The sequence below is a fragment of the Mesorhizobium sp. M0621 genome, from assembly GCF_040320745.1.
Taxonomy (GTDB): Bacteria; Pseudomonadota; Alphaproteobacteria; order Rhizobiales; family Rhizobiaceae; genus Mesorhizobium.
Window position 1 is genome coordinate 1 of the sequence record NZ_JAMYQF010000001.1, and the last position, 111214, is coordinate 111214.

117 protein-coding genes, 1 tRNA gene, 1 other RNA gene and 2 pseudogenes (1 of these 121 cut by a window edge) are annotated in these 111214 nt (G+C 62.8%); 82 read left to right on the plus strand and 39 right to left on the minus strand.

All coding sequences use genetic code 11. From position 1 onward, the window contains the following. Positions 1–116: 116 nt before the first annotated feature. Complete coding sequence (locus NKI38_RS00005; RefSeq protein ID WP_352654204.1) at positions 117–1661, minus strand: mannitol dehydrogenase family protein; 1545 nt, start codon at positions 1659–1661, stop codon at positions 117–119. Positions 1662–1805: 144 nt separating this feature from the next. Here NKI38_RS00005 and uxaC point away from each other — a divergent pair, with 144 nt between their 5' ends. Genes uxaC through NKI38_RS00045 form a run of 8 tightly spaced genes read left to right on the plus strand, consistent with a single transcriptional unit; the run spans position 1806 to position 8884 of the window. After that, complete coding sequence (gene uxaC / locus NKI38_RS00010) at positions 1806–3218, plus strand: glucuronate isomerase (RefSeq protein WP_502899220.1); 1413 nt, start codon at positions 1806–1808, stop codon at positions 3216–3218. A 33-nt stretch (positions 3219–3251) separates the two neighbouring features. Then, positions 3252–4229 (plus strand): TRAP transporter substrate-binding protein, encoded by a 978-nt coding sequence (locus NKI38_RS00015; protein ID WP_352653777.1) that lies wholly within the window; start codon positions 3252–3254, stop codon positions 4227–4229. 59 nt (positions 4230–4288) lie between these two features. Continuing rightward, positions 4289–4816, plus strand: a complete 528-nt coding sequence (locus NKI38_RS00020; RefSeq protein ID WP_127261423.1) for a TRAP transporter small permease — start codon at positions 4289–4291, stop codon at positions 4814–4816. Next, complete coding sequence (locus NKI38_RS00025) at positions 4816–6096, plus strand: TRAP transporter large permease (protein ID WP_352653779.1); 1281 nt, start codon at positions 4816–4818, stop codon at positions 6094–6096. Before NKI38_RS00020 ends, NKI38_RS00025 begins: the two co-directional genes overlap by 1 nt. Positions 6097–6107: 11 nt before the next feature. Next, a complete protein-coding gene (locus tag NKI38_RS00030; protein WP_352653780.1) occupies positions 6108–6881 on the plus strand; it encodes a FadR/GntR family transcriptional regulator in 774 nt (257 codons plus the stop codon). A gap of 42 nt (positions 6882–6923) precedes the next feature. Further along, positions 6924–7775, plus strand: coding sequence for a 5-dehydro-4-deoxy-D-glucuronate isomerase (gene kduI / locus NKI38_RS00035; RefSeq protein WP_352653782.1), 852 nt, complete (start codon positions 6924–6926; stop codon positions 7773–7775). Continuing rightward, the gene (kduD, locus tag NKI38_RS00040) at positions 7772–8536 is read left to right on the plus strand and encodes a 2-dehydro-3-deoxy-D-gluconate 5-dehydrogenase KduD (RefSeq protein ID WP_352653784.1); all 765 of its coding nucleotides are present in this window, start codon (positions 7772–7774) and stop codon (positions 8534–8536) included. The genes kduI and kduD overlap by 4 nt, the downstream gene beginning before the upstream one ends. A 12-nt stretch (positions 8537–8548) precedes the next feature. Then, positions 8549–8884, plus strand: a complete 336-nt coding sequence (locus NKI38_RS00045) for a cupin domain-containing protein (RefSeq protein WP_352653785.1) — start codon at positions 8549–8551, stop codon at positions 8882–8884. A gap of 132 nt (positions 8885–9016) precedes the next feature. Here the strand turns inward: NKI38_RS00045 and NKI38_RS00050 are convergent, their stop codons facing one another. Further along, entirely contained in the window at positions 9017–9265 is a 249-nt protein-coding gene (locus tag NKI38_RS00050) for a hypothetical protein (protein WP_352653787.1), read from the minus strand. 260 nt (positions 9266–9525) lie between these two features. On the opposite strand from NKI38_RS00050, the gene recQ reads away from it, so the two are divergent. Further along, positions 9526–11361: a DNA helicase RecQ gene (gene recQ / locus NKI38_RS00055; protein WP_352653789.1), complete on the plus strand. Its 1836-nt coding sequence runs from the start codon at positions 9526–9528 to the stop codon at positions 11359–11361. Positions 11362–11391: 30 nt separating this feature from the next. On the opposite strand, the gene NKI38_RS00060 is transcribed toward recQ, so the two are convergent. The 3 genes from NKI38_RS00060 to NKI38_RS00070 form a co-directional block, all read right to left on the minus strand. Further along, the gene (locus NKI38_RS00060) at positions 11392–12369 is read right to left on the minus strand and encodes a DUF1186 domain-containing protein (RefSeq protein ID WP_352653791.1); all 978 of its coding nucleotides are present in this window, start codon (positions 12367–12369) and stop codon (positions 11392–11394) included. 94 nt (positions 12370–12463) lie between these two features. Then, positions 12464–12730 (minus strand): SDR family oxidoreductase, encoded by a 267-nt coding sequence (locus NKI38_RS00065; RefSeq protein ID WP_352653793.1) that lies wholly within the window; start codon positions 12728–12730, stop codon positions 12464–12466. A gap of 132 nt (positions 12731–12862) precedes the next feature. Beyond that, positions 12863–12952: transfer RNA gene (locus NKI38_RS00070), tRNA-Ser, on the minus strand. Positions 12953–13352: 400 nt separating this feature from the next. On the opposite strand from NKI38_RS00070, the gene NKI38_RS00075 reads away from it, so the two are divergent. The 4 genes from NKI38_RS00075 (at position 13353) to NKI38_RS00090 (ending at position 15662) form a co-directional block, all read left to right on the plus strand. Beyond that, the gene (locus NKI38_RS00075) at positions 13353–14036 is read left to right on the plus strand and encodes a 50S ribosomal protein L21 (protein WP_056586210.1); all 684 of its coding nucleotides are present in this window, start codon (positions 13353–13355) and stop codon (positions 14034–14036) included. 98 nt (positions 14037–14134) lie between these two features. Beyond that, entirely contained in the window at positions 14135–14404 is a 270-nt protein-coding gene (gene rpmA, locus NKI38_RS00080; protein ID WP_015315190.1) for a 50S ribosomal protein L27, read from the plus strand. A 118-nt stretch (positions 14405–14522) separates the two neighbouring features. Next, positions 14523–15110, plus strand: coding sequence for a GNAT family N-acetyltransferase (locus NKI38_RS00085; RefSeq protein ID WP_352653795.1), 588 nt, complete (start codon positions 14523–14525; stop codon positions 15108–15110). A 3-nt stretch (positions 15111–15113) separates the two neighbouring features. Beyond that, on the plus strand, positions 15114–15662 hold the full coding sequence (locus NKI38_RS00090; RefSeq protein WP_502899221.1) for a GNAT family N-acetyltransferase: 549 nt from the start codon (positions 15114–15116) through the stop codon (positions 15660–15662). A gap of 7 nt (positions 15663–15669) precedes the next feature. Here the strand turns inward: NKI38_RS00090 and NKI38_RS00095 are convergent, their stop codons facing one another. Next, positions 15670–16539 (minus strand): endonuclease/exonuclease/phosphatase family protein, encoded by an 870-nt coding sequence (locus NKI38_RS00095; RefSeq protein WP_352653798.1) that lies wholly within the window; start codon positions 16537–16539, stop codon positions 15670–15672. A gap of 133 nt (positions 16540–16672) precedes the next feature. Between NKI38_RS00095 and obgE the strand changes: the two genes are divergently transcribed. The 5 genes from obgE to NKI38_RS00120 all read left to right on the plus strand — a co-directional run bounded on the left by obgE (position 16673) and on the right by NKI38_RS00120 (position 22365). After that, positions 16673–17704, plus strand: a complete 1032-nt coding sequence (gene obgE / locus NKI38_RS00100; RefSeq protein ID WP_352653800.1) for a GTPase ObgE — start codon at positions 16673–16675, stop codon at positions 17702–17704. A 4-nt stretch (positions 17705–17708) separates the two neighbouring features. Beyond that, positions 17709–18881: a glutamate 5-kinase gene (gene proB / locus NKI38_RS00105; protein ID WP_352653802.1), complete on the plus strand. Its 1173-nt coding sequence runs from the start codon at positions 17709–17711 to the stop codon at positions 18879–18881. Positions 18882–18884: 3 nt separating this feature from the next. Further along, on the plus strand, positions 18885–20171 hold the full coding sequence (locus tag NKI38_RS00110) for a glutamate-5-semialdehyde dehydrogenase (RefSeq protein WP_352653804.1): 1287 nt from the start codon (positions 18885–18887) through the stop codon (positions 20169–20171). A gap of 248 nt (positions 20172–20419) precedes the next feature. Beyond that, positions 20420–21007 (plus strand): nicotinate-nucleotide adenylyltransferase, encoded by a 588-nt coding sequence (locus NKI38_RS00115; RefSeq protein WP_352654210.1) that lies wholly within the window; start codon positions 20420–20422, stop codon positions 21005–21007. A 68-nt stretch (positions 21008–21075) separates the two neighbouring features. Then, positions 21076–22365, plus strand: a complete 1290-nt coding sequence (locus NKI38_RS00120) for an MFS transporter (RefSeq protein ID WP_352653806.1) — start codon at positions 21076–21078, stop codon at positions 22363–22365. 4 nt (positions 22366–22369) lie between these two features. On the opposite strand, the gene NKI38_RS00125 is transcribed toward NKI38_RS00120, so the two are convergent. Next, on the minus strand, positions 22370–23221 hold the full coding sequence (locus tag NKI38_RS00125) for a mechanosensitive ion channel family protein (protein WP_352653807.1): 852 nt from the start codon (positions 23219–23221) through the stop codon (positions 22370–22372). A 241-nt stretch (positions 23222–23462) separates the two neighbouring features. On the opposite strand from NKI38_RS00125, the gene rsfS reads away from it, so the two are divergent. The 8 genes from rsfS to NKI38_RS00165 all read left to right on the plus strand — a co-directional run bounded on the left by rsfS (position 23463) and on the right by NKI38_RS00165 (position 31731). Beyond that, positions 23463–23840 (plus strand): ribosome silencing factor, encoded by a 378-nt coding sequence (gene rsfS, locus NKI38_RS00130; RefSeq protein ID WP_352631923.1) that lies wholly within the window; start codon positions 23463–23465, stop codon positions 23838–23840. Between the two features lie 56 nt (positions 23841–23896). Continuing rightward, entirely contained in the window at positions 23897–24379 is a 483-nt protein-coding gene (gene rlmH, locus NKI38_RS00135; protein WP_352653809.1) for a 23S rRNA (pseudouridine(1915)-N(3))-methyltransferase RlmH, read from the plus strand. 179 nt (positions 24380–24558) lie between these two features. Further along, complete coding sequence (locus NKI38_RS00140; RefSeq protein ID WP_352653812.1) at positions 24559–25896, plus strand: murein hydrolase activator EnvC family protein; 1338 nt, start codon at positions 24559–24561, stop codon at positions 25894–25896. After that, complete coding sequence (locus NKI38_RS00145) at positions 25897–27228, plus strand: S41 family peptidase (RefSeq protein WP_056586250.1); 1332 nt, start codon at positions 25897–25899, stop codon at positions 27226–27228. It begins immediately after the preceding gene. 198 nt (positions 27229–27426) lie between these two features. Beyond that, the gene (locus NKI38_RS00150) at positions 27427–28608 is read left to right on the plus strand and encodes a divergent polysaccharide deacetylase family protein (RefSeq protein ID WP_352653813.1); all 1182 of its coding nucleotides are present in this window, start codon (positions 27427–27429) and stop codon (positions 28606–28608) included. Between the two features lie 38 nt (positions 28609–28646). Next, positions 28647–29168, plus strand: coding sequence for an RNA pyrophosphohydrolase (locus NKI38_RS00155; protein WP_352653815.1), 522 nt, complete (start codon positions 28647–28649; stop codon positions 29166–29168). A 77-nt stretch (positions 29169–29245) separates the two neighbouring features. After that, positions 29246–30385: an alanine racemase gene (gene alr / locus NKI38_RS00160; RefSeq protein WP_352653817.1), complete on the plus strand. Its 1140-nt coding sequence runs from the start codon at positions 29246–29248 to the stop codon at positions 30383–30385. A gap of 89 nt (positions 30386–30474) precedes the next feature. Continuing rightward, on the plus strand, positions 30475–31731 hold the full coding sequence (locus NKI38_RS00165; RefSeq protein ID WP_352653820.1) for a D-amino acid dehydrogenase: 1257 nt from the start codon (positions 30475–30477) through the stop codon (positions 31729–31731). 12 nt (positions 31732–31743) lie between these two features. Here NKI38_RS00165 and NKI38_RS00170 read toward each other — a convergent pair whose 3' ends face one another. Continuing rightward, positions 31744–31902, minus strand: coding sequence for a hypothetical protein (locus tag NKI38_RS00170; RefSeq protein ID WP_352653822.1), 159 nt, complete (start codon positions 31900–31902; stop codon positions 31744–31746). Between the two features lie 3 nt (positions 31903–31905). Continuing rightward, the gene (locus NKI38_RS00175) at positions 31906–32787 is read right to left on the minus strand and encodes a LysR family transcriptional regulator (RefSeq protein ID WP_352653824.1); all 882 of its coding nucleotides are present in this window, start codon (positions 32785–32787) and stop codon (positions 31906–31908) included. Positions 32788–33165: 378 nt separating this feature from the next. On the opposite strand from NKI38_RS00175, the gene NKI38_RS00180 reads away from it, so the two are divergent. Continuing rightward, on the plus strand, positions 33166–34662 hold the full coding sequence (locus tag NKI38_RS00180) for a CoA-acylating methylmalonate-semialdehyde dehydrogenase (RefSeq protein WP_023811796.1): 1497 nt from the start codon (positions 33166–33168) through the stop codon (positions 34660–34662). A 363-nt stretch (positions 34663–35025) separates the two neighbouring features. Continuing rightward, positions 35026–35229, plus strand: a complete 204-nt coding sequence (locus tag NKI38_RS00185; protein WP_352653826.1) for a hypothetical protein — start codon at positions 35026–35028, stop codon at positions 35227–35229. A gap of 52 nt (positions 35230–35281) precedes the next feature. Here the strand turns inward: NKI38_RS00185 and NKI38_RS00190 are convergent, their stop codons facing one another. Beyond that, on the minus strand, positions 35282–35974 hold the full coding sequence (locus tag NKI38_RS00190; protein ID WP_352653828.1) for a GntR family transcriptional regulator: 693 nt from the start codon (positions 35972–35974) through the stop codon (positions 35282–35284). Between the two features lie 69 nt (positions 35975–36043). Here NKI38_RS00190 and NKI38_RS00195 point away from each other — a divergent pair, with 69 nt between their 5' ends. The 14 genes and pseudogenes from NKI38_RS00195 to NKI38_RS00260 all read left to right on the plus strand — a co-directional run bounded on the left by NKI38_RS00195 (position 36044) and on the right by NKI38_RS00260 (position 51648). Further along, complete coding sequence (locus NKI38_RS00195; protein WP_352654213.1) at positions 36044–36937, plus strand: dihydrodipicolinate synthase family protein; 894 nt, start codon at positions 36044–36046, stop codon at positions 36935–36937. A 10-nt stretch (positions 36938–36947) separates the two neighbouring features. Continuing rightward, complete coding sequence (locus NKI38_RS00200; RefSeq protein ID WP_352653829.1) at positions 36948–37397, plus strand: GNAT family N-acetyltransferase; 450 nt, start codon at positions 36948–36950, stop codon at positions 37395–37397. Next, positions 37394–38647 (plus strand): NAD(P)/FAD-dependent oxidoreductase, encoded by a 1254-nt coding sequence (locus NKI38_RS00205; RefSeq protein ID WP_352653831.1) that lies wholly within the window; start codon positions 37394–37396, stop codon positions 38645–38647. Before NKI38_RS00200 ends, NKI38_RS00205 begins: the two co-directional genes overlap by 4 nt. Positions 38648–38679: 32 nt before the next feature. Continuing rightward, a complete protein-coding gene (locus NKI38_RS00210) occupies positions 38680–39681 on the plus strand; it encodes a 4-hydroxyproline epimerase (protein WP_352653833.1) in 1002 nt (333 codons plus the stop codon). A 334-nt stretch (positions 39682–40015) separates the two neighbouring features. Beyond that, a complete protein-coding gene (locus tag NKI38_RS00215) occupies positions 40016–40918 on the plus strand; it encodes a branched-chain amino acid ABC transporter permease (protein WP_352631950.1) in 903 nt (300 codons plus the stop codon). 97 nt (positions 40919–41015) lie between these two features. Beyond that, a pseudogene (livM, locus tag NKI38_RS00220) lies at positions 41016–42518 on the plus strand (high-affinity branched-chain amino acid ABC transporter permease LivM); the annotation flags it as partial. Further along, entirely contained in the window at positions 42518–44080 is a 1563-nt protein-coding gene (locus tag NKI38_RS00225) for an ATP-binding cassette domain-containing protein (RefSeq protein ID WP_352653837.1), read from the plus strand. The pseudogene livM and the gene NKI38_RS00225, both read left to right, overlap by 1 nt. Further along, entirely contained in the window at positions 44080–44808 is a 729-nt protein-coding gene (locus NKI38_RS00230; protein ID WP_352653839.1) for an ABC transporter ATP-binding protein, read from the plus strand. Before NKI38_RS00225 ends, NKI38_RS00230 begins: the two co-directional genes overlap by 1 nt. Before the next feature lie 112 nt (positions 44809–44920). Then, complete coding sequence (locus NKI38_RS00235) at positions 44921–45268, plus strand: DUF6867 family protein (RefSeq protein ID WP_352631958.1); 348 nt, start codon at positions 44921–44923, stop codon at positions 45266–45268. A 137-nt stretch (positions 45269–45405) separates the two neighbouring features. Next, positions 45406–46524: a branched-chain amino acid ABC transporter substrate-binding protein gene (locus NKI38_RS00240; RefSeq protein ID WP_352653841.1), complete on the plus strand. Its 1119-nt coding sequence runs from the start codon at positions 45406–45408 to the stop codon at positions 46522–46524. 300 nt (positions 46525–46824) lie between these two features. Beyond that, entirely contained in the window at positions 46825–50283 is a 3459-nt protein-coding gene (gene pyc, locus NKI38_RS00245; protein ID WP_352653843.1) for a pyruvate carboxylase, read from the plus strand. Between the two features lie 294 nt (positions 50284–50577). Beyond that, on the plus strand, positions 50578–50838 hold the full coding sequence (locus tag NKI38_RS00250; RefSeq protein ID WP_013529099.1) for a DUF2312 domain-containing protein: 261 nt from the start codon (positions 50578–50580) through the stop codon (positions 50836–50838). A gap of 50 nt (positions 50839–50888) precedes the next feature. Next, positions 50889–51329 carry a hypothetical protein gene (locus tag NKI38_RS00255; RefSeq protein ID WP_352631964.1) on the plus strand — a complete coding sequence of 147 codons (441 nt, stop codon included), beginning with the start codon at positions 50889–50891 and terminating at the stop codon, positions 51327–51329. A 7-nt stretch (positions 51330–51336) separates the two neighbouring features. Further along, positions 51337–51648 (plus strand): hypothetical protein, encoded by a 312-nt coding sequence (locus tag NKI38_RS00260; RefSeq protein WP_352653845.1) that lies wholly within the window; start codon positions 51337–51339, stop codon positions 51646–51648. 165 nt (positions 51649–51813) lie between these two features. On the opposite strand, the gene msrB is transcribed toward NKI38_RS00260, so the two are convergent. From msrB to NKI38_RS00285, 5 genes are all read right to left on the minus strand, one after another. Further along, a complete protein-coding gene (gene msrB, locus NKI38_RS00265; RefSeq protein ID WP_013529102.1) occupies positions 51814–52218 on the minus strand; it encodes a peptide-methionine (R)-S-oxide reductase MsrB in 405 nt (134 codons plus the stop codon). Between the two features lie 105 nt (positions 52219–52323). Further along, complete coding sequence (locus tag NKI38_RS00270; protein WP_352653846.1) at positions 52324–53514, minus strand: vWA domain-containing protein; 1191 nt, start codon at positions 53512–53514, stop codon at positions 52324–52326. Between the two features lie 10 nt (positions 53515–53524). Then, positions 53525–54316 carry a hypothetical protein gene (locus tag NKI38_RS00275; RefSeq protein WP_352653848.1) on the minus strand — a complete coding sequence of 264 codons (792 nt, stop codon included), beginning with the start codon at positions 54314–54316 and terminating at the stop codon, positions 53525–53527. Then, positions 54316–54762, minus strand: coding sequence for a GNAT family N-acetyltransferase (locus NKI38_RS00280; RefSeq protein WP_352653850.1), 447 nt, complete (start codon positions 54760–54762; stop codon positions 54316–54318). The genes NKI38_RS00275 and NKI38_RS00280 overlap by 1 nt, the downstream gene beginning before the upstream one ends. A gap of 90 nt (positions 54763–54852) precedes the next feature. Next, positions 54853–55692 carry an AAA family ATPase gene (locus tag NKI38_RS00285; RefSeq protein ID WP_352653852.1) on the minus strand — a complete coding sequence of 280 codons (840 nt, stop codon included), beginning with the start codon at positions 55690–55692 and terminating at the stop codon, positions 54853–54855. 163 nt (positions 55693–55855) lie between these two features. On the opposite strand from NKI38_RS00285, the gene ssrS reads away from it, so the two are divergent. The 6 genes from ssrS (at position 55856) to NKI38_RS00315 (ending at position 59114) form a co-directional block, all read left to right on the plus strand. Further along, positions 55856–56011, plus strand: a non-coding RNA gene (gene ssrS, locus NKI38_RS00290) — 6S RNA. A 139-nt stretch (positions 56012–56150) separates the two neighbouring features. Beyond that, entirely contained in the window at positions 56151–56738 is a 588-nt protein-coding gene (locus tag NKI38_RS00295; RefSeq protein ID WP_352653853.1) for a 5-formyltetrahydrofolate cyclo-ligase, read from the plus strand. A 70-nt stretch (positions 56739–56808) separates the two neighbouring features. After that, positions 56809–57633, plus strand: a complete 825-nt coding sequence (locus NKI38_RS00300; protein ID WP_352653855.1) for a TIGR00282 family metallophosphoesterase — start codon at positions 56809–56811, stop codon at positions 57631–57633. Positions 57634–57707: 74 nt separating this feature from the next. Beyond that, the gene (locus NKI38_RS00305; RefSeq protein WP_352653857.1) at positions 57708–58472 is read left to right on the plus strand and encodes a TerC family protein; all 765 of its coding nucleotides are present in this window, start codon (positions 57708–57710) and stop codon (positions 58470–58472) included. 86 nt (positions 58473–58558) lie between these two features. Continuing rightward, positions 58559–58846 (plus strand): BrnT family toxin, encoded by a 288-nt coding sequence (locus NKI38_RS00310; protein ID WP_352653858.1) that lies wholly within the window; start codon positions 58559–58561, stop codon positions 58844–58846. Continuing rightward, positions 58827–59114, plus strand: a complete 288-nt coding sequence (locus tag NKI38_RS00315) for a BrnA antitoxin family protein (protein ID WP_352653860.1) — start codon at positions 58827–58829, stop codon at positions 59112–59114. Before NKI38_RS00310 ends, NKI38_RS00315 begins: the two co-directional genes overlap by 20 nt. A 6-nt stretch (positions 59115–59120) precedes the next feature. Here NKI38_RS00315 and NKI38_RS00320 read toward each other — a convergent pair whose 3' ends face one another. Genes NKI38_RS00320 through NKI38_RS00335 form a run of 4 tightly spaced genes read right to left on the minus strand, consistent with a single transcriptional unit; the run spans position 59121 to position 60948 of the window. Beyond that, positions 59121–59588 (minus strand): SRPBCC family protein, encoded by a 468-nt coding sequence (locus NKI38_RS00320; RefSeq protein WP_352653862.1) that lies wholly within the window; start codon positions 59586–59588, stop codon positions 59121–59123. Positions 59589–59614: 26 nt separating this feature from the next. Next, the gene (locus NKI38_RS00325; protein ID WP_352653864.1) at positions 59615–59977 is read right to left on the minus strand and encodes a VOC family protein; all 363 of its coding nucleotides are present in this window, start codon (positions 59975–59977) and stop codon (positions 59615–59617) included. Positions 59978–60029: 52 nt separating this feature from the next. After that, on the minus strand, positions 60030–60422 hold the full coding sequence (locus tag NKI38_RS00330) for a VOC family protein (protein WP_352653865.1): 393 nt from the start codon (positions 60420–60422) through the stop codon (positions 60030–60032). A 43-nt stretch (positions 60423–60465) separates the two neighbouring features. Then, the gene (locus NKI38_RS00335) at positions 60466–60948 is read right to left on the minus strand and encodes an SRPBCC domain-containing protein (RefSeq protein WP_352653867.1); all 483 of its coding nucleotides are present in this window, start codon (positions 60946–60948) and stop codon (positions 60466–60468) included. Positions 60949–61000: 52 nt separating this feature from the next. On the opposite strand from NKI38_RS00335, the gene NKI38_RS00340 reads away from it, so the two are divergent. The 3 genes from NKI38_RS00340 (at position 61001) to NKI38_RS00350 (ending at position 62621) form a co-directional block, all read left to right on the plus strand. Then, positions 61001–61324, plus strand: coding sequence for an ArsR/SmtB family transcription factor (locus tag NKI38_RS00340; protein WP_352631989.1), 324 nt, complete (start codon positions 61001–61003; stop codon positions 61322–61324). Positions 61325–61535: 211 nt separating this feature from the next. Further along, complete coding sequence (locus tag NKI38_RS00345; protein ID WP_352631991.1) at positions 61536–62285, plus strand: YebC/PmpR family DNA-binding transcriptional regulator; 750 nt, start codon at positions 61536–61538, stop codon at positions 62283–62285. Between the two features lie 39 nt (positions 62286–62324). Continuing rightward, positions 62325–62621 (plus strand): Rdx family protein, encoded by a 297-nt coding sequence (locus tag NKI38_RS00350; protein WP_352653869.1) that lies wholly within the window; start codon positions 62325–62327, stop codon positions 62619–62621. Positions 62622–62639: 18 nt separating this feature from the next. On the opposite strand, the gene NKI38_RS00355 is transcribed toward NKI38_RS00350, so the two are convergent. Both NKI38_RS00355 and NKI38_RS00360 read right to left on the minus strand, forming a co-directional pair. Then, the gene (locus tag NKI38_RS00355) at positions 62640–62789 is read right to left on the minus strand and encodes a glycine zipper domain-containing protein (RefSeq protein ID WP_352654227.1); all 150 of its coding nucleotides are present in this window, start codon (positions 62787–62789) and stop codon (positions 62640–62642) included. An 80-nt stretch (positions 62790–62869) separates the two neighbouring features. Continuing rightward, complete coding sequence (locus NKI38_RS00360; RefSeq protein ID WP_352653871.1) at positions 62870–63349, minus strand: anthrone oxygenase family protein; 480 nt, start codon at positions 63347–63349, stop codon at positions 62870–62872. A 115-nt stretch (positions 63350–63464) separates the two neighbouring features. On the opposite strand from NKI38_RS00360, the gene NKI38_RS00365 reads away from it, so the two are divergent. After that, a complete protein-coding gene (locus tag NKI38_RS00365) occupies positions 63465–64106 on the plus strand; it encodes a TetR/AcrR family transcriptional regulator (RefSeq protein WP_352653873.1) in 642 nt (213 codons plus the stop codon). Positions 64107–64115: 9 nt separating this feature from the next. On the opposite strand, the gene NKI38_RS00370 is transcribed toward NKI38_RS00365, so the two are convergent. Further along, positions 64116–64631, minus strand: a complete 516-nt coding sequence (locus NKI38_RS00370; RefSeq protein WP_352653875.1) for a hypothetical protein — start codon at positions 64629–64631, stop codon at positions 64116–64118. Positions 64632–64715: 84 nt separating this feature from the next. Then, on the minus strand, positions 64716–64937 hold the full coding sequence (rpmE, locus tag NKI38_RS00375; RefSeq protein WP_352632001.1) for a 50S ribosomal protein L31: 222 nt from the start codon (positions 64935–64937) through the stop codon (positions 64716–64718). 206 nt (positions 64938–65143) lie between these two features. Between rpmE and NKI38_RS00380 the strand changes: the two genes are divergently transcribed. Beyond that, complete coding sequence (locus NKI38_RS00380; RefSeq protein ID WP_352653877.1) at positions 65144–66943, plus strand: ABC transporter transmembrane domain-containing protein; 1800 nt, start codon at positions 65144–65146, stop codon at positions 66941–66943. A 35-nt stretch (positions 66944–66978) separates the two neighbouring features. Here NKI38_RS00380 and NKI38_RS00385 read toward each other — a convergent pair whose 3' ends face one another. Further along, positions 66979–68466 carry a carboxypeptidase M32 gene (locus NKI38_RS00385; RefSeq protein WP_352653879.1) on the minus strand — a complete coding sequence of 496 codons (1488 nt, stop codon included), beginning with the start codon at positions 68464–68466 and terminating at the stop codon, positions 66979–66981. 141 nt (positions 68467–68607) lie between these two features. Between NKI38_RS00385 and NKI38_RS00390 the strand changes: the two genes are divergently transcribed. Next, positions 68608–68961, plus strand: a complete 354-nt coding sequence (locus tag NKI38_RS00390) for a DUF1304 domain-containing protein (protein WP_352653881.1) — start codon at positions 68608–68610, stop codon at positions 68959–68961. 93 nt (positions 68962–69054) lie between these two features. Here NKI38_RS00390 and NKI38_RS00395 read toward each other — a convergent pair whose 3' ends face one another. The 9 genes from NKI38_RS00395 to NKI38_RS00435 all read right to left on the minus strand — a co-directional run bounded on the left by NKI38_RS00395 (position 69055) and on the right by NKI38_RS00435 (position 77019). Further along, a complete protein-coding gene (locus tag NKI38_RS00395) occupies positions 69055–69489 on the minus strand; it encodes a hypothetical protein (protein ID WP_352653883.1) in 435 nt (144 codons plus the stop codon). Positions 69490–69739: 250 nt separating this feature from the next. Then, positions 69740–70771: a peptidoglycan -binding protein gene (locus NKI38_RS00400; protein ID WP_352653885.1), complete on the minus strand. Its 1032-nt coding sequence runs from the start codon at positions 70769–70771 to the stop codon at positions 69740–69742. 1 nt (position 70772) lies between these two features. Then, complete coding sequence (locus NKI38_RS00405) at positions 70773–71798, minus strand: MotA/TolQ/ExbB proton channel family protein (RefSeq protein WP_352653887.1); 1026 nt, start codon at positions 71796–71798, stop codon at positions 70773–70775. Between the two features lie 109 nt (positions 71799–71907). Beyond that, positions 71908–72594 (minus strand): PAQR family membrane homeostasis protein TrhA, encoded by a 687-nt coding sequence (gene trhA, locus NKI38_RS00410; protein ID WP_352653889.1) that lies wholly within the window; start codon positions 72592–72594, stop codon positions 71908–71910. Between the two features lie 106 nt (positions 72595–72700). Continuing rightward, a complete protein-coding gene (locus NKI38_RS00415; RefSeq protein WP_352632013.1) occupies positions 72701–73501 on the minus strand; it encodes an inositol monophosphatase family protein in 801 nt (266 codons plus the stop codon). A gap of 83 nt (positions 73502–73584) precedes the next feature. After that, complete coding sequence (efp, locus tag NKI38_RS00420; protein ID WP_013529127.1) at positions 73585–74151, minus strand: elongation factor P; 567 nt, start codon at positions 74149–74151, stop codon at positions 73585–73587. Positions 74152–74291: 140 nt separating this feature from the next. Continuing rightward, on the minus strand, positions 74292–75287 hold the full coding sequence (locus tag NKI38_RS00425) for a tetratricopeptide repeat protein (RefSeq protein ID WP_502899232.1): 996 nt from the start codon (positions 75285–75287) through the stop codon (positions 74292–74294). Positions 75288–75333: 46 nt separating this feature from the next. Further along, positions 75334–75981, minus strand: a complete 648-nt coding sequence (locus tag NKI38_RS00430; protein WP_352653893.1) for a thiamine phosphate synthase — start codon at positions 75979–75981, stop codon at positions 75334–75336. A 132-nt stretch (positions 75982–76113) separates the two neighbouring features. Continuing rightward, positions 76114–77019 carry a DMT family transporter gene (locus NKI38_RS00435; protein ID WP_352653895.1) on the minus strand — a complete coding sequence of 302 codons (906 nt, stop codon included), beginning with the start codon at positions 77017–77019 and terminating at the stop codon, positions 76114–76116. 132 nt (positions 77020–77151) lie between these two features. Here NKI38_RS00435 and NKI38_RS00440 point away from each other — a divergent pair, with 132 nt between their 5' ends. The 3 genes from NKI38_RS00440 to NKI38_RS00450 all read left to right on the plus strand — a co-directional run bounded on the left by NKI38_RS00440 (position 77152) and on the right by NKI38_RS00450 (position 79349). Continuing rightward, the gene (locus NKI38_RS00440) at positions 77152–77631 is read left to right on the plus strand and encodes an Lrp/AsnC family transcriptional regulator (protein ID WP_127268483.1); all 480 of its coding nucleotides are present in this window, start codon (positions 77152–77154) and stop codon (positions 77629–77631) included. A 101-nt stretch (positions 77632–77732) separates the two neighbouring features. Further along, on the plus strand, positions 77733–78461 hold the full coding sequence (locus tag NKI38_RS00445; RefSeq protein WP_352653898.1) for a class I SAM-dependent methyltransferase: 729 nt from the start codon (positions 77733–77735) through the stop codon (positions 78459–78461). 117 nt (positions 78462–78578) lie between these two features. After that, on the plus strand, positions 78579–79349 hold the full coding sequence (locus NKI38_RS00450) for a sulfite exporter TauE/SafE family protein (RefSeq protein ID WP_352653900.1): 771 nt from the start codon (positions 78579–78581) through the stop codon (positions 79347–79349). A 37-nt stretch (positions 79350–79386) separates the two neighbouring features. On the opposite strand, the gene NKI38_RS00455 is transcribed toward NKI38_RS00450, so the two are convergent. Then, positions 79387–79938: a DUF2269 family protein gene (locus NKI38_RS00455; protein WP_352653902.1), complete on the minus strand. Its 552-nt coding sequence runs from the start codon at positions 79936–79938 to the stop codon at positions 79387–79389. Between the two features lie 324 nt (positions 79939–80262). Between NKI38_RS00455 and NKI38_RS00460 the strand changes: the two genes are divergently transcribed. The 6 genes and pseudogenes from NKI38_RS00460 to NKI38_RS00485 all read left to right on the plus strand — a co-directional run bounded on the left by NKI38_RS00460 (position 80263) and on the right by NKI38_RS00485 (position 85022). Further along, entirely contained in the window at positions 80263–80643 is a 381-nt protein-coding gene (locus NKI38_RS00460; RefSeq protein ID WP_352653904.1) for a hypothetical protein, read from the plus strand. Between the two features lie 438 nt (positions 80644–81081). Then, the gene (rcdA, locus tag NKI38_RS00465) at positions 81082–81615 is read left to right on the plus strand and encodes a protease adaptor protein RcdA (RefSeq protein ID WP_352653906.1); all 534 of its coding nucleotides are present in this window, start codon (positions 81082–81084) and stop codon (positions 81613–81615) included. A gap of 74 nt (positions 81616–81689) precedes the next feature. Further along, entirely contained in the window at positions 81690–82199 is a 510-nt protein-coding gene (gene ruvC / locus NKI38_RS00470) for a crossover junction endodeoxyribonuclease RuvC (RefSeq protein WP_352632033.1), read from the plus strand. A 62-nt stretch (positions 82200–82261) separates the two neighbouring features. Beyond that, a complete protein-coding gene (ruvA, locus tag NKI38_RS00475) occupies positions 82262–82882 on the plus strand; it encodes a Holliday junction branch migration protein RuvA (protein WP_352653908.1) in 621 nt (206 codons plus the stop codon). A gap of 43 nt (positions 82883–82925) precedes the next feature. Continuing rightward, entirely contained in the window at positions 82926–83963 is a 1038-nt protein-coding gene (gene ruvB / locus NKI38_RS00480; protein WP_352653910.1) for a Holliday junction branch migration DNA helicase RuvB, read from the plus strand. Between the two features lie 162 nt (positions 83964–84125). After that, positions 84126–85022: pseudogene (locus tag NKI38_RS00485) on the plus strand (metallophosphoesterase). Between the two features lie 4 nt (positions 85023–85026). On the opposite strand, the gene NKI38_RS00490 reads toward NKI38_RS00485, so the two are convergent. Next, positions 85027–86277, minus strand: a complete 1251-nt coding sequence (locus tag NKI38_RS00490) for a glycoside hydrolase family 5 protein (protein WP_352653912.1) — start codon at positions 86275–86277, stop codon at positions 85027–85029. A gap of 57 nt (positions 86278–86334) precedes the next feature. Here NKI38_RS00490 and ybgC point away from each other — a divergent pair, with 57 nt between their 5' ends. The 10 genes from ybgC (at position 86335) to ftsH (ending at position 96769) form a co-directional block, all read left to right on the plus strand. Continuing rightward, positions 86335–86817, plus strand: coding sequence for a tol-pal system-associated acyl-CoA thioesterase (gene ybgC / locus NKI38_RS00495; protein WP_352653914.1), 483 nt, complete (start codon positions 86335–86337; stop codon positions 86815–86817). 271 nt (positions 86818–87088) lie between these two features. After that, positions 87089–87799, plus strand: coding sequence for a protein TolQ (gene tolQ, locus NKI38_RS00500; protein WP_352632048.1), 711 nt, complete (start codon positions 87089–87091; stop codon positions 87797–87799). A 10-nt stretch (positions 87800–87809) separates the two neighbouring features. Then, positions 87810–88262 (plus strand): protein TolR, encoded by a 453-nt coding sequence (tolR, locus tag NKI38_RS00505; protein ID WP_352632050.1) that lies wholly within the window; start codon positions 87810–87812, stop codon positions 88260–88262. An 8-nt stretch (positions 88263–88270) separates the two neighbouring features. Next, positions 88271–89428 carry a cell envelope integrity protein TolA gene (tolA, locus tag NKI38_RS00510; RefSeq protein WP_352632052.1) on the plus strand — a complete coding sequence of 386 codons (1158 nt, stop codon included), beginning with the start codon at positions 88271–88273 and terminating at the stop codon, positions 89426–89428. A 67-nt stretch (positions 89429–89495) separates the two neighbouring features. After that, positions 89496–90779 (plus strand): Tol-Pal system beta propeller repeat protein TolB, encoded by a 1284-nt coding sequence (gene tolB, locus NKI38_RS00515; protein ID WP_502898032.1) that lies wholly within the window; start codon positions 89496–89498, stop codon positions 90777–90779. 48 nt (positions 90780–90827) lie between these two features. Further along, complete coding sequence (locus tag NKI38_RS00520) at positions 90828–91091, plus strand: four helix bundle protein (RefSeq protein WP_352653915.1); 264 nt, start codon at positions 90828–90830, stop codon at positions 91089–91091. A 369-nt stretch (positions 91092–91460) separates the two neighbouring features. Then, positions 91461–91967: a peptidoglycan-associated lipoprotein Pal gene (gene pal / locus NKI38_RS00525; protein ID WP_109664780.1), complete on the plus strand. Its 507-nt coding sequence runs from the start codon at positions 91461–91463 to the stop codon at positions 91965–91967. Positions 91968–92188: 221 nt separating this feature from the next. Then, positions 92189–93298 carry a tol-pal system protein YbgF gene (gene ybgF / locus NKI38_RS00530; RefSeq protein WP_352653917.1) on the plus strand — a complete coding sequence of 370 codons (1110 nt, stop codon included), beginning with the start codon at positions 92189–92191 and terminating at the stop codon, positions 93296–93298. Between the two features lie 52 nt (positions 93299–93350). Beyond that, on the plus strand, positions 93351–94718 hold the full coding sequence (tilS, locus tag NKI38_RS00535) for a tRNA lysidine(34) synthetase TilS (protein WP_352654215.1): 1368 nt from the start codon (positions 93351–93353) through the stop codon (positions 94716–94718). Between the two features lie 125 nt (positions 94719–94843). Then, positions 94844–96769 (plus strand): ATP-dependent zinc metalloprotease FtsH, encoded by a 1926-nt coding sequence (gene ftsH, locus NKI38_RS00540; protein WP_352632061.1) that lies wholly within the window; start codon positions 94844–94846, stop codon positions 96767–96769. Between the two features lie 269 nt (positions 96770–97038). Here ftsH and NKI38_RS00545 read toward each other — a convergent pair whose 3' ends face one another. Continuing rightward, entirely contained in the window at positions 97039–97890 is an 852-nt protein-coding gene (locus NKI38_RS00545) for a hypothetical protein (RefSeq protein WP_352653918.1), read from the minus strand. Between the two features lie 368 nt (positions 97891–98258). On the opposite strand from NKI38_RS00545, the gene glmM reads away from it, so the two are divergent. The 7 genes from glmM (at position 98259) to NKI38_RS00580 (ending at position 105450) form a co-directional block, all read left to right on the plus strand. Beyond that, positions 98259–99611 (plus strand): phosphoglucosamine mutase, encoded by a 1353-nt coding sequence (glmM, locus tag NKI38_RS00550; protein WP_352636223.1) that lies wholly within the window; start codon positions 98259–98261, stop codon positions 99609–99611. A 278-nt stretch (positions 99612–99889) separates the two neighbouring features. Further along, positions 99890–100726 (plus strand): outer membrane protein, encoded by an 837-nt coding sequence (locus tag NKI38_RS00555; protein WP_352636224.1) that lies wholly within the window; start codon positions 99890–99892, stop codon positions 100724–100726. Between the two features lie 208 nt (positions 100727–100934). Continuing rightward, positions 100935–101708 (plus strand): outer membrane protein, encoded by a 774-nt coding sequence (locus NKI38_RS00560; RefSeq protein ID WP_352653920.1) that lies wholly within the window; start codon positions 100935–100937, stop codon positions 101706–101708. Positions 101709–101908: 200 nt separating this feature from the next. Continuing rightward, positions 101909–103084: a phosphoserine transaminase gene (locus NKI38_RS00565; protein ID WP_352653922.1), complete on the plus strand. Its 1176-nt coding sequence runs from the start codon at positions 101909–101911 to the stop codon at positions 103082–103084. Between the two features lie 176 nt (positions 103085–103260). Next, the gene (gene serA, locus NKI38_RS00570) at positions 103261–104859 is read left to right on the plus strand and encodes a phosphoglycerate dehydrogenase (RefSeq protein ID WP_352653925.1); all 1599 of its coding nucleotides are present in this window, start codon (positions 103261–103263) and stop codon (positions 104857–104859) included. A gap of 95 nt (positions 104860–104954) precedes the next feature. Beyond that, positions 104955–105182: a DUF1902 domain-containing protein gene (locus tag NKI38_RS00575; protein WP_352653927.1), complete on the plus strand. Its 228-nt coding sequence runs from the start codon at positions 104955–104957 to the stop codon at positions 105180–105182. 73 nt (positions 105183–105255) lie between these two features. Beyond that, on the plus strand, positions 105256–105450 hold the full coding sequence (locus NKI38_RS00580) for a type II toxin-antitoxin system HicA family toxin (RefSeq protein WP_224700558.1): 195 nt from the start codon (positions 105256–105258) through the stop codon (positions 105448–105450). Here NKI38_RS00580 and NKI38_RS00585 read toward each other — a convergent pair whose 3' ends face one another. Further along, a complete protein-coding gene (locus tag NKI38_RS00585) occupies positions 105451–106341 on the minus strand; it encodes a DMT family transporter (RefSeq protein WP_352653929.1) in 891 nt (296 codons plus the stop codon). 207 nt (positions 106342–106548) lie between these two features. Between NKI38_RS00585 and NKI38_RS00590 the strand changes: the two genes are divergently transcribed. Both NKI38_RS00590 and NKI38_RS00595 read left to right on the plus strand, forming a co-directional pair. Then, positions 106549–107847, plus strand: a complete 1299-nt coding sequence (locus NKI38_RS00590) for an adenylosuccinate synthase (protein WP_352632854.1) — start codon at positions 106549–106551, stop codon at positions 107845–107847. A gap of 74 nt (positions 107848–107921) precedes the next feature. Next, complete coding sequence (locus NKI38_RS00595; RefSeq protein ID WP_352653931.1) at positions 107922–109574, plus strand: hypothetical protein; 1653 nt, start codon at positions 107922–107924, stop codon at positions 109572–109574. A 66-nt stretch (positions 109575–109640) separates the two neighbouring features. On the opposite strand, the gene NKI38_RS00600 is transcribed toward NKI38_RS00595, so the two are convergent. Further along, positions 109641–109883 (minus strand): type II toxin-antitoxin system CcdA family antitoxin, encoded by a 243-nt coding sequence (locus NKI38_RS00600; protein WP_352653933.1) that lies wholly within the window; start codon positions 109881–109883, stop codon positions 109641–109643. Positions 109884–109938: 55 nt separating this feature from the next. Beyond that, positions 109939–111214, minus strand: partial view of an ABC-F family ATP-binding cassette domain-containing protein gene (locus tag NKI38_RS00605; protein WP_352653935.1) — the 3' portion only. It continues 545 nt past the right edge of the window; the window shows 1276 of its 1821 coding nt (coding positions 546–1821); the start codon falls outside the window, past its right edge; it ends in the stop codon at positions 109939–109941.

The window sequence follows — 111214 nt, forward strand, 5'->3', positions numbered from 1 at the left end:
CAAAAACACGGGGGCGATCATGCCCCCGTGTCGTCAAAAGGCTACCAGCCAAATATCCTGTCAGAACACTGAAGGTGCCTAAGTGAACTGCATTACGCTCGAAGCGGGCTTTTTTGTTAGAGGCCCAATGCAGCGAAGGCTGCTGCCGGTCCGCCACGGCGCAGCTGTTCGAGATGGGCGATCGTGAGATCCACCAGGTTTTTGCGCCCGGACTCTCCCTTGGCAAAGCCAGTCAGATCGAACACCGACGCGACGCTTTCGGCGGATGACAGGCGCCTGTCACCGATTGCCGCCAACGCTGCATCGAGCGGATCGGTGAAATGGCTCTCCGGCAATGTCTTGCCGCGCGCCTCGCAGGCCGCGATCCAGGTGGCGATTACCAGCGTCAGATGTTCGGGCACAGCCCCGGCTTCGATGCACTCCAAGGTGGAGGCGACGATGCGTTGCGGCAGTTTCTGGCTGCCGTCATTGGCGATCTGCGCCGTGCGGTGGGCGAGAGCGGTGTTCGAAAAACGCTCGGCCAGTTCAGCCGTATAGCTTGCCGTATCCAGCCCGGCATTCCTTGGTAGCGTCGGAATGGCCTCGGCCCAGAGTGCATCGACAAAGGCCCGTATCGCCGGATCGGCGAAGGCACGGTCGACGGTGGCGTGACCGCTGAGCAGGCCGAGATAGGCGATGGCCGAATGCGAGCCGTTGAGCAGGCGTAGCTTCATGTCCTCGAAGGGCCTGACGTCGTCGACCATGGTGACGCCGAACTGTTCCCAGGCCGGCCGGCCCCCCGGGAAATTGTCTTCGATCACCCATTGGCAGAACGGCTCGGTCATGACAGGCCAGGCGTCCTCGACGCCGAGTTCTTCTGCGATCCGTGCCCGGTCGGTATCTGTGGTCGCCGGCACGATGCGGTCGACCATGCTGGATGGGAACGCTACCGCGTCGGCAATGTGCTTGGCGAGCACGGCAGCGCCCGACTGGGTAAGCTTGGCATCACCCGACTGGGCGGGCCTGGTATCACGAAACATGGCGAATTCGACCAGCAGCCGGTGCAGCGTGGCGCCGTTGGCCGGCAGGTTGTCGCAGCACAGCACGGTGAAGGGCGGTGCGCCGTCGGCGCGTCGCCGGGCAAGCGCCTCAGTCAGAAAACCATGCGCTGTCTTCGGGATTTTCGGATTTGCCAGGTCGTGGGCGATATCAGGATGAGCGGTATCCAGTCCACCGCCCGCCGCCCTCAGGTAGGCCTTTTCGGTGATCGTCAGCGTGACGATCAGGGTACGCGGATCGGTCAGCGCGGCCAGCACCGCGCCCGGATCCTCCGGCGCCACCAGCATCGCGCCGATCGAGCCGATGACCCGAAGCTTCTCCTCGCCGCTGCTTCTGATCGCCAGCGTGTAGAGCCCATCCTGCGGCGTGAGCGCGTCGCGTGTGTCGGTACTGCGCAGCGACACGCCTGTTATGCCCCAGCCTGTCTCGCCTGCCGCCAGGCAGTCGTCGACATAGGCTGCCTGATGGGCGCGATGGAAGGCGCCGACACCGAGATGCACGATGCCCGGGACGACACGGCTGCGATCATACGAAGGCGTCGCGATCGAAGCCGGCAGCGACGGCACTGTGTTGCCGGAAAGGCGTTTGATCGTCGTGATGCGGCTGGTCTGGTCGGATGGCATGAAATGGCCTCGGGGAATGGTCGGCAAGCGGCGTAACATTCGATTTCCTGCCACACAATGGGTCGAAAAGTCATCATACAACAATCTAATTTTTGTATGTTGACATTATTTCTTGTCGACCTTACCGATAGCCACTCTGGGAGGATGATCGTGGCACTGACCGATGCGGATTTGCTGTTTCCCGCCGAGGCGCATTCGCGCTCGATCGCACGCGATCTCTATGCCGGGATCAAGGATCTGCCCCTGGTCAGCCCGCATGGTCACACCGATCCGCGCTGGTATGCGCAGAACGAGCCGTTTCCGGATCCGGCGCAACTGCTCATCGTGCCGGACCACTACATCTTCCGCATGCTGTTCAGCCAGGGCGTTCGTCTTGAGGATCTCGGCGTGGCGACGCTCGACGGCGGGCCGGTGGAGACCGACGGCCGGACGATCTGGCGGCGTTTTGCCGAGCACTATTATCTGTTTCGCGGCACGCCGACCCGGCTGTGGTTCGACCATGTGCTCGCCGATCTGTTCGGCATCGGCGAACCGCTGACCGCAGCGACCGCCGACGGCCATTACGACACCATCGCGACGCTGCTGCAGTGGGAGAATTTCCGCCCGCGCGCGCTGTTCGAGCGCTTCAACATCGAGGTCATCGCGACGACTGAGGGCGCGCTCGACGATCTCAAATGGCACCAGATGATCCGCGACAGCGGCTGGCAGGGCCGCGTCGTGACGGCTTACCGGCCTGACGCCGTCGTCGATCCCGATTTCGAGGGGTTTTCAACCAATCTCGACCGGCTCGGCGAAATCACCGGCTGCGACACCGGAAACTGGACCGGCTATCTCGATGCGCACCGCCAGCGACGCGCCTTCTTCAAGAGCTTTGGCGCGACCTCGTCCGACCACGGCCATCCGACGGCGGAGACCGCCAATCTTTCCGATGCGGCGGCCGAGGAACTGTTCAATCGGATTCGCCGTGGTTCCGACGACGAGCGCGAGCGAAAACTGTTCCGCGCCCAGATGCTGACCGAGATGGCCAAGATGAGCCTCGACGACGGGCTGGTGCTGCAGATCCATCCCGGCTCATGGCGCAACCATTCGCCCGCGATCTTCCAGAAGTTCGGCCGCGACAAGGGTTTCGATATCCCGACCCGGACCGACTATGTGACGGCGCTGAAGCCGCTGCTCGACTGCGTCGGGCTGGAGCGCGACCTCACAATCATCCTCTTCACGCTCGACGAGACCAGCTATGCGCGCGAGCTGGCGCCGCTTGCCGGCGTCTATCCGGCGCTGAAACTCGGGCCGGCCTGGTGGTTCCACGACAGCCCGGAAGGCATGCGGCGCTTCCGCGAGATGACCACCGAGACGGCCGGCTTCTACAACACCGTCGGCTTTAACGACGACACCCGCGCCTTTCCATCCATTCCGGCGCGTCACGATGTGGCGCGCCGGGTCGACTGCGCGTTCCTCGCACGTCTCGTCGCCGAACACAGGCTGCGCGAAGACGAGGCGCATGAGCTGGCGCGGGAGCTTGCCTACACGCTTGCGAAGAAGGCGTACCGGCTCTGAGCCGGGCGCTACGATTTTAAAAGGGAGGAAGTCATGTTGCATTTTTCGAAATTGACGGCAGCCACGTTCGCCTTCGGCTCGCTGCTGATCGGCGTTGCCAACGCCGAGTCCGTGCTACGCTCGGCAGACACGCATCCGGATAGCTACCCGACCGTCGACGCGGTCAAGTACATGGGTGAGCTGATCAAGGAGCGCACCAAGGGTGCCTATTCGGTCGAGGTTTATCACTCGGCACAGCTCGGCGAGGAAAAGGACACGATCGAACAAACCCAGGCTGGCGTGCTCGACCTCAACCGCGTCTCGATGGGCCCTTTCAACGGCATCGTGCCGGAGACGGCGGTGCCGTCGCTGCCCTACATCTTCCGCTCGGTCGAGCATATGCGCCATGTCATGGACGGGCCGATCGGCGAGCAGATCCTCAAAGCATTCGAGGCGCATAATCTGGTTGGCCTTGCCTTCTACGATTCCGGCGCCCGCTCCTTTTACAACACCAAGAAAGACATCACCTCGATCGCCGACCTGAAGGGCATGAAGTTCCGGGTCATCCAGTCCGACGTGTTTGTCGACATGGTCAATGCGCTGGGCGCCAACGCCACGCCGATGGCCTATGGCGAGGTCTACTCGGCTCTGCAGACCGGTGTTATCGACGGCGCCGAGAACAACTGGCCGAGCTTCGAATCCGCCAAGCACTATGAGGTAGCCAAGCACTACACCATGGATCAGCACCAGATCGTTCCGGAAGTGCTGGTGATGTCGAAGGTGAGCTGGGACAAGCTCACGCCGGAAGACCAGGCGATCGTCCGGCAAGCGGCAAAAGACAGCGTCGTCAAGATGCGCGAATTGTGGGACGCGCAGGAGAAGAAGTCGCGCGACATCGTCGAGAAGGCCAGCGTCAAGGTCAGCGAGATCGACAAACAGCCGCTGATCGATGCGATGAAGCCGGTCTACGACAAGTATCTGTCGACGCCCGAGTTGAAAGATCTCGCATCGCGTATCCAGGCAACCAAGTAGTCCGGTCGTGGCAAATGATGGCGCGATTGTCCGCGCCATCATTCGGGGGAGGCGTGCATATGAAACCATTTTGGCTCGCAATAGAGCGGCTGCTGTCACGGTTGGCGAGGCTTGCGCTGTGGGTCAGCGGCATCGGGCTGACCCTGATGACGGTGATCATCTTCTGGCAGGTATTTTCGCGCTATGTGCTCAACAGTTCGCCAAGCTGGACGGAACCCTTCTCGGTGCTTTTGATGGGTTGGTTCATCTTCCTGGGGGCCGCGGTCGGTGTTCGCGAGCGCACCCATCTGGGTTTCGATGTGTTGCTCTATTTCCTGCCGCCCGCCGCCAAGGCGGTGCTGCGCAGCGTTTCGGATATCGTCGTGCTCGCCTTCGGCGCCGGCATGATCGTCTACGGCGTCCAGCTTGCCAGGCTGACCTGGAATACGGTGATGCCGTCTCTCGCTTTTCCGGGCGGCGTCGGTTTCCTGCCGGTCATCCTGGGCGGCGCGCTTGTCTGTCTGTTTTCGCTTGAGCGGCTGGCCGGGCGGTTTGCCGGACTGCCGGTCGATGCCGATCAGTACGCCACGGGCGAGGAGGGTCTGTGATGGCACTGATGGTTCTGTTCGGCACCTTCGTCTTCTTGCTGATCATCGGCACACCGATCGCGTTCTGCCTCGGCGTCGCCAGCTTCGCGACGGTTCTGGTGCTGGACCTGCCGCCGCTCGTGGTGTTCCAGCGTCTCAACTCCGGCGTCAGCGTGTTTTCGCTGATGGCCATCCCGTTCTTCATCTTCGCCGGCGACCTGATGGTGCGTGGCGGTATCGCCGCCAGGCTGGTGGCGCTTGCCGGTTCCCTGGTCGGTCACCTGCGCGGCGGGCTGGGGCAGGTCAACATCGCTGCCTCGACCATGTTCGGCGGCATTTCCGGCTCGGCCGTGGCCGATGCTTCGGCGGTCGGCGGGCTGATGATCCCGCAGATGAAGGCGCGCGGCTACGGCATCGACTATGCCGTCAACATCACCTCGGTCGGCGCCATCATCGCGCTGCTGATCCCGCCCTCGCACAACATGATCATCTATTCGATATCGGCCGGCGGCCGCATCTCGATCGCCGACCTGTTCACTGCGGGCGTCATACCCGGCCTGCTGTTGGCGCTGTCTCTCATGATCACGGCCTATTGGGTTGCCAGCCGTCGCGGCTACCCGACTGAGCCGTTCGCGGGCTTCGGCCGTGCGTTGCAACTGCTTGTCGCCGCCATTCCGGGCCTGGTCCTTATCGGCATTATCTTCGGCGGCGTCCGCTCCGGCGTCTTCACGGCCACTGAAAGCTCGTGCATCGCCATCGTCTACGCCTTCCTGGTGACGCTTGTCATCTATCGCTCGATGAGCTGGAACGACTTCGTCGCCGCTACAACGGCGGCCGTGCGCACGACGGCAATGGTGCTGATGATCATCGGCTGTGCTGCTGCCTTTGGCTGGCTGCTGGCCTATCTCAGGGTCCCCGCCGCGCTCGTCGCCTTCCTGCAGTCGGTGTCAGACAACAAGCTGGTCATCCTGCTGATGATCAATGTGGTGCTGCTTATCCTCGGCACGTTCATGGATATGTCGCCGCTGATCATCATCACCACGCCGATCTTCCTGCCGGTGGTGATGGCCTATGGCGTAGACCCCGTGCATTTCGGCGTCATCCTGATCCTCAATCTCGGCATCGGCCTGTGCACGCCGCCAGTTGGGGCGGTGCTGTTTGTCAGCTGCGCCATCGGGCGGATCCCGATCTGGACGGCGATGCGCTCGATCTGGCCATTCTACGGCGCGGCTTTCGTCGTGTTGATGCTTGTCACCTACATACCGGAAATCTCATTGTGGCTGCCGAGCCTGTTCCACTAGGAGACCATCAAGTGCCCGCTGCATCCGCCGACCTCAAGGTCGAGAGAAAACCCAAGCTGTCGGAAACCGTCGTCGCGGCGATCCGCAGGCAGCTGCAGGCAGGCGAGATTCAGCCTGGCCACAAATTGCCGACCGAGGGCCAGCTGACCGAGACCTTCGGCGTCAGCCGCACCGTCATCCGCGAGGCGCTGGCCAAGCTTGCCGCCGACGGGCTGGTCGAGCCGCGCCAGGGCGCCGGTGTCTTCGTCACCGAGCACATCTCGACGATGTTCGGCGCGCTGGCCGCCGACATGGGCAGCAAGGATTCGATTGCGCTCAACGTGCTCGAAGTGCGTCTTGCGATCGAGATCGAATCGGCCGGGATCGCCGCCATCCGCCGCAACGCCGCGCAGGAGGCGGCAATCCAGGAAGCGTTCTTCGAGTTCGAGCGGCTGCTGCTTGCCAGCGAGCCGACCGGCCCGGCCGACCTCGCCTTCCACCGCGCGATCGCCAGCGCCACCAACAATCCGTTCTATGTCGAGATGCTCGATGTGCTCGGCCGGCGCGCCATTCCGTGCGACGTGACCTCGCCCTGGTCGACCGAGCTGGTGCAATCCGACAGCTATCAGCGCGGTCTGCAGCGCGAGCATCTGGTGATCCTCAACGCCATTACCTCAGGCGATGCCGAGGCCGCGCGTGAGGCGATGCGGACGCATCTCACCGCCAGCCAGCAACGCTACCGCGAGCGCCTGCATGCAAGGCAGGCTTTTTATGCCAGTTCGGTCAAGGCCGCTGCCGGCGAATAAATCAATCAAGTCAGGACAGCCCCATCTCAAGTCAGGATTGAAATGAGCCAGAGCCATACCGATTATACCTCGCGCTTCGCCATCGATCCGATCGCCGCGGCGGCCATGGGAACCGATGAGCTGCGCCACAATTTCCACATCGAAGACCTGTTCCAGCCGGGCCGCATCAGCCTGACCTACACCCATTACGACCGCATGATCGTCGGCGGCGCCGTGCCGACCGGCTTGCCGCTTCAACTGGAAGCGATCAAGCCGACCGGCACCAGGAACTTCCTCGACCGCCGCGAGCTGATCGCCGTCAACATCGGCGGGGCAGGCAGCGTAACGGCAAGTGGCCAGTCCTTTGAATTGCAGGCGCGCGACATGCTCTATCTCGGCATGGGTGCCAGCGACGTGTCGTTTGCCTCGACGGACAAGGCCACGCCGCCGAAATTCTACCTGCTCAGCGCGCCGGCGCATCAGGCTTATCCGAACCGGCTGATCCGCATCGGCGATGCCAAACGCCTCGACCTCGGCAGCAAGGATGCCTGCAACGAACGCTCGATCTTCCAATTCATCCATGCCGAGGGCGTAAAAACCTGCCAGCTGGTGGTCGGCATGACGCAACTGGCGCCGGGCTCGGTGTGGAACACCATGCCGTGCCATGTGCATGACCGGCGCATGGAGGCCTATCTCTATTTCGACCTGGCCGAGAGGGCGCGCGTCTTCCATTTCATGGGCGAGCCGGGCGAGACGCGCCATCTGGTGATGCGCAACGAGGAAGCGGTGCTGTCGCCGGGCTGGTCGATCCATTCGGGCGCCGGCACCTCCAACTACGCTTTCATCTGGGCGATGGCCGGGGACAATGTCGACTATGCCGATGTCGATCCGGTAAGCTTGGACGATCTGCGGTGAGCGAACTCTCCGCCTTCAGCCTTGCCGGAAAGCGCATCCTGGTGACCGGCGCCAACACCGGCATCGGCCAGGGCATCGCGGTGTCGATCGCACGCGCCGGCGGCGTGGTGATCGGCGTCGGCCGCTCGTCGATGGACGATACGGCAAGCAGGGTTGCCGCGATGGGCGGGCAATTCGCGGCGGTGAGTGCCGACCTTGCCGACACGTCGGCCGCCGGCACGATGCTCGATCGTATCTGGGACAAAAGCGGTCCGCTCGACGGGCTGGTCAACAATGCCGGCATCATCCGCCGCGCCGATGCCGTCGATCTCAGCGAGACCGATTGGGATGACGTCATGGACGTCAATCTGAAGACGGCTTTTTTGCTCTGCCAGTCCTTTGCCAGGCGTGTCCTGGCCGGCGAGCGTCAGGGCAAGATCGTCAACATCGCCTCGGTGCTGAGTTTCCAGGGCGGCATCCGGGTCGCGTCCTATACCGCCTCGAAGCATGGCGTGCTCGGTGTTACCCGGCTGCTCGCCTGCGAATGGGCGCAAAAAGGCATCAACGTCAACGCCATCGCGCCGGGCTATATCGAGACCAACAACACGCAGGCACTGCGCGCCGATCCTGATCGCAGCGCCGCCATCCTGGCGCGGATCCCGGCCGGCCGCTGGGGCGAAGCGGGCGATATTGGCGACGCCGCCGTCTTCCTGCTGGCGCCGGCGTCGAACTACATGCATGGCGCGGTGGTGCCGGTGGATGGCGGCTGGCTGGCGCGATGAGGAGAGATGACGATGACCGCAAAGATTTTCGCGCATGCGGGCGAGGGCACCTGGACGGCGACGCCGGACGGTAACAGGCGGCGCGTTCTCCTGCACACCGATGAATTGATGATGGTCGAATTCGGCTTCGACAAGGGTGGCGTCGGTGCCCTGCATTCGCACCCGCATGTGCAGGCAAGCTACGTCGCCGAGGGTCGCTTCGAGGTGACCATCGACGGCCGGACCGAAACCATTGCGGCCGGCGGCAGTTTCATCGTGCCCTCCGGTCTGGTGCACGGCGTCAAGGCGCTCGAAGCGGGGCGGCTGGTCGACAGCTTTACGCCGCATCGGGCCGATTTCCTCGCTTAACGGTGGGAGATCGAGCAGGGAAGACCCGCGCCCCAAAAGAGGCGCGGGTTGTTGCCTGGGCGCTTGTGGCGCCGCGGTACTCAAGACATGACCGCAGGATGCGGAAGCTGCCGCATGATGGTGAAGATAGTCTTAATGCGCCGGAGGTGGCGATGGCTGGTGGCTGCGTTCGGTCAGGTCATGTGCCGGAGCAGGCTGAAAAGCCGCTCGAACGTCTTGCCGTAGGGCGGGCGCAGCAAGGTCCCGGCGCTCAGTCGCGACTGCCAGCAGGCGCTTCAGGCGGTCCTTGCGGACGCCAAAGTCCGGGAAAGGCTGCGCCTCGAAGGCGGTGCGCTGCAATTGGAACCGCTCGCCGAGAGAATCATGTCTGGTCTGCAGCATCGCGCCCTCCCTGGCTTGTCGGGCCGAGCTTACATCGCAAGGCGTGAGGGAATCCAGCGGGGCGCAGGTGTCGCAGGGTGCCCTTACTGGGTGCTGCCGATCGGTCGGCCTGCTTCGGCGCTCCTCAATCCCTCATACCGGCTTGTTCCTGTTGTGGTGCGATAACAGCTGCGCTAAGCCAAAGCGCCCATGCAGAGAGTCGTTTTGATCGGTTTCCACATCCTCTTCGGTTCACGAGATTCCAGCCCGGTGTCTGCCTGATGCAGGCATCGGCGACGAGCACCTTGGCCGAGGATCCCAAGCGGCGCGTGCTGAAGGACGTGTTCGGCTTCGATGATTTTCGCCCCGGCCAGGCCGATGTCATGGACGCGCTGCTGGCCGGGCGTCATGTGCTGGCCGTCATGCCGACGGGTGCCGGCAAATCGCTTTGCTACCAGGTTCCGGCGCTGGTCCTGGGCGGGCTCACCATTGTCGTTTCGCCGCTGGTGGCGCTGATGCAGGATCAGGTCGCCGCCTTGCGCCTTGCCGGCGTGGCAGCCGATACGATCAATTCCTCGATCGACCGCGAGGCCAACATCGCCGCATGGCGGCGCGTCGCCTCGGGCCAGACGCGCCTGCTTTATCTCGCGCCGGAGCGGCTGATGACCGAGCGGATGCTCGAGGCGCTGGCCAGGCTCGATATCAGTCTGATTGCCGTCGATGAGGCGCATTGCATCTCGCAATGGGGTCCGGCGTTCCGACGCGAGTATGAGGACCTGTCGCGGCTGCGTAACATCTTCCCCGGTGTGCCGATCATCGCGCTGACGGCGACGGCGGACGAGAGCACGCGCACCGACATCGAAGCCCGGCTGTTCGCCGAGCGCGTCGAGACCTTGGTGCTTGGCTTCGACCGGCCGAACATCAAGCTTGCCATCGAGGCCAAGCAGGACAGCAAGCGCCAGTTGCTGCGCTTCGTCGAGCGTCATCCAGGCCGCAGCGGCATTGTCTACTGCCTGTCGCGCAAGAAGACGGAGGAGATGGCGGCCTTCCTCGAGAAGAACGGCGTCACCGCGCTCGCCTATCATGCCGGCATGAGCAAGGACGCGCGTGATGCGAATCAAAACGCTTTCATGACCTTGTCCGGCGTCGTCATGGTGGCGACCATCGCCTTCGGTATGGGCATCGACAAGCCTGATGTCGCCTATGTCTTCCACACCGACATGCCGGGCAGCCTCGAGGCCTATTACCAGGAGATCGGCCGCGCCGGCCGCGACGGGCGGGATGCGGAAGCGCATATGCTGTTCGGCCTTGGCGATATCCGCATGCGCAGGCTTTTCATCGACGATGAGGACGCTGCGGTGGAGCACAAAAGGCGTTCGCATCGCCGGCTCGATACGCTGATCGGTTATTGCGAGACGGCGCAGTGCCGCCGCCAGGTGCTGCTTGGTTATTTCGGCGAGGAAGCGCAGCCCTGCGGCAATTGCGACACCTGTCTCGACCAGGCGCCGCGCGCCGATGGCGGAGCGGAAGCACGGACCATCCTGGCGGCTATCGCACAGAGTGGCGAACGCTTCGGTGCCGGCCATGTCATCGATATCCTGCTTGGCCATGAGACGGAGAAGATCCTGGCCAGGAATCACCAGAGGCTCGCCAGCTTCGGCAGCGGACTGGCGCACAAGAAGGACTTCTGGCAGTCGCTGATCCGGCAGCTCGCCGCGGGCGGGTTCCTGGAACCCGATCCGAGCGGCCATGGTGGCCTCGCCATCACCGAAAAAGGCCATGCGCTCGGCCGTGGCGAGATGCCGTTCCACTACCGCGTCGAGGTGCGCGGCCGCGCCTTGCGCAAGATGCGAGCGGCCGAGGGTATGAATGCGGAAGGCGTGGATGCATCTCTGCTGGCCACGCTCAAATCCTTGCGCCTGCGTCTCGCCAAGGAGCGCCAGATGCCGGCCTATGTGGTGTTCTCCGATCGCACGCTGATCGACATGGCCGAACGCTGTCCCCGCGATCTCGACGCCTTCGCCGAAGTGAATGGCGTGGGGGCGGCGAAGCTGAAGGAGTTTGGTCAGGTTTTTCTGAGCGCGATTGCGGCGCATCAAGCGGGTGGTTCGATCTGAACGCTCTTGCCAGCGCCCCTCTGGCGACTGTCAGTTTGTGAGACAGCATTTCTTGAATTTCTTGCCACTTCCACAGGGGCATGGATCGTTTCGCCCGATATCGCGCAAAGGGTTCGTGGCCGGCGTCGGATTGGACCAATCCCAGTCTGGCCACGGCGATTGCCAATCGTCCTCGTCAAGACCAAGGCCCTCGTCAAGATCAAGGCCCTCGTCAAGATCAAGGCCGCGGGTCCAGTCTAGCGCCACGAGCACATCGTCGATATAGCCGAGATTGGCACGGTTGAACCGGCGGACGTCGTCCGGTCGCTGCTCGGCGTCCAGCAGGTCGCGTTCGAAGTGGTGGTATTCAAGCACCCCTTCTGGCACGCGGCCTTCGTCCCAGGCGCTGTCGACAAGCGGAACAAGATCGCGCAATCCAAGTAGGGCGATTGCCTCAAGCCAGCCGATCCAGGCATGATCGTCGTCGACCGCCAGCTTTTCCTCGTGGAAGCGTTCGAGAAAACGCCGCATTCGGTCGCGCTCGATGCGGCCATCCCAGGTCAGGAAGGTGGCGGCGCCGAAGAGCGCATCACGGGCAAATTCGTCGACGGAGCGTTCGGCGACGGTGCCGAACAGGGCGTCGGCGTCACCGTCGAACACGCCGGCGATCATGCGCGCCAAGGTTTCGGTAATGGCATCGCCAAGCAGGCGATCGACTTCGTTCGCGGGTCGACGCAGCAGGCGCAGCAAGGGTTGGCATGCCTGGCTGTCACGGGCGCCGCCCAGAATATACAGGCCTCTGAAGAGCAGCATCCTGTCATCGTCCGACAGAGCAACTCCGTCGGCCGCTCTTGCGAGGACCGCACGCAATGCGGGAGCGGATTCTTCGATCCTGATGGTGCAGAGCCCGATGGCGACATCCGGCACTTGCCGCTCGGTTGCCACGGCATGCAGGTAGCCTTCTATAGGACCGAGATCGAAGTCGGGCGGGCCATCGCCCAGGAGTTGTTCCGCTTCTTCCTTCTTCATGGGTACCTCGACTCTTTCCTGCCAATTCTACGTCGGACGCTCTGCCTTTCAATGGGTCATCCGATGCCTCAACGGCAAAATCTGCCCTGCGGTCTCACATCCGTACCGACATCCCGCCGTCGACAGTCAAGACATGTCCGTTGACGAAAGAGGCCGCATCGCCGGCAAGGAACAGTGCCGCACCGGCGATTTCCCGCGGCTGCCCCCAGCGCTGTAGCGGAACCCGCTGGCGGGCGAAGGCAACCATATCGGGATTCTCCGCCATCGCGGCGTTGGTCTCGGTAGCGAACATTCCTGGCGCGATGGCGTTGCTAGTCACCCCGTGTGCGCCGAGTCTCCTCGGTCCGGTCCGAATGGACAACCTCCTGAAAGCTCACAACTAGCGCGGATGCGCCTATGTGTGGCCCTTGGATCAATGCTGACACATCTGCTGAAGCAGCTCTCGCTGAGGGGAGCAATCGTGGCATAGAACCGTTGCCATTAGGGCCATCGATGGCGGAGAGGGAGGGATTCGAACCCCCGATGGGCTTGCACCCATGCCGCATTTCGAGTGCGGTGCATTCGACCACTCTGCCACCTCTCCGCGGTCATGGTCGGCCGTTGCCGGCGGCGCACTAGATAACGGCTGAACGGGCAGGTTACAAGGCCAATCCGTCAGTTATTTGGCTTGCGGGACAAGCGGCGGATTCACGGTGGGTCAGGTGCAGGGAGACGCAGGCAGATTGTCGACCTGCCGTGCATCCTTGCCTTCACGACGGCAGCGCGGTGCGGTGCTGCCGACATGGCCAGTGGTTGCCCGCCAATAACAGTCCCGACGCGCCTGTCTGCCTTGACTCGCACCCAGCCTTCGGTTAGGGACACCGCGCAATCGGCGTGGAGGGTTCTTCCGCGCCGCTTGTTTTTTGAACCCGCAGACTGACAAAAAGACGGCCGAACCGCCAGAGGCGGTTCATCAAGGCCGACCGAACAGCGAAAGGCAAAAAATGTTCGCAGTCATTAAAACGGGTGGCAAGCAGTATCGCGTTGCCGCCAACGATCTCCTGAAGATCGAAAAAGTCGAAGCCAATGTCGGCGATATGGTCGAGATCGGCCACGTGCTCGCGCATGGCGAGGGCGAAAATGTCACGTTCGGCGCGCCGTTCGTCGATGGCGCGGTGGTCACCGCCGAAGTCGTCGAGCAGGGCAAGAACCGTACCGTCATCGCTTTCAAGAAGCGCCGCCGGCAGAACTCGCGCCGCAAGATCGGCCATCGCCAGCTTTTGACCACCGTGCGGATCTCCGAGATTCTGCTGGGTGGCGCCAAGCCGACGAAGACGGCAGCGGTCAAGGCACCGAAGAAGGAAGCCAAGGCAGAGGCCGCCACCGAAGCGAAGGCGGAAGCCGCGCCGAAGAAGGAGCCCAAGGCCAAGGCAGCCGAGACAAAGGCAGCCGAGACCGCGGCGGCACCGCTGTTCAAGGCGCCGAAGGGCGAGCCGGACGACCTGACTGTGATCAAGGGCATCGGCCCGGTCGCAGCCAAGGATCTCAACGAGCAGGGCATCATCACCTTCGCCCAGCTCGCCAAGCTGACCGACAAGGATGTCGCCAAGATCGACGAGCACATGCCCTTCAGCGCCGACCAGATCAAGGACTGGCGCGAGCAGGCCAAGGAATTGGCGGCGAAGTAATTTTTCTGGCGATTAGCTCGCCGGATCGGACTTGAAACGGAACGCGAACGCGTTCATAAGGCCTTTTAGGCGCCTTGCGGCGCAACGGAGTTAGTTAGATGGCACACAAGAAAGCTGGCGGCTCGTCGCGCAACGGTCGCGACTCGCATTCCAAGCGTCTGGGCGTGAAGAAGTTCGGCGGCGAAGCCGTCATCCCGGGCAACATCATCATTCGTCAACGCGGCACCACGTGGCATCCCGGCGTCAATGTCGGCATGGGTACGGACCACACCCTTTTTGCGCTCGAGACCGGCGCCGTGACGTTCAACAAAAAAGCCAACGGCCGAACCTACGTATCGGTCAACCCGATTACCAAAGCCGCGGAGTAGCCGGTTCCGCACTAGAACACCGGCGCCCATCTCGGGACCGGTGTCTGGCAAAGCCAGGAAAAGGATCAGGGGAGATGGGTTTCCATCTCCCCTTTTTCTTGTGCCTGGAGGACTTCAAATGGTTGCCGAAGCGGAAGACTCAGAAGACGAAAGTTACGCGATAGACTGCCCGGTGCTGGTCACCGAACGACTGGTGATGCGGGCGCCGCACGAAGGCGATATCGCGCAACTGGTCGAGCTTGCCGACAACCGCCATGTCGCCGAAATGCTGGCCCGCATGCCGCACCCCTATGGCGAGGCCGAGGCCCGCTCTTTCCTCGCCATGACCAAGTCGCGCCGGGCCGGCATCGCCTTTGCCCTGACGCTGGCCGGCACCGAGACGTTCGTGGGCTGTGCCGGCCTCAACACCACCGATCGCGGCCTGGAACTCGGCTACTGGATCGGCGAGCCTTACTGGAAGAAGGGCTATGCGACCGAAGCAGCGCATGCGCTGGTCGATCTCGCCTTCCAGAGGACGTCGATCCAGGTGCTGCATGCCTCGACGCGGGTCATCAATCCGGCCTCGCGCCGGGTGATCCACAAGTGTGGGTTCCAGTATGCCGGCCAGGGCATGCTGAATTCGATCGTCGCCGGCCAGGTGCCGGTCGAGCGCTACCGACTCGACAGGAAGACCTGGACCAGCCTCAGAAACTGGGTGCATTTTTGATGGATGAAGCCGGTCAAGCCAATGGTCGACAGCAGCGATATTGAAACGGCCGCGATCGCGCCGATGATGCCCGGGGATGCTGAAAGCTTTCACCGGGCGCTCGATGTCGTAGCGCGTGAGCGAAAGTACCTGTCCTTCCTCGAGGCACCACCGCTGGATCAAACCCGAAGTTTCGCGATGGATCGTATCGGCAGAGGCGATCCAGGGTTCGTGGCCGTTGTCCGTGGCGAGGTTGTCGGCTGGTGTGACATCTCACGCCATGACCGGCTTATCCATGCTCATCGCGGCACCCTCGGAATGGGGATTATTCCCTCTTATCGGGGGCATGGCGTGGGACTGCGGCTGATCAATGCGACCTTGGCGCAGGCGCGCAAGGTCGGCTTTGTCCGCATCGAGCTTTCCGTACATTCCGACAATGCGCGCGCCATCTCTCTTTACGACAAGGTCGGGTTTGTCAGGGAGGGCGTACAGCGCGACGCCATCCATATCGACGGGAAATACCGCGATACGATCATGATGGCGATCGTCGAACGCGAAAACGCTGCCAGATGAATGGCCATCAGCCCAGTTCGACCCAGACCGGCAGGTGGTCCGAACCGACGGCCTTTCGGTCGACCCACAGGCGCTTCAGGGATTTGGCGAGCGAAGCGCTGGTGAAGATGTAGTCGATGCGCTTGTCGCGGTTGGGATTGGTGGGTTGCTTGGGATCGACCCAGCTGACGAGATCGTCGCCGGCGGCGTTCAGGCGCAAGGCCGCATCGACGGCAAAGTCGGCGGTCAGCGGCATGCCGAATTCGTGGTCCGGCCGGCCGGCGAGTTCGACATATTCGGGCGATCCGACCAGCATGTTGAAATCGCCCATGCCGACAAAGGCTTCGGGATGCGGCAATTCCGGCAGGCCGATCTCGGCGACGCCGGACAATGCGCCGCCTTCGAGCGCGTAGTTCAACAGGCGCCGGCGCAGGAACTGGATCTGCCTGGCGCGTTCGACCGGGCTGCGGTGATCGAGATGGATGGAATAGAAGCGGATGAAACCAAGCGGCGTCTCGATCAGTGCTTCCAGCGCGCCACGCTGGAAGTTCATCATCTCGAAGCTGCGGCTGCGCGGCAAAAGCAGGTTGCGCGACAGATGAATAGGCGTCTTCGACAGCACCATATTGCCAAGCTGGAAGGTCGTGGTGATGGCGCGGCCGTTCTCGAGGCGCGAGCCGATATTGGCCTCGAAATTGCTGCCATAGACGGCGAAATAGTCAGGCAGCGCCTCGCCGATCTCGGCGACCATGTCGCGGCCGCCGTTCCTGGGATTGTTGCGGGTCACCTCCTGCAACGCGATCACATCGGCGCCGCGCACGGCGTCAGTGATGCGCCCCACATTGTACTGCCCGTCGAGGCCGATGCCGTACTGGATGTTATAGGTTACAAGCTTCATTCCGACATCTCTCCGCCCAATCCCGCGCGGCCATTGTCATAAAACGTCCTCGCCCTTCGCCGCGCCTTGGTTTAGAGCAAGGCCGAAGGTTTAGAGCAATGCCGCAAAGCCACTAGTAGAAACTGCGAATCCCATGAAATTTCTCGATCAAGCCAAAGTCTACATACGCTCCGGTGACGGCGGCGCCGGTTCGGTGTCGTTCCGGCGCGAAAAATTCATCGAGTTCGGCGGGCCGGATGGCGGCGATGGCGGCCGTGGCGGCGATGTCTGGCTGGAAGCGGTCAACGGGCTGAACACGCTGATCGACTACCGCTACCAGCAGCATTTCAAGGCCAAGACCGGCGTCCATGGCATGGGCCGCAACATGACCGGCGCCAAGGGTGCCGACGTCACGCTGAAAGTGCCGGCGGGAACGCAGGTGTTCGAAGAAGACAACGAGACGCTGATCTGCGACCTGACCGTGGTCGGCCAGCGCTTTCTGCTGGCCAAGGGCGGCAATGGCGGCTTCGGCAACCAGCATTTCAAGACCTCGACCAACCAGGCGCCGCGCCGCGCCAATCCCGGCCTGCCGGGCGAAGAGCTCAACATCTGGCTGCGGCTGAAGCTGATTGCCGATGCCGGGCTGGTCGGGCTGCCGAATGCCGGCAAGTCGACATTCCTCGCCGCCGTCACCGCGGCCAAGCCGAAGATCGCCGACTATCCGTTCACCACGCTGCATCCCGGTCTCGGCGTTGCCCGCATCGACGCGCGCGAGTTCGTCATCGCCGACATTCCGGGTCTCATCGAAGGCGCGCATGAGGGCGTCGGCATCGGCGACCGCTTCCTCGGCCATGTCGAGCGCACGCGCGTGCTGCTGCATCTGGTCTCGGCGCAGGAGGAAAATCCGGGCAAGGCCTACAAGACCGTGCGCGCCGAACTCGAGGCCTATGGCAACGGCCTGACCGACAAGGTCGAGATCGTAGCGCTTTCCCAGGTCGACACGCTCGACGCCGAGGCGCGCAAGAAGAAGGTCGCCTCGCTGAAGCGCGCCGCCGGGCGTGCGCCGATGCTGTTGTCGGCGGTCACCGGCGAGGGTGTCGAGGCGGTGCTGCGGGCGCTGATGGCGGTGGTGGGCGAGGCGCGTGCGGGGATCGCGGCTCCGGTCGAGACGCGCTGGGACAAGTGAGACGATGCAGTCGCTGAAAAAATATCGGCGCATCACCATCAAGATCGGCTCGGCGCTGCTCGTCGACCGCACGACGGGCCTGAAGCGCGACTGGCTGGCCTCGCTCGCCGACGATATTGCCGTGCTTGCCCAGGGTGGCGCTGAAATCCTCGTCGTCTCCTCTGGCGCCATCGCGCTTGGCCGCACCATCCTTGGCCTCGGCAAGCGGGCCTTGAAGCTGGAGGAAAGCCAGGCCGCGGCAGCCGTGGGGCAGATCGCGCTGGCCGGCGCCTGGTCGGATGCGCTTGGCAAGGGCAGCCTGAAATCGGGCCAGATCCTGCTGACGCTCGGCGACACCGAGGAGCGCCGCCGTTATCTCAACGCGCGGGCGACGATCTCGACGCTTTTGAAGATGAAGGCGGTGCCGGTCATCAACGAGAACGACACGGTCGCGACTTCCGAAATCCGCTACGGCGACAATGACCGGCTGGCGGCTCGCGTTGCCACGATGATGGGCGCCGACCTTTTGGTGCTGCTTTCCGACATTGACGGGCTCTACACGGCGCCGCCGGTGCGTGACCCCAAAGCAAAGTTCATTCCGGTGGTCGACCGGATCACGCCTGATATCGAGGCGATGGCGGGAGCCGCTGCTTCCGAATTGTCGCGCGGCGGCATGCGGACGAAGCTCGATGCCGGCAAGATCGCGACCGCCGCCGGCACCGCGATGATCATCACGTCGGGCACGCGGCTGTCGCCGCTGATGGCGATCGAACGCGGCGAGCGCGCCACCTTCTTCCGACCGAGTTCCAATCCGGTCAAGGGCTACAAGACCTGGATCGCCGGCCAGCTTGAACCGGCCGGCCGGCTGACGGTGGATGCCGGCGCCATTGGCGCGCTGTTGTCGGGCAAGTCGTTGCTGCCGGCCGGCGTCAAGCTGGTCAGCGGCAATTTCTCGCGCGGCGACACGGTGGCGATCCTGTCGCCCGAAGGCCGCGAGATCGCGCGCGGACTGGTTGCCTATGATGCCGCCGATGCCGTAAGGATCGCTGGCCTGAAGACGATCGAGATCGAAACCGTGCTCGGCTACGAGGCGCGTTCGGCGATGATCCACCGCGACGACCTTGTGGTGAGTCATTCTGGTGCCCAAGTAGGGGCTAGCGACCAAGTGCTGGCCGGTGGCGATGTAAGCGGAGGATAAGCCATGCTGAAACTGCATGAAAAATCCGGGGACGACACCATCGCGCTGATGGCCGATATCGGCCGCCGCGCCCGGGCTGCCGCCCGACCGCTGGCCATTGCCACGACCGCCGCCAAGAATGCCGCACTCCTCGCCATGGCCGAGGCGATCGTCGCCCGGGAGCAAGACATCCTCGACGCCAACACTATCGATGTCTCGAATGGCGAGGAATCAGGGCTTTCCGCCTCCTTCATGGACCGGTTGAAGCTCAATCCGGCGCGCATCCGCGCTATCGCCGAAGGCATCAGGGAAATCGCCGCGCTGCGCGATCCGGTCGGCGACGTGATCGCGCAATGGGACCGGCCGAACGGCTTGCATATCGAGCGCGTGCGCACGCCGCTCGGCGTCATCGGCGTCATCTATGAGAGCCGCCCGAACGTCACGGCGGATGCCGGCGCGCTCTGTCTCAAGGCCGGCAATCCGGTGATCCTGCGCGGTGGTTCGGATTCGCTCAATTCTTCGGCCGCCATCCATGCCTGCCTGGTCGAAGGGCTGAAGGAAGCCGGCCTGCCGGAAGACGCTATCCAGCTGGTGCCGACCACCGATCGCGCCGCCGTAGGCGAGATGCTGAAGGGCCTCGGCGGCACACTCGACGTCATCATCCCGCGCGGTGGCAAAAGCCTCGTCGGGCGGGTGCAGAACGAGGCGCGGGTGCCGGTTTTCGCCCATCTCGAAGGCATCTGCCATCTCTACATCGACCGCTCCGCCAAGCTCGACATGGCGGTACAGATCGCCGTCAACGCCAAGATGCGGCGTACCGGCGTTTGCGGCGCCGCCGAGACGCTGCTGATCGACCGTGCGGTTGCCTCCACGCATCTGGTGCCGATCCTCGACGCACTTCGCGCCGCCGGCTGCGAAATCCATGCCGATGCCGAAGTGCTGAAAGTGTTTTCCGACGCGAAGCCGGCCACTGATCTCGACTGGGTGACCGAATATCTCGACGCCATCATCGCGGTGAAGCTGGTCGACGGCATCGGTGGTGCGATCGAACACATCGAAACGTTCTCCTCGCATCACACGGAGGCGATCGTCGCCGAGGATGCGCAGGTCGTCGAAAAATTCTTCAACGAGATCGATTCGGCGATCCTGCTGCACAACGCCTCGACGCAGTTCGCCGACGGCGGCGAGTTCGGCATGGGCGCCGAGATCGGCATCGCCACCGGCAAGATGCATGCGCGCGGACCAGTTGGCGTCGAGCAGCTGACCTCGTTCAAATACCGCGTGCGCGGGTCTGGACAGGTGAGGCCTTGACGTCTTTCATCGATAGAGCTTGAGGCGGTTGCGCGCGTCTACCCCCCTCTGTCCTGCCGGACATCTCCCCCGCAAGGGGGGAGATTGGCCGACATTTCTGATTTCGCCAATCTTCAACGATGCGAGGTTTACACCTTCGCCGAAACTGCTCTCCCCCCTTGCGGGGGAGATGTCCGTCAGGACAGAGGGGGGTGCCTAGCACCATGCTGTGGTCCCTTCAGCCCGCAATCCCCTCCCACTATCTCAAAATGCCGCATGCCGAGAAAGGGCTGGCCGTCGGCCTGTTCGGCGGTTCGTTCAATCCGCCGCATGCAGGCCATGCGCTGGTCGCCGAAATCGCGCTGCGACGCCTGGCACTTGACCAGTTGTGGTGGATGGTGACGCCGGGCAACCCGCTGAAGAACACAGGCGAACTGGCGCCGTTGAGCGAGCGATTGCAACTCTCAGAGCAGATCGCCAAGAACCCGAAGATCAAGGTCACCGCTTTCGAGGCCGCCCATCACGTCCGCTACACCGCCGACACGCTGGCGCTGGTCAAGGCGCGCAACCCTGGTGTCGACTTCGTCTGGATCATGGGTGCGGATAGTTTGCGCGATTTCCATCGCTGGCAACGCTGGCGCGAAATCGTCATGACCTTCCCGATCGCCGTCATCGACCGGCCGGGAGCGACGCTGTCGTTCCTGTCCTCGGTCGTTGCCAAGACGTTCGACTATGCGCGCGTCGACGAAGGCGATGCGCCGAGGCTTGCCCGCATGAAGGCGCCGGCCTGGACCTTCATCCACGGCCCACGCTCGTCGCTGTCATCGAGCGCGATCCGCAAGCTGGCGAAGGGGTAAGACCGCTCGCCCGGTCATGTCGCTTTTATCGCTCCCTTTGCCTGTTTCGTGGGCGATCCTGAGCAGGCATGTCGATTCCCAGGAAAAACCGCGGCGAAGTCGAGCAGGGCACCGAGCCCACGCCGTTGATCGCGATTGCCAGCGTCATCGTGTCGATGGCACTGATCGCCGTCGGCAACGGGCTGATGTTCGCCTATATTCCGGTCCGGCTTGGCGCCGAGGGCTTCGATCCGACCTGGGCCGGGCTGATCATCACCGGGCTTTCGGCCGGCGGCCTCGCCGGCTGTATCCTGACCGGACCGCTGGTGCGAAGGGTTGGCCATGCCCGCGCCTTCATGGTGCTGTCGGCGCTGATCGCGCTGGCCAATGCCGCTGTCGGCGCCGGCCCGCATCCGCTGTTGTGGATCGCCGCCCGCGCGCTCTACGGCTTTGCCATATGCGGCCTGTTCATCGTCGCGCAGAGCTGGCTCAACGATGCCATTGCCAATGCCATCCGCGGCCGGGTGATGGCTTTCTTCTACGTTGCCTATGTCGCTGGGCTCGGCGTCGGCTACGCGACGCTGGCGCTGGTCGATATCAGGACGGCGGATGCACCGTTGATCGGTATCGTCTTCACCGCTTTGTCGATCCTTCCCGTCGGGATGACCCGGCTGGCCCAACCGCCCGCACCGCAGGCGGCCTCAGTGGCGCTCGGACGGGCCTGGCGGATTTCGCCCGTCGGCGTTGCCGGCATGCTGGCAGTCGGCGGCCTGTCGATGTCGATCGCGGGCTTCGCGCCGATCCATGCCACGGCCAAGGGCTACAGCCAGGCCGATGTGGCGTTGCTGCTTTCGGCGATGCCCGTCGGCACGCTGATCCTGCAGATCCCGCTTGGCTGGATTTCCGACCGCACCGACCGCCGCTATGTGCTGATCGCCGCATCCGCGCTCGCCATGGTCGCCGGCCTGTTCGCGCTTGGGCTCGATGGCGGCGCGCTGGCGGCGCTGGTGGTGATTTACATTATCTGGGATGGCGCCTCGGAATCGATCTATTCGCTTTCCAGCGCGCATGCCTCCGACCGTGCCGGCAAAGAGGACATGGTGGCGCTGTCCAGTTCGCTGCTGTTTGCCTGGTCGCTTTCGGGCTTCATCGTGCCCGGCATCGTGACGGCGCTCTCGGCCGCCTTCGGGACGCAGACCTTCATTTATGTGGCGATCCTCATTGCCGCTGCCTTCTGCCTGTTCGTGCTCTTGCGCGTGTTCACGACGCGTCCGGTTCCCGCCGGTGAAACCGGCAGTTTCGCGCCGATGACGGCGCAGGCGCCACTGCCGGTCGAACTGGCCTTCGCGCCGGACGAGCAGGATCGGCGCAACGGCTAGCCGATCATTGCCGGCGAGCTTCCGGCGTCGGTGCTTCCGGCGGCGGCAGCGGGATCGATATGCCTTCCGAGTCGAATTGCTGCTTGGCACGCTTGGTGAGGTCGGTCTGGGCGGCGAAGAAATCCGCCGAGGATGTCCAGTAGCGCAAGGCAATCGACACGGTGCTGTCGCCCAACGTCGCGACGAAAGCGATCGGCGCCGGCTCACGTTTCACCCGCCGGTCGGCGGTGGCAATGGCGAGCAAAGTCTTCTGGGCGCGGTCGATGTCGTTCCAGGAGCCGATGGAGAGCGTAATGTCGGCGCGGCGCACACCGTTGCGGGTGAAGTTTCGCACCGGCTGATTCCACAGCGTCGAATTGGGCGCCAGGATATAGACGCCTTCGGCGGTCCTGAGCTTGGTCGCGAACAGGCCGATCTCCTCGATCGTGCCGGCAATCGAACCGACCTCGACGGATTCGCCGATGCGGAACGGCCGCAGCGCCAGAAGCATGATGCCGGCGGCAATGTTCTGCAGCGTGCCTTGCAAAGCCAGGCCGATGGCAAGGCCGATGGCGCCGATGGCAGCAATGATCGACGCCGTCTGCACGCCGAATTGGCCAAGCACCATGATGGTGACGAGGATCAGGATGGCGTAGCGGACGATCTTGGAAAAGAAATGCCGCAACGTTGCGTCGAAACCGTGGATATGGCCGAGACCGACGAAGATCGAACGTTCGGCAAGCCCGGCGATGATGTAGCCGACAACCAAAAGGATGACGGCGCCGATGGCCGAGAAAGAGTATGAAACGATCAGCGTGCTCAGTTGCGCGAGGCCAGCCTGAACGGTGGCAAGGGTGTTTTGCGGGTCGATCGGCATGGTGAAAATCCGGTTGGTCGGTGAGCCGATAACCCGTACGGGGAGCGAGGGTTCCGATCTTTTCCGACGTGCGGCGGAACCACAGGATCGAGAATACGTTCGTGCCAGGCAGGTGCCGTCTTGAAACTGTAAGGGAACTCTGCCTATCTAAGTGGCGTCACCTGCTTTTAAGGGTGATTTGGTTGTTCTTGCTGCGAAAGGAAATACACTGAGAACAGCACTGCGGAAGAAGGCCGATATCATGCCTTCGCCGGCCAGGATCAGCGTAGACGACGCCGTGTCCCGCGCCATCAAGACAGTCCTTGCCAGTCTGGAAGACTCCAAGGCCGAAAACATTGTCTCCATCGACATCCAGGGAAAATCGAGCCTCGGCGACTACATGGTCGTCGCTTCGGGTCGATCGCACCGTCATGTTGCGGCTGTCGCCGATCATCTTCTCAAAGCGCTCAAGGATGCCGGGCTCGGCACGGCGCGCGTTGAGGGGTTGGCAGGCGCCGACTGGGTCCTGATCGATTCGGGCGATATTATCGTCCATGTCTTCCGCCCCGAAGTCCGCGAATTCTACAATCTTGAAAAGATGTGGCAGGCGCCGGATCTCGAGGAAGAAACCCTCCACTAAGCCGCCTTTGTTTTGATGCATGTCATCGCATGCATTAGCGGCTTATAGGGGCGAGGATGAAGATATCAGTTCATGCCGTGGGCCGGATGAAAGCCGGCCCCGAGAAGTTGCTCGCCGACCGCTATTTCGAGCGTTTCGCCAAGAGCGGCCCTGCGGTGGGACTCGAATTCGCCGGCATTGCCGAGATCGCCGAAGGTCGCGGCCAGACCGCCAACGAGCGGCGGCGTGAGGAAGGCCAGAAGCTGCAGATGCAATTGCAGCCCGGCACCGCGCTGATCCTGCTCGACGAACGCGGCAAAAGCTTTTCCTCGGAAGATTTCGCCGGGCGCCTCGGCGTCTTGCGTGACGGTGGCCGCAAGGCGCTGATCATCGCCATCGGCGGCGCCGACGGCCACGACCAGTCGCTGCGCGATCAGGCCGAATTGGTGATGTCGTTCGGATTGCTGACCTGGCCGCATCAATTGGTGCGGGTGATGCTGGGAGAGCAGCTCTATCGGGCGGCAACCATCCTTTCGGGACATCCCTATCATCGCTCGTAAACCGGTGAATTGGCGCGACTCACGCGGATTTCCGCCCCAATGCCGTGCAAGACTGGCTTTTGGTATTATGCATGTCGCATTCCGGGACCTGACCACTTCGGGCGGCATGCATTCGGAAACGGGCCTTTCAAACATGGTTGATGGTTCGTTAACGAAGCCGCAGATAGAGTCGACACCGAATGTCTGAAGGCTGGAAATCGAGAACGGGCTCATGGCGCGCGCGCTGCGGCATCGCGGCGGCGGTGCTTGTCCTGTCGCTGCATGCGGGGCAGGCCGAAAATACGCTCGACATGGCTCCTGATCCGGACCAGAGCCGGGCGGAATACGAGCAGGTCTCGAAGGAGATCACGCTGTCGTCGGAACGGTTGGCGAAGCTTTCCGCCGACATCGCGACCATCAAGAAGGATCACGCCTCGATCACCGCCGCCCTGATCCAGTCGGCGATGACCGAGCAGAAGCTTGGCCAGGACATCGAGGACATCGGCGCCAGGCTGGAAGGGCTGAAGGGTCAGGAACAGAAGATACGCGCCTCGCTCGCGGCGCGACGCGACGTGCTGGCCGAAGTGCTGGGCGCGCTGCAGCGCATGGGGCTGAACCCGCCGCCGGCGATCCTGGTCAAGCCCGAGGACGCGTTGTCGTCGGTGCGCAGTGCCATCCTGCTCGGCGCGGTGGTGCCGGAATTGCGTCAGCAGACCGATATCCTGCTCGCCGATCTCAAGGAGCAGACCAAGGTCACGGCCTCGATCGAGGCCGAGCGAGCACGGCTGACGGCGGTGGTCGGCGACCAGGCGGCGGAAAAAAAACGACTCGGCATGCTGCTGGAAGCCAAGCAGAAGCTCGAAGCCGACACGCAAACGCAAATGGCCGCTGAAAAGCAGCGATCCGAGGCGCTGGCGGCCAAGGCCGGCAGCCTGAAGGAATTGATCGCGTCCCTCGAAGCACAAGCCGACAAGACCCGCAAGGCTGCCGATGCGGCCAAGGCCGCCGAGCAGAAGACGGCGGACAGCGACAAGACGTCAACGCCGACGGAACTGGCGTCGCTGCCGGTGCCGGAAGGCAACCAGCTTGCGGCCGCAGCGCCTTTTTCAGCGCTGCAGGGACAGATCGCGCTACCGGTGACCGGCCGCATCAAACGGCGATTCGGCGCCGATGACGGTAACGGCGCGGTGATGCTTGGCGACATGGTTGCGACACAATCGGGAGCCATCGTTACCGCGCCGGCGGATGGGAATGTGCTTTATGCGGGGCCGTTTCGCTCTTATGGTCAACTCTTGATCCTGAACGCAGGCGACGGCTATCATGTCGTTTTGGCGGGGATGAGCAGAATCAGCGTCGCAACCGGTCAATCAGTGCTCGCAGGAGAGCCGGTCGGCGCGATGGGAGAGGCCAGGGTGGCGAGCACCTCGGTTTCGAAGAATGGAAATGCCACGTCGGAACTCTATGTGGAGTTTCGCAAGGATGGAAAACCCGTCGATCCGACCCCATGGTGGGCGGACCGTTTTTCTGGAAGGACGTGAATAATGCGGAAACTGTCGCTTCTGTTTGCCGGTGCGCTGATGGGCGCCTCCGCCATGAGCCTTGTTTATGGCACGCCCGGCTCGGCGGCGAACGCTGCAGGGTCGGAGACCTACAAGCAATTGGCGATCTTCGGCGATATCTTCGAGCGGGTGCGGGCACAGTATGTCACACCGCCCGACGACAAGTCGCTGGTCGAGAACGCCATCAACGGCATGCTTGCCTCGCTTGACCCGCACTCCTCCTACATGAACGCCGAGCAGGCGCAGGATATGCGCGTCCAGACCAAGGGCGAGTTCGGCGGCCTCGGCATCGAGGTCACCATGGAGAACGATTTGGTCAAGGTCATCACGCCGATCGACGATACGCCGGCCGCCAAGGCAGGCGTGCTGGCCGGCGACTATATCGCCAAGATCGACGGTGAAGAGGTTCGCGGCCTGACCCTCAATGACGCGGTCGACAAGATGCGCGGCCTGGTCAACACGCCGATCAAGCTGACCATCCTGCGCCAGGGCGCCGACAAGCCGATCGAACTGACGGTCGTGCGCGACATCATCAAGGTCAAGGCGGTCAAGTTCCGGGTCGAAAACGACATCGGCTACATGAAGATCACCTCCTTCACCGAAAAGACCTATGACGACCTCGAGAACGCTATCGACACCATCAAGAAGCAGGTGCCGGACGACAAGCTCAAGGGCTACGTTCTGGATCTGCGCCTCAATCCGGGTGGTCTGCTCGACCAGGCGGTGAGCGTGTCCGATGCCTTCCTCAACCGCGGCGAGATCGTCTCGACGCGCGGCCGCGATCCCAAGGACGTCACTCGCTTCGACGCCAAGCCAAAGCAGGTCGACGACATCAACGGCAAGCCGATGATCGTTCTGGTCAATGGCGGTTCGGCCAGCGCGTCGGAGATCGTCGCCGGCGCGCTGCAGGATCTGCGCCGCGTCACGGTGGTCGGCACGCAGTCCTTCGGCAAAGGTTCGGTGCAGACCATCATTCCGCTCGGCGAGAATGGCGCGCTCAGGCTGACGACGGCGCTCTATTACACGCCGTCCGGCAAGTCGATCCAGGGCAAGGGCATCACGCCCGACATCAAGGTCGACCAGCCATTGCCGCCGGAACTGCAGGGCAGGGACCTGACGCGCGGCGAATCCGATCTCAAGGGCCATATCAAGGGCGCCGACGAGAGCACGACCGGTTCGGGCTCGGCGGCCTATGTACCGCCGGATCCGAAGGACGATCTGCAGCTCATCTATGCCGAGCAGCTGCTGCGCGGCCAGAAGACCGATCCGTCCTTCCCGCCCAATCCGCAGAAGGCCGTTCTCAACCAGTAGCGGTGGGCCGGACAAGTAGGTCTGGCCGCCCGATGGAAGCAATGCGAAGCTGCCGGGACCGAAAGGTTCCGGCAGTTTGATTCGGGGGCAAGGCAAAACCCCAAACACGGCGCCACGGGTGCGCCAGGATTGATGAATTCGCGCATGTCTTTTCGAAGCGGTTTCGTCTTCGAAGCTGATGCGCCCGGGGATTAGGGCTTGGCTGATATGGGCAAGGACATCGAACGCCCGCTCGGACAGGCTGTCCGGTCGCCGCGCGCCGCCGGCAAGATCAGCGGCGGCACGGTCTTGGCGGCCTTGGCCGCGCTGGCTGTGGTCGGCGTCTCCGGCGCGATCGCGCTCAGGGAAAAGCCGTTTCGAAAGCCGCAAGAAGTTGCCGTTTCGACACCGAAAGTAGCTGCGGCGGCCGAACCCGCTGCCATGCCGGCCGCACTAGCCCCGGTGGCGACGCCAAAGCCGGAGACGCCGGCAGAGACAGGCGGGCCGCAGATCATCCACGTACAGACGGAAGCGGGCGATGGCCCGCCCAAGGCGGCGATCGTCATTCGCGACCCATCGACCATCGGCCAGAACCTGAAGATCGCGCATATTCCCGACAAGGCGCTGATCGAAGCCAGCGAAACCGGGCCTTTGCCTGTGCGCGGGGCTGACGGTCTGCGGCCGTTCGACGTCTATGCGCGGCCCTGGTCCGGCGGGCGTGGGGCGCGGGTGGCGATCGTCATTGGCGGGCTTTCGGTTTCGCAGACAGGCACCCAGGCGGCCATCGCCAAGCTGCCGGCGGAAGTGACACTGGCTTTCGCGCCGCAAGGCAACAGCATCGGCCGCTGGATGCAGGCAGCCCGGCAACGCGGCCACGAGATCGTCATGCAGGTGCCGCTCGAACCGTTCGACTATCCAAACATCAATCCCGGCCGCAACACGCTGACGGTGGCGGCGAGCGCGGACGAGAATTTGAAGAACCTGCATTGGGCGCTGTCGCGGACGACCAACTACACCGGTGTCATGAACTACATGGGCGCGCGCTTTTCGGCCGACGCCGCCGCGATGGAGCCGTTCATGGCCGAACTCGGCAAACGCGGCCTCGCCTATATCGATGACGGATCGTCGGCGCGCAGCTTGGCGCCCGACCTGGCGCTGAAGGACGGCGTGCCCTTCGTCTCCGGCGACACGGCGATCGATGCGGTGCAGGACCGCGGCGAAATCCTGAAGAAACTCGACAGTCTCGAAGCGACCGCGCGGGCCAAAGGCACTGCCGTCGGCATCGGCTCGGCCTTCGACCTGACGGTCGACACCGTGTCGTCCTGGGTGGTTGAGGCCAAGAAGCGCGGCATCGAGATCGTGCCGGTTTCAGCGGTGGCCATTGACCCGCAAAAAGGCTAGCCACGTCCTGATTGGACGACGACCGGAAAGACTGACCGATGCCGAAGACAAAAAGAATCGATCGCGAGACGCTGCCTTATCGCCCCTGCGTCGGATTGATGATCCTCAATGCCGAAGGCCTGGTCTGGGTCGGGCACCGCATTGCCGAGCCGGACAGCGAATTTGCCGGCACGACGCAGCTTTGGCAGATGCCACAGGGCGGCATCGACAAGGGCGAGGAGCCGTTGCAGGCGGCAGAGCGCGAACTCTATGAAGAGACCGGCATGCGAGGCGTCTCGCTGCTGGCCGAAGCGCCCAACTGGATCAATTATGATTTGCCGGACCATCTCGTCGGCATCGCCTTCAAGGGCCGATATCGCGGCCAGACGCAGAAATGGTTCGCCTTTCGCTTCCACGGCGATACCAGCGAGATCCAGATCAACCCGCCGCCGGGCGGCCATACCGCCGAATTCGACAAATGGGCATGGCGGCCGATGCGGGACCTGCCCGACCTGATCGTGCCGTTCAAACGCCATGTCTATGAGGACGTTGTGGCGGCGTTCCGCCATCTGGTGCAATAGCCCTAGCAGGAAACGACCCGGTTGCCGCGCCGACCCGGCGGTCCTATTGATGTCTATCCGCTAGAAGAAGGGTCGCCATGAACGACGCCCCCAAAAGGTCGCTGCCCGAAGAGGTCACCGCCACAAGCGAAGCGGTGGCGGGAGCCATCCTCACCATCGATCTCGGTGCCATCCGTGATAACTACCGGCGGCTGAAAGCGCGGTTGGGCGATGTTGGCTGTGCCGGGGTGGTCAAGGCCGACGGCTACGGCGTCGGCGCCAGCCAGGTCGCGGCGGCGCTGCTGCGCGAAGGCTGCGACACCTTCTTCGTCGCGCTTCTGGCCGAAGGCGTCGCCTTGCGCCGCTCGATCGGGCCGGATCCTGCCATTTTCGTCTTGAACGGCATTCCGCCTGGTGCCGAACCGGACGCGGTGGCGGCAGACCTTTGCGCCGTCATCAACAGCCCGGAACAATTGGCGGCCTGGCGTGCGGCGGCTCGGCGCGCCGGCCGAAAACTGCCGGCTGCGATCCAAGTCGACAGCGGCATGTCGCGGCTTGGCATGGCGCCCCGGGATGTGGAGCGCGTTGCCGCCGATCCGCATGCTCTCGACGGCATCGACATACGCTTCGTGATGAGCCATCTGGCCTGCGCAGACGAGCCGGAGCACCCGGCCAATGAGCGGCAGCGACTGGCGTTCGAGCAGCTGCGCGCACTGTTGCCGAAGGCGCCGGCCTCGCTGACCAATTCGTCCGGCATCTTTCTGGGGCAGCGCTTCCACTACGATCTCGCCCGCCCGGGTGCCGCGCTCTACGGCATCAATCCGACACCGGCCAGGCCGAACCCGATGCTGCCGGTGGTGCGGCTGGAGGCCAAGGTCGTGCAGACACGCATGCTGGAGGCCGGCGTCGGTGTCGGCTACGGCCACATGTTCCAAACGACGGCTCCGCTCGCTGCCGCGACGATCTCGCTGGGCTATGCCGATGGCTGGCACCGACGCGCGGCGTCCGCGGCCTGGTTCGAGGGCGCGCGCCTGCCCTTCCTCGGGCGGGTGTCGATGGATTTGATCATTCTCGACATCTCCGCCCTGCCGTCCGGCAAGCTCCGCGAGGGGGATCTCGTCGAATTGCTCGGTCCCTCGCAAAGCGTCGATGAGGCTGCCGGCCATGCCGGCACCATCGGCTACGAGATCCTGACCAGCCTCGGCCCGCGCTTCCATCGGCGCTATCTCAATAGCTGACGCTTGGCGCGTAGCCTCTTGGCGGGCGCCACAGAATCCGGCAGACAGAAGATGGCACCGGTTTGAGCGTCGCCGTGGAGTGTTGTACGATGAAGATCATGGTGCTGGGCGGTGGCGTCATCGGGGTGACCACGGCGTATTTTCTCGCCGAAGCCGGCCACGAGGTGACGGTTCTCGACCGCCAGAAAGGCCCGGCGCTGGAAACCAGCTTCGCCAATGCCGGCGAGATATCGCCCGGCTACGCCTCGCCCTGGGCCGGGCCCGGCATTCCGCTAAAGGCGATCAAATGGCTGCTGATGAAGCATGGCCCGCTGGTCGTGCGGCCGGCCTTCGATCCGCATATGTGGACATGGCTGGTCAAGATGCTGCGCAACTGCACGGCCGAGCGCTATGCAATCAACAAGGCGCGCATGGTGCCGCTGGCCGAATACAGCCGCGACACGCTGAAGGCGCTGCGCGAATCGACCGGCATCGCCTATGACGAGCGGACCCAAGGCACGTTGCAGTTGTTTCGCACGCAAAAGCAGCTCGACGGCACCGGCGGCGATGTCGAGGTGCTGAAGAAGTATGGCGTGCCCTACGAGATCCTCGATCAGGACGGCTGCATCGCGGCGGAGCCGGGCCTGGCCGGGGTGCGCGAAAAGTTCGTCGGCGGCCTCAGGCTGCCGCATGACGAGACCGGCGACTGCAAGATGTTCACCGACAGGCTGGCGGAGCTCTGTGTGGCGCGCGGCGTCAAGTTCGAATACGACGTGACGATCTGGCGTATCATCCGCAGCCGCAACCGCATCGCCAATCTCAGCACCAGCAAGGGATGGAAAGCCGCCGACGCCTATGTGATGGCGATGGGCAGCTATTCGGCGGGTTTCATGCGCCGGGTGAAGCGGCCGATCCCGGTCTATCCGGTCAAGGGCTATTCGATCACCGTGCCGATCAAGGATGCCGCGGCGGCACCGGTGTCGACGGTGATGGACGAGACCTACAAGGTGGCAATCACCAGGCTTGGTGACCGCATCCGGGTCGGCGGTACGGCCGAGATTTCCGGCTTCGACCTCAGGCTGCACGAATCGCGCCGCCGCACGCTGGAGCACTCGGTCGGCGATCTCTTTCCGGGCGCTGGCGCCATGCGGGACGCGACCTTCTGGTGCGGGCTACGGCCGATGACGCCGGACGGTCCGCCGCTGATCGGCCGCACCGAGCTTTCCAATCTCTATCTCAACACCGGCCACGGCACGCTCGGCTGGACCATGGCCTGCGGCTCGGGCAAGGTTCTGGCCGATATCATCTCGAGCCGGGTGCCGGACATCGATGTCCGCGACCTCGCGCAGGAGCGTTATTTGCGGTAGGGCGTGCGTTGGTCAGAATGCTTGTCTGACCCAATCCTCGTCGAACAACAGCCAATAGGCCCACGGGATCGTCACATTGGTGGCGACCGGGTTGGAGTGGGCGACATAGTCGTCATAGATCGGCTTCATCCTGGTGTAGAAGGCCGGATCGAGGCCACTTTTGGGCGACATGCATCACACGAACAGGCTCCTTTCCCGCTCCACTGCCTTGGTGATGAAGCTGGCGACGATCTGGACGCGGCGCAGCGGCCGGACCGATTCGTGATAGACCAGCCAGTAGGCACGGCGGATGGGCGCCACCACATCGACGGGCACTAGTTCCGGCATCGAGCGGGCGACGAAGGTGTGCAGGATGCCGATGCCAGCGCCCGAGCGCACCGCTTCGGCCTGGCCGAGCGCCGAAGAGATGGCGAAGCTGGTGCGCCAATCGCCGCTGAATTCGGCCGCGTAGTCGAGCGAGGGGCTGACGATGAGGTCCGGCACATAGCCGATGAGAGTGTGCTGGCCCAATTCGGCGGCGGTTTGGGGCAAACCATGCACTTGCGCATAGTCGCGCGAGGCAAACAGGCCGAGCGAATAGTCGACCAGCTTCCCTGCCACCAGCCGGCCCTCCGTCGGCCGCTCCACGGTGATGGCGATATCGGCCTCGCGGCGGGACAGCGAGAAGGAGCGCGGCACCGGCACCAGCTGGATCGTCAGTTCGCGGTGCAGCGCGGTTAGCGCGCCGAGGCGCTTGGCCAGGAAGGCGACGCCAAAACCGTCGGGCGCGCCGATGCGTACAGTGCCGGAGACATCGTCGCCTTCGCCGGAAACGGTTGAGCGCGCGGCGATCATGTCGCCTTCCATGCGCTCGGCAATGTCGAGAAAGCGCTCGCCGGCCGGCGTCAATTCGCTGCCGGTGGTCAGCCGGCGAAACAGTTTTGTGCGCAGCGCATCCTCGAGTGCGGCGATGCGGCGCGAGACGGTGGCGTGGTTGAGTTCCAGGCGTTTGGCCGCGCCAAGGATCTGGCCGGCGCGGGCTACGGCCAGGAAGATGCGGACGTCATCCCAGTTCATGGGAATGGTCCAGATGAAAATCGCCGACGCTGCGTTCTGTGGCGCCCCCCTCTGTCCTGCCGGACATCTCCCCCTCAAGGGGGGAGATTGGCAGCTTCGCCGACAGCTCTTCGTTAACAGCCTCAATAATTGGCGAAGCCGAAGATGACAGCGCAATCTCCCCCCTAGAGGGGGAGATGTCCGGCAGGACAGAGGGGGGCGCGAAAGAACTCAATCTCTCAATCCTTACAGCAGCAATTGCATCCCATCATTTGCGGGAATTGATGCTCTCTCGTCAACCGCTATCTACTTTCCGCACAACGGTTGCGTTCTCCCTCGCGTTGCCATCGCCGCTGCAAAGGCGGACAATGGGCCATCACAAACAAGGGGAGAGAGATCATGATCGACTACGGTCATTTCATCGGCGGTAAGCATGTCGCCGGGACCAGCGGCCGCAAGCAGGATGTCATGCAGCCGATGGACGGCTCCGTGCGCGGCACGGTGGCGCTGGCTTCGCAGGCGGAACTGCGCGCGGCGGTCGAGAATGCCAAGGCAGCGCAGCCCAAATGGGCGGCGACCAACCCGCAGCGCCGCGTGCGCGTACTGATGAAGTTCCTCGAACTGGTCGCCCGCGACTATGACGAACTGGCCGACATCCTGGCGCGCGAGCATGGCAAGACGATCGCCGACGCCAAGGGCGACATCCAGCGCGGCCTCGAAGTGGTCGAGGTCTGCATCGGCGCGCCGCACATGATGAAGGGTGAATTCACCGACGGCGCCGGCCCCGGCATCGACGTCTATTCGATGCGCCAGCCGCTCGGCGTCGTTGCCGGCATCACGCCGTTCAACTTCCCGGCGATGATCCCGCTGTGGAAGATCGCGCCGGCCATCGCCTGCGGCAACGCCTTCATCCTGAAGCCGTCGGAGCGCGACCCGGGCGTGCCGATGCGCATTGCCGAACTGTTCCTCGAGGCCGGCCTGCCGGCGGGCATCCTCAACGTCGTCAATGGCGACAAGGACGTCGTCGACGCCATCCTCGACGATCCCGACATCAAGGCCATCGGCTTTGTCGGCTCGACGCCGATCGCCCATTACATCTATTCGCGCGGCACCGCCGCCGGCAAGCGCGTGCAGTGCTTCGGCGGCGCCAAGAACCACATGATCATCATGCCTGACGCCGACATGGACCAGACCGTCGACGCGCTGATCGGCGCCGGCTACGGCTCGGCCGGCGAGCGCTGCATGGCGATCTCCGTGGCCGTCCCGGTCGGCAACGACACCGCCAACCGGCTGATGGAAAAGCTGATCCCGCGCGTCGAAAGCCTGAAGGTCGGTCCCTCGACGGACTCTTCCGCTGATTTCGGCCCGCTGGTGACGGCGCAGGCGCTGGAGCGGGTCAAGGGCTATGTCGACACCGGCGTCAAGGAAGGCGCCAAGCTGGTCGTCGACGGCCGAGGCTTCTCCATGCAGGGCTACGAAGACGGCTACTATATGGGCGGCTGCCTGTTCGACAACGTCACCGCGGACATGCGCATCTACAAGGAAGAGATCTTTGGGCCGGTGCTCTCGGTGGTGCGCGCGCCGACCTATGAGAGCGCGATCAAGCTTGCCAACGACCACGAGATGGGCAATGGCGTCGCCATCTTCACCCGTGACGGCGATGCCGCGCGCGACTTCGCCTCGCGGGTCCAGGTCGGCATGGTTGGCATCAACGTGCCGATCCCGGTGCCGATCGCCTACTACACGTTCGGCGGCTGGAAGGCATCTTCCTTCGGCGACCTCAACCAGCACGGCCCGGACGCGTTCCGCTTCTACACCAAGACCAAGACGGTGACTTCGCGCTGGCCGTCCGGCATCAAGGATGGTGCAGAGTTCGTCATCCCGACGATGAACTAGCCCGACGGTTTCTGCTTGCGTGTCTTCGGCTGCGGGCACGGGCAGGATGGCGCGGAGCAACGATTTTGAAACTTAAGGCCCGGGCCGCAGTGCCCGGGCCTTTTTGCAATCCGGTCGCGGCCCGTATCAGCCTAAACGTTAATGTGATGGAACCGGACGGTCGTTTGTAGTCTTAGGCTTTCAGTCCTGCCGCGAAGGAGGTGCGGCAGATCAACCAACGGCGCTGGCGACAGCTTCCGGGGGGTAGCGTGCGGCGCAAGGAGGTGTCGGATGACACGTCTCATGGCAATGCTACTTTGTGCTGCGTCTTCGTGTTTTGCCGTCCCGGCCTTGGCGGCCGGACAATGCGCGGCCCGAGCGGATATGATCAAGGCGCTCGGCGAGAAGTTCCACGAAAGCGAGGCAGCACGCGGCCTGGTCAACCCGAGCGTGATTCTCGAAGTCTTCGTTTCCGACCAAGGCACCTGGACTATCCTCGCCAGCGATACGCAAGGTCAGAGCTGCGTCATCACCGCAGGCGAAGGTTGGGACGGTGCGTTGGTGACAGCTGCCTTACCAGGTACCTGAACCGAAGCGAGGAAAAGACCCGAGGACAGACGCCGGGCCAATTTGAGGGCTCTCAGCGCGTGGCAGCCACCTCGGCATGGCCGCGCAGCAGCGCCATCAGCCGCTCGGCGTCCTCGGCCGCAGCCTCCTCGTCGCCGTCAAGGATCGATCGGATCAGCGCGACATGGTGCTCGGCGGATTCGGCAAGGCCGGTGTCGGCCTTGTAGCGGAACCAGAAGCGGCGGCTGTGGGTCTGCAAGGGGGCTGCCAGCCGAGCGGCGAATGGGTTGTCGGCGGCCAGGGCCAGCGCTTCGTCGAGCGCCTTGTCGGCTTGGATGAAGGCAAGCACGTTGCCCGCGATGACCGCCTTCTGCATGGCAAGCGCTGCTTCGTGAAATAGGTCGGCTGCCTCGCGGGTGACGAAGCGGGCGGCTGAACGGGCTAGCACTACCTCGACGCCGCGGCGCGCGTCGAGCACGCGCAGCCAGTCGCCGGGATGCAGCGGAGCGATCGCGATGCCGGCGCGCGGCCGCACGTCGAGCAACCCTTCCCAGGCCAACCGCTGAATCGCCTCGCGTACCGGCGTGCGACCAAGCCCGAGCCTGTCGATCAGGGCGCCCTCGGTGACGAAGCTCGCAGGGGCCAGCTCGAGCGTGACGATCATGTGCTCGAGCACGTGATAGGCCTTGGTCGCGGCTGGCTCGGTCACGGTGCTGGCTTCCATGGATATCAAAGGCGCTCTCCTGATATATCTTGCATATATCATAACGGAATCCGCATTGACAGGCAGTTTCTTAACAGATATACGGCTGATATATCAGATGGAGAGATGATGATGTGGACCGGAGTTTTTCCAGCCGTCACGACCAAATTCACCGCGGATGATCGTCTCGATCATGCCGAGATGGAGCGTTGCTTCAACCTGCAGATGGAGGCCGGCTGCGACGGCATCATCGTCTGCGGATCGCTCGGCGAAGGGCCGATGTTGTCGCCCGACGAGAAGATCGAAGTGCTCAAGACCGCGCAGAAAGTTGCCGGCAAGAAGCCGGTGCTGCTGACCGTCAACGAGGCCGGCACCCGTGAGGCCGCCAGTATCGCCAGACGCGCCGCGAAAGAAGGCGCCAACGGCCTGATGGTCGTGCCGAGCCCGATCTATCACACCAATGCGGAAGAGACGGTCGCGGCGCTCCGCGCTGTCGCCGAGGCCGGCGACCTGCCGGTCATGATCTACTCCAACCGGCTTGCCTACCGCGTCGACGTCACCGTGGACCAGATGGAAGAGCTGGCATCGGACAAGCGCTTCGTCGCCATCAAGGAATCCTCCGACGACATCCGCCGCTCGACCGAGATCATCAATCGCCTGGGCAACCGCTACGACCTGTTCACCGGCGTCGACAATCTCGCCTTCGAAGCGCTGTCGGTCGGCGCCATCGGCTGGGTGGCTGGACTGGTCACCGCGTTCCCCCGCGAGACGGTCGCCATCTACCAACTGATGAAGCAAGGCCGCCGCGAAGAGGCGCTCGCCATCTACCGTTGGTTCCGTCCGCTGCTCGATCTCGACGTCTCGACCTATCTGGTCCAGAACATCAAACTCGCCGAAGTGTTCGCGATCAACACCAACGACCGCGTCCGCATGCCGCGCCAGCCGCTGTCGGGCGAGCGCCGCAAGGCAGTCGAGAAGATCGTCAAGGACGCGCTGGCGGTTCGGCCGACACTGCCGTCGTTCTGAGGAAAGTTATATGCCGCATCGGATCCATCTCAAGCGCGTCGAAAGCGATGGGGATTGGGCGGCATATCATCGTATTCGCAAGCGCGTTCTTTGGGAGGACCGGCGCTTGGATGGCTATGACGAACGGCATCCCGACGACCGCCTTGCGAGCAATCATCCACTACTCCTCATGCGCGACGGCGTGCCGGTAGGGACCGCGAGGCTGGACGTTGCCGGTCCGCGCCTCGGTGTTGCCCGGCTCGTTGCCATCGAGCCGGATATGCAGCGGCGTGGCTTCGGCCGAATTCTTATGCAGGAAGTCGAGGCCTATGCATGCCGCCTTGGTTTGGAGCAGCTTGAAGTCAACGCGGCCAAGGAGGCAGAAGGGTTTTATCAGGCCCTCGGTTGGGCGGTCGCCCAGTCCGACCGGGAAAACCCGCTGATGACAAAAGCCCTCAACCCTGGAGATATCCGGTCGTGACGGCGCCAACCGAGATCTCGGACATCGCCATCGTCGGTGGCGGCATCATTGGCATCTGCGCCGCCGCCGCTCTCGCCGAGGTGGGGCGCAAGGTCACGATCTTCGACCGCACGGGCATTTGCGAGGAGACGAGTTCCGGCAATGCCGCCGCCTTTGCCTTTTCCGACGTGCTGCCGATGGCGCATAAGGGCATGATGCGGCAGCTGCCGAAATGGCTGGCCGATCCGCTCGGCCCGCTCAGCATTCCGCCAGCCTATCTGCCGAAGCTTCTGCCCTGGCTAATCCGCTTCTGGCGCGCCGGGGCGTCGGAAAAATACGAGGCGAGCCTCGCCGCTCAGGCTGGTATGATGAAGCTTGCCGAAGCGGAATGGATGGGCCTGCTCGATCGCTCCGGAACGCGGTCGATGCTGCGCGAGGATGGTTCACTCGAACTGTACGAAAGCGAAGCCGAGTTTCAGGCCGGGCTGCCTGGCTGGGCGGCGCGCGAGCGTTTCGGCATCGGCTTTCGCCATGTCGAGGGCGAAGAGCTGGCTGCCTTGCAGCCGGGGCTTTCGCCACGCTTCGTCAAGGGCACGTTCGTGCCGGGATGGAAGACCGTCGCCGACCCGAAACTGCTCGGCAAGGCGGTGTGGGCCTATGCGCAGACCAAGGGCGCCCGCTTTGAAAAGGCACGGATCGACCGCGTCACAGCCAACCAGGAAGGTGCTGCGCTGACATTGGCTGACGGCACGACCAGGCAAGCCCGGCATCTTGTCATCGCCGCCGGCGCCTGGTCGCATCAGCTGGCGAGGCAGCTCGGCGATCGCATTCCACTGGAGACCGAACGCGGCTACAACACGACGTTGCCGACGAGCGCCTTCGACGTGAAGCGGATGCTGATCTTCTCGGGGCACGGCTTCGTCATCACGCCGCTCGAAACGGGCCTGCGCGTCGGCGGTGCCGTCGAACTCGGCGGCATCGAGCGGCCGCCCAATTATGCCAGATCGAAGGCGCTGTTGCGGAAGGCGCAAAAGTTCCTGCCGGGCCTCGATCCCTCGGGCGGGCGCGAATGGATGGGCTTCCGTCCCTCGCTGCCGGATTCGGTGCCTGTCATCGGCGGCGCGCCGGGAAGGCGGTCGGTGGTTTATGCCTTCGGCCATGGCCATCTCGGCCTGACCCAGGCGGCGGCCACCGGACGGTTGATCAGAGACCTCGTCCTGGGGCAGACTTCGCCGATCGATCTGGCCCCCTTCAGTTCACAACGATTTTGATTTTCGTGGGTTTTGATTTTTCGAGGAGCGTCATGGCCAAGAAATCCTTCTTCTGCATAGACGGCCACACCTGCGGCAATCCGGTGCGCCTGGTCGCCGGCGGCGGCCCGCTGCTGCAGGGCTCGACGATGATGGAACGGCGGGCGCATTTCCTCGCCGAGTATGACTGGATACGCACCGGGCTGATGTTCGAGCCGCGCGGCCACGACGTGATGTCCGGCTCCATCCTCTATCCGCCGACGCGCGAGGATTGCGACATCGCCATCCTGTTTATCGAAACCTCCGGCTGCCTGCCGATGTGCGGCCATGGCACCATCGGCACGGTGACTTTTGCCATCGAACACGGGCTGATCAAGCCGAAGACGCCGGGCGTGCTTCGGCTCGACACGCCGGCCGGCCTGGTCATCGCCGAGTACAGCCAAGTCGGCGACTATGTCGAGGAGGTGCGCATCACCAATGTGCCGTCTTTCCTCTACGCAGAGGGGCTGACGGTCGAGTGTCCGCAGCTCGGCGAAATCACCGTCGACGTCGCCTATGGCGGCAACTTCTACGCCATCGTCGAGCCGCAGATGAACTATCGCGACATGGCCGACTATTCGGCGGGCGACTTCATCGCCTGGAGCCCGGTGGTACGGCAGCGGCTCAACGAGAAATATTCCTTCGTGCATCCGGAGAACCCGGGCATCAACCGGCTGTCGCACATGCTGTGGACCGGCGCGCCGACGGTGGATGGTGCGGACGCACGCAACGCCGTGTTCTACGGCGACAAGGCGATCGACCGTTCACCCTGCGGCACCGGCACCTCGGCGCGCATGGCGCAGCTTCATGCCAAGGGCAAACTCAAGGCCGGCGACAGCTTCGTCCATGAATCGATCATCGGTTCGCTGTTCAAGGGCAAGGTCGAAAAGGACGTCACCGTCGCCGGCAAACCGGCCATCATTCCTTCGATCGGCGGCTGGGCGCGGATGACCGGATTGAACACCATTTTCATCGACGACCGCGATCCGTTCGCGCATGGTTTTGTGGTCAAGTGAAGGGGAACCTGACCCTGGGGAAAGGAACGGAACGAAAAACGGGCCGTGTCAGCAACGCAACGATTCTTCTCATCACCTAATTTTGACGGCGATTTCTTCGAAACGGGGCGCATGATGCGGTCGAATCGTCAAAGACATTGCGTTATGCCAATGGTAGGGTCCGCGATAGTCCAGGGGTCGGATGAGAGAAAACGGGCAATCGGACGGCGTGCCGCGAAAACACGCATGACGATTGAAAAATGACGTTGCAATCCGGGCTCGAAACTTTACGACTAGGGGAAATACGAAAAGGAATGCGTCTGCATGGGCGACATTCCAGGGGAGCCATGTACACATGCAGTATTTTGTCCAGCAGCTTATCAACGGGCTGACGCTGGGATCGATCTATGGGCTGATCGCGATCGGCTACACGATGGTCTACGGCATCATCGGCATGATCAACTTCGCCCATGGCGATATCTTTATGGTGGGTGCCTTCACGGCACTGATCGTCTTCCTCGCACTTGGCGCGCTGTTCTATTCGGTGCCGGTGGTGCTGGCGCTGCTGCTCATGATGATCGTGGCGATGCTGCTCACCAGCCTCTACAACTGGACGATCGAGAAGGTTGCCTACCGGCCACTGCGCGGCTCGTTCCGGCTGGCGCCGCTGATCACCGCGATCGGCATGTCGATCGCGCTGTCGAATTTCGTCCAGGTGACGCAGGGGCCGCGCAACAAGCCGATCCCGCCGATGGTTTCGCAGGTTTACAACATCAACGGCATCAGTGTGTCGCTGAAGCAGATCATCATCGTCATCGTCACGGCGCTGCTGCTGGCGCTGTTCTGGTATCTGGTCAACAGGACTTCGCTTGGGCGGGCGCAGCGGGCCTGTGAGCAGGACCGCAAGATGGCGGCGCTGCTCGGCATCGATGTCGACCGCACCATCTCGATCACCTTCATCATGGGTGCGGCCCTTGCCGCCGTCGCCGGTACGCTCTTCCTGATGTATTACGGCGTCATTGCCTTCTCGGACGGTTTCACGCCCGGCGTGAAAGCCTTCACGGCGGCGGTGCTGGGCGGCATCGGTTCGCTGCCGGGCGCGGTGCTCGGCGGGCTGATGATCGGCTTCATCGAGAGCATGTGGTCGGCCTATTTCTCGATCGACTACAAGGACGTCGCGGCGTTCTCGATCCTGGCGATCGTGCTGATCTTCCTGCCTTCCGGCATATTGGGCCGGCCAGAAGTCGAAAAGGTCTGAGACCATGGCCGTCACCGTATCTCCGGAGCGCGACACCGTCGCCACCCCCATGCAACGCGCCACGCGCGAGGCGCTTTATGCCGGCGCCATATCGTTTGGCCTGTTCGTGCTGTTCATCGGCCTGAAGACGGGTCAGAACATTTCCAATGAGCTGGTCCTGACGACGCGCTGGGGCCTGCTTGCCGCCGTGGTGATCGCCACGGCTGTCGGGCGGTTTCTTTATGTCGCTTATGGCCAGCCCTTCCTGGCCAACCAGAAGATCACCGACGTCGCCACCGGTCTGCTGCCGGCCAGCGTGGCGTCACGCTTCTTCCAGTTGCCGGCCTTTATCGTGGCCATCATCGCCGCGGTGCTGCTGTTCATGTTCAACAACTCTCTCGTCGGATGGGTGGGAGCTGAGCCGGCCGGCTATCTGCAATTCCTGCGCGCCCTGGCGGTCGTCTATGTACTGGCTTGCGTGATCTACTATTTCAGGGCCTTCATCCATGCCAACTTCACCAAACTCGGCATTGCCGCGCTTGTGCTGTACCCGATCCTCGTGGTCGCGGTGCTATCGCTGAGTGCCTGGTCGATTGCCGGAGGGCTGCAGGGTTCGCTGAAATGGGTCGATAATTTCGGCATCCAGATTCTGATCTATGTGATGCTGGCCTGGGGCCTGAACATCGTCGTCGGCCTCGCCGGCCTGCTCGATCTCGGCTACGTCGCCTTTTATGCAATCGGCGCCTATGCGTATGCGTTGCTCGGCACCCAATACGGCCTGTCGTTCTGGATCCTGCTGCCGGCAGCGGGTGCCATGGCCGCCTTCTGGGGCGTGCTGCTCGGCTTCCCGGTGCTGCGCCTGCGCGGCGACTATCTGGCGATCGTCACGCTGGCTTTCGGCGAGATCATCCGTTTGGTGCTGATCAACTGGCGCGAGGTCACCAACGGGTCGGCCGGTATCTCCGGCATTCCCAAGGTCAGCTTCTTCGGCCTGATGTCGTTCAACGTGTCAGACCCGAACTACATCGCCAAGGTGTTGGGCATCGCCCAGTCGGGCGCGTATTACAAGATTTTCCTCTATTATCTGATCCTGGGCCTGTGCCTGCTCACCGCCTTCGTCACCATCCGGCTGCGGCGCCTGCCGGTCGGCCGCGCATGGGAAGCGCTGCGCGAAGACGAGATCGCCTGCCGGTCTCTGGGCATCAACACGACGACAACCAAGCTCACGGCTTTTGCCACAGGCGCCATGTTCGGTGGCTTCGCCGGCTCGTTCTTCGCCGCGCGGCAAGGCTTCGTCAGTCCGGAATCCTTCGTCTTCCTGGAATCGGCCATCATCCTGGCCATCGTCGTTCTCGGCGGCATGGGTTCGCTGGTCGGCATTGCGGTTGCCGCGATGGTGATGATCGGCGGCACCGAGGCGCTGCGCGAGCTCGACTTCCTCAAGCAGATCTTCGGGCCCGACTTCACGCCGGAACTCTACCGCATGCTTCTGTTCGGCATGGCCATGGTCATCGTCATGCTGTGGAAGCCGCGCGGGTTTGTCGGCAGTCGCGAGCCGACCGCCTTCCTCAAGGTGCGAAGAGCGGTCTCCGGTTCCTTCACCAAGGAGGGCCACGGCTGATGAATGCGAGCACGATTCAGGGGACCAATCCGGGCATGAACGACGCCATCCTGCAGGTCGAGCACCTGTCGATGAAGTTCGGTGGCCTGGTGGCCATCGGCGACCTGTCCTTTGCTGCCAAGCGTGGCGAGATCACTGCGCTGATCGGCCCCAACGGCGCCGGCAAGACCACCGTGTTCAACTGCATCACCGGCTTCTACAAGCCGTCGGAAGGCATGATCACGCTCAACCGGAACGACGGCACGAGCTATTTGCTCGAGCGGCTGCCCAATCATGAGATCCCGGCGCGCGCCAAGGTGGCGCGCACCTTCCAGAACATCCGCCTGTTCTCGGGCATGACGCTGCTGGAGAACCTGCTGGTTGCCCAGCACAACAAGCTGATGAAGGCCTCGGGCTATACGATCCTGGGCCTGTTCGGCTTCAGCGGCTACCGCAAGGCCTCGGCCGAATCGGTGGAGCTTGCCAAGCATTGGCTGGAGAAGGCCGATCTTGTCGACCGCGCCGACGATCCGGCCGGCGACCTGCCCTATGGTGCGCAGCGCCGTCTCGAGATTGCGCGCGCCATGTGCACGGGGCCGGAGCTTCTGTGCCTCGACGAGCCGGCAGCCGGCCTCAATCCGAAGGAATCGGCGGCGCTCAACGAGCTGCTGATCGATATCAAGAACACATCAGGCACCTCGATCCTGTTGATCGAGCATGACATGTCGGTGGTCATGCAAATCTCCGACCATGTCGTGGTGCTGGAATATGGCCGCAAGATCTCCGACGGCAGTCCGCAGTCGGTGCGCACCGATCCGCGCGTCATCGCCGCCTATCTCGGCGTCGACGACGAGGAAGTCGAGTCGGTGCTGACCGAAGTCGGCGATGAAGACGTCATCGAACAGCTCGATACGGGGCCGGATGCAGCACACGGCCCGGGAACATCGTCCTCCTATCTCGCCGGGCCGGTGACTGACACGGTCGGCCATAGTTCGGGCGAGCGGGTTACGGTAGCCAAGGGCGCTTCAAAAGCCGGTCAGGTCGATGCAAGGTCGCTCGCCGCTGCAAACAAGGCGGCCTCGGCGGCGGCGGTGCCGGCTGAGAAGCCAGCTCCTGCGTCAAAGGCCAAGCCGGCTCCGAAGGCGGCGTCAAAGACGACCACCGGGACGACTGCAAAGTCGACCGCGGCAGCCGCGCCGGCCAAACCGGCAACCAAGGCTCCGGCTGCGAAGGCCGGGGGAATCTCCAACCGGTTGGCGGCGCCTCGCGGCGGCAAGGCCGACAATTTGACCCGCATCAGGGGGATCGGTTCGGTCAACGAGAAGAAGCTCAACGATCACGGCATCTTCCATTTCGACCAGATCGGTGCCTGGAAAAAGGCCGACGTCGAAGCCGCCGAAGCCTATCTTGCCTTCGACGGGCGCATCGCGCGCGAGGAATGGGTCAAGCAGGCCAAGCTGCTCGGCCAGGGCAAGGACACGGAATTCTCGCGCCGCGTCGATGCGGGCAAGGTGGCGACCAGCCATGCTTCCGGAAAAACTGCTGCCAAGCCTGTGGCGGGCAAGCGCGGAGGGGGCAAGTGATGGCCGCGACAACGCTGCTCGATATCAAGGGCGTGCAGACCTATTACGGCAACATCCGGGCGCTTAACGGCGTCGATGTCACCGTGAAGGAAGGTGAGATTGTGGCGCTGATCGGCGCCAACGGCGCCGGCAAGTCGACGCTGATGATGACTATTTTCGGCGCGCCGCGGGCTCGCGCCGGCACCATCACGTTCGCCGGCACCGACATCACCCAGATGCCGACGCATGAGATCGCGCGCATGCGCATCGCCCAATCGCCCGAAGGCCGGCGCATCTTTCCGCGCATGACGGTGGTGGAAAACCTGCAGATGGGCGCCAGCCTCGACAACCTCCAACACTATGACGAGGACGTCGAGAAGGTGTTCAAGCTGTTCCCGCGGCTCAAGGAGCGCATCGCCCAGCGCGGCGGCACACTGTCGGGCGGCGAGCAGCAGATGCTGTCGATCGGACGCGCGCTGATGGCGCGGCCGAAGCTGCTTTTGCTCGACGAGCCGTCGCTGGGTCTGGCGCCGCTGATCGTCAAGCAGATCTTCGACGCCATCCGCGAGTTGAACCGCACCCAGGGGCTGACCGTATTCCTGGTCGAGCAGAACGCCTTCGGCGCTCTCAAGCTCGCCACGCGCGGCTATGTCATGGTCAACGGCAATGTGACGATGAGCGGCACCGGCAAGGAACTGCTCGCCAATCCGGAAGTGCGCGCCGCCTATCTCGAAGGCGGACACCACTGAGTTTGGAGCGGAATGTGTGCGTTCGGTATTCCGCTCCCAATTGTTTGTTTGTCGCATGATCTTTGTCCGAAAAGTCTGCAACTTTTCGGGATCATGCTAAGGAGACTTCATCATGCAGGGCATTCTCTATGAGGAACCCTCGATCTGGCAGTTCTTCTTCGTCACCTGTCTGCTCGGCGGCTGGGCGGCCTGGATGACCGGCAAAGCCAGTGCCCAGACATGGCGGAGCTTCATCCAACTGTTCGCCTATATGCTGGGCCTCGGCATCGGCATCCGCTTCATCCATCACGCGCTGTTCGGCGGTACGATGTTCTCGCTGCATTACTACATCGTCGACACCATCGTGCTGATGATCCTCGGCTTTGTCGGCTTTCAATACACGCGCACAAACCAGATGGTGACACAGTATAATTGGCTCTACGAAAGAGCTTCAATCTTGAGCTGGAAACCGAAAGGTTGACGTTCATCATTAACGCCGCATCGGAATTGAATCGGCGTGACAAGTGCCTGAAAATCGGCAAACTATGCTTTCTGCGATAAGGGTGGGCATCGCATGAAAGCTTCATCCACGCCCACTCCGTTAATGGGAGCGTTTAAATGAAAAAGTCACTTTTGTCCGCCGTCGCCCTGACCGCGCTTGTCGCGTTCGGTGGTGCCGCGTGGGCTGACGTAATGGTCGGCGTCGCCGGCCCAATCACCGGTCCAAACGCAGCCTTCGGCGCACAGCTGCAGAAGGGTGCCGAAGCGGCTGTCGCCGACATCAACGCGGCAGGCGGCATCAACGGCGAGCAGATCAAGCTCGAGGTTGGCGACGACGTCTCCGATCCGAAGCAGGGCATCTCGGTTGCCAACAAGTTCGTCGGCGACGGCGTCAAGTTCGTGGTCGGGCACTTCAACTCGGGCGTCTCGATCCCGGCATCGGAAGTCTATGCGGAAAACGGCATCGTCGAGATCACCCCGGCTGCGACCAACCCGAAGTTCACCGAGCGCGGCCTGTGGAACGTGTTCCGCACCTGCGGACGCGATGACCAGCAGGGCAGCATTGCCGGCGCTTATCTCGCGACGAACTTCAAGGACGCCAAGATTGCCGTCGTCCACGACAAGACCACCTACGGCCAGGGCCTTGCCGACGAAACCAAGAAGGCGATGAATGCCAAGGGCGTGACGGAAGTCATGTACGAAGGCATCAATGTCGGCGACAAGGACTTCTCGGCGCTGATCGCCAAGATGAAGGAAGCCGGCGTCACCATCATCTACTGGGGCGGTCTGCACACCGAAGCCGGCCTGATCATCCGCCAGGCGGCCGACCAGGGCCTGAAGGCGACACTGGTCTCCGGTGACGGCATCGTGTCGAACGAGTTGGCTTCGATCGCGGGTGACGCGGTTGCGGGCACGCTCAACACGTTCGGCCCGGATCCGCGCCTGATCCCCGCCAACAAGGAACTCGTCGAGAAGTTCCGCGCGCAGGGCTTCGAGCCGGAAGCCTACACGCTCTACTCGTACGCAGCCGTGCAGGCGATCGCGGAAGCAGCGACCGCTGCCAAGTCGAACGACCCGCAGGCAGTTGCCAAGGCGCTGCATGAAAACGGCCCGTTCAAGACCGTGCTGGGCGACCTGTCCTATGACGCCAAGGGCGACCCGACGCTGCCCGGCTACGTCATGTACGAATGGAAGAAGGGCGACGACGGCAAGTACACCTACATCCAGAAGATGTAAGCTCGTCAGTCACCAGACATTTACGGATGCCCGGCGCCTCGCGCCGGGCATTTTTCGTTTGAGCCGGGTTCGCTCCGGAGGTGCAGGCAAGTCGATACGGCCGGGCCTTTAGCCGGAAAATGATCGTGCGTTGGCCGGCAGCGCCGGCGCTTTCCTTGCGTGTTCGACTGAATGCGACCGCTCTCGCCGCAAAGATTCCATTTCAATCGGTTTAAATGCGCGTCAATTTTGTTTGCGCTGCAGCATTTTCACGCTAATCATTGCGCCGATTTCTTTCCTTCCGTTGCTGGAGCCCAGTCCTTGGCCATCACGAAGATCCTCGTCGCCAACCGGTCCGAAATCGCCATTCGCGTCTTTCGCGCGGCCAACGAACTCGGTCTCAAAACCGTGGCGATCTGGGCAGAGGAGGACAAGTATTCGCTGCACCGCTTCAAGGCCGACGAGAGCTACCAAGTCGGACGCGGGCCGCATCTGACCCGGGACATGGGACCGATCGAAAGCTATCTGTCGATCGAAGAGGTGATCCGCGTCGCCAGGCTTTCGGGCGCCGATGCCATTCATCCCGGCTACGGGCTGTTGTCGGAAAGCCCCGAATTCGCCGACGCCTGTGCCGAGGCCGGCATCACCTTCATCGGGCCGAAGCCGGACACGATGCGGCGGCTCGGCAACAAGGTCGCGGCGCGCAATCTCGCCATCGAGGTCGGCGTGCCGGTGATCCCTGCCACCGATCCGTTGCCGGACGACATGGATGCGGTCAAGAAACTGGCCAAGCAGATCGGCTATCCGGTGATGCTGAAGGCGTCATGGGGCGGCGGCGGCCGCGGCATGCGTGCCATCCGCGCCGAAGCCGACCTTGCCCGTGAAGTCACGGAAGGCAAGCGCGAGGCGAAGGCCGCCTTCGGCAAGGACGAGGTCTATCTCGAAAAGCTGATCGAGCGCGCGCGCCATGTCGAGGTGCAGGTGCTGGGCGACACGCATGGCAATGCCGTGCACCTGTTCGAGCGAGACTGCTCGATCCAGCGCCGCAACCAGAAGGTCGTCGAGCGGGCGCCGGCGCCCTATCTCGAAATGTCGCAGCGCGAGGAGCTTTGCGGCCATGCGCTGAAGATCGCGCGCGAGACCAGCTATATCGGCGCCGGCACGGTCGAGTTCCTGCAGGACGCCGACACCGGCAAATTCTACTTCATTGAGGTCAACCCGCGCATCCAGGTCGAGCACACCGTCACCGAGCAGGTGACCGGCATCGACATCGTCAAGGCGCAGATCCACATCCTCGACGGCTTCGCGATAGGCACGCCGGGATCGGGCGTGCCGGCGCAAAACGACATCAGGCTGAACGGCCACGCCTTGCAGTGCCGCATCACCACGGAAGATCCCGAGCACAATTTCATCCCGGATTACGGCCGCATCACCGCCTATCGCGGCGCGACGGGTTTCGGCATCCGCCTCGATGGCGGCACCGCCTATTCGGGCGCGGTGATCACCCGCTTCTATGATCCGCTGCTGGAGAAGGTGACGGCATGGGCACCGACGCCGGCCGAGACCATCGCCCGCATGAACCGGGCGCTACGCGAATTCCGTATCCGCGGCGTCGCCACCAATTTGACTTTCCTTGAAGCGATCATCAACCACCCGAGCTTCGCCGACAATTCCTACACGACCAAGTTCATCGACACGACGCCGGAGCTGTTCCAGCAGGTCAAGCGCCAGGACCGCGCGACCAAGCTGCTCAACTACCTCGCCGATGTCAGCGTCAACGGTCATCCCGAGACGCGCGGCCGGCCGCAGCCGAAGGCCGATGCTGCTGCACCCGTCGTGCCCTACCTCAACGGTAATGTGCCTGGCGGCAGCAAGCAGCAGCTCGACATGCTCGGGCCGGAAAAGTTCGCCACCTGGATGCGCGAGCGGAAAGAGGTGCTGGTCACCGACACGACGATGCGCGACGGCCATCAGTCGCTGCTCGCCACGCGCATGCGCACGCATGACATTGCCGGCATCGCCGGTACCTATGCGCGTGCCCTGCCGCAGCTTCTGTCGCTCGAATGCTGGGGCGGCGCCACCTTCGACGTCGCCATGCGCTTCCTCACCGAGGATCCGTGGGAGCGGCTGTCGCTGGTGCGCGAGGCGGCGCCCAATCTGTTGCTGCAGATGCTGCTGCGCGGCGCCAACGGCGTCGGCTACACCAACTATCCCGACAATGTCGTGCAGCATTTCGTCAAACAGGCGGCTGCCGGCGGCATCGACCTGTTCCGGGTGTTCGACTGCCTGAACTGGGTCGAGAACATGCGCGTCGCCATGGATGCGGTCGGCGCGGAGGGCAAGCTGATCGAAGCGGCGATCTGCTATACCGGCGACATCCTCGACCCGGCGCGGGCGAAATACGACCTCAAATACTATGTCGGCCTGGCCACGGAATTGCAGGCGGCCGGCGCGCACATCATCGCCGTCAAGGACATGGCCGGACTGCTGAAGCCTTCCGCCGCACGCGTGCTGTTCAAGGCGCTGCGCGAGGCGACCGACCTGCCGATCCATTTCCACACCCACGACACGTCGGGCCTGTCGGCTGCGACGGTACTGGCGGCGGTCGACAGCGGCGTCGATGCCATCGATGCGGCGATGGATTCGCTGTCGGGCAACACCTCGCAGCCATGCCTGGGTTCGATCGTCGAGGCGCTGAAGGGCACCGAACGCGACCCGGGCCTCGATCCGCATTGGATCAGGAAAATCTCGTTCTACTGGGAGGCGGTGCGCAACCAGTATGCCGCCTTCGAAAGCGATTTGAAAGGACCGGCCTCGGAGGTCTATCTGCATGAGATGCCGGGCGGACAGTTCACCAATCTCAAGGAACAGGCGCGCTCGCTCGGGCTGGAGACACGCTGGCACGAGGTGGCGCAGACCTATCACGACGTCAATCTGATGTTCGGCGACATCGTCAAGGTGACGCCGTCGTCCAAGGTCGTCGGCGACATGGCATTGATGATGGTCAGCCAGGATCTGACCGTCGCCGATGTCGAAAACCCGGACAGGGATATCGCCTTCCCGGATTCGGTCGTCTCGATGCTGCGCGGCGATCTCGGCCAGTCGCCCGGCGGTTGGCCGGCGGTGCTGCAAAAGAAAGCGCTGAAGGGCGACAAGCCGATCACGGCGCGGCCTGGTTCGCTGCTCAAGCCGGCGGACCTCAAGGCCAACCGCAAGGAGATCGAGGAGAAGCTCGAGCGCAAGCTAAGCGAGTTCGAATTCGCCTCGTGGCTGATGTATCCGAAGGTGTTTACGGATTTCGCCGGCGCGCAGGAGACCTACGGTCCGGTCAGCGTCCTGCCGACGCCGACCTATTTCTACGGCATGAAATCTGAAGACGAGATCTTCGTCGACATCGAGAAGGGCAAAACGCTGGTGGTGCGCTGCCTAGCCATCGGCGATGTCGACGAGAAGGGCATGGTCACTGTGTTCTTCGAGCTCAACGGCCAGCCGCGCCGTGTGAAGGTGCCCGACAGGGCGCATGGCGCGTCTGCCGCCAAGGCCCGCCGAAAGGCCGAGCCGGGCAACGAGGCCCATGTCGGTGCGCCGATGCCGGGTGTCGTCTCCGCACTTTCGGTTGCCGCCGGCCAGGCTGTGAAGGCCGGCGATGTGCTGCTTTCCATCGAGGCGATGAAGATGGAAACGGCGCTGCATGCCGAGCGCGACGGCACCGTCGCCGAGGTGCTGGTCAAGGCCGGCGACCAGATCGACGCAAAGGACCTGCTGATCGCCTTCAGCTAGGGCATGTTGATATTCAGCCGGCCTGCGAATGACAGTTTTCTGCGCTTCCGTTGCTCACGTACCCAAATGTACGCTGCGCTCCGGTTCTCGAAATCCATCATTCTCGACTCGGCCTGACCTGAATCTCAATATGCCCTGATCCATGTTGGCGAGATGGCTGTCCGCATCATGGCGGCAGCCTTTCATGCCGCATCGATAACGGCTTGACCCGCCGCCGCCGGTCGGGCATCGAACCGGCTCAAATTTGCCGCAGCAGTTCCCGAGTCGCGGCGCAGTAACGATGTGGAGAAAACCATGGCCGACGATATCACCGATACCAGCCAGACTGTTGCCGCCGGCCAGCTGCGTGCCTTCATCGAGCGCATAGAGCGGCTCGAGGAAGAAAAGAAGACCATTTCCGATGACATCAAGGAAGTGTTCGCCGAGGCCAAGGGCACCGGCTTCGACACCAAGGCGATGCGCACGATCATCCGGCTGCGCAAGAAGGACCAGGCTGAGCGGCAGGAAGAGGAGACCATCCTCGATCTGTACAAGGCCGCGCTCGGCATGGTGTAAGACTAACCGGCCCGGCGCCCAGTGCGGTTGCCGGAGAAACGGTTCGGACCATGAGCGAATTCGACTTCGGCGCCCGCCGTGCTTCTGAATTCCGCCAACGCGGCTTCTGGATGCTGTTCGCCGAACGGCATCCGGAAGAAAAGCCTCTGATGGCGAGGCGCGGACCCTGGTTCTGGCAGCGCGGGTTGCCCGATTTCGCATTGGTCCTTTCCATGTATGTCGCGCCGGCGCAGAACCATGTCGGCGTCTTTTTCGGCCGCAACGAGAAGTTCGGCGCCACGCAAGCCTGGTCGCGGCTGAAGCCGTTCCAGCCGGCGATCGAAGACAGGCTGAAGCTTAAGCCGGAACAGAGTTGCGAAGGCCTCGGCATCAATTCGATGTGGCGGGTGAACTGTTATGCCGAAGACAATTGGCCGGCGATGACCGACTGGCTGGTGACCGAATGCTCGCGTATCGAGCGCGCGGTGACAGAAGTCCTGGGACAGGGGTAGATATCAGGTGTTGCCAGAAGGCGTCGGATCCTTCTTCCGCTCACGCTGGCAAGGCCTGGTGCCACTCGACCGGCTGTTCTGGCGCGACCTTGTTCTTGTCGGCACGGCGCTCAACGTCGCATCAGCGGTGGCCGCGATCATCCTGCTTGCGCTGAAGCTGCCGCTTGTGCTGGTTCTGGCGGTGCATTTCGCGCTGGTGCCCTACAACATCTTCCTGACCTTTGCCGTATGGCGAACCACGGAAAAGGCCAGTGGCACCAAAGCTTCATTGACGATGCTCGGCGCGACATTGTGGCTGATCCTGACGGTCGTGGCCTGAGCGAGCATCGAGGGCACCAGCCGACTTCACAGACCGCAAACAAAAAGGGCGGCCGCAGCCGCCCTTCCTATCTATCCAGCAATCATTTGGCTCAAAGCGCGTCGCGCTTTGAGTTCCATGCATGTCGTTGTTCCAAAACCGCTGCGCACTTTTGGGCGACTTGCGTCAAGCCGCCGGCTCGAATTTCAGCGCCACGCCGTTGATGCAATAGCGCAGGCCGGTCGGCGGCGGGCCGTCTTCGAAGACATGGCCGAGATGGCTGCCGCAGCGGGCGCAGTGGCATTCGGTGCGGACCATGCCGTAGCTGCGGTCGACAGTGTTCTCGACCGAGCCCGGTACCGGGTCGTTGAAGCTCGGCCAGCCGGTGCCGCTCTCGAACTTCAGCTTGGATTCAAACAAAGGCTGATCGCAGCCGACGCAGGAAAAGGTGCCGGCGCGCTTCTCGTAGAGCAGAGCGCAGCTCCCCGGCCGTTCGGTGCCATGGCCACGCATGACGGCATATTGCTCCGGCGTCAGCCGGGCGCGCCATTCGGCGTCGGTGCGGGTTACGGGGTAGGTGTGGGTGTCCATTCGATCTCCTCAGCCTTGCCAGCTCGTTATTGGTTGCAGCCTCGTATTCGCACAAAGATAGGCATTTGTTACGCGTCTGCCCAGTTCCGAGAAGGCGGGCAAGGTTCAGTGCTTTCTTGAAAGCTGCTTCGTCGCGCCTTCGAGCCCGGCCAGTGTCAACGGAAACATGCGGCCGCCGAAAATGTCGCGGATCATCGCGATCGAATGGGTGTAGCCCCAGTTCTTTTCGCCCTCGGGGTTGAGCCACACCGCATTCGGCCATTGCTGCAGCAGGCGACCGAGCCAGACGGCTCCGGCCTCCGGGTTCCAGTGCTCGACCGAGCCGCCGGGGTGTGCAATCTCGTAGGGGCTCATCGAGGCGTCGCCGACGACGATTACCTTGTAGTCGGGCCCATATTCGTGGAGGAGGTCGAAGGTCGGGACCGTCTCGGCATGCCTGCGGCGATTGTCCTTCCACACGCCCTCGTAGAGGCAGTTGTGGAAATAGAAATATTCGAGCTGGCGGAATTCGGCGCGGGCGGCCGAGAACAGCTCCTCGACGCTCTTGATGTGATCGTCCATCGAGCCGCCGACATCGAAGAACATCAGGAGCTTCACGGCGTTGCGGCGTTCCGGCCGCGTCCGCACGTCGAGATAGCCGTGCTCGGCGGTGGCGTGGATTGTTCCAGGCAGGTCGAACTCCTCCTCGGCACCCTCGCGCACCCAGCGGCGCAGACGCTTCAGCGCGATCTTGATGTTGCGGGTGCCGAGCTCGACGGCATCGTCGAAATTCCTGAACTCGCGCTTGTCCCACACCTTCACCGCGCGGCGGTTGCGGCTTTCATGCTGGCCGATGCGCACACCTTCGGGATTGTAGCCATAGGCGCCGAAAGGCGAGGTGCCGCCAGTGCCGATCCATTTCGAGCCGCCCTGGTGGCGGCCTTTTTGCTCTTCGAGCCGCTGCTTCAGCGTCTCCATCAGTTTCTCGAAACCGCCGAGCGCCTCCACCAGCTTTTTCTCTTCGTCGGTCAGGTGCTTTTCTGCGAGGCGGCGCAGCCATTCTTCGGGAATGTTGGCGACATCGACGGCATCCGGCCCGCCCAGTGCTTCGATGCCCTTGAAGACATGCGCGAACACCTGGTCGAAGCGGTCGATATGACGCTCGTCCTTCACCAGTGCCGTGCGGGCGAGGTAATAAAAATCTTCGACATCATAGTCGACCAGCCCGGCTTCCAGCCCTTCCAGCAGCGACAGATATTCCCGCAGCGAAACGGGAACACGCGCTGCCTTCAGTTCGAGGAAGAAGGGAATGAACATTGTCGGCGGCTCAACCTAGAGGATAGGGAAGCACACGGAACCAACGCCGGGCCGGCAATATAGGAAAGTCGACCAGATCTTTGCGACCGAGCTGCAGAAGCTCCTGCAAGACGGTGCCGCTATCCTTCTTGTGGTTGCGATAGATCACGGCCAGTTCGTTCAGTCGGACAGGTGTTTTCGCGACCTCGTCAGTCATGTTGTCACCGATTGCCTCTGCAACAGCGGATACCGAATTGGCCAGTTCGCCAAAATGTTCCGGAGTGCAAAGGATTGTCTCAATGTGATCCAGTTCGTGAAGTTCATGATTTAGCTGCGCGCATAGGCCATCCAGATGGGCATATTGGTAGCGTGGTTCAGTTGGGTCCAGTAGAAACGCAACCTCCCTGCCGTCTACTTCGCGTGAGCGGCTGCCAAAGCCATACAGCCAAGCCTCCGGATTGGCGGGTTCCCGCTGCTGCCATTCGTGCCACAGCGGCCCAATCAGCCGCCGAGATACTTGTTCAGGAAACTGCCAGCTGTCGGGCGCTGGCCAATTGTCCCAGTACTCCTCAATTGCGCGGACGAGATGCCGGATTACCGACAGGCGAACTTCAAACGGGCCGGATGCTATCTGTTCAATAAAGGCATCGAGCTGGGCGAAAGATTGCTTTCTCAGCCCGCGCTCCCGCAGTTCCAGATATGCCATGTAGCTGGCATAGAGCGGCTGGAACTCGCTTTCCTGCAAGACGGCGCGTACGCGCTCCAGCGCTTCAAACCGGTTGGCGTTCCAAGTCAGCTTTGCTCGCTGCGCCGGCGATTTCATTACAGCAAATCATACTCGATGAAGCCGGTCCGGCGCGCCACGTGGTCATAGAGCTTGCGCGCGGTGGTGTTGGTCTCGTGCGTCATCCAGTAGACATTCTTGACGCCGATTTTCGCAGCTTCTTGTTGCACGGCCTTGATCAGCGCCGCACCAATGCCCTTGCCACGCACGTCGGGGTCGGCGAACAGGTCCTGCAGATAGCAGTTGTTTTTTTCCGACCAACCGGAGCGGTGGTAGAGATAATGGGTAAGGCCAACCGCCTTGCCGTCGAGGGTGGCGATGAAGCCCTTGGGCTCGAACTCGCCTGTCGTGAACAGTCGTTTCCAGGTGACGGCGTAGACCTCTTCGGGAAGCTTGGTTTCGTAGAAGGTCAGGTAGTCGGTCCACAGGCGGCGCCAATCGGCGTGGTCGGACTGGGCGAGCGGGCGGACAACAATCTCAGACATTTCATTTCCTCCGAAGGTTCCGGCCGAAGCTGCCTGCCTGTTCGGCTGCGGGCAACGGTCCACAGAAGGGAAAGCGCTACTGCTGCCGCCCTATTGCTGCCTTCGCGCCATGAAGGCCAGCCGTTCGAACAGGTGCACGTCCTGTTCGTTCTTCAGCAACGCGCCATGCAGCTTGGGCAGGGCGTTCTTCGGGTCGGCGCGCAGGTCCTCCGGCGCGATGTCGTCGGCGACGAGCAGTCTTATCCAGTCGAGCGCCTCGGAGGTCGACGGCTTCTTCTTCAGCCCCGGCACATCGCGGATCTCGTAGAACTGGGTTAGCGCCGCCCGTACCAGGTTATGCTTGATGCCGGGATAGTGGACGTCGACGATTCTGTGCAGCGTGTCGACGTCGGGAAAGCGGATGTGGTGGAAGAAGCAGCGGCGCAGGAAGGCGTCCGGCAGTTCCTTCTCGTTGTTGGAGGTAATGATGACGATCGGCCTGACCGCGGCGCGGATCGTTTCGCCGGTCTCGTAGACGAAGAACTCCATCCGATCGAGTTCTTGCAGCAAATCGTTGGGGAATTCGATGTCGGCCTTGTCGATCTCATCGATCAAAAGCACGACCTTTTTGCCGGCCGCGAACGCCTCCCAGAGTTTGCCGCGTTTGATGTAATTCCTGATGTCGTTGAACCTGATATCGCCGAGTTGGCTGTCGCGCAGCCGCGAGACGGCGTCGTACTCGTAGAGCCCCTGCTGTGCTCTGGTCGTCGACTTGACGTGCCATTCGATCAGGTCGAGGCCAAGTGCCGCCGCCACCTGGCGCGCCAGTTCCGTCTTGCCGGTGCCGGGCTCGCCCTTGACCAGCAAGGGCCGTTCCAGCGCGATCGCCGCGTTGACGGCCACCATCAGATCCTTATCGGCGACGTAGGCCGCCGTGCCTTCGAAACGCATTCTTGCTCCTCGGTTGCCATGACAACCGTAAGGAGGCGGACTTGCCAGTGCAAGGCACGGCGGCGCATGGCGCTGAACAGGAGCAACGGATTCGCGGCGAATAAAGTCGCCGACCACTTCTGTCTCTCTGGCGCTTGCCCAATGGGCGGCCTATATTGGCTGGGACGGTCTGTGCTTCCCGGCAGGAGAACATTTTCCCCGGGGCCTTAACGATCCTTAGGGAGCTGTCCCTGGGAAGACCCGTGGGTTTTCTCACACGGCGCCCACCTACTTTGTAGGTTCCCGGGATCGCTCTCTCCACCGGTTGTGTGGACCGTCACCCATCGAAAAGGCCATATTTGGCGGATTTCGTCGTTGCGCCGCTTTGTGTGGTGCTCACGAACGAAAAGTTCGCTCCGCTCCTCCAAAACGTCGCTCCTAAAACTCCATCCAAATTTGACCTTTTCTAGCGTCGGCGCATGACATCCTCGAAAGATCTGAAAAAGCAGCTTCGCCGCGAGGCCCTCGGGCGCCGTGACGCACTCGATGAATTCTGGCGGGTGGAGGTCGCGCTTGAAATGGCCGAGACGGCGCGCGATCACCTCCACATCGAGCCGGGCCAGATCGTTTCCGGCTTCTGGCCGATGCGCTCGGAAGTCGACGTCCGGCCCCTGATGTTTGCCTTGCGCGAGAAGGGCGCACGGCTCTGCCTGCCTGCCATTCTCGACAAGACCACCATCGTCTTTCGCGAACTGGTGCGCGGCGCGCCCATGGTCGAGATGGGTTTCGGCACGGTCGGTCCACATGAAGAAGCCGAGGTGCTCGACCCCTCGGTGATGCTGGTGCCGCTCGCTGCTTTCGATGCGCGCGGCCATCGCATCGGCTACGGCGCCGGCTATTACGACCGCGCCATCGCCAGGCTGATCGACAAGGGACAGCCGCCGCGGCTGATCGGCATAGCCTTTGATTGCCAGGAGGTGGCAATGGTGCCGGATGAGGACCATGACGTCATCATCGCGGAAATACTCACCGAGAGCGGGTTGCGCCGCTTCGTGCCAAAATTGTAGATAAATGGACGCATGATCTTCCACTGGCGTCATGCAGCTTTTGCTTTGCTGACTTTCGGTGCGGGATCTTATGAGACTTCTCTTCCTCGGTGACATGGTTGGAAAAACGGGACGCACGGCGGTGTGGGAACAACTGCCGGGGCTGATCTCCGATTTCAAACTCGATTTCGTCATCGTCAACGGCGAGAATGCCGCCGGCGGCTTCGGCATCACCGAAGACATCTTTCGCGAGACGATCGCGGCCGGCGCCGATGTCGTCACCACCGGCAACCATGTCTGGGACCAGCGCGACGCTTTGGCCTTCGCGCCGCGCGAAGAGCGCTTCCTGCGCCCCTCCAACTTTCCCAAAGGCACGCCTGGGCGCGGCTCCGGCGTCTACATCGCCAGGAGCGGCGCGCGCGTGCTGGTCGCCAACATCATGGGCCGGGTGTTCATGCATCCAGAGCTCGACGATCCGTTCCAGGCCGGCGAACGCGAGCTTGCCGCCTGCCCGCTCGGCGAGCAGGCGGACGCCGTGGTCATCGACTTCCACGCCGAGGCGACGTCTGAAAAAATGTGCTTCGCGCATTTCGTCGACGGCCGCGCCAGCCTCGTCATCGGCACCCACACACATCAGCCGACCGGCGATCATCAGATCCTCAATGGCGGCACCGGCTACATGTCCGACGCCGGAATGTGCGGCGACTATGATTCCTCGCTCGGCATGGACAAGGAGGAACCGCTCAACCGGTTCCTGTCGAAAGTGCCGAAAGGGCGTTTCGAGGCAGCGATCGGACCGGCGACATTGTGCGGTGTCGGGGTGGATATTTCCGACCGCACCGGGCTGACCGAGCGGATCGCGCCGTTTCGTCGCGGCCCGCGGCTGGAGGAAACCGCCCCATCCTTCTGGTCGTGACATTGATATAGGCGCGCTTAGTACCTAATTGCCGGCGACACTGCTCTAGATCGTTAAAAGAGGGGACGACCTCCATGCAGCTCATCGAATTCCTGGCGCCGCATTTTCAATTCGTGTCCGACCCAACGGCCTGGGTCGCGCTGCTGACGCTGGTGGTGCTGGAGATCGTTCTCGGCATCGACAATCTGATTTTCATCTCGATCCTGACCAACAAGCTGCCGCAAGCGCAAAGGGCCCGCGCCCGCCGCCTCGGCATCTCGGCGGCGCTGATCATGCGGCTGGTGCTGCTGGCCACCATTTCGATCATCGTCCAGCTGACGGCGCCTGTCTTCACCGCCTTCGGTCATGGCTTTTCCTGGCGCGATCTGATCCTGATCGCCGGCGGCCTGTTCCTGGTCTGGAAGGCGACCAAGGAAATCCATCACACGGTCGACCCCGACGACCACAAGGACACGATGCTGGGCGAGACGCTGCAGATCAGCCTTGCCGGTGCGATCTTCCAGATCCTGCTGCTCGACCTCGTCTTCTCGATCGATTCGATCATCACCGCCGTCGGCATGACCGACGAGATCGCCATCATGTACATCGCCGTGATCGTCGCGGTGAGCGTGATGATGCTGGCGGCCGGACCGCTGGCGGACTTCATCGCCAAGAACCCGAGTATCGTCATGCTGGCGCTGGGCTTCCTTTTGATGATCGGCATGACGCTGATCGCCGACGGCATGGGCTACCATGTGCCGAAGGGCTATATTTACGCGGCGATGGGCTTTTCGGCGTTGGTCGAGGGGCTCAACATGCTGGCCCGACGGCGCAAGAAGGCGAAGTCCAGCGGGCATTGAGTTTTGGCTTACACGTATCCTGACACGCTGAGTTGGGTTGACTTTTACGTTTTTGTACATACACTATTGTAATAGGTGGTGCTGCTTTGCAGTTCGATTGGGATCCTGAAAAAGCCAGGCGCAATCTTGCCAAGCACGGTATCGCGTTCGATCTCGCCCAGAAGGTGTTCGATGACCCGCTTCATCTCATCGTGCCTGATCGGTTTGAAGATGGTGAGCAACGATGGCATGCGATCGGGATGATCGAGGCTGTAGCGGTACTGCTGGTTGTGCATACCTACCCAGGTCGCGATGATGAAGAACGGATTCGGATTGTCGGTGCCCGGAAAGCAACATCGCATGAAAGGAGGCGCTATGAGCAGGAAGGATCTTAGCCAAGATCAGCGCATCCAGCTCGCCAAGCTGGCTGATTTGCCTGACGACGAAATCGACACGTCCGACATTCCGGAAGCTCCAGCCGAGAACTGGCTCCATGCTCGGCGCGGACATCTTTATCGACCGCTCAAGCAGCCGGTGACCATTCGGTTAGACGCTGATGTGCTGTCCTGGTTCAAGGAACATGTCGGGGGTGGTGGCTACCAAACCGAAATCAATCGCGTGCTCCGTCACCATGTGATTGAACAGGAAAAACGGCGATCTTGAGCCGCTTCAGTTCGTCGGCACCCCTTTCGGATGACGGTCGCCGATCAGACCCAGCGTCAGGCCTTGCTCCAGCCACGCCTTGGCGCCGGCCAGCACGAGCGTGAAGCCGCCGGTTGAGCCGACGGCTTCCTTCACCTGCTCGTCGCCATTGCCGGCGAAGCCGAAATTGCGAACCTCGAGAAAGGTCGCATCGCCTGGCATTTCGGTGAAGGTCCAGACCACCGTGGTCGGCGGATCGCTCCATTGCATGACGATCTTCTCGTTCGCGACGATCTCGCTGACATTGACTGTCGCCGAGACGCCGTACATGCGCCACTCCCAGCGAACCACCTTGCCGCTGTCCAACCGGTCGCTGCCGTGGGTGAACCAGAATTTCGTGGTGATGGCCGGATCGACGATGGCTTCGAACACTTCGGCGACAGGCCGCCGGATCAGCATGCCGGCTTCGGCGGTTGGTGTTTCGCGGATCTCCATCGGATGTTCCTTTCGAGGCTTGGCGCTCACCAGGCGTCTGGTTCGCGCAGCATGTGAACAATGCTGGCAGGGTTGGTTATCCAGCCGCCGCGGAAGCCCTCGCCCAGGAGTTCGATGGCGTCGCAACGCACAATTCCGGCCTTGGCGAAATGATCCGCCGCGGCGGGAAAATCATCGGTGAACAGCTCCAGCCACACCTCGGCCTGGCTCATCATCGGCGCCTCGTCGATCCACAGGCGGTTGGGGCCGAGCTCGAAGCCGATGGCCGGTGCCTTGTCCGTGAACGGCTTCAGGCCGACGACGTCGCGATAGAAGGCGATGGTCGCCTGATACTGGTGCGGCGGCACCTTCATGGCGATGTTGATGCCGCCGGTGATTTTTGCGGTCATTGCTGGCTTCGTTGTCGTTCAGTTGTTGTTGCTCGCTTTTGCCCAGATCGCGCTATGCGAGGTTGATCTGCCAGGAGACCCCGAACCTGTCGTTGAGCCAGGCGAAGCGGCGGCTGAAGCCGTAATTGTTGGGCGGCATCAGAAACCCGCCGTCCTTTGCCAGTGTCTCGACAATGCGGTTCAGCTCGTCCTCGGAGGAACAGTCCACATACAGCGAGACCGACGGCGTGAACGTGAACGCGTGGTGCACGGGGCTGTTGAAGACCATCACTTCCAGGCCGGCGATCGACATGCGCGCCAGCTTGACCGTTCCATCCGGGCCGTCTTCGCCTGGGCCATAGCGTGTGATATCAAGGATGCTGCTGTCCGGAATGGTCTCGCTATAGAGGGCCATTGCCTCTTCGGCCTTGCCTTCGAACATCAGGAATGGCGTAACTTTTGTCATCGCAAGGCTCCATCTTCCTCCGGACGCTCAAATTTGGGGTCGCTCAAATATTGGTCTCGTTGGCGGGTTCGCCCCTCATCTCGCTGCGGTAGTAGCCGTCGCGCAGATTGATGCCGTATTCGACATAGGCCTTCATGCAGGCCAGCATCTGCGACCAGCCTTCGCAGTTGAGGTAGGACTTCTTCAAGCCGACAGCACCTTCCTGCCAGCCGCTCTCGGCGATGGTGACGAAGGTGCCGCCATCGTCGAGCGGTTCGAAATTCATCTCGACGCGGGTCTTGTAGGCGGGCTTGCCGTCGGCATCGGTGGCATCCCAGCGCAGCACGATGCGGCTGTCCTTGACCACTTCATCGACCTCGACCGGCACTTTGCCCCACCAGACGACGCCGGCACCGGCTTCCAGCGGGCCGCTGGCACCGCCGATGGTGGTGAAATAGCCGCTGAGCTTCTTTGGATTGACGACCGCGTCGAAGACTTCGGCGACCGGTTTGCCAATGCGTCCGGAGACACTGAATCCAAGTGACATATCCACAACTCCTTCCCTTGATCGGTTCAAGAATATGTTATAGAAATATAACATGTCAAGCCGATCGCAAGATGACAATGTTTTCAAGGCGCTGGCGCATCCGCGCCGGCGCGAAATGCTGGACCAGCTGAAGGACACGCCGAAGACGACCGGCATGCTGTGCGATGCCTTTCCCGATATCGACCGCTGCACGGTGATGCTGCATCTCAAGGTGCTGGAGGAGGCCGACCTGATCATCGCGCGGCGCGAGGGACGCGAGCGCTGGAACCATCTCAACGCGCTGCCGATCAAGCAGATCCACGATCGCTGGATCAGCCAGTATGCCGGCCATGCGCTCAGCATCATCGACCGGCTGAAGTCGGATTTGGAGGCGTGAGCAACCGCAGCAGACTATGTCGTGCGTCCCATACGCCCTGTGGCTGGACGAATTGAGCCGATTTATCTATAAGCCGGCCATTCCGACAGAGAACGCCGTGCTTCCAAGAGTAGCACCTGGGACGCTCTGAAATTTTGAATTCGAGCATTGCGGAAGACGAGGTGAGATCACCTGCTTCGGATGCTCTAGCCGAGAAGACGACAGGGGTGCCATGGCTGGCCATTCACAGTTCAAGAACATCATGCACCGCAAGGGCCGCCAGGACGCGGTACGGTCGAAAATGTTTTCCAAGCTGGCGCGCGAAATCACCGTCGCCGCCAAGAGCGGGACGCCCGATCCGTCGATGAACCCGCGCCTGCGCCTGGCGATCCAGAACGCCAAGGCGGTGTCGATGCCGAAGGACAACATCCAGCGCGCCGTCAACAAGGCTTCGATGGGCGACGCCGAGAACTACGAAGCCGTGCGCTATGAGGGCTATGGCCCAGGTGGCGTCGCCGTCATCGTCGAGGCCCTGACCGACAACCGCAACCGTTCGGCATCGAACGTGCGCGCCGCCTTCACCAAGGCCGGCGGCGCGATGGGCGAAACCGGCTCGGTGTCGTTCATGTGGGACCGTGCCGGCGAGATCTACTATCCGGCATCGGCCGGCAGCCCTGACAAGATCATGGATGCGGCGATCGAAGCCGGTGCCGACGATGTGGAATCGGATGAAGAGGGCCATACGATCTATTGCGCCTTCGAAAATCTCGGCGAAGTATCGAAGGCGCTGGAAGGCGCGCTCGGCGAGGCTGAATCGGTGAAGCCGATCTGGCGGCCGCAGAACAATGTTCCGGTCGACGAGGAGCGGGCACAGTCGCTGATGAAGCTGGTCGCCACGCTCGAGGATGACGACGACGTGCAGAGCGTCTACGCCAACTTCGAAGTCGATGACGAGACCATGGCCAAGCTCAGCGCGGCATGACCGAGCTCAGCCTGAGACATAAGCGGAGCTTAGTCTGATATGAGCGAAAAAGCGCTTCCCGCCATCCGCATCACCTATTGCACGCAGTGCCAGTGGCTGCTGCGTGCCGGCTGGATGGCGCAGGAGCTGCTGTCGACCTTCGGCGCGGATCTCGGCGAAGTGACGCTGGTGCCCGGTACCGGCGGCATCTTCACCATTTCCTGCAATGAGGTGCTGGTCTGGGATCGCAAGCGCGATGGAGGCTTTCCGGACGCGGCCAAGCTCAAGCAACTGGTCCGCGATGTCATCGACCCGGATCGCGATCTCGGTCATTCGGATCGAAAAACAAAGGCCTGAAGATCGCCGGCGCAGCCGTCACTTGCGTCGCAACGCCCCGAAGGCGGCGCCTATGGCAATGCCCATAGCGATGCCGATTGGCAGATCATCCAGAGCGGCGCCGATCGCGGCGCCGACACCAACTCCGATGGCCATGCCGAAGGCCATATTCGAGTATTGATCCTTCAAAACGCATCTCCCAAACGATCGCCGTGAATTTCTGGTGCGGAGACCACGCGGTCGGTCACCGGTGGCTCCGCCCATTGCCGTCAACGCGCGGCGAACCAGAAGGATGCCAGCGCGGCTATGCCGCTGATGGTGCGGACATGGTTCCACATCACCCATTCATTGAGGTATCGCGACCACAGGCTTGTGCCGCCGGCGCTTGCCGGATCGACGGCGGCAAGTGCATCGTTGAGCGGGACGTTGAAGACCATCGTCACCACCACGATGCCGATGAGATAGACCAGGCTGCCGGCAACCAGCCAGAGCGAACCCGGCTGGCTCCAGCCCATCACAGCGCCGATGGCGACAAGGACGCAGATAAGCGCCGTGCCGAACAGGGCGGTCATGAACAGCGGCGTCACGGCCGTCACGTTGATCGAATTCATCGCGGCGATGCCGCCAGCGGCGGGCATGCGGGCGAGGCCCGGCATGACGAAGCTGGAAAAGGCGAAGAACACGCCGCTGACGACGCCCGAGCCGATTGCGGCAATGAAGATCAGGGTGGGAAGAAGTTTCGCGATCATGTCAGTTGCTCCAGATGCCTTCTGTATTAAAATGTGACTAATCCTCACATTTGCAAAACGTGATAAACCCTCGTATTTTCCAAGTCAAGCGATTTTTCCGGCACTGGAGTTAGCCATGGAAGACACGGCCGCGCGATTTTCCCCTCAGGAGCAGGTCGCTTCGCCGCGCCGGGCGCCGAGCCAGCAGCGCAGCCGCGAGCGGGTCGGGCGCATGCTGGCCGCCGCTTCGACGCTGATTGCCGAGCAGGGCAGCGACGCCATGCGCATGGGTGAGGTGGCGGAACGGGCAGGGGTGTCGATCGGTTCGCTCTATCAGTTCTTTCCGGATAAGCGGGCGATCATCTGGGCCCTGGCCGAGCGCTACACCGCCGAGAGCCAGGCCTGCATCTCAGCCGCACTGGCTGATGTCAGCAACGCCGAAGGACTGAGCCAAGCGTTTTCGGAGCTGGTCGATATCTATTACCGGCTGTTCCTGGCTGAGCCGGTGATGCGCGATATCTGGTCGGGTACACAGGCCGACAAGGCGCTGCGCCAGCTCGAGCTCGCCGACAGCCGGGCCAATGCGGAATTTCTATCCGCGGTGCTGAAACGGCTGCGACCGGCGGCCGATCCGGTGGCGCTGGAAACGACGGCGTTGCTGGTCTGGCAGATGGGTGAAGCCGCCATGCGGCTGGCGATCTCGGTCGGGCGAGATGAGGGCGACAGGCTGGTTGCCATCTACAAGCGCATGGCGCTCAGGGAGTTGCTGGCCGAGTAGAGCCTCGCGTTAGCGGCCGAAATAGTCCCTCAGCATTTCCGCGCGCTCATCCTCTGCGCACATCGCCATGCGGCCGAGGTTGAACTGGCCCCGATAGAGCGCGACGACAGCCAACGCGCAATTCACCGTCACATCATCGGTGGCAGTTGCCAGATCCCGCAATGCCAAATGCACAAGTGTTCGCCACGCTGCCTGGTAATGCGGTTCGATCCAACGAGGAACCGGCGGATTCCGATCGTAGAGCAGACGCGCTTCTTCGATGGTTGCGGCCAGACCATAGGCCCCCCAGTAAGCCGGAGCTTGGCCTTCGGAGATGCGAACGATTTCAACGACCGCCGCGTAAGACGCGTCTCCGACATCTCCCTGATGATGCAATTCATTCCAGAGGTCGTCCCAAACCGACCTGTCATCGTAGCGAAGGGCCAAAGCTCGCAAGGCCGGTCGTGGATCGTAGATAACCTTGTATCCACCTCGAAGGCCAGACCATCGTTCATCGTCGAGAAAAGACATATTGCCCTCGGTCACCAATTGCGTTCCGCCACGGTCATTTGAGGTCAACAAAAAACCCGCCACCAGGGCGGGTTTTCGATCTGCGATAGGTGTTCGCCCTTAGAGGCCGAAACCTTCGAAACGCTTCTTGAACTTCGACAGGCGGCCGCCGCGGTCGAGCAAGGTCTGCTGGCCGCCGGTCCAGGCCGGATGGGTGGTCGGATCGATATCGAGGTTCATCGTATCGCCTTCTTTGCCCCAGGTCGAACGGGTCGCGTATTCGGTGCCGTCGGTCATGACGACCTTGATGGTGTGGTAATCGGGATGGATGTCGGTCTTCATGGTTCGGTTCCTGGCTTGCCGGCGCTGCTGACGGGCATAAGCCTGCGTCGATGCGCCCCTTTTTAAAACTCGAAGCCGCAGCTATTGAAGAGCCACGGCTTCTAAAACGGTCGGCGAGCCTATACATCAGCCGGAATTGAATCACAAGGCCGCGGCAAGAGCATATTGAGGCGAAGGCCCCAAGGGCGGCTAGAGGAAACATCGGGATGGCGCAAATCAGCAGCGCAGACGAGCGCCGGCGCTCGCTCAAGCCGCTCAGGCGCCTGTTTCCGTATATAACGCGCTACCGCACGCTGGTCATCGGCGCCATCATCTCGCTGGTCATTGCCGCCGCAACGACACTGGCGCTGCCGCTGGCGGTGCGACGCATGATCGATCATGGGTTTTCGTCGTCGAGCACCACCTTCATCGCCGAATATTTCGCTGCACTGGTGGCTATGGCCGCCCTGCTGGCGGCGGCCTCGGCCAGCCGCTACTATTTCGTCATCACGCTCGGCGAGCGCGTCGTCGCCGACATCCGCCGCGATGTCTTTGCCCATGTCACGACACTGTCGCCTTCCTTCTTCGACACCGCCCAGTCAGGCGAGATCGTGTCGCGGCTCGCCGCCGACACGACGCAGGTCAAGTCCGCGGTCGGGGCGACGGCCTCGGTGGCGCTACGCAACGTCATTCTCGGTCTCGGCGCGGTGGGGATGATGGTCATCACCAGCCCGAAGCTGTCCGGCCTGGTCATCGCCGCTATACCGGTGATCGTGCTGCCGCTGGTCGCATTCGGCCGTTCGGTGCGGCGCAAATCACGTCAGGCGCAGGATACGCTGGCCGATGCCACCGCCTATGCCAGCGAGCAGATCGGCGCGGTGCGCACGCTGCAGGCTTTCACCAACGAGAAGCTGGTCACCAGCCATTTCTCGGCTGCGGTGGAAGCCGCCTTCGAAGCAGCGCGCTCCTCGATCTTCGCGCGCTCCTTCCTCACCTTCTTTGCCATTTTCACCATCTTCTCGTCCGTCGTGGCGGTGCTGTGGTTCGGCTCGCGCGACGTGCTCGAAGGCTCGATATCGCCGGGCACACTCGGCCAGTTCCTGCTCTATTCGGTGTTCGCCGCCGGCGCGCTTGGCGCGCTGTCGGAAGTCTGGGGTGAGCTCGCGCAAGCGGCGGGTGCCGCCGAACGGCTGACCGAGATCCTGGCCGAGAAACCCGCGATCCAGGCGCCGGCCGATCCGAAACCGCTGCCGGCGGTCGCCAAGGGCGCGATCGTCTTCGACAACGTCTCCTTCTCCTATCCGGCAAGGCCCGACCGCGCCGCCGTGCACGGCTTGAGCTTTCAGGTCATGCCCAGCGAGACCGTGGCGATCGTCGGGCCGTCAGGGGCCGGCAAGAGCACGGTATTTTCGCTGATCCTGCGCTTCTACGATCCCGAAACCGGCAAGATCCTGATCGATGATGTCGACGTGCGCGAGGCCGATCCCGTTTCCGTACGCCAGCGTATCGCCATCGTGCCGCAGGACGTCACCATTTTCGCGGCCACCGCAGTTGACAATATCGGCTTTGGCCGACCGGGCGCCAGCAAGGCCGAGATCGAGACGGCGGCAAAAGATGCGCTCGCCGACGAGTTCATCCTGAGGCTGGAAAAAGGTTACGACAGCCAGGTCGGCGAGCGTGGCGTGACGCTGTCCGGCGGCCAGCGCCAGCGCGTGGCGATCGCCCGCGCCATTCTGCGCGACGCGCCGATCCTGCTGCTCGACGAGGCCACCTCGGCGCTCGATGCCGAAAGCGAGACGCTGGTGCAGATGGCCCTGGAACGCCTGATGCAGGGCCGAACCACCATCGTCATCGCGCACCGCCTGGCAACGGTGCTGAAGGCCGACAGGATCCTGGTCATGGATGGCGGCTCGATCGTCGAGGAAGGCACGCATCAGAGCCTGGTCGCCAAGGGCGGCATCTATGCGCGCCTAGCCAAGCTGCAGTTCGAAACCGGCGCCAGTGCCTTCAGAGGCGCGGCGGAGTAGCCAGAACCATCTGCGCTCCTGACGTACCGACCGCGCTAAGCGGCTCCGTATCGCTGCTTCAGATGGTTCACGAAATACGCCGCATTGAGCTTTTCGCCGGTGGCGCGTTCGAGCAGGTCCGGTGTCGACCAGCGTGATCCCTGCGACCAGATCTTTTGGCGGCGCCAGTCGTTGATCGCCGCGAAATTGCCTTTGGCAAGATCCTCGTCGGCTAAAGGATGTTCCCGCGTGAGCGCCGCCCATTGCTGCGCCGCCATCATCGCGCCCAGCGTGTAGGAGGGGAAGTAGCCGAAGGCCGCTCCTGGCCAATGCACGTCCTGCATCGGCCCGTCGGCGGGGTTGTCGATGGTGGAGAGGCCGAGATAGTCGCGCATCTTGGCGTCCCAGGCTTCGGGCAGGTCGGCCACCTCCAGCCGGCCCGAGACGAGCTCCTGCTCCAGTTCGTAGCGCAAGATGACATGCAGGGGATAGGTCACCTCGTCGGCATCGACACGGATCAGGCCGCGCTCGACGCGATGCACGTGCGGCAGGATGTCGTCGAGCGACCAGGCTTCGCCGAGATGCTTTTCGACCACCGGCAGCGCCCAGCGCCAGAAGGCCGGGTTGCGGCCGAGCTGCTTTTCGACGAACAGGCTTTGGCTTTCATGCACGGCCATGCCGCGCGCCTTGCCGAGTGGCCAGTGCGACCATGCCTTCGGCAGGTTCTGTTCGTAGAGCGCATGGCCGGTCTCGTGCAGCACGCCCATCAGCGCCGACAGGAAATCAGATGTCTTGTAGCGGGTGGTGATGCGCACGTCGCTCGGCACGCCGCCGCAGAAAGGATGGTGCGACACCGACAGCGACCCATGTGTCAGGTCGAAGCCGACCGCCGCCATCATGGCAAGGCCAAGCTCGCGCTGCCGGTCGATCGCATAGGTGCCCGAAAGCGGCTTCAATGGGCGCTTGCGCAGCCGCGCTTCCTGGATCGCCAGCGCCTCCGGCACAAAGCTTTTCAGGAAAGCCTTCAGGTCGGTGAAGACAGGCGTGATGTCGGCGGTGCGGTTGCCGGGGTCGTATTGTTCCATCAGTGCGTCATAGGGGGCGAGACCGAGCACGTCGGCACGTAGCGCCGCCTCTTCGCGCACCAGCGCCACCACGCCCTCCAGCGCCGGCTGGAAGGCCGCCCAGTCGTTCTTGGCGCGCAGGTCGCGCCACAGCTGCTCGCAACGCATGCGCGCGGTCGTCTGGCGTTCGACGAATTCGACCGGCAGGCAGGTCAGATTGGTGTATTGTCGCCGCAGTTCCGCAACAGCGGCCCGTTGCTCTTCACCAAGCGCCTCGCCCTCGGCGGCAGCAATCCAATCCGCTATCTCCGGCGCCGTTGCCCTGGTGTGATACATGCCGGCCAATGCCGACATGGCCTCGGCACGCTTCTCGCCGCCGCCGACAGCCATGTGGGTGGCTTCGTCGGCGCCGAGGATGGCCAGCGCGTGCTCGAGCGCTTCCAGCTTGTGGCCGAGATCATCGAGTTTTTGAAAGGACATGGCGGCTTCCGTGATTGAGGACGGCGCGAAAAGATACCAACGCAAAGGCGTTTGCAACCCTCAGGCACCGCGCAGCGGACGCATCTTGCGCGGGGGCGGCCATGCGTGAAATGCTGCCGGCGACAATTGAGGGGGAACAACATGATCGGCAACATCCTGGTCGGGCTGGTGGCCTTGATCCATGCCTACATCGTCTATCTCGAGATGGTGCTGTGGGACACGCCGCGCGGACGCAAGGCTTTCGATCTGACACCCGAATTCGCCAGCGCCTCGAAGGTGCTCGCCGCCAATCAGGGGCTCTACAACGGTTTTCTCGCCGCCGGCCTCATTTGGGGGCTTTACCTCGGCGCGGCCGGTTTCCAGGTCAAGGTTTTCTTCCTGTTGTGCGTGGCCATTGCCAGCCTCTATGGCGCGGCAACGGTCGGCCGCAAGATCTTGTTCATCCAGACCGTGCCGGCGATTGCCGCTCTGATCGCGGTCTGGCTCGGCTGGTAGAAAGCTGGGCTGGTAAAAAGGACGCCCGCGGGATTGGCTCCCTAAGGCGTCAGGGTGGCCCCTTCCTCTTGGACCGTTTCAGGCGCCGCGGTCTCAGCCGTTCGGGTAGTTGCCGCCGTCGGCGCCGTCGCCCATCAGGAAACCGCTGCCGGCACTGACCCTCAGACGCTGGTCGACATTGTCGAGACGGCGCAGCAGGTCATGGTATTGCGCGGCCGGTATCCTGCCGTGATCGGATGCTGCTATCTTCTCGGCCGCCCGACTGATGCGGGCGGTGCGCATTTCCAGACGCTCCGCTACGGCCGGTGTAATGTTATTGGCCTGTCTCGCGTCCACTATGCCCTGATGGACGCCTTGAATCTGTTGGATGAGACCCTCGACGCGCGGGCCGGTGAAATCGGTCGGATCGGTGGCGTCGAGCGCGCCCTTGTGATGGCCCGCGGCATAGGCGCCGGCAAGCGGAACGGCGATGAGGAACGCCGTGAGTGTCGCAGTTCTAAGCGAGGTCTTGGGGTTGAAAGAGCGCATCACGCGTCTCCTCTTGTAGAGGAAGGCAGCGGTGGTTCCGCCTGCCTTCCGGCCGCGGGCCGTCCGGTTCCGTCGCGTCGCGATGGGGGGAGATTCATCGCCGGCGGTTCTCGGCCCAGGCGGGAAGCTAGGATCGCCCTACGACAATGTGTAATTAAAAAAAGATAATCTTTTCAGGCCTTGCCGGCCTCGGCCTGCGCCCTAGAGTTGAGCCGGCGAACAAATTCGCGTGAGTTCGCGTGATCATGGATCAACGTTCGGTGAGCTTCAGTTCAATGCGGCGGTTCTTGTTGCGCGCCTCTTCGGTGTCGGCGGGATCGAGCGGCTGGAACTCGCCGAAGCCGGCGGCGACCAGCCGGTTGGCCGGCACGCCGTTTTCGATCAGGAACTTCACCACCGAGGTCGAGCGCGCCGTCGACAGTTCCCAGTTGTCGCGGTAGCGGCCGGTACCGGAGAGCGGCTTGTTGTCGGTGTGGCCGTCGACGCGCAGCACCCAGTTGATCTCGGGCGGGATTTCCTTCTGCAGCTCGATGATAGCGTCGGCGAGTTTCTTCATTTCGACCTTGCCGGCATCGTTGATTACCTCGGAGCCGGTCGGGAACAGCACTTCCGACTGGAAGACGAAGCGGTCGCCGACGATGCGGATGTTCTCGCGGTCGGCGAGGATTTCACGCAAGCGGCCGAAGAAATCGGAACGGTAGCGGTTCAATTCCTGCACACGCTGCGCCAGTGCGACATTCAGGCGGCGGCCGAGATCGGCGATCTTGGTGTTGGAATCGCGGTCACGGGTTTCGGAGACGTTGAGCGCATCCTCGAGCGCGCCGATCTGCTTGCGCAGTGCCGCGATCTGCTGGTTGAGGATCTCGACCTGGCTCAGTGCCTGCTGGCTGATCTGGCGCTGGCTGTCGAGTTCGCCGCCCAGCGCCGCGGCGCGCTGGTTGGCGGCGTCGCCGGCACCCGCACCTTGCGCCAGCAATTGTTCGAGCCGGCTCTTTTCCGCTTCCGCCGCCGACAGCGACGCCTGCAGATTGGCCAGCGAATCGTCCTTGTCCTGCGTTGATGAGCGCTCCAGCGCCAGAAGCTGGGTCAATTCGTTGATCTGCGAGTTGAGGCGCGTGAGTGCAGTATCCTTGCCGGAGAGTTCGCGGCCGAGCAGGAACTGCGCCAGCACGAAGACCGTGAGCAGGAACATGATCGCCAGCAGCAGCGTCGACAGCGCGTCGACGAAGCCCGGCCAGTAGTCGATGCGGCGATCGGTGCGCCGGCCCCTGGCTAGTGCCACGTCAGTGCACCCCTGGCTTCTTCAGGGCGTCGGCGATTTTTTCCAGCGTGTTGCGCATCGCCTTCTGTTCGTCCGACTGGGCCTCGACCCAGTCGCGCATGATCTGCTGTTCCGAGCGCATGTTCTTGACCAGGCCGGAAATGCCGTCGGCGAGATTGGCCATGGCGGTGGCGACGCGGGGGTTGGAGCCGCCGCCATTCTCCTGCATGCTGCGCAGCCGTTCCGACAAAACCCGGATCTCATCCGAGGATTCGGTCTTGGCCGGATCGGAGACGACGATGTCGGACGAAAGGTCCGTCACCGAGGACAACCAGTTTTCCAGTTCGGTGTAGAAGCGCGTCTGGGCGCGGCCGGCCTGCAGGTCGAGGAAGCCGAGCACCAGCGACCCGGACAGGCCGAACAGCGAGGACGAGAAGGCCGTGCCCATGCCTGCCAGCGGCGCTGAAAGCCCTTGCTTCAACGAATCGAGCACCGCGGCGGCGTCACCCGTGCCCGGGTCGAGCGATTCAATCGTCTCGCGGATCGAACCGATGGTGTTCAACAGGCCCCAGAAGGTGCCGAGCAGGCCGAGGAACACCAGCAGCCCGACGAGGTAGCGCGAGGTGTCGCGGCTTTCGTCGAGGCGCGTGGCGATGGAATCGAGCATGGTGCGCATCGAGCTGGTCGAGAAAGCCGTCGCCGCAGAGCGGCCAATCATTGCCTTCATCGGCGCCAGTAGCACCGGTTCGGTGCTCTCCGAGCCGGCGCGAAAGGAGTTGACCCAGCGCACTTCGCGAAACAGCCGGCCGACCTGGGCGAAGGCCAAAAGGATGCCGACCACTAAGACGCCCACGATCAGGCCGTTGAGGCCGGGATTGCTGCCAAAGGCGGTCGAGATCTGGCGGGTCAGGATGGCGGCGATGAAGGCGACGATGACCAGGAAGATCACCATGGTCAGCAGGAAGACCTGCGGGCTCGACAGTTTATGGGGGTCGTAGATCAGGACATCAGAGCGTCTGCCCATGCCAAAGGATTTGAGAAAAGCCATCCGTGCCCCGTTTCCGATGCCGCCCGCCGATCACGTTGACCGCGACTCTAAACGGAATTGTGACCAAATTGAATGGCGCTTGGCAATATTGCCGCGTCGATAGTCTGTGTCAGAGGCGATTGATGACCAGACAGTCGACCATGGCAGCCAGATGCAGACCGGCGCCGGTGACCACGAAACCATGCCACAGCGCATTGTGGAAGCGTAGCTCCTTCCAGGCAAAGAAGATGACGCCGCAGGAGTAGACGATGCCGCCGGCGACGATGAGGGCGATCGATGTCGTCGGCAGCGTCTGGACAAGCGGCTTGACCAGGATGATGCCGCTCCAGCCGATGGCGAGATAAAAGACGATGGCCAGCCGGTCGAAACGGCCGGGAAAAAACACCTTGACGGCAATGCCCAGCACTGCCGCGGTCCAGACCAGGACAATCATCCAGCGCGCCAGCGGCGAGCCTTCGAGCTGGGCCAGGAAAGGCGTGTAGGTCGCGGCGATCAGCAGATAGATCGCGGCATGATCGAAACGCCGCAAGACCCATTTCGCCGGCGACGACACCGGCCACAGATTGTAGGTCATCGACACCGACAGCACGGTGAGCAGCGAGACCACATAGAAGGCGGCGGCGATATATTCGCCCGGCCCGACACGAAAGGCAGCCAGCGCCAGCAGTGCCGAGCCGGCCGATACCGCCAGCACGATGCCGACCGCATGGACGATGCCGTCGGCGATCGTCTCGGCGCGCGAATAGTGCCAGCGTCCGATGAACGGGATGTCGGGGGTGGGCTTGATGTCGTTCACTGCCGGGTTTCCTGCGCCGCGCACCACAAATCTGGGCGCTCACCAAGCAGTATTTCAAGTCTTGTTTGCGGTTTTACGGCTGCGGCGCATCAGCGCGGCTTGCCTGTCAACGAGAGGGGAGGGGCTTCTTCACGGTCTTCAGCAGGGCGCGTTGAATGATCTCGTTGCCGGCGACAACCGAGCCGTTGTCGAGCATGTCCTGACCGCCATCCATGTCGGAGGCGAAGCCGCCCGCCTCGCGGATCAAAAGCAGCCCGGCGGCAATGTCCCAGGCAGACAGCCCAGTTTCCCAGAACCCGTCCATGCGACCGGCGGCGACATAGGCCAGATCGAGCGAGACGGCACCCATGCGACGGACGCCGGAGACCTCGGCCATGACGTTGCGTAGCTCGACGAGGAAATTGCCGTGGTGGCCACGGCCGAGATGCGGCACGCCGCAACCGATCACTGTGTCGACCAGCTTGGTGCGGCCGGCGACGCGCAAGCGGCGGTCGTTCATGAAGGCGCCGCCACCGCGTTCGCAGGTGTAAAGCTCGTCCATCGCCGGGTTGTAGATGACGCCGGCGACGATCTGGCCCTGGCGTTCCAGCGCGATCGAAACGGCAAAGAGCGGGATGCCGTGCAGGAAATTGGTGGTGCCGTCGAGTGGGTCGACGATCCAGCGATGCTGGCTATCGTCACCTTCGACCGCGCCGCGCTCTTCCATCAGGAAGGCATAGCCCGGCCGCGCCTTGGACAGCTCGGCAAAGACGATGTCCTCGGCCTTGCGGTCGGCCTGGCTGACATAGTCGCCGGGGCCTTTCATCGAGACCTGCAGGTTCTGCACCTCGCCGAAGTCGCGCGACAGTGAGCGGCCGGCCTTCATTGCGGCCTGGACCATGACGTTGAGGAGGGCTGAGCGTGCCATACTGGTTCTTCCTGCTGCTCTTTAAGCTCTGGCTTGATGCATGTCGGTGACCCAAAACCGGGGCCACTTTTGGGCGACCTGCATCAGTCTGCGCGGCGCACGTAGGTGATTTCGTTGGTGTCGACGATGATGCGCTCGCCGGCGCCGATGAATGGCGGCACCAGCACGCGGATGCCGTTTTCCAGGATCGCCGGCTTGTAGGACGATGCCGCCGTCTGACCCTTCACCACCGGGTCTGCCTCGGTGATAGTCAGCGTCACATAGTCGGGCAGCGATATGCCGATCGGCCTCTCTTCGTAGAGCTGGACCGTCACCATCATGCCGTCCTGCAGGAAAGCCGCACGATCGCCGACGAAGTCCTTGTTCAGTTCGAGCTGCTCGTAGCTTTGGGTGTCCATGAACACCAGCGCATCTTCCTGCGCGTAGAGGAATGAAAAATCCTTCAGGTCGAGCCGGATCTGTTCGACCGTCTCGGCCGAGCGGAAGCGCTCGTTGAGCTTAGTGCCGTTGATGAGGTTCTTCAGTTCGACCTGGTTGTAGGCGCCGCCCTTGCCGGGCTTGACGGTGTTGGTCCTGACCGCCACCCAAAGGCCGCCATCATGCTCGATGACATAGCCGGGACGGATTTCGTTGCCATTGATCTTGGCCATGATGAGGTGATCCGGGATGCTACCCACGGCCAGGCCGTTGGTATGGGATGTTCGCTGCGAAAGCGATTTCGGGCTCCCAAGACCACAAATCACCCGAAGAGGCAAGGGAGCGCCAAGTCGGGGTCGGGTTGGAGAGGCCGCTACGGCAGACGGTTCGCCTTCTGCAATGCCTGCTTGGTCTCGTCGTCGCTCAACCCTTGCAGGAAGTCGTCCATCTGCGGATCGATGAGGCCGGCGCGGCGGGCGACAATGTACCAGGCGCCAGCAAGGACGAGATCCGGATCGGTGCCGATGCCTTGCATATAGAGTTTTGCCAGGCGGTTCTGGGCGGCGATATTGCCGCCTTCCGCCGCCTGCTTCGTCCAGCCGAAGGCGGATTTCAGGTCGCGCGCACCGCCGCGGCCTTCAATCATCCAGGCGGCGAGGTCGATCTGCGCGGTGTCGTAATTCTGCCGTGCCGCCTGCGCCAGAAGGCGCCTTGCCTGCGCATCGTCGCGCGGCTTGCCGCCGACGCCATTGGCGTAGATCTGCGACATCGCATATTGCGCGTCGGCGAGGCCGGTCGCGGCGGCGCGCTCATAGTAGGAGACGGCCTTGGCTATGCCGGCGTCGCCGGGGTCCTGCTGGACCAGCATCTGCGCGAAATTGAACTGCGCCAGCCGGTTGCCGGCTTCCGCGGCGGCCTGCATCAAGGCATAGGCCGCCTTTTCGTCCTTCTTGACGTAGCGGCCGTCGAGCAGCATCAGCGCATACTGGAATTGCGATTCCGGTACGCCCTGTTCGGCGGCGAGCGCGTACCATTTCGCCGCTTCCGCCGAATTGAGCGGCACACCGAGCCCTCGCGACAGGATCTCGGCGATCAGCGTCTGCGCGGCAGGATCGCCTTTTTGCGCCCGGACCAGCGCGAGATTGTAGGCCGTCTTGTAGAGCCCGCGCTGGAAGGCACCATAGGCCGCATCGGCGGGTTTTGCGCCGAAGCGGTCGGGGTTGATGGCGTCGGCCGACGGCAGCGGCGCCGGTTCTGCCGTGGTGGCGGGCTGCGGCAGCGGTTTGTCGATCGGCTTGTCGGTGTGGATGCCGGTTTCCGGCTTGGGCTGCGGCAGCGGGATGGTCTCCGCTGCCGCTGCCTGGACCATCAGCACCGCAAGCAGAGCCTGGAAGGGAAGCGTCGCCGAGGGCACGTCAGTCCTCGAAGCGCGGCGCGGTCTCGTCGAGCAGCGCGTTGGCGGTGGCGACCGCTGTCCTGGGATCGGTGCCGTCGGCAAACACGGCGCTCGATAGCGCCACGAATTCAGCACCTGTGGCGCCCACCGCTTCGACCGAGGCGATGTCGGATCCGGCCATGACGATGCACGGGATCTGGATCATGTCGGCCCACCATCTGCCGAGCGACAGGTTGCGCGGGTGCGGCTCGGGCTTGTTGTCGTAGCCGAAGCGGCCGAAGAAGACGTAGTCGGGCCGTGTTTCGCCAAGTTCGAGCGCGTCGTCACGCGTCTTGGCGCCGCCGGCGCCGACCATCATCTTTGCCTGGAAATGCTCGATCGTCTCGGCGAGTTCGGCCTTGGAGACCTCGACATGGATGCCGTCGGCCTGGACGCGGCCGGCTATACGGGTGTCGCCGGCGATGATGACGGCCGCACCGGCCGCTTGCGCTGCCGGCACGATCTGCTCGGCGAAAGCCTGGAAGGAGGCCTCGTCCATGCCGTTTTCGGGCAGGATCAGCGAAGCGACGTCGCCGCCCTCGAATGCGGCGGCGATACGGGCCGCCGGCACGCCGGGCGGCGCAATCAGCACAATGCGACAGCGGTTGGGGGGCGTTGCGTCATTCATGATTCTTCGGGTCCCGCGTTTCGCCTATGCCGGGCGAAGATGGTTGGATTGCGGCATAGAGCAAAGTGCCCGCTTTGAACAGGCGGGCAGCCGGGATCGCGATGTTGGCCCGCCAGACGCCGGCGGATCGCTTTATTTGATCGGGTGCGGGCTCGCGACGGGTGGTTTGCCCTTCCACAGCGTCCAGCCGAGATTCATACCGGCGGCGGCGATCAGGATGGCGGAGGCGCCGACGATCTGGCTCAGGTGCAACCGATGGCCGAAGGCGATGACATCGACCAGGATGGCGACCACCGGGTAGATGAAGGACAGCGACCCCTGCAGATGCGTCGGCAGCTTCTGGATGGCGCCGTACATCAATATGTACATGAGGCCGGTGTGGACGATGCCGAGCGTCGCCAGCATGGTCCAGCTCCACGCATCGGCCGGAAGCTGGGATAGATTGGCGAAAGGCGCCAGCATGACGACGCCGACGCAGACCTGGATCAGCGCGATCAGGTGCGGCGGCGTGCCCTTGAGCTTCTTGGTGACGATGGCGGCGACGGCCCAGAAGAAAGCCGCGCCCAACGCCATGACGATGCCGGTAAGGTAATCCGTCCCGACATCACCGGCATCAGGAGCGGCCTGCACGATCAGCACCATGCCGGCGAAGGCGATGGCCAGCCAGGTCAGCTTGGTCAAGGTCAGCCGCTCGGCGAAGAAGAGCGCGCCAAAGCCGACCAGCATGAAGGGCTGCGTGTTGTAGACAGCGGTGGCGATCGAAATCGACGCGCGCGAGAATGCGCTGAACAGCAAAAGCCAGTTGACGACGATGGCGACGCCGCCGAGCGCAGCGATGCCGATGATGCGCAGCGACAGCCTGTTGCGCAGCAAGCCCAGGGCGGTGCAGATGACGAGCAGCGTCAGCGCGCCGAACGCGCAGCGCCAGAACACCACATCCATGATCGGCTGGCCGGACAGGACGACGAACCATCCGATCGTTCCCAGGATCGCCATCGCGGCGGACATTTCGACCGTGCCACGCACTGTATCGTTCACAACAAACCTCCGTACCAGTTGAGCCGGCATAATCTCATGAGGAAACGCGGCTTTCCATCTGATCAGAAAGGATGTATGGTTATATTACCTAATTATATTAGGAAATGTCTCCAAATTAGCGAGAAATGTAAAATGCTTGATGATCTCGACCGAAATCTCCTCGAAATCCTGGTTAAGGATGCGCGGACCTCGCTGAAGGAGCTGGCCGCCCAGGTCGGGCTGTCCTCGCCAAGTGTTTCGGAGCGGCTTCGACGGCTCGAGGAGCGCGGCGTCATCCGGGCGTTCACTGTCGAGATCGATCCGCTGGCGCTCGGCTATACCTTGCAGGCCATCGTGCGCATCCGGCCGCTGCCCGGCAAGCTGCATATCGTCCAGAAGCTGATCGAGGAAATCCCCGAATTCGGCGAATGCGACAAGGTGACGGGCGATGACTGTTTCGTCGCCCGGCTGTTCGTGCGCTCGATCGGTGATCTCGACGGGATTTTGGACCGCATCGCCGACAAGGCCGAGACCAGCACCGCCATCATCAAGGCGCAGCCGATCCGTCGGCGGCCGCCACCGCTCGATGCAACCGCGTCTCGCGACAGGGCAAAAGTCTTGCAGGCATCCTGAACGGATCGGTCAGGGTCCGATTTTCAGAGGGCCGATCGAAGACGGGTGGAAAGCCGGCGGCCGGTTGGTTAGGGTGCCGGCCCAAACGAATCGAGACCGTCATGGCGCAGAATATATACGACCGGGAGGATTTCTTCGCAGGCTATAGCCAGCTCTGCCGTTCGGTCGAAGGGCTGGATGGCGCCGCCGAGTGGCCGGCGCTGCGCGCGATGCTGCCCGAGGTCCGCGGCTTGAGGGTCGCCGATCTCGGCTGCGGCTTCGGCTGGTTCTGCCGCTGGGCGCGCGAGCATGGGGCCACGGAAGTCCTTGGCTTGGATCTTTCCGAAAAGATGCTTGCCCGGGCGAGGGCCGCCGGCTTGGACGCCGGCATCACCTATGCGAAGGCCGATCTCGATCAGCTTAGCCTGCCGCAAGCCAGCTTCGATCTCGTCTACAGCTCGCTCGCCTTGCACTATGTCGAGGACGTGATGCGTCTGTTCAGGACCGTGCATCAGGCGCTGGGGTCCGGCGGGCATTTCGTTTTCTCGACGGAACATCCGATTTTCATGGCGCCCACCAATCCCGGCTGGGTGATCGATGCCGAGGGCCGCAAGACATGGCCTGTCGATCGGTATCTGGTGGAGGGGCCGCGCACCACCAACTGGCTGGCCAAGGGCGTGGTGAAATATCACCGCACGATCGGCACCACGCTCAACGCTTTGATCCGGTCCGGCTTTACTATCGGCCATGTCGAGGAATTCCGCCCGACCGATGCGCAGATCGCGGCCAGACCCGAACTGGCGGAGGAACTAGAGCGGCCGATGTTCCTGCTGGTCTCGGTCCGCCGATAGGCACAGGCCGCCGTCAGCCAACGGATGGGCGGCCATGCCGATATTTGCTGTCGCTCCGCTCGGGATTCTGGGCTATTCAAGCGTCGATACGCCTTCCCTCCAGACCAGTCCCCCCCCATGTCCAGCCTGCTTCTCGATCCGTGGTTCTACGCGGCTGCCCTTCCGGCGGTCATTCTGGTCGGCCTGTCGAAGGGCGGGTTCGGCGGCGCCGTCGGTTTCGTCGGCGTGCCGCTGATGGCGCTGACCATGCCGCCGGTGCAGGCGGCCGCCATCCTGCTGCCGATCTTGTGCCTGATGGACATCGTCTCGGTGTGGACATGGTGGGGTGTCTATAACAGAAAGATGCTGGTCGACATGATGCCGGGCGCCGTCATCGGCATTGGTCTCGGCTGGCTGACGGCGGCACTGGTCACAGAAGAGGCGGTGCGGCTGATCGTCGGCGCGGTCGCCATCATTTTCGTCCTGCGCTGGCTCTATCTGCAGTTTCGCCACGGCGCCGACCACGCGGCCGCGCCCAACCGTGTTGCCGCCGCCATCTGGGGCACGGTCGCCGGCTTCACCAGCTTCGTCGCCCATGTTGGCGGCCCGCCCTTCCAGGTCTATGCCTTGCCGATCCGGCTCGATCCTAAGGTGTTGTCGGGCACGGCGGCGATCTTCTTTGCCGCCACCAATGCGCTGAAGCTGGTGCCCTATTTCGCGCTCGGCCAGTTCGACACCGCCAACCTGACGGCATCGGCAGTTCTGATGCCGCTGGCGCCGCTGTCGACCATCGCCGGGGCGTGGCTGGTGCGACGGATGCGCCCGGAAACATTCTATCCCTTCACCTACGCAACCGTCGCGGTCGTAGCGCTGAAGCTGCTTTGGGACGGCATCGCGGGCCTGATGTAGGAAGGTGAGGCGGCCGCGTAGCCGCCTTCACTGAGGGTCAGGCGGCGCTCGGCACGAGGCGGCGGTTGCCGCCAAAGGCCAGTGTGGCGCCGGCCACGACGACCAGCACCATGCCGGCGAGGATGCCGATATCATGTGCGGTCGGCTTGAGCACCATGTCGGCGACGATCACCAGCATCACCGCATAGTCGAAGCGTGCCGCGCTCATCATACGCTCACCGATGGCAAGAACAGCCGGTGTGACACCGTCCTTGGCGATCATCGCGTCCATGCGCTCGCCGGTCGGCTTGAAGATCAACATGCCGATCGAAAAGGTCGTGGCGTAGCCGGCCAGGCCGATCAGTATCCACAGATCGGAGAAGCCGACCCAGAACCAACACATGATGAGCCCGAAGATCAGCGTCAGCATCGACATCGGCGCGAAAAACCTGCCGCCCAGCTGGCCGCTGGCGCGCATCGCCTGCAGCTTGTCCTCAATGTTGCCCGCCCGTTCGGCAAGCACGCCGAGCAGGAACAGCACAAAGCCGCCACCGACCCACAGAATGGCCGAGATGACGTGGAGGAATTTGGCGATCGAATACCAGTCCATGGGTTGCTCCTGCAATATTCCGGTCAGGTTTGCGGCGGTGCGGATTGCGCCGGCCGTCAGAGGAGCGGGCGTTTAGCGCGGCGCCTGTTTCGGAACGATGTCGCGAAAGCCCGGTTCTGTTTCAGTGCAATGAAGAAGCGGCTGAGATAGTGAACGCGCTATCTGATTTCCTGCTAATATACGAATCGTCGGGAGGGGGTTGGCGCGACATCGTCCGGAAACATCGCCGATGCTAGTGCGCTAACGCCGGGAGCCCGGTGGCGACAACAGTCGTCTGACCATCAACCCATTCCCACAAACGGGAAAGGCAATCGAGGGGACATTATGCAAGGGGTAGCACGGAATTTCTTCACGCTGGCCATCATCTATGCGCTGTGCGGCATGGCGCTCGGCCTGTACATGGCGATCAGCCAGGATCACGGCCAGATGCCGACCCATGCCCACACGATGGTGGCCGGATGGCTGATGTCGGCCGTCTTCGCCTTCTTCTACCATCTGTTTCCGGCAATCGGGCAAAAGACGCTCGCCACCGTTCATTTCTGGCTTACTGCAATCAGCGGCATCGGCCTGCTGATCGGCCTCTTTTTCCTGCTTGCCGGCAATGCCGCGATCGAACCGCTGGTGGCGGCCTCTTCGATGGGCTTCTACGCTGCCCTGCTGCTGTTTGCCTTCATCGCCTTGCCTGCGGTCTGGAAGACCGCCTGAACTGGGCATGAGGCAAGATAAGGCTATGCCTGCGGTCTGACGGCCTGAGCTGAACTCCGCTTTGGTGGCCAAGTTAGGTTCGTTCTGTGCTGTTACGGCACAGGACAGGGGAGTTCGGTCAAAAAAGCATCGCGCCGTTAAGGCTTCATTAAGCTTTACAGGTGTTTACTATGTTCATCCAGTGATCTGGATTCTTACCGAGTGGTTGGAGCCACTTTGTTTGACGCCTCCCTGTTAAACTCCTGAGAGCCGCCTTATCCGCGGCTCTTTTTTTGTCCGCATTTTCGGGCATCGGCCAGCGGACAGACGTTAACCTTCTGTTAAACATGTGCTTGCCTTCACCGGTGACGAAGCGCATTTTCAAGCTTCAGTCAGATAGGGTTCCGGGTGTAACGGCAGGGAGCCGAATCAGCCGGTTGCAAGTGCAGGGGCGTATCAATGAACGAGCTCTCGAAGGGCAGTGCGAAAACCGTCAAGCTGGCGGAACGCCGGGTTTTCTCGCAATCCTTCAAGCCGCTTTACCAGGAAGGCATGGGCCTGGTCGAACACGCGGCCGAATATCTTGACGGCAAGGGCCGGGCTGAGGCGAAGAAACTGTCGAGGCTGGCGGCCACGCTCTATGCGGCCGAATCGATGCGGCTGACCACCAGGCTCATGCAGGTTGCCTCCTGGCTGCTTTTGCAGCGCGCCGCCAACTCCGGCGAGATGACCCGCGACCAGGTCGCGTCGGAAAAGTCCAAGGTGCGCCTCGATACCGCTTCTGCCCATGATGAAGCCGCCGGCTGGGCCGAACTGCCCGAGGATTTCCTCGACCTCGTCACCCGATCGCTGCGCCTGCAGGCACTGGTCCGCCGCATGGACGAGGAGATCTATGGCTCCGGCGCCGTGGTCGACATGCAACCGATGGCTCGCCGCTCCAATCCGGTTTCCGACCAGATCAGCCTGCTCAACACGGCTTTCGCCCGCGGGTAACCTCGGCTACCTCTTCGTTTCCGGTTTGTTCACATTTCGCTGGCATCGCTGCGTGCCAGAGGTAAAGTTGGCAAATGGCGGAAGCGATTCGCATCATCGGTATTGATCCGGGGCTCAGGCGCACCGGTTGGGGCATCGTCGAGAGCCTTGGCAATTCGCTGCGCTTCATTGCTTCGGGCACCGTGAAGTCCGACGACAAGGCGGCACTGGCGACGCGGCTGTGCCAATTGCATGACGGGCTGGCCGAGATCCTGCACACCGCCATGCCGCACGAGGCGGCCGTCGAACAGACCTTCGTCAACAAGGACGCCGTGGCGACGCTGAAGCTTGGCCAGGCGCGCGGCATCGCCATGCTGGTGCCGGCGCGTGCGGGTCTGGTCGTCGCCGAATATGCGCCCAACGCCGTCAAGAAGGCAGTGATCGGCGTCGGTCATGGCGACAAGAAGCAAATCCATATGATGGTGAAGGTGCTGTTGCCGAAAGCCATTTTCGATACCGAACATGCCGCAGATGCGCTGGCGATTGCCATCTGCCACGCGCATCACCGGCAGAGCGTGGCCTATAGGATGGCGCTGGCCGGTTAGCGATGTTCTTGATCTCTCCTGAAACGCATCCATGAGGGCCTATCGTCCATGAAAGATCAGGCATGATCGGCAAGCTCAAGGGCACGCTGGACGAGGTCGACGAAGATCATTGCCTGGTCGACATCCATGGCGTCGGCTATGTCGCCTATTGCTCGGCGCGCACGCTGGCCGCGCTGCCTTCGCCCGGCGAAGCTGTGGTGCTGTTCATCGAGACCTATGTGCGCGAGGACATGCTGCGGCTTTACGGGTTCAAGTCGCAGCTCGAGCGCGAATGGTTCCGGCTCTTGATGAACAATGTGCCGGGCGTCGGCGCCAAGGTGGCGTTGGCCATCCTGTCGACGCTGGCGCCGGCCGACCTCGCTAATGCCATTGCGCTGCGCGACATCGCTGTGGTTTCGCGCGCGCCCGGCGTCGGCAAGAAGGTGGCCGAGCGCATCGTCACCGAGTTGAAGAACAAGGCGCCGGCCTATGCCGGGACCGCTTCGGGGACCATCGGCCTGAAGCAGGAGCTCGGCGACGGCGTGGCATCCGCGCCGATTACCGACGCGGTCTCGGCGCTGGTCAATCTCGGCTATTCGCGCGATACCGCGGCCAATGCGGTGTCGGCGGCGCTGAAGGCGGCGGGTGAGGATGCGGACGCGCCGAAGCTGATCCGTTTTGGGCTGAAAGAACTGGCGCGATGAGTCGTCGCTTGTTCAGCACTCAACCCTGTGCAAGGAAAGCGGCATGAGCCTGTCGCCCCGCCTGATTGCGCCCGAAAAACACGGCGAGGATGCCGAGCAGACCTTGCGGCCGCAGACGCTTGACGATTTCGTCGGCCAGGCGGCGGTGCGGGCCAATCTCAAAGTGTTCATCGAGGCCGCCAAAGGCCGCAACGAGGCGCTCGACCACGTGCTGTTCGTCGGGCCGCCGGGCCTCGGCAAGACGACGCTGGCGCAGATCATGGCGCGCGAACTCGGCGTCAATTTCCGCTCGACCTCCGGCCCGGTCATCGCCAAGGCCGGCGACCTCGCGGCGCTGCTGACCAATCTCGAAGAAGGCGACGTCTTGTTCATCGATGAGATCCACCGGCTGAGCCCGGCGGTGGAGGAAATCCTCTATCCGGCGATGGAGGATTTCCAGCTCGACCTGATTATCGGCGAGGGGCCGGCGGCGCGCTCGGTCAAGATCGACCTCGCCCGCTTCACCCTGGTCGCCGCCACCACGCGGCTCGGCCTGCTGACCAATCCGCTGCGCGACCGTTTCGGCATTCCGGTGCGGCTCAATTTCTACACGGTCGAGGAGCTGGAGCAGATCGTGCGGCGCGGCTCGCGCATCCTGCAGATGCCGCTCGGTGACGACGGTGCGCTGGAGATCGCGCGGCGCGCGCGCGGCACGCCACGCATCGCCGGAAGGCTCTTACGCCGCGTGCGCGATTTCGCTTCGGTCGCCGGCGACGGCCATGTCAACCGCAAGATCGCCGACGAGGCGTTGACCCGGCTGGAGGTCGATGCGCTCGGCCTCGACGCGCTCGACCGCCGCTACCTGTCGATGATCGCGCGTAATTTCGGCGGCGGGCCAGTTGGCATCGAGACGATCGCCGCCGGCCTGTCCGAACCGCGCGACGCCATCGAGGACATCATCGAGCCCTATCTCATCCAGCAAGGTTTCATCCAGCGCACGCCGCGCGGCCGGATGCTGACGGCCAATGCCTGGCGCCATCTCGGCCTCGACGCGCCGAAGGATCTGGCGCAGCAGCAGATCAACCTGTTCCAGGAAGAGTAGCGGCCCCGGCGATCAGGCGCAGGTTCCAGGCGGATAAAAGGATCCGTGAACAGCCTGCGCAAAAAATCCTCTGCTTCGCCGGTTTGCCGGCGCATTCGTCGGCTTTGGTGACGGTGCCATCTCCGGAGCAATCTCGCTCCGATCGTTTGCCGGAGCCATGCAATGATCACCAGACGCGGGTTCTTGCGCCTCGTCGGCGGCTCGTTCCTGTCGGTCGCCGCGCTCAGCGCCTATGCGGCCGGCATCGAGCCGATGCTGCTGACGCATGTGAAGCGTTATGCGCTGACGCCGCCGCATTGGCCGGCGGGCTTGAAGCTGCGCGTCGTTGCGCTTGCCGATATCCATGCCTGCCGGCCCTGGATGACGCCGGAGCGGATCGCTTCGCTTGTCGAAGACGCCAATGCATTGCAGCCGGACCTGATCGTGCTGCTTGGCGACTATATTGCCGGCATGCCGCTGGTGACCGGTCCGGTGACGCCAACGCAATCGGCATCGGCACTGTCGGGTCTCAAGGCACCGCTCGGCGTGCTGTCGATCCTTGGCAACCACGACTGGTGGAGCGATGGCTTTGCGCAGCGTGCCGGGGCCGGCCCGACCATAGCGCGCAAGGCCTTGGAGAAAGTCGGCATTCCAGTTCTGGAGAACGATGTCGTGCGCCTGGAAAAGGACGGGCATGGTGTCTGGATTGCCGGGCTCGCCGACTAACTCGCACTGCTGCCGACCTGTGATCGCGCCGGCTTCACGGGGCTGGACGATCTCGACGGCACACTGGCCAAGGTCAGCGACACTTCGCCCATCATCCTGCTTGCGCACGAGCCCGATATTTTTCCGAAGGTGCCGCGGCGAGTCTCGCTGACCCTGTCCGGCCACACCCATGGCGGACAAATTCGGCTGTTCGGCTATTCGCCCGTCGTGCCGTCGCGTTTCGGCAATCGCTATGCCTACGGCCATGTGGTCGAGAACGACCGCAATTTGATCGTTTCGGGCGGGCTCGGCTTCAGCATATTGCCGGTGCGTTTTGGAATGCGCCCTGAAATCCTGTCGATCGACCTTGGCTGAACGGTCAATGCAGCCCGCGGATCGCGTCCATGACGTTCGGCTCGGCCTTGTCGCCGTCGAAGGCGTCGACGATGCCGAAGGCGCCGCCATAGCTCCACACCGACCATGAGAAGCCATGCGCTTCGGCGCGCGCGATCATGTCCCTGACATAGGCGGCCCGGTACTCGGCCGGCATCACATAGGCGTTGCCATATTCCTGGCGGACCATGCCGAATTCGCCCAGCGTGATGTTTTCCGGCTTGATGGCGTTGGCCTTCGCCCACGCCTCGACTTTTTTGAACGGCGCATCCATCAAGCCGAGCAGCTTGTCGGGGCTGTCCATGCTGGCGACCTGTTCATCGAGATAGGCAAGCAGGCCGCTCTGCCGCGTCCACGGCGCCTCGGCCTTGATCCTGGCGCGGATGGTGTCGAGCGTCACGTCGAGCTGCGCCCGCGGCACCGCGGTCAGCGGATAGGGAAGGCCGGTCACATAAGGGATGAAGTCGCCGGCCCAGGTCGCGCCCTGATGGGTCAGCAGGAACGGATCGTAGGAGTGGAAGGTCCAGATGACATTGTCGTCCGGGATCGTCTTTGGGTCGATCTTCTCAAGCGACGAGGCGGCGGAATAGCACGCGCCGGTCAGCACCAGGGTCAGTTTTGTCGCCGAGGATCGCGCCGCGGCGAACAGTTTGCGCTGGCGGTCCGGCCACAGGTTGGTGCCGGCGCTGTCGCAATCGACGATCGGTTCGTTCATCGGCTCGAAAGCGACCTGGGCGGCATCTACGCTCGCCAGCGTGCGGGCCATCCTGCGCACCGTCTCGATATAGGCGTCGAAGGTTTGCCGGTCGGCCATCACCTCGGCCATGCCGATCTTGCGGCTGCCGCCGGCCGGGATCAGGTGCATGTCGACGACCACCTTCAGCCCGGCGCGGTTGATCATGCGCACCGAGTCCAGCACGCTGGCATAGAGGCTGTCGCGCAACGCCAAGGTCTGGCCGGACAGGAAAGGCGACGGGTCGACAGGCATGCGCAGGAAATCGAAGCCCGCGTCCTTCAGTGCCTTGAGGTCGTCTTCCCCAAGAAATTTGCGCCATTCAGGATAGGGCAGGATCGCCTTGGCGTCGCCCCATTGGTCTTCGCCCGGCCACGTCGTCCACTGGTCGAGATTGAGGCCGCGCTTCATCGAGAAGGTTGCCGCCTGGCTGGGCCACGCCAACTCCGCGAGCACAAGCAGCGCTGCCATCAAGGTCTTGATCATCGCCGTCAACAGTGCCATCCGATGCTATGCCACGCAGGAAACAGGTGCCTCGTCGGGGCTGAAAAAGGAAGCGCAATGGGCGATCATGGTGAATCGGCGACGCTGCTGGCCGGTATTTCCGGTGCGCTGACGGCATTCGGCCACCGGCTGATGGCGCGGGTCTATTACGCCGACACCGATTTCTCCGGTGTCGTCTACCATGCACGCTATCTCGAATTCTTCGAACGCGGCCGCTCCGACTATCTCAGGTTGACCGGCGTGCACCACACCGAACTTGCCGACGGCAAGCATGGCGAAAGAATAGTCTGGGTGGTGCGGCGCATGGAGATCGACTTTCGCGGCCCGGCCCGCATCGACGACATCCTGACGGTCGACACCCGCACCGAGGACATTTCCGGTGCGCGCATCTTCATGGCACAGCAGCTCAAGCGCGGCGACGAGGTGCTGGTCGAGGCAAAGGTCGAGGCGGCGATCATCGGCGAGAATGGCCGGCCAAGGCGTTTTCCCAGGGAATGGGTCGCAGCGTTCATGCCCAAGGCCTTACCCGCGGCCGAATAGCCCCATTGTGATCAACTGGGACTGCTTGTGCCTTGCCACTGGGCGTGGCAATGCGCCGCGCCTTACATACTAACCCATCCTTAACCATAACGGTTCATGAAGAGATTGGTGAAGATTGGCGTTATCAAGCGCCTTCCTTTCACCAATATTTGCCCCGAAAAGGCCGAGAACGGCACAGTTTGGGGTTGTTCCGGTAGCTTCGTGCGAACCGACCACAAGGGATGCCAGGGGCCAGCCGCCAGCTCGCCCGGAAAATCTTAAGGACGTAACGATGGAAAATATCGCACTCGCCGATCCGGGCGCGCAATTGTCGGTTTGGGCGTTGTTCATTTCGGCCAGCTGGGTGGTCAAGCTGGTCATGATCGGCTTGCTCTGCGCTTCGGTCTGGACCTGGGCGATCATCGTCGACAAGCTGGTTTCTTATGCCCGCATGCGGCTGTCGCTCAACCGTTTCGAGCAGGTGTTCTGGTCGGGGCAGTCGCTGGAGGAACTCTACCGCACGCTCGCCGACCGCAAGACCACCGGCATGGGCGCCATTTTCGTGGCTGCGATGCGCGAGTGGAAGAAGAGCTTCGAGAAGGGCGCCAAGTCGCCGCTCGGCCTGCAGACCCGCATCGACAAGGCGATGGACCTGGCGCTGACGCGCGAAATGGAAAAGCTTGAGGGCCGCCTCGGCTTCCTCGCCACCACCGGTTCGGCCGCACCCTTCATCGGCCTGTTCGGCACCGTCATCGGCATCATGACCTCGTTCCAGGCGATCGCCGGCTCCAAGAACACCAGTCTCGCGGTGGTTGCGCCCGGCATTGCCGAAGCGCTGCTGGCGACGGCCATCGGCCTGCTCGCCGCCATTCCCGCCGTCATTGCCTACAACAAGCTGTCGTCCGACGCGAGCAAGATAGCCGTGCGCATGGAAGGGTTCTCCGACGAGTTCTCCGCCATACTCTCGCGCCAAATCGATGAAAAAGTGGCCCCCAAGGCCTGAGGAGTAGCAGATGGGTATGTCCATGGGCATGGGAGGACGCGGCGGGCGCGGCCACAGGCGGCGCGGCCGCCACCATGCACTGATGTCCGAGATAAATGTCACGCCGATGGTCGACGTGATGCTGGTGCTGCTGATCATCTTCATGGTCGCCGCACCGATGCTGACGGTCGGCGTGCCGATCGACCTGCCGGACACGCAGGCCAAGGCGATGAATGCCGACACGCAGCCGATCACCGTCTCGATCGACGCCGCCGGCCAGATCTTTCTCCAGGAAACCGAAATTCCGATCGAGGAGCTGGTGGCCAAGCTGCAGGCAATCTCGAAGACCGGCTATGAAGAACGCATCTTCATCCGTGGCGACAAGTCCACCGACTATGGCACGGCGATGAAGGTGATGGCCCGCATTTCGGCTGCCGGCTACAAGAATATCGGCCTCGTTTCGTTGCAGGAACAGGATCAGTAGACAAGAAAATGAAGACCGGCCTCACCACATCGGTGATCTTGCATGCGGCGGCGCTGACCTTCGGCCTGTTCACGCTGACGGCGCCGGCCGCGCTTCCGTCCTCCGACGTCGAGTCGGTCGCGGTCGATATCGTGCCGATGGAAGCCATTGCGCAGACGTTGCAGGGCGACAAGAAGGCCGTGATGCATGAAAAGCCGGCACCTGTGCCGACGCAGCGCCCGGACGTCGTTCCCGATGCGCAGAAGGTTGGCGAGAACAGCGTCGATACCGACAAGCCGATAACGCCGGAGGCCAAGCCGAAGCCCGTCGACATGACCTCGGCTCCGCCGCCCGCGCCGACCCCGATCGAGAAGCCGAAGCCCGAGGACGTGCCGAAGCCGCAGGAGAAGCCGAAGCCCACGCCGGCAACGGAAGTGGCGCCGGCACCGACGCCCAAGGAAGAGGTCAAGCCCGAGCCGGTCAAGCAAGTCGATCCCAAGCCGACACCGGCCAAACCGGCCCCGACCCCGCCGCCGCAGGACAAGACCGCTGCGATCGATCCGACGCCCGAGGTCAAGCCGGATGCCGTCGCTGAAGCCATAGCGCAGGAGCCGCCCGCCGAAGCGACGCAGCTGCCGGATTCCGCGCCCGCGCCGGAAGCACGGCCAAAGCCGCAGCCGGCACAGGCCGAAAGCGCCAAGGCGCCGGACCGCAAGGATGCCGACAAGCCGGTCAAGGAAGCCTCGTCGAAGCCGAAGTCCGACGACAAGCAATTCAACGCCGACGAGATTTCCGCTCTCCTCGACAAGCAGAAACCATCCGGCGGCGGCGCCAAGCGCTCGACCCAGCAGGCGTCGCTTGGCGGCGACAAGGACCAGGGCCAGAAACTTTCCAGGTCGGAAATGGGCGCCCTGGAAAGCCAGCTCGGCGGCTGCTGGACCCTTCCCGCAGGCCTTGAAGGTTCTGAGAATTTTGTCGTCGTGGTGCGGTTCAATCTGGATGCCTCCGGCAAGCTGGATGGGCGCCCGGCGGTCGAAAAGTCGAGTGGAAGCCGTCAGTTCGACGAAAGTGCCGTTCGCGCGGTGCAAAAATGCGATGTCACCGGCCTGCAGGTTCCCGCGGGCAAGCAGGACATCTGGGCCGACGTCCGCGTCACCTTCGATCCTAGGGAAATGCTCGGCCTCTAAGGCCCGAGTATCCGAAAATCAGTACGAGAAGCGAGAAGACATGAAATCAATCCTCAAGCCGCTCCTGATGGTCGCAGCAATGGCGATGGGCATGACCGCTGCGGGCACGTTGCCGGCGCTGGCGCTCGTCGAGCTCAACGTCAACAAGGGCAATGTCGAGCCGCTGCCAATCGCCATCACCGATTTCCAGGGCGGCGACGCGCTTGGCGCGCAGATATCGCAGATCGTCACCGCCGACCTGAAGCGTTCGGGGCTGTTTGCGCCAATCGACAAGAGCGCTTTTATCGAGAAGATCACCAACCCGGATGCAGCCCCGCGCTTCGACGACTGGAAGGTCATCAACGCGCAGGCGCTGGTCACCGGCAGCGTCAGCAAGGAAGCCGACGGCCGTATTCGCGCCCAATACCGGTTGTGGGACACCTTTGCCGGCCAGCAGATGTCCGGCGAGCAGTTCTTTGCCAACGACGCCAATCAGCGGCGTGTCGCCCACATCATCGCCGACGCCATCTATGAGCGGCTGACCGGCGAAAAAGGCTATTTCGACACCCGCGTCGTCTTCATCGACGAGTCCGGCGCCAAGAACGCGCGTAAGAAACGCCTCGCCATCATGGACCAGGACGGCGCCAACATCCGCTATCTCTCGGATGGCAAATCGATCGTGCTGACGCCGCGTTTCTCGCCGAACCGGCAGGAAATCACCTACATGTCCTATGAAAGCGGTCAGCCGCGGGTCTATCTCTTGCAGATCGAGACCGGCCAGCGCGAACTGGTCGGCAATTTCCCCGGCATGACCTTTGCGCCGCGCTTCTCGCCCGATGGCCAGAAGGTGATCATGAGCCTGCTGCGCGACGACGGCAATTCCAACATCTTCGCCATGGATCTGCGCAGCCGTTCGACGACGCGGCTGACCAATTCGACCGCCATCGACACCTCGCCCTCCTATTCGCCCGACGGCAGCCAGGTGGTGTTCACTTCCGATCGCGGCGGCCGCGCGCAGATCTACGTGATGGGCGCCGATGGCTCGGGCCAGAACCGCATCTCGTTCGGCGACGGTGTCTATTCGACGCCGGTGTGGTCGCCGCGCGGCGATCTCATAGCCTTCACCAAGCAGACCGGCGGCGAATTCCAGATCGGCGTCATGAAGACTGACGGCTCCGGCGAGCGCATCCTGTCCTCCGGCTTCCAGCAGGAGGGACCGACCTGGGCGCCGAACGGCCGCGTGCTGATGTTCTTCCGCGATTCCGCCGGTGGGCCCAAGCTGGTTTCGGTCGATCTTACCGGACGCAACGAGCAATCGATCCCGACGACGAATTTCGCTTCGGACCCAGCTTGGTCGCCGCTGCTCGAGTAAGAGGCGAATTGGAGAAATGACGAATTGAAGAATTGAAGAATTGAAGAGATGGAGAAACCGGCGAATTATATCAAGCGTGCGAAGGATCTAGAAGTTTATAAGCGCGCCTATGCGATTTCTCTTGACGTCCATAAAGCTACGCTCGCTTTCCCGAAGATTGAGCAATACGCATTGGCCGATCAGTTGCGTCGTTCCAGCAAGGGAATCTGCGCCAATCTGGCTGAGGGATTTGCCAAGCAGACACATTCCAGACCGGAATTCGCACGGTTCATTTCGATGGCGATGGGGTCATGCAGCGAAGCGGAGACGTGAATATCCTACGCGTTCGATCTGGAATACATCAGCCGAGCGCAATGCGACGAGTGGCTGCAAGCATATGCGCATGTCCACGGCATGCTGATCAATCTGAGAGAAAAGCTGAAGTGAACTGTCCCGTCGGGTTCGACATTTCTTCAATTCCTCAGCTCTTCAATTCCCCTTTTTCCATCACCTCGTCGCGTTTTTGCCGCATTTCCGCCTAGGGTCCGCGCCAACTGTGGCTTCAGGCCAAACGGCTGCGGACGGGCAGCCTAAACCAAATTTTAACCGTGTTTCTTGAATGCCGGTTAACCCAAACGTGGTTACTGGGTGATCAACGAAATCACTCGAATACAATCACTCGAAATACGAAGGAGAGGCGGCATGGGCCGTATTGCAGCACTTACCAGAAACCCGGTCATGATCGCGCTGGTGGCGATGCTCGCCATCGCCGGTTGCGCCTCGAAGAAGACGCCGAACAACGCGGCCGATCTTGGCCTCAACGGCGCCGGTGCTGCAACACCCGGCTCGGCGCAGGATTTCACCGTCAACATCGGCGACCGTATCTTCTTCGATACGGACTCGACCTCGATCCGCGCCGACGCTCAGACGACGCTGGCTCGTCAGGCGCAGTGGCTGAACCAGTACAAGCAGTATGCCATCGTCGTCGAAGGCCATGCCGACGAACGCGGCACGCGCGAGTACAATCTGGCGCTCGGCGCCCGCCGCGCTGCAGCCACCCGCGACTTCCTCGTCGCCAAGGGTGTCTCGGCCAGCCGTCTCAAGACCATTTCCTATGGCAAGGAGCGTCCGGTCGCGGTGTGCGACGACATCTCCTGCTGGTCGCAGAACCGCCGTGCGGTCACCACGCTCAGCGGCGCCGGTTCCTGAGGCATCAGCCGACCGGCGCGTCAAAAGAACGCGCGGCGGTCTAGCGGTAAAAATGCAACATACTGTGCGAAAGGCGGCCTTTTGGCCGCCTTTTTCATATCCAGCCACCCGAAACAAAATTTGGCCGAAGTCTCGGCTCCTGCTATGAGCCGAGGGCGCTTGGCTGGTCCCATTCTGATTGGAAGGCGCGAACAAGCTAACGAAATCACTGCGAGAGGCACATGCATTTGAGATCGGTTCTGAGCGGCACGCTTGCGCTGCTGCTCCTATCAGGCGTCACCGCCCTGGCTAGCGGCCCAGGGGCAAATGGCTCAGGGCAATCCAGCGAAAGCGGCTTTTCCTTCCATCTGCCCAGCATCGAATTGCCCGGCATTTTCGGTCAAAAGAAAAAACCGGATCAGGTCCAGATGGTGCAGTCCGATCCTGCTGCCGTCACCAGCCTGGAAGAGCAGCTGCGGCAGATGAACGGCAAGATCGAGGAACTCAATTTCCAGGTCCTGCAGATGCAGGAGCAGATCCGCAAGCAGCAGGAAGACAACGAATTCCGCTTCCAGCAGCTTGAAGGCGGCGGCACGCAAGGCGGACAGCCGCCGGCACAGAAGAAATCGGACGCAACCACCGGCACCGATAACGACGTAGCGGCGGCCCCGGCAACGCAGGCGCCGGCCGATGCCGGCGCCTCGCCCGGCAACGACCAATCAGCAGGCGGCAAGACGGTCCAGGACGTCATCGTCGAATCCCCCGATGGCGACCCCGGCAAGGTAATTCCCGGTACGGGAGCGCCCGAAAAGACTTTCGGAACCATCACCGTCGACAAGAACGGCAATGTCGTCGATGCCGGCGGCAACACCCAGTCGACCGCGCCGGCGCAGGAAACCGCGCCTGCCACCGGCGCGCCGCCCAAGACCGGCAAATCCGATACGGTGATCGCCGCGTTGCCCGCCACCAACGACCCGGAGGAGCTCTACCGCAACTCCTACCAGTTCATCCTCTCGGGCGATTACGGAACCGCCGAACAGGGTTTTCGCGACCACATCTCCCGCTTCCCCAAGGATGCGAAGGCGGCGGACGCACATTACTGGCTGGGCGAGTCACTGCTCGGCCAGCAGAAATACCGCGACGCCGCCGAGACCTTCCTTGCCGCCAGCAAGGACTACCCCAAGGCCAAGAAGGCTCCCGACATGCTGCTGAAGCTCGGCGTGTCCCTGGTCGGGCTCAAGCAGCATGACGTTGCCTGCGCCACCTTCAGCGAGGTCGGCAAGCGCTACCCTGATATTTCCAGTGCACTCAAGGAACGCGTCAAGCAGGAGAAGGCCCTGGCTGCGTGCTGACCCTTCCGATGCATGTCGTTGTCCCGGGGCCACTTTTGGGCGACACGCATTGATGCTCGACATCGAGCCTGATTTTTCGACCGGAATTTTTTCGCATATCGATTTTGCCAGCGGCGCTGTTGTGGCCGTGTCCGGCGGCAGCGACTCGACCGCCCTGCTCCTTCTTCTCAAACACCATCTCGACCGCACGGCGCCGGCAACCAAGCTGCTGGCGGTGACGATCGACCACGGTTTGCGGCCCGGTTCGGCAGCGGAAGCGCAAGCGGTGGCCAAGCTGTGCGCCACGTATGGAATTCCACACCGCATCCTGACATGGTCGGGCCCCAAGCCCTTGACTGGTCTGCCCGCCGCGGCGCGCGAAGCGCGCTACCGGCTGCTGGCTGAGGCTGCACAAGCGGAAAGCATCCGTCTGATCCTGACTGGCCATACCGCCGACGACCAGGCGGAGACGGTGCTGATGCGGCATGCGCGGAATGAGGGCCCAAGCGATGCCGGCATGACAGGCCGCGGGCTCGCCGGCATGGCGCCGGCCACTCTGTATGGCTGGCGCGAGTGGATCGTTCGCCCGCTTCTGGGGACGCGACGCTCGGCACTTCGCGATTTCTTGCGGGGTGAACATGTCGGCTGGGCCGACGATCCGACCAATATCGACGAGGCCTTCGAGCGGCCGCGTGTGCGCGCCGCACTTGCTGGCGAGAGTTTCGAGCATATGGAGGACACGTTAATGCTCGCCAGCCAGGCCGCCGTCGAGCGCATGCAGCTTGGCGCCAGCGCTGCCGATTTGATCCATCGCTTCGTGACTCAGCCGGCCGCCGGCCTCATTCGTCTTGATCCGGGTTTTCTGAGCGCCAGTGACGAGCGGGCGGCCGTCTACGCACTGCGTATCCTGCTGGCCACGACCGGCGGGATTGCCTTCCTGCCGGATCAGGCCCGCGGCGAGGCGCTGTTTGGCCGGCTGAAGGCCGGATTTCTTTGCGCCACATTGTCGCGGACGGTTGTCGATTCCCGGCGCGCCGGCATTTTCCTGCGCCGTGAGGCGCGCGGCCTGCCCGCCGCCGCCACCGGCAGCACCCTCTGGGACGGTCGCCGGCACATCACATTGAACGACAGCAGCGGAGCATTGTTGATTGCCCCGTTCGGCACGGCAGCGGCGAAGCGGCTGGCGATGAGCGAAGGAAAAGCCCCGCCGAGCCTGATGCGCGCCGCGCTCGCCGCCGAGCCGGCGTTGTGGCAGGCCGGTGAATGCCTTGGTTTGCCTAGACATGGACGGGTGTCCGCGATGGTTGACGTGCGGCCGGTCGTTGCGCCCTTTGCCCGCTTCCTGCCGTCCTTCGATCTGGCACCGGCGCGGGCCGTCGCCGGGCTGATTGGTGCGGCCCCGGTCCCGCCCTTGCCTTTCAGCGGCCACAGTGCCGGTTGATGATAGGGCGAAAGCTTAACCCAGACATGCTGTTATGCTTGGCAAGGGGAGGCGCCCTCCCTATGTTAGGCCCAAGTTTCCTCTCATGACGTGTGTCCGCCCCGCGGACGCCAACGGGACAATTGATGAATCCGAACTATCGCAACCTCGCGCTCTGGGCGATCATAGCGGTCCTGCTTATCGCCCTGTTCAATCTGTTCCAGACGCCGCAGACGCGAGGGGCTTCCAGCGATGTGCCTTATTCGCAGTTCCTGCAGGACGTCGCGGCGGGCCGGGTCAAGACGGTGACCATTGCGGGCGCCCGCATCACCGGCACCTACACCGACAATGCCAGCGGCTTCCAGACCTATTCGCCAGGCGATCCGTCGCTGGTTACGCGGCTGCAGGACAAGAACGTCACCATCAACGCGCGGCCTGAGACCGATGGTTCCAATTCGCTGTTCGGCTATCTGATCTCATGGCTGCCGATGATCCTTATCCTCGGCGTCTGGATATTCTTCATGCGCCAGATGCAGTCCGGGTCCGGGCGCGCCATGGGCTTCGGCAAGTCGAAGGCCAAGCTGCTCACCGAGGCGCATGGCCGGGTCACCTTCCAGGATGTCGCCGGCGTCGACGAAGCCAAGGAAGATCTGGAAGAGATCGTCGAGTTCCTGCGCGATCCGCAGAAGTTCCAGCGGCTCGGCGGCAAGATTCCGCGCGGCGTGCTGCTTGTCGGTCCTCCGGGAACCGGCAAGACGCTGCTCGCCCGTTCGGTCGCCGGCGAAGCCAATGTGCCGTTCTTCACCATTTCCGGTTCGGACTTCGTCGAGATGTTCGTCGGTGTCGGCGCAAGCCGCGTCCGCGATATGTTCGACCAGGCCAAGAAGAACGCGCCCTGCATCATCTTCATCGACGAAATCGACGCCGTCGGCCGTCATCGCGGCGCCGGTCTCGGCGGCGGCAATGACGAACGCGAGCAGACGCTGAACCAGTTGCTGGTCGAGATGGATGGTTTTGAATCCAACGAAAGCATCATCCTAATCGCCGCCACCAACCGGCCCGACGTGCTCGATCCGGCGCTGCTCAGGCCGGGCCGTTTCGACCGCCAAGTGGTGGTGCCGAACCCCGACATCGTCGGCCGCGAGAAGATCCTCAAGGTGCATGTGCGCAACGTGCCGCTGGCGCCCAATGTCGACCTCAAGGTCGTCGCTCGCGGCACGCCGGGCTTCTCCGGTGCGGATCTGATGAACCTGGTCAACGAGTCTGCGCTGATGGCGGCCCGGCGCAACAAGCGTCTCGTCACCATGGCCGAGTTCGAGGACGCCAAGGACAAGATCATGATGGGCGCCGAGCGCCGCTCGTCGGCCATGACACAGGCCGAGAAGGAGCTGACCGCCTATCACGAGGCCGGCCACGCCATCCTGGCGCTCAACGTGCCGTCGGCCGACCCGCTGCACAAGGCTACCATCATCCCGCGTGGCCGGGCTCTCGGCATGGTCATGCAGTTGCCGGAGGGCGACCGCTACTCGATGAGCTACAAATACATGATCTCGCGCCTTGCGATCATGATGGGCGGCCGTGTCGCCGAGGAGTTCAAGTTCGGTAAGGAAAACATCACCTCGGGCGCCTCCTCCGACATCGAGCAGGCGACCAAGCTGGCGCGCGCCATGGTCACGCGCTGGGGCTTTTCCGACAAGCTCGGCCACGTCGCCTATGGCGACAACCAGGAGGAAGTGTTCCTCGGCCATTCGGTGGCGCGCACGCAGAACGTCTCGGAAGAAACCGCGCAGATCATCGACGCCGAAGTGCGCCGCCTGATCGACGAGGCCTATTCGACGGCGAAGTCCATCCTGACCAAGAAGAAGAAGGAATGGATCGCGCTGGCGCAAGGGCTGCTCGAGTATGAGACGCTGTCCGGCGAGGAGATCAAGCAATTGATCGCTGGGCAGAAGCCTTCACGGGATCTCGGCGACGACACGCCGCCAAGCCGTGGCTCGGCCGTGCCGAAGTCCGGCCGTCGCAAGAAAGGCCCCGAGCCCGAAGGCGGCATGGAACCGCAGCCATCAAGCTAGGCTCGGCCAGTGACTGATTTTTCGAAACGCCGCGGCATTGTCCGCGGCGTTTTTCGTTTGGGCGCTGGAGAGGAGCTGTCCGCGACCTTGCATGCTCGACATTGACGATTGGCGAAGCCGGCGTGCCGGCCAATCGCCACCCATGTGGGGAGATTGGCAGCTTTGCCGACGGCGCTTCCCTGCAAACAGCCAGTCCTGAACGTCGTCCACAAAAAGGCCCGCGAACCTTGCGGCTCGCGGGCTTTTTCTTGTTCAGATGTCGTTGTCGCTCAGCTCTTCAGCTTGGTGTTGCACAAGCTATAGAAGCCGCCGCCCTTCTGGATCCACTTGAGGCCACCAAGCGCGTTGGCGTCCTTGAGGGCATAGTACTGGTCGAGGCAGGTATGCATGCGGCCCTTGCCGGGGGTCTCGCTGGAATATTTCGGCGAGATCGCAGACGGGAACGTGACGCCCTTGGGCGCAACCGTCGTCGGCTTCGCCGGCTCCTTGGTGTAGCTCGCCTCATCGGCGGCCGGCACGGTGTCGTCATCCGACGCGCCGGCACCGCATTCGGTCTTGCGGAAGTCGTTCCACTTCATGCCTTTCAGCGTGTTGGCCGTCTTGGCAGCTTGGTACTTGGTGCTGCATTCGGCCATGCTCAGACCTTTGCCGCCACTGTCGGCGGGAGCCGCGGCAGCCTTGGTGGTTGCCGGCTTGGCGGCGGCAGCTGAGGATGCACCGGCGGCGCATTCGGACTTGCGGAAGTCGTTCCACTTCATGCCGTTCAGCGTACCGGCAGCCTTCGCCGCCTGGTACTTGGTGCTGCATTCCTTCGCCGTCAGGCCCTTGGCCGTGCTGTCGTCGGCCGCAGCGGCTGCCTTGGCCGGCTTCGTATCGGTAGCCTTCTTGGTGTCGGCTGCTTTCTTAGTGTCGGCAGGCTTGGTGTCGGTCGTCGCCGCGGCGTCGGTGCCGCACTGGGCCTTGCGGAACTGGTTCCAGGTCGCCCCGGCGAGTGTCCCCGCATCCTTGGCGGCGTTGTACTTCGTGCTGCACTCGGCCATCGTCAGCGCGTTGGCTGGCGCAGCCAGGAACAAGGTCGCGACGGCGAGGCCGGTCAAAGTGGCAAGTCGGTGGATGAGCATAGCGTTTCTCCGTTGCAGCAGCCCATGATACGTCCCTGCGAATCATTAACGCTCAACGGTCGGTTGCGCCAGATGCTAAGTGGCGTATATATCGCCGAAAGTCGGCTTCCCCCGATAAGGTGATGAAATCGTTGCCAGTTGCCGGCCTCAGAGCAAGATTTTCCAGGTGCATCTGCGCTGAAAGGCTCGCATGACTGGTATATTGCAGCATGGCAGTCTCAGGCTGTTGGGTTGCAGTCATGTTGTGTGCAGTGCACAACAATGATTTTCTAAGGATTGGTAACATATAATCACACAATGTGATCATAGCGCCCTGGCCAATTGTGGCATGACGTGCCGGGGAAGAAACGTTGAGGAAACGGGCTAGCATGGCAGGGAATTATTTCGGCACGGACGGCATTCGCGGGCGCGCCAACAAGTTTCCGATGACCGCGGAAATCGCGATGCGGGTCGGCATGGCCGCCGGCCTCTCCTTCCAACGCGGCAGTCACCGTCATCGTGTCGTGCTCGGCAAGGACACCAGGCTTTCCGGCTATATGATCGAGAATGCCATGGTCGCCGGTCTTTGTGCCGCGGGCATGGACGTGTTCCTGCTCGGCCCGATCCCGACTCCGGCGGTCGCCATGCTGGTGCGTTCGCTGCGCGCCGATATCGGCGTCATGATCTCGGCTTCGCACAATCCTTACTACGACAACGGCATCAAGCTGTTCGGACCCGACGGCTACAAGCTCTCCGACGAGATCGAGGAGCGCATCGAGAGCATGCTCGACAAGGATATCGAACTGGCGCTCGCCGATTCCGACGGGCTTGGCCGCGCCAAGCGCGTCGACGGCGTGCATGACCGCTACATCGAATTCGCCAAGCGCACCTTGCCGCGCTCGATGTCGCTCTCCGGCTTGAGGATCGTCGTCGATTGCGCCAATGGCGCGGCCTACAAGGTGGCGCCCGAGGCGCTGTGGGAACTGGGCGCCGAAGTCGTCGCCATCAATGTCGAGCCCAACGGCTTCAACATCAACAAGGAATGCGGCTCGACCCATCCCGCCGGTCTGCAGAAGAAGGTGCACGAAGTGCGCGCCGACATCGGCATCGCGCTTGACGGCGATGCCGACCGCGTCGTCATTGTCGATGAAAACGGGGCGATCGTCGATGGCGACCAGATCATGGCGCTGATCGCCGAATCCTGGCACCAGAGCGGGCGGCTTGCCGGCGGCGGCGTCGTTTCGACGGTCATGTCCAATCTCGGCCTCGAGCGCTTCCTCGGCGACATGAAGCTGCAACTGCATCGCACCAAGGTCGGCGACCGGTATGTCGTCGAGCATATGCGCGCGCATGGGCTCAATGTCGGCGGCGAACAATCCGGCCATATCGTGCTGTCTGACTTTTCGACCACCGGCGACGGCCTCGTTTCGGCTCTGCAGGTTCTGGCCTGCATCAAGCGGCAGGGGCGGCCGGTCAGCGAACTGTCGAAGAAGTTCGAACCCGTGCCGCAACTCCTGAAGAACGTCCATATTTCCGGCGGCAAGCCGCTCGAGGAAGCACCCGTCAAGGCAGCCATCGAGGACGCCCGTAACCGCCTCGGCAAGGCCGGGCGGCTGGTTATCCGACCGTCCGGCACGGAGCCGCTGATCCGCGTCATGGCCGAGGGCGACGACCCGCAATTGGTCGAGTCCGTCGTCAACGGTATCGTTGAGGTCATCTCGGAAACGCGCAGCGCCGCCTAATCCTGGCGCGCCCGCAAGGGCGTCGCCTAGCGCCCGCAAGGGCGTTGCGCCGCAGCACTCCACCAACTCAAAGCCCGCCCTTCCGGCGGACTTTTTCGTTGGCCCGGAGGTCGCTTCGGGGTCTCCCGAAAACCGAGCCCCGATTCCTCGAAGTTTCGAGATTCGTGGTTAAGCAACAGGGTTAAACGCCTTTTAACCTTTGCAATTCATTATCCATGACTGAAAGCCAATTGCATTCGGACACGATGGCCGTTCCGAACTTCTCAGGGGTGACAAGCATGTTCAATACAGCAAGAAAGGTCCTGCTCGCCTTACTGTTCGCAGGCCTGGCAGGACCGCTGTTCGCAGCCGATCTGGCGGAACCAGTGGTCGAAGAGGCTCCGCCTCCGGCCGTCTACGAGCAGCCGGTCGAAGTCGGCGGCTGGTATATCCGCGGCGACATCGACTATCACAAGTCGACTGTGCGCGGCATCGACTATATGACCTACACCGTCGATCCCTGTAATTGTACGGTCACGCCCGGCACCAGAAGTTTCGATTTCGGCAAGCTCAAAGGTGGCTTCTCGCTCGGTGCCGGCGTCGGCTACAAGGTCAACGATTACTTCCGTACCGATCTGACCGCCGACTACTGGTTCAAGTCGAACTTCAACGGCGGCACCTCGGATATCAACGGAACATCGACCGAAGTGTCGAAGATGAGCGCCTTGCTGCTGCTTGCCAATGCCTATGCCGATCTCGGCACCTATCATGGCATCACGCCTTATGTCGGCGCCGGCATCGGCGGTGCGCGCGTCAAGTGGGATACTGTCTACGACCCGAACACCACCGAGACCAACCCGGGAGCGTCCAACTGGCGCTTCGCCTATGCCCTGATGGCCGGCGCGTCCTACTGCCTGACCGACAAGATCATCCTCGATGCCGGTTACCGCTTCAGCCATATCCAGGGCGGCCGCATGTTCGAATGGGATGTGAGCAGCGCCGGTCCCGGCTTCGACCGCGGCATCAACACACACGAGGTGCGCGGTGGCCTGCGTTACCAGTTCGGCGGCAACAACGGTTGCGCCGCGCCGGTCGTGGCCTACCAGCCCGAACCCGAGCCGATCTACACCAAGTAACACCAGCATTACCTGAAATTCTCGCGAACCGCCCGGCATCAGCCGGGCGGTTTTCGTTTGGACCCCATGTAATGAAAGCTCCTCGGAAATGAATTCGCTAACGCTCTGTTAGCCTTAACCGGCACTTAACCACTATGGTTAACAATGCTCCCTGAAACGATGGCTGCCGTTGCTATGCTGGCGGCGCCAAATTCGGGAGTCGGGGACCATGAAAATCATTTCGCGTGTGGCGCTGGCGCTTGGCGCCTTAGCCCTCTTGCCGCTGACGCCCGTGCACGCCGCCGACTACGATCCGCCGATCTATGTCGACCAGGCGCCCGACTATGTGCCGGTCGAGGTCGGTTCCGGCTGGTATCTGCGCGGCGATGTCTCGTATCTGGCGCAGAAGAGCTTCAAGAACGACAATTTCGCCTTTACGCCGGCAAGCTTCAGCGACAAGGAAGACCCCATCTTTGCCAGCATCGGCTTCGGCTATCATTTCAACGATTATCTGCGCGCCGACCTCAATCTGGGCTATCTGCCAGGCAACAAGATCGGCGTCGGCTATGACGATTCGGCGATCGTAATAGCGCCGGACACGGCGACCGTGGCATCATCGTCCCTGAAGAACTACGCCTTCTCGGGCATGCTCAATGGCTATGTCGACCTTGGCACCTATGTCGGGATCACGCCTTATCTCGGCGCCGGTGTCGGTGTCGTCCGCAGCAAGCGCAGCCTCTCGGCGAGCTACTTCACCGACAACAGCGATCCCAGTGATGATTTCGTACTGAATGACAGCAAGACCCGGTACTCCCTAGCCTATACGCTGAATGCGGGCCTTGCCTATCAGGTGTCGAAGAATGTCTCAGTCGATCTGGGCTATCAGTACTTCTCCGCGCCCGACGCCGAATATGTGACGGCCGAAAGCCTGACCTCCTTTCCTGTCCACAAGGGGATCAGCAACCATCAGGTCAAGCTCGGGCTGCGCTACGATCTCTGGTAGGCGCCGCGAGCACAAGGATCAGGACGGCGGATCTTCGGGTCCGCCGTTTGCGTTTGAGGTCACGACATCCTGATCACAGATTGCCGGTATCCTGACCGCGACAAAAACTTTCCTCTTGACGCCCGAAGTCTGAACGCATATCGCCGTCCGTGGGCCACCCCTCCCCAACGAGGGGCCACTATCTGGAAGGATAGACCACGATGACGACGCATACGAAGCCCGGACCCCGTCCGGCAAACCCCAATTTTTCCTCAGGTCCCTGCGCAAAACGCCCCGGCTGGTCGGTCGAGGCGCTGAAAGCTGCTGCGCTCGGCCGTTCCCACCGCGCCAAGATCGGCAAGGCCAAGCTCGAACAGGCGATCGAGCTGACGCGGGAAATTCTCCAGGTCCCGGCGGACTACCGCATCGGCATCGTGCCGGCGTCGGACACCGGCGCTGTCGAGATGGCGCTGTGGTCGCTGCTCGGCGAGCGCGGCGTCGACATGGTCGCCTGGGAGAGCTTTGGCTCCGGCTGGGTCACCGACGTGGTCAAGCAATTGAAGCTCGCCGATATGCGCAAGATCGAAGCCGGCTACGGCGAACTGCCCGACCTCACAAAGATCGATTTCGACCGCGATGTGGTCTTCACCTGGAATGGCACCACGTCCGGCGTGCGCGTGCCGAATGGCGATTTCATTCCCGCGGACCGCAAGGGCCTGACCATCTGCGACGCGACTTCGGCCGCCTTCGCGCAGAGGCTCGATTTCGAAAAACTCGATGTCGTCACCTTCTCCTGGCAGAAGGTGCTGGGCGGCGAGGGCGCGCACGGCATGCTGATCCTCAGCCCGCGCGCCGTCGAGCGGCTGGAGGCCTACAAGCCTTCATGGCCGCTGCCGAAAATCTTTCGCCTGACCTCGGGCGGCAAGCTGATCGAAGGCATCTTCAAGGGCGAGACCATCAACACCCCCTCGATGCTGTGCGTGGAGGACTATCTCGATGCGCTCAACTGGGCGAAGTCGATAGGCGGCCTCGATGCGCTGATCGCCAGGGCGGATGCCAATGCGGCCGTCCTCGACCGCTTTGTCGGCAAGTCCTCATGGCTCGGTCATCTCGTCGTCGAGCCGGCGACGCGGTCGAACACGTCCGTGTGTCTTTCCTTCACCGATCCGGATGTGTCCGCGCTCGATGCCGAGGGGCAAGCGGCTTTCGCCAAGGGACTGGTGTCGGTGCTCGACAAGGAAGGTGTCGCCTACGACATCGGCGCTTATCGCGACGCACCGCCCGGCCTGCGCATCTGGTGCGGCGCGACGGTCGAGACATCAGATCTGGAAGCGTTGCTGCCCTGGCTCGACTGGGCCTTCGCCGCGCAGAAGGCGTCGCTCAAAGCGGCGGCCTGATCCCTCCCCCTTGAGGGGAGGGTGGCCCGAAGGGCCGGGTGGGGTCCTCTCTCCGCCCAGCTCCACGTTACCAACATCAGCAGATTAGGCCGCGTCCGGCCGTACCGACCCACCCCGGCGCTTCGCGCCGACCCTCCCCTCAAGGGGGAGGGACGCCAATCGCAAAGGACCAAGCCATGCCCCGCGTTCTCGTCTCGGATAAACTTTCCATCACCGCCGTACAGATCTTCAGGGATCGCGGCATCGAGGTCGACTATCTGCCCGATCTCGGCAAGGACAAGGAAAAGCTGCTCGAAGTGATCGGCCAGTATGATGGCCTCGCCATCCGCTCGGCGACCAAGGTCACGGAAAAGCTGATCAACGCCGCCACAAAACTCAAAGTCGTCGGCCGCGCCGGCATCGGCGTCGACAATGTCGACATTCCGGCGGCGAGCCGCAAGGGCATCATCGTGATGAACACGCCCTTCGGCAATTCGATCACGACGGCCGAACATGCGGTGGCGATGATCTTCGCGCTTGCCCGCCAAATCCCGGAAGCCAACGCTTCTACCCATGCCGGCAAATGGGAAAAGAACCGCTTCATGGGCGTCGAGATCACCGGCAAGACGCTGGGCGTCATCGGCTGCGGCAACATCGGCTCGATCGTCGCCACGCGCGGCGTCGGGCTGAAGATGCATGTCATCGCCTTCGACCCGTTTCTGTCGGACAGCCGTGCCGAGGAGCTCGGTGTCGAGAAGGTCGAGCTTGACGAGCTTTTTGCCCGCGCCGATTTCATCACGCTGCACACGCCGCTGACCGACAAGACGCGCAACATCATCGACGCGGCCGCGATCGCCAAGATGAAGACCGGCGTGCGCATCATCAACTGCGCGCGGGGCGGGCTGATCGTCGAGGCCGACCTCATCTCGGCGCTGAAGAGTGGCAAGGTGGCGGGCGCCGGCATTGACGTGTTCGAGGTCGAACCGGCCGAGAACAATGAGCTGTTCGGCATGGAGAATGTCGTGGCGACGCCGCATCTCGGCGCCTCGACGGCGGAAGCGCAAGAGAATGTCGCGCTGCATGTGGCCGAGCAGATGGCGGACTACCTGATCAAGGGCGCCGTTTCCAATGCCATCAACATGCCGTCGATTACCGCCGAGGAAGCACCGCGGCTGAAGCCCTTCGTCAAGCTCGCCGAAGTGCTCGGCGCCTTTGTCGGCCAGGTCACCGAGGATCCGATCAAGGAGGTCGAGATCTTGTTCGACGGCTCGACCGCGTCGATGAACACGCGCGCGCTGATCAGTGCTACCCTCGCCGGGCTGATCCGGCCACAGGTCTCCGACGTCAACATGGTGTCGGCGCCGATCATGGTGAAGGAGAGAGGCATCATCGTTGCCGAGGTCAAGCGCGACAAGTCCGGCGTGTTCGACGGCTACATCAAGCTGACGGTGAAGACCGAGCATATGACGCGCTCAATCGCCGGCACCTGCTTCTCGGATGGCAAACCGCGCTTCATCCAGATCAAGGGCATCAATCTCGATGCCGAGGTCGGCCAGCACATGCTCTACACGACCAATGCCGACGCGCCGGGCATCATCGGCCTGCTCGGCACCGTCTGCGGCGAGAACGGTGTCAACATCGCCAACTTCCAGCTCGGCCGCAACCGGCCGGGCGGCGATGCGATTGCGCTGCTCTATCTCGATGCGCCGTTCCCGGAGGCCGTGCTGGAAAAGATCAAGGCGCACAAGTCGATCGATTCGGCCAAGCGGCTGCAGTTCGACGTCAACGCGATGTAACCCGGGGCTTGCTGTGAAAGATCGAAAGGCGCGGCCTGGTCCGCGCCTTTCGTTTTTGATGCCTTGATGTATTATCTGGCTGCGGAGACACGAAGATGAAACTTGTTGTTGATGTCCGTTGGGACAACGAGGCGTCGGTCTGGTACGCGATTTCGCGAGGCAAGACCGGACTGGCGACCGAAAGCGAATCTCTCGACGATTTGCGTCAGCGGATATTGGCGGTACTACCGGATTTGCTCGACTTAGAGGATGCCGTGAAGCTCGACGTTGAACTTGTGGTTCACGACATTTCAACCGCGTCAAACCCACTCGCAGCGGAATAATCTCCGCAATAAGTCTACACCTCTGAAATCCGCTTAGAATGCGCTCAAGATTTTTTGAGGTCAGTGGGCGAGAATGCAGAATTTTGCCAAGCCACTAAAGAAATTGCTCACAGAGGCGGGTTGGAGATTGTTGCGGCAAGGCAAGGGCGACCATGAGGTTTGGTACAATCCTGAGACCCAACAACGCGTGACATTGGTTACGTTTTTGAAGTCCCGACATCTCGCCAATGACATTTTGAAGGATGCTGGCCTGCCAAAAGCCTTTTGATTATTTTGCTGCCTTGCGTCCGCTGTATTCGGCAAGCCCGATGCCGCCCAGCACGAGCACAAGCGCCAGCGCCTGGTAGAGCTGGAACGTCTCGCCGACGATCAGCACCGACAGCAGCGTGCCGAAGATCGGCACCAGATTGATGAACAGGCCGGCGCGGTTGGCGCCGATCAGTTCGTTGCCCCTGATGTAGAAGATCTGCGAGATGACCGAGGCGCCGATCGCGGTATAGACGATGACCGCCCACCCGCGCGCGTCGGGGACGATGACCTTGCCGGCAGCGAACTCCCACAGGAAGAAGGGCAGCGAGGTGACGAGGGCTGCAACCGACAGGGCCAGCATCAGGCTCTGCCAATGCATTACCGGTTTCAGCCGCAGCCCGACCGAATAGCCGCTGTAGAGAAACACGGCGACCAGCATGATGGCGTCGCCGAAATTGAGCTCCAGGGTCAACAGCCGGCGCGGGTCGCCGTGGCAGGCGGTCAGGATCACGCCGGCGATGGTCAGCACCACGCCGACAATCTGCGCCCAGTTCACGCGCAGGCGGAAGAAGACGAAATTGGCAACGATGATCAGGATCGGCATCGCCGCCTGTTCGATCGAGACGTTGATTGCAGTGGTGTAGTTGAGCGCCGTGTAGAAGATGGTGTTGAACAGAGTGAAACCGCTGGCGCCGAGGGCCGCGAGGATGAGCCAGTGCTTGCGCACCACCGGCCAGTCCTTGCGTATCGTCTTCCAGCCTATCGGCAGCATGATCGCCACGGCCAGCACCCAGCGCAGGAAGACGAGCGTCATCGGTGAGACGTGATCGACCGCCAGCTTGCCGGCCACCGAGTTGCCGCCCCACAGCAAGGTGGTGAGCAGCAGGAATATGTAGGCACTTCGATGCATCGCGGGATTCCGACCGCTGGGCCGCGGTGTTTGTCGGCCTATTGCCCCCGTGCGCCCAAGTAAATGATGTCAAAGCCGAAAATTGTTGTGCCTCAGGGCATTTTCGGCGGCAAAGAAAGGTCGCGCTCGCGAGGTGTTGACGTTATAGAGGCCTGTCGTTTCGAACCATATTCAAGCCGCTTGGCGGCGTCTCAAGGGAAAAGAAACATGGCCAATGTGGTGGTCGTCGGCTCGCAGTGGGGCGATGAAGGCAAGGGCAAGATCGTCGACTGGCTGTCGGAGCGCGCCGATGTCGTGGTGCGTTTCCAGGGCGGCCACAATGCCGGCCACACGCTGGTCGTCGACGGCAAGGTCTACAAATTGTCGTTGCTTCCGTCGGGCGTCGTGCGCCAGGGCAAACTGTCCATCATCGGCAACGGCGTCGTTTTCGACCCGCATGCTTTCGTCGCCGAAGTGGCGAAACTCAAGGCGCAAGGTGTCGAAGTGGCGCCGGATCGCCTGAAAATAGCCGAAAACACAGCGCTTATCCTGTCCCTGCATCGGGAACTGGACGGATTCCGCGAGGACGCCGCTTCCAACTCCGGAACGAAGATTGGCACGACCCGTCGCGGCATCGGCCCCGCCTACGAGGACAAGGTGGGCCGGCGCGCGGTCAGGGTGATGGATTTGGCGGATTTGGAAACGCTTCCCTTGAAGGTCGACAGGCTGCTGACGCACCACAATGCGTTGCGCCGCGGGCTTGGCCATGCGGAAGTCACGCATGATGCGATCATGCATGAGCTGACTTCGGTTGCGCACGAGATCCTGCCCTATATGGACCGCGTCTGGAAGATTCTCGACGACAAGCGCCGGGCCGGCGAGCGCATCCTGTTCGAGGGCGCGCAAGGCACACTGCTCGATATCGACCATGGCACCTATCCGTTCGTCACCTCGTCGAACACGGTCGCTGGGCAGGCTGCTGCCGGCTCCGGCGTCGGCCCGGGCGCCATCGGTTATGTGCTCGGCATCACCAAGGCCTATACGACGCGCGTCGGCGAAGGTCCGTTCCCGACCGAGCAGAAGAACGAGATCGGCGAATTCCTCGGCACGCGCGGCCATGAATTCGGCGTCGTCACCGGTCGCAAGCGTCGCTGCGGCTGGTTCGACGCGGTGCTGGTGCGTCAGGCCGTCGCCGTCAACGGCATCAAGGGCATCGCGCTGACCAAGCTCGACGTGCTCGACGGGCTGGACGAGATCAAGGTCTGCACCGGCTATCGTCTCGATGGCGAGATGATCGACTATCTGCCGGCCAGCCAGGGCGCGCAGGCGCGCGTCGAACCGGTCTACGAGACGCTGGAGGGCTGGAAAGGCACCACCGCCGGCGCGCGCAGCTGGAACGATCTGCCGGCCCAGGCGGTCAAATATGTCCGTTACATCGAGGAGCTGATCGGCGCCCCGGTCGCACTCCTTTCCACCAGCCCGGAACGGGACGACACGATACTTGTGACCGATCCGTTTCAAGATTAGTTTCTCAGCCTTTCCGGGCATCGCGGCTGATTTGCGGGGGCCGGCGCGGAAACAAAATACAGGTCGACTAAAGCATGGCAGATTTCGTTGCTATTCTGAAAAAGGCGCTCGACAAACACGGCGACGAGACGCCGGAGAAGCGTACGCGCATCTATGCCAGCGTTCGTACCATGCTGGCGAAGAAGCTTGAGGACTATTCACCGCCGCTGGCCACCGAAGCCATAACCACGCAGAAGCGTTCGCTGGAAGACGCCATCGTAAGTGTCGAGCGCGACTATGCCCAGAGCGTGCCGGAGACCGACCCTCTCGCGGAACTGGAACACATCTTTTCCTCGATCGATCGCAACAAGAACCAGCCGAGCCACACACGGCAACCGGCGAAGGCGGAATCGGCCTGGCCGGCACCGCCCGCGGCCAAGCCCGAACCTTATCAACCCGCCCCAACACCTGCCGCCAAGGTCGAGCCAAGCTGGCAAAGGTCGACGCCGGTGCCTTCCCAGCCGGCTCGCGCCGACACGCCTCTTGCAGGGATGGACGCCGACGAGGCGGACGACGGTGTCGATGTCTTTTCCAGCAACGAAGAGCCGGTGTCGGACACTTTCCAGCGCCTGCGCCCGGCGGAGCGCAAGCGCAGCTATGGCGGGCTGATCGCCGCCGTCGTCGCGCTTCTGGTCATCGCTGGTGGCGGCTACGGCATCTGGCTGAACAAGGATGCCTTCGGCAAGATGCTCGGGCTCGACGGCACCAAAGTCGCGACAAAGACCGAACCCGTGAAGCCGGCACCTGCCAAGCCGGCAACCGATGCCGCGGCGCCGCCGCCGGCGCCCGCAGCTGGCGGCACGGAAGCCGAAAGCACGAAATTCACCCAGCGGCTGACGCCGCAAGGCAGTGAAGTCGACCCCGGCCCGGCCGGCGGACAAAGCGGCATCGGCGAAGGCGAATCGGTCGCCGCGCTGACTACGCCGCCCTCGGCGACCAGCGCGCCGCCGATTTCCGCACCGGCCGCCGGCACGCCTACCGTGGCTCCGCCTCCGGCGACAGGCGCCGCACCTGCGACGCCGCCTGCCAACGGAGCTGCCCCGGCAGCGCCGACCGATACCGCCGCCACTCCGCCAGCACCGGCGGGTGCTGCGCCGGCGGCACCGGCAGCCGCGCCCGCGGCAACCGCGCTGCCGGTCGGCCAGAAGGCGATCTTCTATGAGGAGCGTACCAGCACCGCCCAGGGTTCGGCGGAGCCGGGCAACATCGTCTGGTCCCTGGTGCAGGAATCGCCCGGTGGCGACCTGCCGCCGGAGCCGGCGATCCGCGCCGAGGCGACCATTCCCGGCAAGGACATCCAGTTGCGCATGACCATCCGCCGCAACACCGACCAGACGCTGCCGGCCAGCCATATCATCGAAATGATCTTCCTGACGCCGGACGGCTTTGAAGGCGGCGGCGTCGACAACATTCTGCGCGTCGCCATGAAGGGTTCGGAACAGGATGCCGGCAGCCCGCTGATCGGTATTCCGGCCAAGATCGCCGACGGCTTCTTCCTCGTCGCGCTCAACGACACCAAGGCCGACGAAGACGCCAACATGACCTTGCTGCGCGGTCAGGATTGGATCGACGTGCCGGTCGTCTACAAGACCGGGCGGCGGGCATTGCTGACCATGGAAAAAGGCATTCCCGGCGAGAAGGTGTTCGACGAGGCGATCAAGGCCTGGCAGGCGAAGACGGCGGGCTGAGACGGGCGCTGGCTGCGGTGCGCTCAGAAGCTCATCAGCAGGCTGGACGGGGATCGTAGAGCAGCATCAAAACAGCCGGTGTTTGGCCAATGGCAGCCCGTTGCGCCTGACATACTCATTGGAGCTTTGAATAGCTTCCTTGTTTTCTTCTTGCCATAGACGCGTCTCTTCCGCAGCAATGGCTTTTGCGATCCCCGCCCCTGCGGCGCCGGAGAGGTTGACGTCCAACGTCTTGGCGTCTTCGATCAACTGTGAGCTGGTGGATATGCTTACTGATCTTCGCTGAGGTTTCGGCTTTGGCTGAAGCATTGAGTTCGCCTCCTTTTATGCGTCCAATACATATGCCTAAAACTTGCACACACCACTACCCTTCCATTTCTTCGCGCAGCATCTCCAGTTCCAGCCATTCCTCCTCCAGTGCTGCCAGCGTCGCGCGCTCCTTGTCGAGCGCGGCGATCGTCTTCTGGAACGAGGCTGGGTCGCGTTCGTAATAGGCCGGATCGGCGATGTTGTTCTCGAGCCTGGAGATCGACGCCATCACAGCTTCGATTTTCTTGGGTAGCGATTCCAGTGCGAATTTCTGCTTGAACGACAGTTTTTTCGCTGGACCTTTTGGCGCTGTGGCCTCGCTCTTGCCCGGTGCGGGCGCTTCGCCGTTTTCGGCCTTCGCTCGCGCCTTGCGGTCGTCGAGCCTGGTGCCGCCGCGTTGCGCCAGCATGTCGGAATAACCGCCCGCATATTCGATCCAGCGGCCGTCACCATCCGGCGCGATCAGGCTGGTCACGGTGCGGTCGAGGAAATCGCGGTCGTGGCTGACCAGGATGACCGTGCCGGCGAACCCTGCGACCAGTTCCTGCAGCAATTCCAGCGTCTCCATGTCGAGATCATTGGTCGGCTCATCGAGCACCAGAAGGTTTGCCGGCCGCGCCAGCACGCGCGCCAGCAGCAAGCGCGCCCGCTCGCCGCCGGACAGCTCGCGCACCGGCGTGCGTGCCTGTTCCGGCTTGAACAGGAAATCCTTCATGTAGGAGACGACATGGCGCTGCTCGCCATTGATGACGAGATTTTCGCCGCGTCCGTCGGTAAGATATTGCGCCAGCGTCTCCTGAGGATCGACCGCCTCGCGCTTCTGGTCGAGCGTGGCGATCTCCAGATTGGTGCCGAGCCGCACCGAACCGGCGTCGGGCTTCATCTCGCCGGTCAGCATCTTCAGCAGCGTCGTCTTGCCGGCGCCGTTCGGCCCGACCAGGCCAACCCGATCGCCGCGCTGGATGCGGGTCGAAAATCCTTTGACCACGGTGAGATCGCCGAAGCTTTTCTCGATGTTTTTCGCCTCGATCACCAGCTTGCCGGATTCGGCGGCGTCGCTCGCCACCATGGTGGCCGACCCTTCGGCGCCGCGATGGCCGCGAAAACGCTGGCGCATGGTCTGCAGCTCGCCGAGACGACGCATGTTGCGCTTGCGCCGCGCCGTCACGCCATAGCGCAGCCAGTGCTCTTCGCGCACGATCTGGCGGCCAAGCTTGTGCTGCTCGCGCTCTTCGTCTTCCAGCACCAGGTCACGCCATTCCTCGAAATGGCCAAAGCCCTTGTCCAGCGTGCGGGTCTGGCCGCGATCGAGCCAGACGGTGGCGCGCGAT

Bases quoted from the DNA above. Each gene is read 5' to 3' on its own strand.
- NKI38_RS00300 (WP_352653855.1), top strand. From the start codon at position 56,809: ATGAGACTTCTCTTCCTCGGTGACATGGTTGGAAAAACGGGACGCACG.
- NKI38_RS00185 (WP_352653826.1), top strand. From the start codon at position 35,026: ATGATCAAGGCGCTCGGCGAGAAGTTCCACGAAAGCGAGGCAGCACGC.
- NKI38_RS00350 (WP_352653869.1), top strand. From the start codon at position 62,325: ATGAGCGAAAAAGCGCTTCCCGCCATCCGCATCACCTATTGCACGCAG.
- ruvC (WP_352632033.1), top strand. From the start codon at position 81,690: ATGGCGGAAGCGATTCGCATCATCGGTATTGATCCGGGGCTCAGGCGC.
- NKI38_RS00155 (WP_352653815.1), top strand. From the start codon at position 28,647: ATGCCGAAGACAAAAAGAATCGATCGCGAGACGCTGCCTTATCGCCCC.
- NKI38_RS00275 (WP_352653848.1), bottom strand. From the start codon at position 54,316: ATGAAATCGCCGGCGCAGCGAGCAAAGCTGACTTGGAACGCCAACCGG.
- NKI38_RS00230 (WP_352653839.1), top strand. From the start codon at position 44,080: ATGGCCGCGACAACGCTGCTCGATATCAAGGGCGTGCAGACCTATTAC.
- NKI38_RS00175 (WP_352653824.1), bottom strand. From the start codon at position 32,787: ATGAACTGGGATGACGTCCGCATCTTCCTGGCCGTAGCCCGCGCCGGC.
- NKI38_RS00430 (WP_352653893.1), bottom strand. From the start codon at position 75,981: ATGAATGACGCAACGCCCCCCAACCGCTGTCGCATTGTGCTGATTGCG.
- NKI38_RS00365 (WP_352653873.1), top strand. From the start codon at position 63,465: ATGGAAGACACGGCCGCGCGATTTTCCCCTCAGGAGCAGGTCGCTTCG.
- NKI38_RS00165 (WP_352653820.1), top strand. From the start codon at position 30,475: ATGAAGATCATGGTGCTGGGCGGTGGCGTCATCGGGGTGACCACGGCG.
- NKI38_RS00005 (WP_352654204.1), bottom strand. From the start codon at position 1,661: ATGCCATCCGACCAGACCAGCCGCATCACGACGATCAAACGCCTTTCC.
- alr (WP_352653817.1), top strand. From the start codon at position 29,246: ATGAACGACGCCCCCAAAAGGTCGCTGCCCGAAGAGGTCACCGCCACA.
- uxaC (WP_502899220.1), top strand. From the start codon at position 1,806: ATGATCGTGGCACTGACCGATGCGGATTTGCTGTTTCCCGCCGAGGCG.
- NKI38_RS00120 (WP_352653806.1), top strand. From the start codon at position 21,076: ATGTCGATTCCCAGGAAAAACCGCGGCGAAGTCGAGCAGGGCACCGAG.
- NKI38_RS00115 (WP_352654210.1), top strand. From the start codon at position 20,420: ATGCCGCATGCCGAGAAAGGGCTGGCCGTCGGCCTGTTCGGCGGTTCG.
- NKI38_RS00075 (WP_056586210.1), top strand. From the start codon at position 13,353: ATGTTCGCAGTCATTAAAACGGGTGGCAAGCAGTATCGCGTTGCCGCC.
- ruvB (WP_352653910.1), top strand. From the start codon at position 82,926: ATGAGCCTGTCGCCCCGCCTGATTGCGCCCGAAAAACACGGCGAGGAT.
- NKI38_RS00450 (WP_352653900.1), top strand. From the start codon at position 78,579: ATGTCCAGCCTGCTTCTCGATCCGTGGTTCTACGCGGCTGCCCTTCCG.
- NKI38_RS00240 (WP_352653841.1), top strand. From the start codon at position 45,406: ATGAAAAAGTCACTTTTGTCCGCCGTCGCCCTGACCGCGCTTGTCGCG.
- NKI38_RS00170 (WP_352653822.1), bottom strand. From the start codon at position 31,902: ATGTCGCCCAAAAGTGGCCTCGATCCGGCCTTCTACACCAGGATGAAG.
- glmM (WP_352636223.1), top strand. From the start codon at position 98,259: ATGGCAGGGAATTATTTCGGCACGGACGGCATTCGCGGGCGCGCCAAC.
- ybgC (WP_352653914.1), top strand. From the start codon at position 86,335: ATGGGCGATCATGGTGAATCGGCGACGCTGCTGGCCGGTATTTCCGGT.
- rlmH (WP_352653809.1), top strand. From the start codon at position 23,897: ATGAAGATATCAGTTCATGCCGTGGGCCGGATGAAAGCCGGCCCCGAG.
- rcdA (WP_352653906.1), top strand. From the start codon at position 81,082: ATGAACGAGCTCTCGAAGGGCAGTGCGAAAACCGTCAAGCTGGCGGAA.
- NKI38_RS00225 (WP_352653837.1), top strand. From the start codon at position 42,518: ATGAATGCGAGCACGATTCAGGGGACCAATCCGGGCATGAACGACGCC.
- NKI38_RS00285 (WP_352653852.1), bottom strand. From the start codon at position 55,692: ATGCGTTTCGAAGGCACGGCGGCCTACGTCGCCGATAAGGATCTGATG.
- NKI38_RS00585 (WP_352653929.1), bottom strand. From the start codon at position 106,341: ATGCATCGAAGTGCCTACATATTCCTGCTGCTCACCACCTTGCTGTGG.
- rpmA (WP_015315190.1), top strand. From the start codon at position 14,135: ATGGCACACAAGAAAGCTGGCGGCTCGTCGCGCAACGGTCGCGACTCG.
- NKI38_RS00305 (WP_352653857.1), top strand. From the start codon at position 57,708: ATGCAGCTCATCGAATTCCTGGCGCCGCATTTTCAATTCGTGTCCGAC.
- NKI38_RS00180 (WP_023811796.1), top strand. From the start codon at position 33,166: ATGATCGACTACGGTCATTTCATCGGCGGTAAGCATGTCGCCGGGACC.
- NKI38_RS00255 (WP_352631964.1), top strand. From the start codon at position 50,889: ATGAGCGAATTCGACTTCGGCGCCCGCCGTGCTTCTGAATTCCGCCAA.
- NKI38_RS00110 (WP_352653804.1), top strand. From the start codon at position 18,885: ATGCTGAAACTGCATGAAAAATCCGGGGACGACACCATCGCGCTGATG.
- kduI (WP_352653782.1), top strand. From the start codon at position 6,924: ATGAGCCAGAGCCATACCGATTATACCTCGCGCTTCGCCATCGATCCG.
- NKI38_RS00095 (WP_352653798.1), bottom strand. From the start codon at position 16,539: ATGAAGCTTGTAACCTATAACATCCAGTACGGCATCGGCCTCGACGGG.
- NKI38_RS00545 (WP_352653918.1), bottom strand. From the start codon at position 97,890: ATGCTCATCCACCGACTTGCCACTTTGACCGGCCTCGCCGTCGCGACC.
- tolB (WP_502898032.1), top strand. From the start codon at position 89,496: ATGGTCGCAGCAATGGCGATGGGCATGACCGCTGCGGGCACGTTGCCG.
- NKI38_RS00295 (WP_352653853.1), top strand. From the start codon at position 56,151: ATGACATCCTCGAAAGATCTGAAAAAGCAGCTTCGCCGCGAGGCCCTC.
- tolQ (WP_352632048.1), top strand. From the start codon at position 87,089: ATGGAAAATATCGCACTCGCCGATCCGGGCGCGCAATTGTCGGTTTGG.
- NKI38_RS00215 (WP_352631950.1), top strand. From the start codon at position 40,016: ATGCAGTATTTTGTCCAGCAGCTTATCAACGGGCTGACGCTGGGATCG.
- NKI38_RS00025 (WP_352653779.1), top strand. From the start codon at position 4,816: ATGGCACTGATGGTTCTGTTCGGCACCTTCGTCTTCTTGCTGATCATC.
- NKI38_RS00090 (WP_502899221.1), top strand. From the start codon at position 15,114: ATGAAGCCGGTCAAGCCAATGGTCGACAGCAGCGATATTGAAACGGCC.
- NKI38_RS00595 (WP_352653931.1), top strand. From the start codon at position 107,922: ATGGCAGATTTCGTTGCTATTCTGAAAAAGGCGCTCGACAAACACGGC.
- NKI38_RS00390 (WP_352653881.1), top strand. From the start codon at position 68,608: ATGATCGGCAACATCCTGGTCGGGCTGGTGGCCTTGATCCATGCCTAC.
- NKI38_RS00210 (WP_352653833.1), top strand. From the start codon at position 38,680: ATGGCCAAGAAATCCTTCTTCTGCATAGACGGCCACACCTGCGGCAAT.
- NKI38_RS00395 (WP_352653883.1), bottom strand. From the start codon at position 69,489: ATGCGCTCTTTCAACCCCAAGACCTCGCTTAGAACTGCGACACTCACG.
- proB (WP_352653802.1), top strand. From the start codon at position 17,709: ATGCAGTCGCTGAAAAAATATCGGCGCATCACCATCAAGATCGGCTCG.
- msrB (WP_013529102.1), bottom strand. From the start codon at position 52,218: ATGGACACCCACACCTACCCCGTAACCCGCACCGACGCCGAATGGCGC.
- NKI38_RS00600 (WP_352653933.1), bottom strand. From the start codon at position 109,883: ATGCTTCAGCCAAAGCCGAAACCTCAGCGAAGATCAGTAAGCATATCC.
- NKI38_RS00360 (WP_352653871.1), bottom strand. From the start codon at position 63,349: ATGATCGCGAAACTTCTTCCCACCCTGATCTTCATTGCCGCAATCGGC.
- NKI38_RS00445 (WP_352653898.1), top strand. From the start codon at position 77,733: ATGGCGCAGAATATATACGACCGGGAGGATTTCTTCGCAGGCTATAGC.
- NKI38_RS00050 (WP_352653787.1), bottom strand. From the start codon at position 9,265: ATGCTGCAGACCAGACATGATTCTCTCGGCGAGCGGTTCCAATTGCAG.
- NKI38_RS00085 (WP_352653795.1), top strand. From the start codon at position 14,523: ATGGTTGCCGAAGCGGAAGACTCAGAAGACGAAAGTTACGCGATAGAC.
- rpmE (WP_352632001.1), bottom strand. From the start codon at position 64,937: ATGAAGACCGACATCCATCCCGATTACCACACCATCAAGGTCGTCATG.
- NKI38_RS00190 (WP_352653828.1), bottom strand. From the start codon at position 35,974: ATGATATATGCAAGATATATCAGGAGAGCGCCTTTGATATCCATGGAA.
- NKI38_RS00340 (WP_352631989.1), top strand. From the start codon at position 61,001: ATGTCAAGCCGATCGCAAGATGACAATGTTTTCAAGGCGCTGGCGCAT.
- serA (WP_352653925.1), top strand. From the start codon at position 103,261: ATGCCCCGCGTTCTCGTCTCGGATAAACTTTCCATCACCGCCGTACAG.
- efp (WP_013529127.1), bottom strand. From the start codon at position 74,151: ATGGCCAAGATCAATGGCAACGAAATCCGTCCCGGCTATGTCATCGAG.
- NKI38_RS00270 (WP_352653846.1), bottom strand. From the start codon at position 53,514: ATGTTCATTCCCTTCTTCCTCGAACTGAAGGCAGCGCGTGTTCCCGTT.
- NKI38_RS00125 (WP_352653807.1), bottom strand. From the start codon at position 23,221: ATGCCGATCGACCCGCAAAACACCCTTGCCACCGTTCAGGCTGGCCTC.
- NKI38_RS00575 (WP_352653927.1), top strand. From the start codon at position 104,955: ATGAAACTTGTTGTTGATGTCCGTTGGGACAACGAGGCGTCGGTCTGG.
- NKI38_RS00455 (WP_352653902.1), bottom strand. From the start codon at position 79,938: ATGGACTGGTATTCGATCGCCAAATTCCTCCACGTCATCTCGGCCATT.
- recQ (WP_352653789.1), top strand. From the start codon at position 9,526: ATGCAGGCATCGGCGACGAGCACCTTGGCCGAGGATCCCAAGCGGCGC.
- tolR (WP_352632050.1), top strand. From the start codon at position 87,810: ATGGGTATGTCCATGGGCATGGGAGGACGCGGCGGGCGCGGCCACAGG.
- NKI38_RS00045 (WP_352653785.1), top strand. From the start codon at position 8,549: ATGACCGCAAAGATTTTCGCGCATGCGGGCGAGGGCACCTGGACGGCG.
- NKI38_RS00380 (WP_352653877.1), top strand. From the start codon at position 65,144: ATGGCGCAAATCAGCAGCGCAGACGAGCGCCGGCGCTCGCTCAAGCCG.
- NKI38_RS00195 (WP_352654213.1), top strand. From the start codon at position 36,044: ATGTGGACCGGAGTTTTTCCAGCCGTCACGACCAAATTCACCGCGGAT.
- NKI38_RS00590 (WP_352632854.1), top strand. From the start codon at position 106,549: ATGGCCAATGTGGTGGTCGTCGGCTCGCAGTGGGGCGATGAAGGCAAG.
- NKI38_RS00580 (WP_224700558.1), top strand. From the start codon at position 105,256: ATGCAGAATTTTGCCAAGCCACTAAAGAAATTGCTCACAGAGGCGGGT.
- NKI38_RS00345 (WP_352631991.1), top strand. From the start codon at position 61,536: ATGGCTGGCCATTCACAGTTCAAGAACATCATGCACCGCAAGGGCCGC.
- NKI38_RS00325 (WP_352653864.1), bottom strand. From the start codon at position 59,977: ATGACCGCAAAAATCACCGGCGGCATCAACATCGCCATGAAGGTGCCG.
- NKI38_RS00235 (WP_352631958.1), top strand. From the start codon at position 44,921: ATGCAGGGCATTCTCTATGAGGAACCCTCGATCTGGCAGTTCTTCTTC.
- NKI38_RS00405 (WP_352653887.1), bottom strand. From the start codon at position 71,798: ATGGCTTTTCTCAAATCCTTTGGCATGGGCAGACGCTCTGATGTCCTG.
- NKI38_RS00015 (WP_352653777.1), top strand. From the start codon at position 3,252: ATGTTGCATTTTTCGAAATTGACGGCAGCCACGTTCGCCTTCGGCTCG.
- NKI38_RS00555 (WP_352636224.1), top strand. From the start codon at position 99,890: ATGTTCAATACAGCAAGAAAGGTCCTGCTCGCCTTACTGTTCGCAGGC.
- tolA (WP_352632052.1), top strand. From the start codon at position 88,271: ATGAAGACCGGCCTCACCACATCGGTGATCTTGCATGCGGCGGCGCTG.
- NKI38_RS00020 (WP_127261423.1), top strand. From the start codon at position 4,289: ATGAAACCATTTTGGCTCGCAATAGAGCGGCTGCTGTCACGGTTGGCG.
- NKI38_RS00280 (WP_352653850.1), bottom strand. From the start codon at position 54,762: ATGTCTGAGATTGTTGTCCGCCCGCTCGCCCAGTCCGACCACGCCGAT.
- NKI38_RS00520 (WP_352653915.1), top strand. From the start codon at position 90,828: ATGGAGAAACCGGCGAATTATATCAAGCGTGCGAAGGATCTAGAAGTT.
- ftsH (WP_352632061.1), top strand. From the start codon at position 94,844: ATGAATCCGAACTATCGCAACCTCGCGCTCTGGGCGATCATAGCGGTC.
- rsfS (WP_352631923.1), top strand. From the start codon at position 23,463: ATGCCTTCGCCGGCCAGGATCAGCGTAGACGACGCCGTGTCCCGCGCC.
- NKI38_RS00440 (WP_127268483.1), top strand. From the start codon at position 77,152: ATGCTTGATGATCTCGACCGAAATCTCCTCGAAATCCTGGTTAAGGAT.
- NKI38_RS00060 (WP_352653791.1), bottom strand. From the start codon at position 12,369: ATGAAGAAGGAAGAAGCGGAACAACTCCTGGGCGATGGCCCGCCCGAC.
- NKI38_RS00560 (WP_352653920.1), top strand. From the start codon at position 100,935: ATGAAAATCATTTCGCGTGTGGCGCTGGCGCTTGGCGCCTTAGCCCTC.
- NKI38_RS00490 (WP_352653912.1), bottom strand. From the start codon at position 86,277: ATGGCACTGTTGACGGCGATGATCAAGACCTTGATGGCAGCGCTGCTT.
- NKI38_RS00320 (WP_352653862.1), bottom strand. From the start codon at position 59,588: ATGGAGATCCGCGAAACACCAACCGCCGAAGCCGGCATGCTGATCCGG.
- NKI38_RS00250 (WP_013529099.1), top strand. From the start codon at position 50,578: ATGGCCGACGATATCACCGATACCAGCCAGACTGTTGCCGCCGGCCAG.
- obgE (WP_352653800.1), top strand. From the start codon at position 16,673: ATGAAATTTCTCGATCAAGCCAAAGTCTACATACGCTCCGGTGACGGC.
- NKI38_RS00200 (WP_352653829.1), top strand. From the start codon at position 36,948: ATGCCGCATCGGATCCATCTCAAGCGCGTCGAAAGCGATGGGGATTGG.
- NKI38_RS00385 (WP_352653879.1), bottom strand. From the start codon at position 68,466: ATGTCCTTTCAAAAACTCGATGATCTCGGCCACAAGCTGGAAGCGCTC.
- NKI38_RS00460 (WP_352653904.1), top strand. From the start codon at position 80,263: ATGCAAGGGGTAGCACGGAATTTCTTCACGCTGGCCATCATCTATGCG.
- NKI38_RS00330 (WP_352653865.1), bottom strand. From the start codon at position 60,422: ATGACAAAAGTTACGCCATTCCTGATGTTCGAAGGCAAGGCCGAAGAG.
- ruvA (WP_352653908.1), top strand. From the start codon at position 82,262: ATGATCGGCAAGCTCAAGGGCACGCTGGACGAGGTCGACGAAGATCAT.
- NKI38_RS00335 (WP_352653867.1), bottom strand. From the start codon at position 60,948: ATGTCACTTGGATTCAGTGTCTCCGGACGCATTGGCAAACCGGTCGCC.
- NKI38_RS00565 (WP_352653922.1), top strand. From the start codon at position 101,909: ATGACGACGCATACGAAGCCCGGACCCCGTCCGGCAAACCCCAATTTT.
- NKI38_RS00415 (WP_352632013.1), bottom strand. From the start codon at position 73,501: ATGGCACGCTCAGCCCTCCTCAACGTCATGGTCCAGGCCGCAATGAAG.
- tilS (WP_352654215.1), top strand. From the start codon at position 93,351: ATGCTCGACATCGAGCCTGATTTTTCGACCGGAATTTTTTCGCATATC.
- ybgF (WP_352653917.1), top strand. From the start codon at position 92,189: ATGCATTTGAGATCGGTTCTGAGCGGCACGCTTGCGCTGCTGCTCCTA.
- NKI38_RS00140 (WP_352653812.1), top strand. From the start codon at position 24,559: ATGTCTGAAGGCTGGAAATCGAGAACGGGCTCATGGCGCGCGCGCTGC.
- pal (WP_109664780.1), top strand. From the start codon at position 91,461: ATGGGCCGTATTGCAGCACTTACCAGAAACCCGGTCATGATCGCGCTG.
- NKI38_RS00425 (WP_502899232.1), bottom strand. From the start codon at position 75,287: ATGGTCCAGGCAGCGGCAGCGGAGACCATCCCGCTGCCGCAGCCCAAG.
- NKI38_RS00315 (WP_352653860.1), top strand. From the start codon at position 58,827: ATGAGCAGGAAGGATCTTAGCCAAGATCAGCGCATCCAGCTCGCCAAG.